The organism is Streptomyces sp. NPDC028907, from assembly GCF_055564995.1.
Window position 1 is genome coordinate 1 of sequence record NZ_JBVHVE010000014.1, and the last position, 115,343, is coordinate 115,343.

93 protein-coding genes (1 of these 93 running past the window's edge) are annotated in these 115,343 nt (G+C 71.0%); 54 read left to right on the forward strand and 39 right to left on the reverse strand.

All coding sequences use genetic code 11. The features are described from left to right. Window positions 1-3,372: a type I polyketide synthase gene (locus ACZ4UU_RS34490; RefSeq protein ID WP_471907324.1), complete on the forward strand. Its 3,372-nt coding sequence runs from the start codon at window positions 1-3 to the stop codon at window positions 3,370-3,372. 34 nt (window positions 3,373-3,406) lie between these two features. Further along, window positions 3,407-4,891 (forward strand): FAD-dependent monooxygenase, encoded by a 1,485-nt coding sequence (locus tag ACZ4UU_RS34495; protein WP_471907325.1) that lies wholly within the window; start codon window positions 3,407-3,409, stop codon window positions 4,889-4,891. A gap of 55 nt (window positions 4,892-4,946) precedes the next feature. Here the strand turns inward: ACZ4UU_RS34495 and ACZ4UU_RS34500 are convergent, their stop codons facing one another. Next, a complete protein-coding gene (locus tag ACZ4UU_RS34500; RefSeq protein ID WP_471907326.1) occupies window positions 4,947-5,549 on the reverse strand; it encodes an allene oxide cyclase barrel-like domain-containing protein in 603 nt (200 codons plus the stop codon). A gap of 275 nt (window positions 5,550-5,824) precedes the next feature. Here ACZ4UU_RS34500 and ACZ4UU_RS34505 point away from each other — a divergent pair, with 275 nt between their 5' ends. Then, window positions 5,825-6,541 (forward strand): 2-oxo acid dehydrogenase subunit E2, encoded by a 717-nt coding sequence (locus tag ACZ4UU_RS34505; protein WP_471907537.1) that lies wholly within the window; start codon window positions 5,825-5,827, stop codon window positions 6,539-6,541. Beyond that, a complete protein-coding gene (locus ACZ4UU_RS34510; protein ID WP_471907327.1) occupies window positions 6,538-7,617 on the forward strand; it encodes an alpha/beta hydrolase in 1,080 nt (359 codons plus the stop codon). The genes ACZ4UU_RS34505 and ACZ4UU_RS34510 overlap by 4 nt, the downstream gene beginning before the upstream one ends. A 52-nt stretch (window positions 7,618-7,669) precedes the next feature. Here ACZ4UU_RS34510 and ACZ4UU_RS34515 read toward each other — a convergent pair whose 3' ends face one another. Together ACZ4UU_RS34515 and ACZ4UU_RS34520 are read right to left on the reverse strand one after the other, a co-directional pair. Then, the gene (locus tag ACZ4UU_RS34515; protein ID WP_471907328.1) at window positions 7,670-8,440 is read right to left on the reverse strand and encodes an AfsR/SARP family transcriptional regulator; all 771 of its coding nucleotides are present in this window, start codon (window positions 8,438-8,440) and stop codon (window positions 7,670-7,672) included. Beyond that, a complete protein-coding gene (locus ACZ4UU_RS34520) occupies window positions 8,437-9,225 on the reverse strand; it encodes a thioesterase II family protein (RefSeq protein WP_471907329.1) in 789 nt (262 codons plus the stop codon). The genes ACZ4UU_RS34515 and ACZ4UU_RS34520 overlap by 4 nt, the downstream gene beginning before the upstream one ends. A 367-nt stretch (window positions 9,226-9,592) precedes the next feature. Between ACZ4UU_RS34520 and ACZ4UU_RS34525 the strand changes: the two genes are divergently transcribed. From ACZ4UU_RS34525 to ACZ4UU_RS34540, 4 genes are all read left to right on the forward strand, one after another. Continuing rightward, complete coding sequence (locus tag ACZ4UU_RS34525; protein WP_471907330.1) at window positions 9,593-10,591, forward strand: Gfo/Idh/MocA family protein; 999 nt, start codon at window positions 9,593-9,595, stop codon at window positions 10,589-10,591. 74 nt (window positions 10,592-10,665) lie between these two features. Next, window positions 10,666-12,009 carry an NAD(P)/FAD-dependent oxidoreductase gene (locus ACZ4UU_RS34530; protein ID WP_471907331.1) on the forward strand — a complete coding sequence of 448 codons (1,344 nt, stop codon included), beginning with the start codon at window positions 10,666-10,668 and terminating at the stop codon, window positions 12,007-12,009. A gap of 79 nt (window positions 12,010-12,088) precedes the next feature. Further along, window positions 12,089-13,126, forward strand: a complete 1,038-nt coding sequence (locus ACZ4UU_RS34535) for a ketoacyl-ACP synthase III family protein (RefSeq protein WP_471907332.1) — start codon at window positions 12,089-12,091, stop codon at window positions 13,124-13,126. 7 nt (window positions 13,127-13,133) lie between these two features. After that, complete coding sequence (locus ACZ4UU_RS34540; protein WP_471907333.1) at window positions 13,134-14,357, forward strand: nucleotide disphospho-sugar-binding domain-containing protein; 1,224 nt, start codon at window positions 13,134-13,136, stop codon at window positions 14,355-14,357. A gap of 73 nt (window positions 14,358-14,430) precedes the next feature. Here ACZ4UU_RS34540 and rfbB read toward each other — a convergent pair whose 3' ends face one another. Genes rfbB through ACZ4UU_RS34560 form a run of 4 tightly spaced genes read right to left on the reverse strand, consistent with a single transcriptional unit; the run spans window position 14,431 to window position 19,157 of the window. After that, window positions 14,431-15,426 carry a dTDP-glucose 4,6-dehydratase gene (gene rfbB, locus ACZ4UU_RS34545; protein WP_471907334.1) on the reverse strand — a complete coding sequence of 332 codons (996 nt, stop codon included), beginning with the start codon at window positions 15,424-15,426 and terminating at the stop codon, window positions 14,431-14,433. After that, window positions 15,423-16,490, reverse strand: a complete 1,068-nt coding sequence (locus ACZ4UU_RS34550; protein WP_471907335.1) for a glucose-1-phosphate thymidylyltransferase — start codon at window positions 16,488-16,490, stop codon at window positions 15,423-15,425. Before ACZ4UU_RS34550 ends, rfbB begins: the two co-directional genes overlap by 4 nt. Before the next feature lie 9 nt (window positions 16,491-16,499). Then, a complete protein-coding gene (locus tag ACZ4UU_RS34555; RefSeq protein WP_471907336.1) occupies window positions 16,500-17,717 on the reverse strand; it encodes a nucleotide disphospho-sugar-binding domain-containing protein in 1,218 nt (405 codons plus the stop codon). Between the two features lie 9 nt (window positions 17,718-17,726). Beyond that, a complete protein-coding gene (locus tag ACZ4UU_RS34560) occupies window positions 17,727-19,157 on the reverse strand; it encodes an NDP-hexose 2,3-dehydratase family protein (RefSeq protein ID WP_471907337.1) in 1,431 nt (476 codons plus the stop codon). A gap of 182 nt (window positions 19,158-19,339) precedes the next feature. Here ACZ4UU_RS34560 and ACZ4UU_RS34565 point away from each other — a divergent pair, with 182 nt between their 5' ends. The 11 genes from ACZ4UU_RS34565 (at window position 19,340) to ACZ4UU_RS34615 (ending at window position 31,102) form a co-directional block, all read left to right on the forward strand. After that, a complete protein-coding gene (locus ACZ4UU_RS34565; protein WP_471907338.1) occupies window positions 19,340-19,912 on the forward strand; it encodes a PadR family transcriptional regulator in 573 nt (190 codons plus the stop codon). Between the two features lie 124 nt (window positions 19,913-20,036). Further along, window positions 20,037-21,761, forward strand: coding sequence for an acyl-CoA dehydrogenase family protein (locus tag ACZ4UU_RS34570; protein WP_471907339.1), 1,725 nt, complete (start codon window positions 20,037-20,039; stop codon window positions 21,759-21,761). 471 nt (window positions 21,762-22,232) lie between these two features. Beyond that, window positions 22,233-23,423 carry an ATP-binding protein gene (locus ACZ4UU_RS34575; protein ID WP_471907340.1) on the forward strand — a complete coding sequence of 397 codons (1,191 nt, stop codon included), beginning with the start codon at window positions 22,233-22,235 and terminating at the stop codon, window positions 23,421-23,423. Window positions 23,424-23,443: 20 nt separating this feature from the next. Continuing rightward, the gene (locus ACZ4UU_RS34580; RefSeq protein WP_471907538.1) at window positions 23,444-24,271 is read left to right on the forward strand and encodes a roadblock/LC7 domain-containing protein; all 828 of its coding nucleotides are present in this window, start codon (window positions 23,444-23,446) and stop codon (window positions 24,269-24,271) included. Then, complete coding sequence (locus ACZ4UU_RS34585) at window positions 24,264-24,647, forward strand: DUF742 domain-containing protein (protein WP_471907341.1); 384 nt, start codon at window positions 24,264-24,266, stop codon at window positions 24,645-24,647. Before ACZ4UU_RS34580 ends, ACZ4UU_RS34585 begins: the two co-directional genes overlap by 8 nt. A gap of 3 nt (window positions 24,648-24,650) precedes the next feature. Further along, window positions 24,651-25,211 (forward strand): GTP-binding protein, encoded by a 561-nt coding sequence (locus ACZ4UU_RS34590; RefSeq protein WP_471907342.1) that lies wholly within the window; start codon window positions 24,651-24,653, stop codon window positions 25,209-25,211. 10 nt (window positions 25,212-25,221) lie between these two features. After that, complete coding sequence (locus ACZ4UU_RS34595) at window positions 25,222-26,595, forward strand: cytochrome P450 family protein (RefSeq protein ID WP_471907343.1); 1,374 nt, start codon at window positions 25,222-25,224, stop codon at window positions 26,593-26,595. A gap of 93 nt (window positions 26,596-26,688) precedes the next feature. Beyond that, window positions 26,689-27,936 (forward strand): cytochrome P450, encoded by a 1,248-nt coding sequence (locus tag ACZ4UU_RS34600; RefSeq protein WP_471907344.1) that lies wholly within the window; start codon window positions 26,689-26,691, stop codon window positions 27,934-27,936. Beyond that, complete coding sequence (locus ACZ4UU_RS34605) at window positions 27,933-28,781, forward strand: enoyl-CoA hydratase/isomerase family protein (RefSeq protein WP_471907345.1); 849 nt, start codon at window positions 27,933-27,935, stop codon at window positions 28,779-28,781. Before ACZ4UU_RS34600 ends, ACZ4UU_RS34605 begins: the two co-directional genes overlap by 4 nt. A 121-nt stretch (window positions 28,782-28,902) precedes the next feature. Beyond that, window positions 28,903-29,625, forward strand: a complete 723-nt coding sequence (locus ACZ4UU_RS34610; RefSeq protein ID WP_471907346.1) for a hypothetical protein — start codon at window positions 28,903-28,905, stop codon at window positions 29,623-29,625. A gap of 199 nt (window positions 29,626-29,824) precedes the next feature. After that, entirely contained in the window at window positions 29,825-31,102 is a 1,278-nt protein-coding gene (locus tag ACZ4UU_RS34615) for an alginate lyase family protein (RefSeq protein WP_471907347.1), read from the forward strand. Window positions 31,103-31,119: 17 nt separating this feature from the next. On the opposite strand, the gene ACZ4UU_RS34620 is transcribed toward ACZ4UU_RS34615, so the two are convergent. Then, a complete protein-coding gene (locus ACZ4UU_RS34620; protein WP_471907348.1) occupies window positions 31,120-32,340 on the reverse strand; it encodes a glycoside hydrolase family 88 protein in 1,221 nt (406 codons plus the stop codon). A 218-nt stretch (window positions 32,341-32,558) separates the two neighbouring features. Here ACZ4UU_RS34620 and ACZ4UU_RS34625 point away from each other — a divergent pair, with 218 nt between their 5' ends. Beyond that, window positions 32,559-33,878, forward strand: coding sequence for an SUKH-4 family immunity protein (locus ACZ4UU_RS34625; RefSeq protein ID WP_471907349.1), 1,320 nt, complete (start codon window positions 32,559-32,561; stop codon window positions 33,876-33,878). A gap of 52 nt (window positions 33,879-33,930) precedes the next feature. Next, entirely contained in the window at window positions 33,931-34,890 is a 960-nt protein-coding gene (locus ACZ4UU_RS34630; protein ID WP_471907350.1) for a LysR family transcriptional regulator, read from the forward strand. Here ACZ4UU_RS34630 and ACZ4UU_RS34635 read toward each other — a convergent pair. The 5 genes from ACZ4UU_RS34635 to ACZ4UU_RS34655 are packed head-to-tail and all read right to left on the reverse strand — an operon-like array spanning window position 34,862 to window position 42,044. Beyond that, entirely contained in the window at window positions 34,862-36,985 is a 2,124-nt protein-coding gene (locus ACZ4UU_RS34635) for a glycoside hydrolase family 127 protein (RefSeq protein ID WP_471907351.1), read from the reverse strand. The two genes, ACZ4UU_RS34630 and ACZ4UU_RS34635, sit on opposite strands and share 29 nt — an antisense overlap. Before the next feature lie 40 nt (window positions 36,986-37,025). Then, window positions 37,026-38,900, reverse strand: a complete 1,875-nt coding sequence (locus ACZ4UU_RS34640; protein ID WP_471907352.1) for a glycoside hydrolase family 127 protein — start codon at window positions 38,898-38,900, stop codon at window positions 37,026-37,028. Window positions 38,901-38,934: 34 nt separating this feature from the next. Then, window positions 38,935-39,756 (reverse strand): carbohydrate ABC transporter permease, encoded by an 822-nt coding sequence (locus tag ACZ4UU_RS34645; protein WP_471907539.1) that lies wholly within the window; start codon window positions 39,754-39,756, stop codon window positions 38,935-38,937. A gap of 41 nt (window positions 39,757-39,797) precedes the next feature. Then, window positions 39,798-40,679: a carbohydrate ABC transporter permease gene (locus ACZ4UU_RS34650; RefSeq protein WP_471907353.1), complete on the reverse strand. Its 882-nt coding sequence runs from the start codon at window positions 40,677-40,679 to the stop codon at window positions 39,798-39,800. A gap of 36 nt (window positions 40,680-40,715) precedes the next feature. Further along, the gene (locus ACZ4UU_RS34655; protein ID WP_471907354.1) at window positions 40,716-42,044 is read right to left on the reverse strand and encodes an ABC transporter substrate-binding protein; all 1,329 of its coding nucleotides are present in this window, start codon (window positions 42,042-42,044) and stop codon (window positions 40,716-40,718) included. A 172-nt stretch (window positions 42,045-42,216) separates the two neighbouring features. Here ACZ4UU_RS34655 and ACZ4UU_RS34660 point away from each other — a divergent pair, with 172 nt between their 5' ends. The 3 genes from ACZ4UU_RS34660 (at window position 42,217) to ACZ4UU_RS34670 (ending at window position 48,132) form a co-directional block, all read left to right on the forward strand. Then, a complete protein-coding gene (locus ACZ4UU_RS34660; protein WP_471907355.1) occupies window positions 42,217-43,251 on the forward strand; it encodes a LacI family DNA-binding transcriptional regulator in 1,035 nt (344 codons plus the stop codon). Between the two features lie 106 nt (window positions 43,252-43,357). Next, a complete protein-coding gene (locus ACZ4UU_RS34665) occupies window positions 43,358-46,630 on the forward strand; it encodes a discoidin domain-containing protein (protein WP_471907356.1) in 3,273 nt (1,090 codons plus the stop codon). Continuing rightward, window positions 46,627-48,132: a family 43 glycosylhydrolase gene (locus ACZ4UU_RS34670; RefSeq protein ID WP_471907357.1), complete on the forward strand. Its 1,506-nt coding sequence runs from the start codon at window positions 46,627-46,629 to the stop codon at window positions 48,130-48,132. The genes ACZ4UU_RS34665 and ACZ4UU_RS34670 overlap by 4 nt, the downstream gene beginning before the upstream one ends. Here the strand turns inward: ACZ4UU_RS34670 and ACZ4UU_RS34675 are convergent. From ACZ4UU_RS34675 to ACZ4UU_RS34690, 4 genes are all read right to left on the reverse strand, one after another. Further along, on the reverse strand, window positions 48,129-48,404 hold the full coding sequence (locus ACZ4UU_RS34675; RefSeq protein ID WP_471907358.1) for a hypothetical protein: 276 nt from the start codon (window positions 48,402-48,404) through the stop codon (window positions 48,129-48,131). The genes ACZ4UU_RS34670 and ACZ4UU_RS34675 overlap by 4 nt on opposite strands. A gap of 36 nt (window positions 48,405-48,440) precedes the next feature. Beyond that, window positions 48,441-48,617 (reverse strand): hypothetical protein, encoded by a 177-nt coding sequence (locus ACZ4UU_RS34680; protein WP_471907359.1) that lies wholly within the window; start codon window positions 48,615-48,617, stop codon window positions 48,441-48,443. 65 nt (window positions 48,618-48,682) lie between these two features. Further along, a complete protein-coding gene (locus ACZ4UU_RS34685; RefSeq protein WP_471907360.1) occupies window positions 48,683-49,765 on the reverse strand; it encodes a sugar ABC transporter substrate-binding protein in 1,083 nt (360 codons plus the stop codon). A gap of 20 nt (window positions 49,766-49,785) precedes the next feature. Then, window positions 49,786-52,296, reverse strand: a complete 2,511-nt coding sequence (locus tag ACZ4UU_RS34690) for a SpoIIE family protein phosphatase (protein WP_471907361.1) — start codon at window positions 52,294-52,296, stop codon at window positions 49,786-49,788. A 352-nt stretch (window positions 52,297-52,648) separates the two neighbouring features. Between ACZ4UU_RS34690 and ACZ4UU_RS34695 the strand changes: the two genes are divergently transcribed. From ACZ4UU_RS34695 to ACZ4UU_RS34725, 7 genes are all read left to right on the forward strand, one after another. Next, complete coding sequence (locus ACZ4UU_RS34695; protein WP_471907362.1) at window positions 52,649-53,737, forward strand: substrate-binding domain-containing protein; 1,089 nt, start codon at window positions 52,649-52,651, stop codon at window positions 53,735-53,737. Window positions 53,738-53,791: 54 nt separating this feature from the next. Beyond that, window positions 53,792-54,565 carry an ATP-binding cassette domain-containing protein gene (locus tag ACZ4UU_RS34700; protein ID WP_471907363.1) on the forward strand — a complete coding sequence of 258 codons (774 nt, stop codon included), beginning with the start codon at window positions 53,792-53,794 and terminating at the stop codon, window positions 54,563-54,565. Continuing rightward, window positions 54,559-55,863, forward strand: coding sequence for a sugar ABC transporter permease (locus ACZ4UU_RS34705; protein WP_471907364.1), 1,305 nt, complete (start codon window positions 54,559-54,561; stop codon window positions 55,861-55,863). Before ACZ4UU_RS34700 ends, ACZ4UU_RS34705 begins: the two co-directional genes overlap by 7 nt. Before the next feature lie 91 nt (window positions 55,864-55,954). Then, complete coding sequence (locus ACZ4UU_RS34710) at window positions 55,955-56,587, forward strand: DedA family protein (protein ID WP_471907540.1); 633 nt, start codon at window positions 55,955-55,957, stop codon at window positions 56,585-56,587. A 104-nt stretch (window positions 56,588-56,691) separates the two neighbouring features. After that, window positions 56,692-57,825: an effector-associated domain 2-containing protein gene (locus ACZ4UU_RS34715; protein WP_471907365.1), complete on the forward strand. Its 1,134-nt coding sequence runs from the start codon at window positions 56,692-56,694 to the stop codon at window positions 57,823-57,825. A 61-nt stretch (window positions 57,826-57,886) separates the two neighbouring features. After that, window positions 57,887-58,066: a hypothetical protein gene (locus ACZ4UU_RS34720; protein ID WP_471907366.1), complete on the forward strand. Its 180-nt coding sequence runs from the start codon at window positions 57,887-57,889 to the stop codon at window positions 58,064-58,066. 27 nt (window positions 58,067-58,093) lie between these two features. Then, the gene (locus tag ACZ4UU_RS34725; RefSeq protein ID WP_471907367.1) at window positions 58,094-59,956 is read left to right on the forward strand and encodes an HEXXH motif domain-containing protein; all 1,863 of its coding nucleotides are present in this window, start codon (window positions 58,094-58,096) and stop codon (window positions 59,954-59,956) included. Window positions 59,957-60,018: 62 nt separating this feature from the next. Here the strand turns inward: ACZ4UU_RS34725 and fxsT are convergent, their stop codons facing one another. Both fxsT and ACZ4UU_RS34735 read right to left on the reverse strand, forming a co-directional pair. Beyond that, window positions 60,019-63,906 carry an FxSxx-COOH system tetratricopeptide repeat protein gene (gene fxsT, locus ACZ4UU_RS34730; RefSeq protein WP_471907368.1) on the reverse strand — a complete coding sequence of 1,296 codons (3,888 nt, stop codon included), beginning with the start codon at window positions 63,904-63,906 and terminating at the stop codon, window positions 60,019-60,021. Between the two features lie 131 nt (window positions 63,907-64,037). Then, window positions 64,038-65,495: a VMAP-C domain-containing protein gene (locus tag ACZ4UU_RS34735; protein WP_471907369.1), complete on the reverse strand. Its 1,458-nt coding sequence runs from the start codon at window positions 65,493-65,495 to the stop codon at window positions 64,038-64,040. A 325-nt stretch (window positions 65,496-65,820) separates the two neighbouring features. Here ACZ4UU_RS34735 and ACZ4UU_RS34740 point away from each other — a divergent pair, with 325 nt between their 5' ends. Beyond that, entirely contained in the window at window positions 65,821-71,040 is a 5,220-nt protein-coding gene (locus ACZ4UU_RS34740) for a family 43 glycosylhydrolase (protein ID WP_471907370.1), read from the forward strand. A 106-nt stretch (window positions 71,041-71,146) separates the two neighbouring features. Beyond that, window positions 71,147-72,382: a cytochrome P450 gene (locus tag ACZ4UU_RS34745; RefSeq protein ID WP_471907371.1), complete on the forward strand. Its 1,236-nt coding sequence runs from the start codon at window positions 71,147-71,149 to the stop codon at window positions 72,380-72,382. 7 nt (window positions 72,383-72,389) lie between these two features. Here the strand turns inward: ACZ4UU_RS34745 and ACZ4UU_RS34750 are convergent, their stop codons facing one another. After that, window positions 72,390-75,554: an ATP-binding protein gene (locus ACZ4UU_RS34750; RefSeq protein ID WP_471907372.1), complete on the reverse strand. Its 3,165-nt coding sequence runs from the start codon at window positions 75,552-75,554 to the stop codon at window positions 72,390-72,392. A gap of 67 nt (window positions 75,555-75,621) precedes the next feature. On the opposite strand from ACZ4UU_RS34750, the gene ACZ4UU_RS34755 reads away from it, so the two are divergent. Together ACZ4UU_RS34755 and ACZ4UU_RS34760 are read left to right on the forward strand one after the other, a co-directional pair. Next, window positions 75,622-75,981, forward strand: a complete 360-nt coding sequence (locus ACZ4UU_RS34755) for a DUF779 domain-containing protein (RefSeq protein ID WP_471907373.1) — start codon at window positions 75,622-75,624, stop codon at window positions 75,979-75,981. Window positions 75,982-76,057: 76 nt separating this feature from the next. Beyond that, window positions 76,058-77,293: a phosphodiester glycosidase family protein gene (locus ACZ4UU_RS34760; RefSeq protein ID WP_471907374.1), complete on the forward strand. Its 1,236-nt coding sequence runs from the start codon at window positions 76,058-76,060 to the stop codon at window positions 77,291-77,293. Window positions 77,294-77,296: 3 nt separating this feature from the next. On the opposite strand, the gene ACZ4UU_RS34765 is transcribed toward ACZ4UU_RS34760, so the two are convergent. The 6 genes from ACZ4UU_RS34765 to ACZ4UU_RS34790 form a co-directional block, all read right to left on the reverse strand. Further along, complete coding sequence (locus ACZ4UU_RS34765) at window positions 77,297-77,491, reverse strand: hypothetical protein (protein ID WP_107912016.1); 195 nt, start codon at window positions 77,489-77,491, stop codon at window positions 77,297-77,299. Window positions 77,492-77,616: 125 nt separating this feature from the next. After that, on the reverse strand, window positions 77,617-78,480 hold the full coding sequence (locus ACZ4UU_RS34770; protein WP_471907375.1) for a phosphatidylinositol-specific phospholipase C/glycerophosphodiester phosphodiesterase family protein: 864 nt from the start codon (window positions 78,478-78,480) through the stop codon (window positions 77,617-77,619). 185 nt (window positions 78,481-78,665) lie between these two features. Then, window positions 78,666-79,751 carry an acyl-CoA dehydrogenase family protein gene (locus tag ACZ4UU_RS34775; RefSeq protein WP_471907376.1) on the reverse strand — a complete coding sequence of 362 codons (1,086 nt, stop codon included), beginning with the start codon at window positions 79,749-79,751 and terminating at the stop codon, window positions 78,666-78,668. Then, window positions 79,748-80,986: an acyl-CoA dehydrogenase family protein gene (locus ACZ4UU_RS34780; protein ID WP_471907377.1), complete on the reverse strand. Its 1,239-nt coding sequence runs from the start codon at window positions 80,984-80,986 to the stop codon at window positions 79,748-79,750. The genes ACZ4UU_RS34775 and ACZ4UU_RS34780 overlap by 4 nt, the downstream gene beginning before the upstream one ends. Further along, window positions 80,983-81,960, reverse strand: a complete 978-nt coding sequence (locus ACZ4UU_RS34785) for an NADPH:quinone oxidoreductase family protein (protein WP_471907378.1) — start codon at window positions 81,958-81,960, stop codon at window positions 80,983-80,985. The genes ACZ4UU_RS34780 and ACZ4UU_RS34785 overlap by 4 nt, the downstream gene beginning before the upstream one ends. A 100-nt stretch (window positions 81,961-82,060) precedes the next feature. Beyond that, a complete protein-coding gene (locus tag ACZ4UU_RS34790; protein ID WP_471907379.1) occupies window positions 82,061-82,645 on the reverse strand; it encodes a helix-turn-helix domain-containing protein in 585 nt (194 codons plus the stop codon). Between the two features lie 77 nt (window positions 82,646-82,722). On the opposite strand from ACZ4UU_RS34790, the gene ACZ4UU_RS34795 reads away from it, so the two are divergent. From ACZ4UU_RS34795 to ACZ4UU_RS34815, 5 genes are all read left to right on the forward strand, one after another. Further along, a complete protein-coding gene (locus ACZ4UU_RS34795; RefSeq protein WP_471907380.1) occupies window positions 82,723-83,727 on the forward strand; it encodes an NAD(P)/FAD-dependent oxidoreductase in 1,005 nt (334 codons plus the stop codon). Window positions 83,728-83,774: 47 nt separating this feature from the next. Continuing rightward, window positions 83,775-85,313, forward strand: a complete 1,539-nt coding sequence (locus ACZ4UU_RS34800) for an ATP-dependent DNA ligase (protein ID WP_471907381.1) — start codon at window positions 83,775-83,777, stop codon at window positions 85,311-85,313. Further along, complete coding sequence (locus tag ACZ4UU_RS34805) at window positions 85,310-85,783, forward strand: NUDIX hydrolase (protein ID WP_471907382.1); 474 nt, start codon at window positions 85,310-85,312, stop codon at window positions 85,781-85,783. Before ACZ4UU_RS34800 ends, ACZ4UU_RS34805 begins: the two co-directional genes overlap by 4 nt. A gap of 76 nt (window positions 85,784-85,859) precedes the next feature. Further along, entirely contained in the window at window positions 85,860-87,254 is a 1,395-nt protein-coding gene (locus ACZ4UU_RS34810) for an NADP-dependent succinic semialdehyde dehydrogenase (RefSeq protein ID WP_471907383.1), read from the forward strand. A gap of 25 nt (window positions 87,255-87,279) precedes the next feature. Next, a complete protein-coding gene (locus ACZ4UU_RS34815) occupies window positions 87,280-87,516 on the forward strand; it encodes a DUF6213 family protein (protein WP_062722835.1) in 237 nt (78 codons plus the stop codon). A 123-nt stretch (window positions 87,517-87,639) separates the two neighbouring features. On the opposite strand, the gene ACZ4UU_RS34820 is transcribed toward ACZ4UU_RS34815, so the two are convergent. Further along, entirely contained in the window at window positions 87,640-88,869 is a 1,230-nt protein-coding gene (locus ACZ4UU_RS34820; protein ID WP_471907384.1) for an acyl-CoA dehydrogenase family protein, read from the reverse strand. A gap of 170 nt (window positions 88,870-89,039) precedes the next feature. Between ACZ4UU_RS34820 and ACZ4UU_RS34825 the strand changes: the two genes are divergently transcribed. After that, window positions 89,040-89,684: a TetR/AcrR family transcriptional regulator gene (locus ACZ4UU_RS34825; RefSeq protein ID WP_471907385.1), complete on the forward strand. Its 645-nt coding sequence runs from the start codon at window positions 89,040-89,042 to the stop codon at window positions 89,682-89,684. Window positions 89,685-89,754: 70 nt separating this feature from the next. On the opposite strand, the gene def is transcribed toward ACZ4UU_RS34825, so the two are convergent. Next, on the reverse strand, window positions 89,755-90,294 hold the full coding sequence (def, locus tag ACZ4UU_RS34830) for a peptide deformylase (protein ID WP_471907386.1): 540 nt from the start codon (window positions 90,292-90,294) through the stop codon (window positions 89,755-89,757). Window positions 90,295-90,406: 112 nt separating this feature from the next. Here def and ACZ4UU_RS34835 point away from each other — a divergent pair, with 112 nt between their 5' ends. From ACZ4UU_RS34835 to ACZ4UU_RS34865, 7 genes are all read left to right on the forward strand, one after another. After that, window positions 90,407-91,645 (forward strand): MurT ligase domain-containing protein, encoded by a 1,239-nt coding sequence (locus tag ACZ4UU_RS34835; protein ID WP_471907387.1) that lies wholly within the window; start codon window positions 90,407-90,409, stop codon window positions 91,643-91,645. A 24-nt stretch (window positions 91,646-91,669) separates the two neighbouring features. Further along, window positions 91,670-92,398, forward strand: a complete 729-nt coding sequence (locus tag ACZ4UU_RS34840; RefSeq protein WP_471907388.1) for a type 1 glutamine amidotransferase — start codon at window positions 91,670-91,672, stop codon at window positions 92,396-92,398. Between the two features lie 166 nt (window positions 92,399-92,564). Then, window positions 92,565-93,590: a 6-phosphofructokinase gene (locus tag ACZ4UU_RS34845; RefSeq protein ID WP_471907389.1), complete on the forward strand. Its 1,026-nt coding sequence runs from the start codon at window positions 92,565-92,567 to the stop codon at window positions 93,588-93,590. Between the two features lie 127 nt (window positions 93,591-93,717). Further along, window positions 93,718-94,668: a cytochrome c oxidase assembly protein gene (locus ACZ4UU_RS34850; RefSeq protein WP_471907390.1), complete on the forward strand. Its 951-nt coding sequence runs from the start codon at window positions 93,718-93,720 to the stop codon at window positions 94,666-94,668. 69 nt (window positions 94,669-94,737) lie between these two features. Further along, entirely contained in the window at window positions 94,738-96,132 is a 1,395-nt protein-coding gene (locus ACZ4UU_RS34855; RefSeq protein ID WP_471907391.1) for a DUF6777 domain-containing protein, read from the forward strand. A gap of 39 nt (window positions 96,133-96,171) precedes the next feature. Beyond that, the gene (locus ACZ4UU_RS34860; protein ID WP_471907392.1) at window positions 96,172-97,992 is read left to right on the forward strand and encodes a serine/threonine-protein kinase; all 1,821 of its coding nucleotides are present in this window, start codon (window positions 96,172-96,174) and stop codon (window positions 97,990-97,992) included. 13 nt (window positions 97,993-98,005) lie between these two features. Further along, window positions 98,006-98,194 (forward strand): hypothetical protein, encoded by a 189-nt coding sequence (locus tag ACZ4UU_RS34865; RefSeq protein ID WP_217214079.1) that lies wholly within the window; start codon window positions 98,006-98,008, stop codon window positions 98,192-98,194. 28 nt (window positions 98,195-98,222) lie between these two features. Here ACZ4UU_RS34865 and ACZ4UU_RS34870 read toward each other — a convergent pair whose 3' ends face one another. Genes ACZ4UU_RS34870 through ACZ4UU_RS34885 form a run of 4 tightly spaced genes read right to left on the reverse strand, consistent with a single transcriptional unit; the run spans window position 98,223 to window position 102,331 of the window. Continuing rightward, on the reverse strand, window positions 98,223-99,437 hold the full coding sequence (locus ACZ4UU_RS34870; protein WP_471907393.1) for a sensor histidine kinase: 1,215 nt from the start codon (window positions 99,435-99,437) through the stop codon (window positions 98,223-98,225). Further along, window positions 99,434-101,146: a sodium/solute symporter gene (locus tag ACZ4UU_RS34875; RefSeq protein ID WP_471907394.1), complete on the reverse strand. Its 1,713-nt coding sequence runs from the start codon at window positions 101,144-101,146 to the stop codon at window positions 99,434-99,436. Before ACZ4UU_RS34875 ends, ACZ4UU_RS34870 begins: the two co-directional genes overlap by 4 nt. A gap of 58 nt (window positions 101,147-101,204) precedes the next feature. Beyond that, entirely contained in the window at window positions 101,205-101,564 is a 360-nt protein-coding gene (locus tag ACZ4UU_RS34880; RefSeq protein WP_471907395.1) for a hypothetical protein, read from the reverse strand. Window positions 101,565-101,566: 2 nt separating this feature from the next. Beyond that, window positions 101,567-102,331 carry a LytR/AlgR family response regulator transcription factor gene (locus ACZ4UU_RS34885; RefSeq protein ID WP_471907396.1) on the reverse strand — a complete coding sequence of 255 codons (765 nt, stop codon included), beginning with the start codon at window positions 102,329-102,331 and terminating at the stop codon, window positions 101,567-101,569. Window positions 102,332-102,420: 89 nt separating this feature from the next. Here ACZ4UU_RS34885 and ACZ4UU_RS34890 point away from each other — a divergent pair, with 89 nt between their 5' ends. From ACZ4UU_RS34890 to ACZ4UU_RS34915, 6 genes are all read left to right on the forward strand, one after another. Further along, window positions 102,421-102,948, forward strand: coding sequence for an Lrp/AsnC family transcriptional regulator (locus ACZ4UU_RS34890; RefSeq protein ID WP_471907397.1), 528 nt, complete (start codon window positions 102,421-102,423; stop codon window positions 102,946-102,948). A gap of 123 nt (window positions 102,949-103,071) precedes the next feature. Beyond that, window positions 103,072-103,884, forward strand: a complete 813-nt coding sequence (ddaH, locus tag ACZ4UU_RS34895) for a dimethylargininase (protein WP_471907398.1) — start codon at window positions 103,072-103,074, stop codon at window positions 103,882-103,884. Continuing rightward, entirely contained in the window at window positions 103,881-105,107 is a 1,227-nt protein-coding gene (rocD, locus tag ACZ4UU_RS34900) for an ornithine--oxo-acid transaminase (RefSeq protein ID WP_471907399.1), read from the forward strand. Before ddaH ends, rocD begins: the two co-directional genes overlap by 4 nt. A 268-nt stretch (window positions 105,108-105,375) precedes the next feature. Continuing rightward, window positions 105,376-107,835, forward strand: coding sequence for a SpoIIE family protein phosphatase (locus tag ACZ4UU_RS34905; RefSeq protein ID WP_471907400.1), 2,460 nt, complete (start codon window positions 105,376-105,378; stop codon window positions 107,833-107,835). A 94-nt stretch (window positions 107,836-107,929) separates the two neighbouring features. Then, window positions 107,930-109,162: a PP2C family protein-serine/threonine phosphatase gene (locus tag ACZ4UU_RS34910; RefSeq protein ID WP_471907401.1), complete on the forward strand. Its 1,233-nt coding sequence runs from the start codon at window positions 107,930-107,932 to the stop codon at window positions 109,160-109,162. 341 nt (window positions 109,163-109,503) lie between these two features. Beyond that, entirely contained in the window at window positions 109,504-110,229 is a 726-nt protein-coding gene (locus ACZ4UU_RS34915) for a lysophospholipid acyltransferase family protein (protein ID WP_471907402.1), read from the forward strand. Here ACZ4UU_RS34915 and ACZ4UU_RS34920 read toward each other — a convergent pair. The 7 genes from ACZ4UU_RS34920 to ACZ4UU_RS34950 form a co-directional block, all read right to left on the reverse strand. Continuing rightward, complete coding sequence (locus ACZ4UU_RS34920; protein ID WP_471907403.1) at window positions 110,222-111,001, reverse strand: urease accessory protein UreD; 780 nt, start codon at window positions 110,999-111,001, stop codon at window positions 110,222-110,224. The two genes, ACZ4UU_RS34915 and ACZ4UU_RS34920, sit on opposite strands and share 8 nt — an antisense overlap. Beyond that, on the reverse strand, window positions 110,989-111,672 hold the full coding sequence (gene ureG, locus ACZ4UU_RS34925) for an urease accessory protein UreG (RefSeq protein WP_471907404.1): 684 nt from the start codon (window positions 111,670-111,672) through the stop codon (window positions 110,989-110,991). The genes ACZ4UU_RS34920 and ureG overlap by 13 nt, the downstream gene beginning before the upstream one ends. Before the next feature lie 232 nt (window positions 111,673-111,904). After that, window positions 111,905-112,579: an urease accessory protein UreF gene (locus tag ACZ4UU_RS34930; protein WP_471907405.1), complete on the reverse strand. Its 675-nt coding sequence runs from the start codon at window positions 112,577-112,579 to the stop codon at window positions 111,905-111,907. 60 nt (window positions 112,580-112,639) lie between these two features. Beyond that, window positions 112,640-114,361 carry an urease subunit alpha gene (locus tag ACZ4UU_RS34935; RefSeq protein ID WP_471907406.1) on the reverse strand — a complete coding sequence of 574 codons (1,722 nt, stop codon included), beginning with the start codon at window positions 114,359-114,361 and terminating at the stop codon, window positions 112,640-112,642. Further along, complete coding sequence (locus ACZ4UU_RS34940) at window positions 114,354-114,665, reverse strand: urease subunit beta (protein WP_471907407.1); 312 nt, start codon at window positions 114,663-114,665, stop codon at window positions 114,354-114,356. Before ACZ4UU_RS34940 ends, ACZ4UU_RS34935 begins: the two co-directional genes overlap by 8 nt. A 10-nt stretch (window positions 114,666-114,675) precedes the next feature. Then, the gene (locus ACZ4UU_RS34945) at window positions 114,676-114,978 is read right to left on the reverse strand and encodes an urease subunit gamma (protein WP_010988499.1); all 303 of its coding nucleotides are present in this window, start codon (window positions 114,976-114,978) and stop codon (window positions 114,676-114,678) included. Between the two features lie 132 nt (window positions 114,979-115,110). Further along, window positions 115,111-115,343, reverse strand: partial view of a TetR/AcrR family transcriptional regulator gene (locus tag ACZ4UU_RS34950; RefSeq protein WP_471907408.1) — the 3' portion only. The gene runs 388 nt beyond the window's last position; only the last 233 of its 621 coding nucleotides appear in the window; its start codon lies beyond the right edge, outside the window — the gene reads right to left on this strand; its stop codon occupies window positions 115,111-115,113.

Consider the following 115,343-nt stretch of genomic DNA (forward strand, 5'->3'; position numbering starts at 1 on the left):
CTGTGGCTCGGCTCCATCAAATCCAACATCGGCCACACCCAAGCCGCCGCAGGCGTCGCAGGCATCATCAAAATGGTCCAGGCCATGCAACACGGAGTCCTGCCCAAAACCCTCCACATCGACGAACCCACACCCCACGTCGACTGGAACGCGGGCGCGGTGTCGCTACTGACCGAGACGGTGCCCTGGCCCGAAACCGGACGCCCCCGCCGAGCAGCCGTGTCCTCCTTCGGCATCAGCGGCACCAACGCCCACCTCATCCTCGAACAAGCCCCGGACACCCCCACCCCCGACACGAACGCACCCACCGAAGCACCAATGCCCTGGCTGCTGTCCGCCCGCACAGAAGACGCCCTACGAGCACAAGCCGCACGACTCCACACACACGTCCAGACCCACCCCGAACTCGCCCCCCACGACATCGCCCACGCCCTGGCCACCACCCGCACCCACCACACCCACCGCGCCGCCGTGGTCGGCACGGACCGCGAGGCCCTGCTCCACGGCCTTGACGCCCTCGCGCACGGCGAACACACCAAAGCCGTCCTCCACGGCACCCCCGACGGCGGACGCCTGGCCTACCTCTTCTCCGGCCAGGGCTCACAACACACCGGAATGGGCCGCGAACTCTACGACACCTACCCCGCCTTCGCCGAAGCCCTGGACGAGGCATGGGCCGAACTGGACCCCCACCTCCCACGACCCCTGCGCGACATCATGTTCGCCGCACCCGGCACCACCGACGCGGCACTGCTGGACGAGACCCTCTACACCCAGCCCGCCCTCTTCGCCCTCCAAACCGCCCAGTACCGACTCCTCCAACACTGGGGCCTCACACCCGACTACGTCGCCGGACACTCCATCGGCGAATACGCCGCCGCCCACGCAGCCGGCATCCTCACCCTCCCCGACGCCGCCACCCTCATCACCACACGCGCCCGCCTCATGCAACAACTCCCCCCAGACGGCGCCATGACCGCCATCCAAGCCACCGAAACAGAAATCAACACCACCCTCGACGGCCACCACCACCACCTCGCCATCGCCGCCGTCAACAGCCCCACCACCACCGTCATCTCCGGCCACACACAAGCCGTCGCCGAAATCACCGAACACTGGAAGAACCAGGGCCGCAAAGTCACCCCCCTGCGGGTCAGCCACGCCTTCCACTCCCCCCACATGGACCCCATCCTCAACGACTTCCACCACACCGCCGCCCAACTCACCTACCACCCACCCCACACCCCCCTCATCTCCACCCTCACCGGCACCCTCACCACCCCCGACCAACTCACCCCCGACCACTGGACCCAACACCTACGCCAACCCGTCCGCTTCACCGACACCCTCACCACCCTCCACAACCACCACACCACCACCTACCTCGAAATCGGCCCCCACCCCACCCTCACGCCGTTCGCCAACGCCCCCTGTCGGCCCACCTTGCAGCGGGATCGCCCCGAACCGGCCACTGTGCTCACCGCGCTGGCCCACGCCCACACCCGAGGTCACACCGCCCGGCCCACCGCGGGCCGCCCGCCCGCGCCCGGCGTCAGCCTCCCCACCTACCCCTTCCAGCACCGCACCTACTGGCTCAACCCGCCTCAGCAGGAGGCGCGGCAGGCTCCCGAGGCGGAGTTCTGGCAGGCGGTGGAGGACGGTGACCTGGACGCCCTGGCGGCGATGCTTCGGCTGCCGGCGGACCGGAGGGATGCGCTGGACGCGGTCCTGCCCGCGCTGTCGACGTACAAGCGGCAGCAAGGCTGGCAGTACCGGCTGACCTGGGAACCCGTCCCCGAGCCGACCGGTGCGGGTGCGGGTGCGGGTGCGCCCAGGACGTGGCTGATCGTCGGGGACGACCATGAGCTCGCCTCCCGGCTGGCCGCGTGCGGCGACCAGGTCGTCGTCGGCGGGCCCGACGATGTGACGGGTGCCGTGGACGGGGTGCTGTGGCTGACCGGGCCGCAGGACACACCGACGGCGGCGGCAGCGGCCCTGACGAAGCTGCACGCCGTGGCTCCCGTGTGGGTCGTGACCCGCACAGGAGCGGCCGTAGGCCGGGAGGACGCGCCGGCCGACCCTGGTCAGGCCGCGTTCTGGGGGCTCAGCCAGGCGCTAGCGGACGGGTTTTCGGAGCGCCGGGTCAGGCTGATCGACCTGCCCGGGGAGGTCGACGCCGCGATAGCGGACCGCATGAGCCGGCTTCTGGGCGCGGGTGACGAGCCGCGCGTGGCGCTGCGTGCGTCGGGTGCGTTCGCGCCCCGCCTGGTGCCCGTGGCGCCGGTCGGCGCGGCGGCGTCCCGATGGGAGCCGAAGGGCACGGTGGTCGTCACGGGTGCCGCGACGCACCTGGGCGAGCGGCTGGTGCGGTGGGTGGCGGGGCACGCCGGGGCCCGGGTGCTGCTGCCGGTGGGTGCGCAGGACGGCGACCGCCCGGAGGTGTCTCGGCTGGCCGGGGAACTCGGGGACCGGGTGACGGTGGTGCCCGGTGATCCGGCCGCCCACGCGGACATGACCGGGCTGTGGGCGCGGGCGGAGCAACCGATCACGGCGGTCCTCCACGTCGCCGTGGACGCGGCCGAACGGCATGACCTGGATGTGGCCGTACGCCTCGACGACATGGCCCGCGAGTCCGGTGTGGAGACCTTCGTCCTCATCACCTCGACGGCGGCGTTCACCGACCAGGGGACCCGGCAGGGCACCGCCGCGTCCCTGCGGGCGTCGCTCGACGCACTCGCCGCCGGGCGCCGGGCCGCCGGGCATCCGGTGGTGGCCCTGGCCGTGGTCCCGAAGTGGCCGGGCCCCGAGGCGGATGCCGCTGTGCCGCCCGGTGTGCGAGCGGTGCCGCCAGAGCATGTCGTGGCGCTCGTGGAGCAGGCGGCGCAGCTGGACGGCGAGTCCCTCGTCGTCGCCGATGTCGACTGGGACGAACTGCTCGGGCAGCCTCTCGGGCAGGTCCGGCGGCGGCTGTTCCACGGGGTGCCGCTCGCGCGCCGGGCGATGCGCACAGCCGGTGCGCAGGACGACGGCGGCACGGCCGGAATGTCGCCGACACGGCTCTCCGACGTTCCGGAAGGGGAGCGGCTGGAGTTCCTCGTAGGGCTGATCCGCTCCGAGTCCGCGGCCGTGCTGGGCCACTCCGCCCCGGATGCGGTGGACGTCGACGTCGACTTCCTGAGCCTCGGCTTCTCGTCGATCACGGCGCTGGAGTTGAGCAACCGGCTGGGAGCCGCCGGGCTGGACGTGGAGCTGGAACCGGCCGCCGTGTACGACCATCCGACGCCCGCCGCGCTCGCCCGGTATCTGCACGACCGGCTCGGTGGCCGTGCCGAGGTGGAGCCGACCGCCCCCTCTTCCGTCACGACCCCGTGACGACATCCGTTTCGAGCTTTTCAAGGAGCGATTCATGAGCGATCCCGTTGTCATCGTCGGCGCCGGACCGGTCGGCCTGATGCTCGCCTGCGAGCTCGGTCTCGCCGACGTGCGGACCGTTGTCCTGGAGCGGAAGGACACGCCTGGCGAGCAGTCCCGCGGTGGGGCCATCAACTCGGCCGTGGTGGAGCTGCTCACCCAGCGCGGCATCATGGTGGCTCTGCAGAACGATGGTTTCCCCTTCCCTCAGGCGCACTTCGCGCACATTCCGCTGGACTTCCCGCGGCTCGGCGGCGGGCACCCGTTGTCCTTCGCGGTGCCGCACGCCCGGCTGGAGCAGCGGTTGGCGGAACGCGCCGTCGAGCTGGGCGTGGAGATCCGCCGGGGCGCCGATGTCGTGGCCATCGCCCAGGACGCGTCGGGTGTGGAGGTGACGGTGCGGCAGTCGGCCGGCGGTGCCAACGTGTCCCTGCGGGCGAGCCACGTCGTGGGCTGCGACGGCGCGCTCAGCACGGTGCGTGATCTCGCCGGGATCGGTTTCCCGGGTGTGCGGCCGCGTTTCTACGGCATGCTGGGCGATCTGAAGGTCGAGCCGGGCAATGCGCTGTTCGCACGGATCGGCGCCAATCAGTACGAGCGCGGCCTGTGCACCGTCGTACCGACGGGTCCGGACACTCTGCGGGTGATCACCGGTGAGTTCGAGGCGGAACCGGCCGACCGTGCGGCGCCGGTGACGTTCGAGGAGTTCTCCGCTGCCGTGGTGCGGCTCACTGGTGCCGAACCGGAGGGCGCGCCGGTGTGGTTGAGCCGGTGGGACGCGGACACGCGGCAGGCGGAGCGCTATCGGGCCGGGAGGGTATTCCTGGCCGGGGACGCCGCGCATGTGCACTTCCCGCTGGGCGGGCAGGCGTTGAGCACGGGGATCGAGGACGCCGTCAACCTGGGCTGGAAACTGGCGGCCGAGGTACGGGGCTGGGCTCCGGCGGAGCTGCTCGACACGTATCACGGGGAGCGCCATCCGGTCGGCGCGCGGGCGTGTCTGACGACGCGTGCGCAGACGGCACTGATGCACCGCATGGGTGAGGTGGGGCCGTTGCGGGAGATCCTCGGCGAGCTGGTGGCCTTCGACGAGGTGAACGCCTACCTGGTGAAGATGGTGGGCGGCCTGGACGTCCGCTACCCCATGGGAGCGGACGGGGCGACGGGGGCGCTCCTGGGGGCGCGGCTCGCGGACATCGCGCTCACCACGCGGGACGGTGACACCTCGGTGGCGCGGTTGCTGGCGTCCGGCCGTGGGCTGGTCCTGGACTTCTCGGGGGCCGCCGAGATCGGCGGTGACCTGTCGGGCTGGGAGGACCGGGTCGACCTGGTCCGGGCCGAGCCGGTGGGCGCGATCGACGCCGCGGCGGTGCTGGTCCGACCGGACGGCCGGGTGGCTTGGGCGGACGGTTCCGGTCCGCTGTCGGCGGCGCTGCGTACGTGGTTCGGGGCTCCCCGGGAGCGTGCGGCGGCGCCGTGACGCGGGGCGGTGCACGGCTCGGGGCCGGACCGGGTGGTCCGGCCCCGAGCTGCTTTCAGCACAGGACGAACGTCACACTGAAGTGGGGCGGCTTCTGGTGGGGGTCGCTCATCTCGAAGGCCATGTAACCCGACTTGCCGAGGTAGACGCCCCCGGTGCCGACGACGCGGTGCAGCTGAGTCATCCGATGCATGAGGGCCGTGCAGTCGACGACCCCCGTGTGTTCGATGGTGCCGTCCTCGAATTCGGTGGTGCTCTTGTGGTATTGCCACATGTGCGGGGTCATGGCCAGGACGACGGCGTTTCCGGACATCGTGCCGACCCGTTTACCGTCCTCGTCGAAAAAGGCGTCCACGTACTCGACGGTGGTGCCCACGCCGGCGTTTTCCGGGTCGTCGCTGACCGACAGTTTCTCCACCACTTCCGTGACGCGCCGGACGAGACACTTGGCGAGTATGTCGTCCTCGTTGTCGCGGCCCGGCGCGTAGAGGCCGGCCGTCGCGGCCGCTGCCATGGCCAAACCCTTGACGTCCAACGGTCCGGGGTCGACGATCTCCTCCGCGAGCGCTTCGGTGCCGACGTCGACCGCTCGCCGGTCTATCCCGCCGTCCTCCGTCTTCTCGTCGACATCCGTGGATTTGTTCCGGGCCACCGTCATGTGAACTCCCAGCGTGACAGTTTTCCTACCGATAACGGGCGCAGGTTAGGCCGTGATGCTAAAGACGCACTAACACCCGGACCGACGCCGCGGAATCGACCGGAGGGCAAGACTCGCTTTAGCCCCGTCTCCGACGATGACCACACGTGAAGGTGATCGGTGTCGGAGGAAGGTGCGACGTGAACGCGCGGAGAGATCGGCCCTCGGAGCCCAGCACGGTCAAGCAGGCCCCTGTTCCGCGCGAGCGGCGGCACACCTTGCTCTTCCTGGACGAGATGCGCGCCGTCAAGCCGGTGTTCCTGGACACGGACGTCGACATGACGGAGATCAGGGCGCATCAGTCGGCGGCACGGGAACACGGCCGCCGGTATTCGACGGTGTCGTACGTGCTCCACGCGGCGGCCCGGGTCCTCAGGGCGCATCCGGCGGCCAACACCGCGCTGCGCGGGCATCTGCGGCCCAGGATGGCGTGGTACGACTCGGTGCACGGCAAGTTGACGCTGGACAAGACGTTGGGGGGCCAGCGGATCGTCGTCTCCACGGTGCTGCGCGATCTGCACCGGGCCCATCTGGACGCGATCCAGCGGCAGGTGGACCACTTCAAGGACGGCGACCCGGCGACCATGCCCGAGTTCGCGCCGATGCGGACACTGCAGCGCCTGCCGCAGCCGCTCGGCAGGCTCGCGTTCCGGCTGGGTGTACGGCCGCTGGCCGGCCGGGCCGAGAAGATGGGCACGTTCGCGGTCACCTCGCTGGGGCATCGGCCGGTCGACGGCTTCTACTCCGTCGGCGGGGCCACTGTCACCTTGGGCGTCGGCCGGACCGCCGATCGTCCTGTCGTGCGGAACGGGGAGGTGACCGTCGCACCGGTCATGCGGCTCAGCCTCACTTTCGACCACCGTGCCATCGACGGTGCGGAAGCGGCCGATGTGCTCGCGGATCTGAAGGACGGCCTCGAGGCCCACCGGGAATCCGGGGAAGGAGAGCAGTGAACGACGTCGCCGAACTCAAGGGCTACATCGAGGCCCACGCACGGGGCCAGCGCATACGCGGATACCAGGACGTGCTCGTCCGCATCACCACCGACGACGGTGCCGAGCCGGGCTCATGGGTGGGCGAGTGGTCCCGGGCCGGGCAGCGACTGGAGCGGTCGGGGCAGTACCTGGAGGCGTCCCGGCACTACGCCATGGCCCGCTTCCCCTACATCGACGGGCCCGCCCGGCAGGAGGCCCTGGACCGGTGCATCGCCGCGCTGGAGCGCTGGCGGGCGTCGTACCCGCGGATCCAGCCGCTGGAGGTGAAGCTCGACCGGGGGCGGGTGCGGTGCTGGACCAGCGGGCTGTCCACGACCGATCGCAAGCCGCTGCTGGTGCTCATGGGCGGCAATGTGACCATCAAGGAACAGTGGGCGCCCATGCTGGTCCACGCGGAGCGGCTCGGCATGGCCGCCGTGGTCACCGAGATGCCGTCGACGGGCGAGAACACCCTGCCGTACGACCCGGAGGCGTGGCGGATGCTGTCGCGACTGCTCGACGAAGTCGCCGACCGTGCCGACGTCCGCAGCACCTACGCGACCGCGCTGAGCTTCAGCGGCCACATGGCGCTGCGCTGTGCCGTGGAGGACCCGAGGATCCGGGGCGTCGTCACCGTCGGGGCCCCGATCAGTGAGTTCTTCACCGACTCCGGATGGCAGCGCAGGCTGCCGAGGATCACGTCCGACACCCTCGCCCACATGACGGGGCGGCCCGACGGTCTCGCCGGCGACGCCGGCTGGGCGCTGACGGCCGACGAACTGGGGCGGCTGACGGTCCCCGTCTCGTACGCCGCAAGCCTGCGCGACGAGATCATTCCGTACGGTGATGTACAGCTGCTGAAGCGGCATGTGCGCCACCTCAGCCTCATCGAGCACGACGACGTGCATGCCTCCCCGAACCATGTGCTGGAGACGCAGCTGTGGACCACGGCGTCGCTGCTGCGGTCGCGGGGACTGCGCACCCCGCAGACCGCCGTGCTGGGTCTGCTGCTGCGGCTGCTGCGCCTTCGGCGGCTGCTCCCGGGACGCCGCTGAAGCGGCGCCGGGCGGGTGGGGCGGGCCGTCGGCGAACGGCCCGCCCCGCACGTCACAGGGTGGCGAAGACACGGAGCTGTTCGTCCGAGGCCAGAATGCCCCGCTGCAGTTCCCTGAGTGCCTGGCCCGGTTCCAGCCCGAGCTCCTCGTTGAGGGTCCGGCGCGCGGCCTGGTACACCTTGAGCGCGTCGGCCTGGCGCTCGGAGCGGTACAGGGCGAGCATCAGCTGGCGGTAGAAGGCCTCGCACAGCGGGTTCTCGGCGACGAGCGCGTACAGTCGGCCGACGAGCTCGCGGTGGCGGCCGAGTTCGAGCTGCGCGTCGGCGAGCATCTCCAGGCATTCCAGCCGGGACTCCATCATGTGGGTGACGAAGCCGTCGACGATGGGCCCGCCCCGCAGATCGCCGAGGACGGTTCCGCGCCACAGCCCGAGGGCGTTGTCGAAACAGTCGGAGGCTTCCTCGTAGCACTCCTCCCTGAGCAGGGTGCGGCCCCGGTTGACCTGACGCAGGAAGGCATGGAAGTCGATCTCGTCGGTTCCCTTGCGCAGCAGGTACCCGGGTGGACGGGTGACGATCTGGCTCTCCGAACGGCCGGGCCGACGCAGGAACTTGCGGAGCTGGGAGATGTAGACGTGCAGGCCGGCGGTGGCCCGCAGGGGAAGTTTGTCGCCCCAGATCTCGCTCATCAGCTGGTCCGGGGTGACGATCTGGTCGGAGCGGATCAGCAGGACGGAGAGCACGGTCTCGATCTTCCGCGCGCTGATGAAGCTGTAGCCGCTGTCGTCCGCCACGCGGAGCGGACCCAGAATCTCGTATTTCACGGAGCGGGCTCCTCGATCGCGGTGGGGGGTGCGGACGAGCCGATCGCGGTCGCGATCGTGCGGGCCACGGCGTCCCGGTGGGTGTCCAGGAAGAAGTGGCCGCCCGGGAAGACCTTCAGGTCGAAGGCTCCCGTGGTGTGGCCGGACCACGCCGCGGCGTCGGTCACGGTGGTCTGCGGGTCGTGGTCGCCGACGAACGCCGTCACCGGGCAGTCCAGCGGTGGCCCGCTCGTCCACGTGTAGGTCTCCACTGCCTTGAAGTCGTTGCGCGCCACCGGGAGGATGACCTGGCGAAGCTCGTCGTCCGCCAGAAAGCTCGGGTCCGTGCCGCCCACGGTGCGCAGCTCGGCCACCAGACCGGCGTCGTCGCGCAGATGGACCGTTCCCGGTCGGTGCCGTGACGGCGCCCTGCGCCCCGAGACGAACAGCCACTCGGGGCCGGTGCCCAGCTTCCGCCGGAACCGCTGTGCCACCTCGAAGGCCACGACAGCGCCCATGCTGTGGCCGAAGAAGGCCGTGCGGTCATGGTGCTCAGCGCTCAGTACGTCGAAGATCCGGTCGCTGAGTTCTGAAATGCTGTCGATAAGCGGCTCACGCCGGCGTTCCTGCCGGCCGGGATACTGAATGGCCACTACCTCCAACTCCCGGTTCAGTGCCTGGGAGAGGGCGAAGTAGTAGCTCGCGGAGCCTCCCGCATGCGGGAAGCAGACCAGTCGAACGTCGATCTGCGGATGAGTTGGAAATCGTCGTAGCCACATTTCCTCATTGCCGTCGGGCAATGGCATGCTCGTTCCCCCGTCCCCCGACGATTGTGGTCAAGCATTGCTGGAGATTCGAACTGACGCTCTCGTTGCCGTGAGTCTAGGTAGCAGGGGTGATCTTCTGTACACCCCTGCTGTGCCCCTGGATCCACCCCCTACCACCCCCCCTAGGGTCTGCCGTCGGGTAATCCTGGACAGCACTTCACGGCGGGTGGACAGGTGACCATCAGGGGCGGTGTGCTTGTGGCATGAGCGATGGTCCCGGTATGTTCCGTCCCGACATCCAGCGATCTCCAGGCCGTCCGCCTTTCCCACATATCACCGTTACGAGCCGGAAAGGGGCGGGCTTGTGTCGCTAGCCCGTGCATGCGGGGGCTCAACCGGAGGGATGATGAGCCGCACCGACCCCGTCCGTATCGGAGTCATGGGATGTGCCTCCATCGCACGGCGCCGAATTCTCCCCGCCATCGACGAACTGCCCGGCATCGAAGTCGTCGCCATCTCCAGCCGGGACATGGAGAAGGCCAGGCGCTTCACCGAGACATTCGGCGGCAGACCGGTCCATGGTTACGCGGAACTGCTGGACATCGACGAGATAGAGGCCGTGTACATTCCGCTGCCGGCCGCAATGCACGCCTCCTGGGTGGAGGCGGCGCTGATGAGCGGCCGGCATGTGCTCGCGGAGAAGCCGCTGACCACGAACGCCCCCCGCACTCGCCGCCTCATGGGGCTCGCGCGCCGGCTCGGTCTGGTGCTGCGGGAGAACGTGATGTTCGTCCACCACCAACAGCACGACGTCGTCCGGCGGTTGGTGCGAGAGGGCGCCATCGGCGCGGTACGGACCCTGCGCGCCACCTTCACCGTGCCGGAGCTGCCCGCCGGCGACATCCGCTACCAGCCCGACATGGGGGGCGGCGCGCTGCTGGACATCGGGGTGTACCCGGTCCGTACGGCCGTGCACTTCCTGGGCAGTGAGCTGAGCGTCGCCGAGGCGGTCCTCACCTCCAGCGCCCGGCACCCTGTCGAGACCGGCGGCACGGTACGGCTGCTCGGCCCGGACGGCGTCGAGGCAGAGCTGACCTTCGGCCTGGAGCACACCTACCGGTCCACGTACGAACTGGTCGGCAGCGAAGGGCGCATCAGCGTGGACCGGGCGTTCACTCCGCCTGCCGACCATGTGCCGGTACTGCGTCTGGAACGCGGCGGCGGCACCGAGGAGATCCGGTTGCCCTGTGACGACCAGGTGGCCAATGCCCTGGCCTCGTTCGCCGCGGCGGTACGCACCGGATCGGTGCCCGACGAGGACAGCCTGCGGCAGGCACTGCTGCTCGACGCCATCCGCGGGCAGGCGTCGATCGTCTCTCCCCCGTCGTGTTTGGACCCGTCTTAGCAGGTCTTAAGAACCACGCGCGACGGTGACCGACGACACGAGTGCGGAAGCCACTCCAGCCAAGGGGAGAGCGCATGGAAGCTGACTTCGACGTCCTGGTCATCGGAGGCGGGCCGGCCGGCTCCACCGCTGCTTCCTATCTGGCCGCGGCGGGACTGTCCGTGGGGGTGTTCGAGAGCGAGACGTTCCCGCGGCCTCATATCGGCGAGTCGTTGGTCCCGGCCACCACGCCGGTCCTCACCGAGATCGGGGTGATGGACCAGATCGACGCCGCCGGCTTCCCCAGGAAGTACGGCGCCGCATGGACCTCCGCCGAATCACGCAACGTGCCGCACAACGGGTTCGCCGGCCTCGACCACGACTGGGCCGCCGAGGTCATGTTCGTCGAGCGCGACCAGCAGGGCGTCGACCGTGACTACACGTACCACGTGGACCGCGGCAAGTTCGACCTGATCCTGCTGAAGCACGCCGAGAGCCTCGGCGCGCAGGTCTTCTCCGGCGCCCGTGTACTGAAGGCCGACTTCGACTCCGACCCTGACCTCGTCACGGTGAGCTGCCGCTTCGGCCCGCGCACCGTGGACTTCACCGCCCGTATGGTCGTCGACGCCTCCGGGCGGCACACCGTGCTGGGCCGGCAGCTCAAGGTCAAGGTGCCCGACCCGGTCTTCAACCAGTACGCGATCCACAGCTGGTTCGAGGGACTCGACCGCGGCGCACTCTCCGTCGCCCCCGAGAAGACCGACTACATCTACGTGCACTTCCTGCCGATCGAGGACTCGTGGGTCTGGCAGATCCCGATCACCGACACCATCACCAGCGTCGGTGTGGTGACGCAGAAGGAGCGTTTCGCCGCGGCCAACGCCGACCGGGAGCGGTTCTTCTGGGACTCCGTGGCGAGCCGGCCCGAACTCCACGACGCGCTCAAGCGGTGCACGCGCCTGCGTCCCTTCAAGTCGGAGGGCGACTACAGCTACTCGATGAAGCAGATCTGCGGCGACCGGTTCGTCCTGGTCGGTGACGCGGCCCGCTTCGTCGACCCGATCTTCTCCAGCGGTGTCAGCGTGGCGCTGAACAGCGCCCGGCTCGCCGCCAAGGACATCATCGCCGCGCACAAGGAGGGCGACTTCTCCCGGCCCCGCTTCGCCACCTTCGAGTCGAAGCTGCGCCGCGCGGTCAGGCACTGGTACGAGTTCATCTCCATCTACTACCGCTTGAACGTCCTGTTCACGGCGTTCGTACAGGACCCCCGCTACCGCATCGACGTGCTCAAGATGCTGCAGGGCGACTTCTACGACGACGAGGAGCCCAAGGCGCTCCACGCCATGCGGGAGATCGTGACCGCGGTCGAGAACGACCCCGATCACCTGTGGCATCCCTACCTGGGGAACATCCGGGCCGTGACACCGCCCACCTTCTGACCCCGAGTCACACACGCACACGGATCCGGACGGCCCGAGCACTCGCTTCGGGCCGTCGGTACGTACGGAGGACGCACGAGTGAAGACGCATGACTTCCATATCCGGGCACTCGGTGTGAGCCTGCCGCCCGAGAGGGTGTCGCTGAAGCAGGCCATCGCCGAAGGGCTGTGCCACGAGGACGACTTCTTCGACAGCGACCTGGTGGGTGTTCCCGTGGCCGACGCGGTCGCCGCCACCGACCTGGCCGTCGACGCCGGCCGGCAGGCCCTGGACCGGGCGAGCCTCGACCCGGTCGCCCTGGACCTGCTGGTGCACGCCCCGATGGCTCGGGACGTCCCCGAGGGGTGGGCGTCGGCCGGTTACGTCCTGCGGGAGCTGAAGTGCGGCAACACCCCGTCGCACACCATCGGGCAGGGCTGCAACGGCACCCTGTCCGGCCTGGAGATGGCCATCGCCTGGCTGAGCCTGGCCACGGACCGGTCCACCGCGCTGGTGACGTCGTCGCTGCGGGCGGTCGCCCCGTACTACGACCGTTGGCACAGCGCGGGGTTCGGCATGGCGCTCGGGGACGGCGGGTCGGCCGTGCTGGTCGGCAGGACGGAAGGCATCGCACGGATCGAGGCCGTCAACTCCCTGACCATCCCGGAACTCGAGGGCCTGCACCGCGGTTCGCTGGACCTGGCCGACCACGAGGCCCTGGCGCGGGAGACGGTGGACGTCCCGGCCCGGGCCCGGGAGTACGCGCTGGGCTCCGACTTCGACTCCTTCGACCTGCACCGGCTGTTCTCCACGATGTACGCCGACGTCGCGCGCCAGTCCCTCGACGAGGCCGGCCTCGGCCCGGAGGACCTGGAGAAGGTCGTGTTCACCAACGCCGGGGCGGCCCTGATCGAGGCGGACGTCATGCGACCGCTGGGTCTGCCGATGGAGCGCTCCACCTGGGACTTCGGCCGGACCATCGGGCACATCGGAGCGAGCGACCAGGTGTTCTCCCTGGATCATCTGCTCAGGTCCGGTGAGCTGACGCCCGGGGACCGGGTCCTCCTGCTCGGCGGCACCCAGGGCTACAACGTCGCGAGCGTACTGCTGACCGTCACCGACACCTATCGAAAGTGACACGCCGATGAAGGTTCTCTTCGTACCGTGGTCCCAGCCCACGCACTACATGCCCATGGTGCCGCTGGCCTGGGCCCTCCGCGCGGCCGGACACGAGGTGAGGGTCGCGGGCCAGCCGCATGTGGTGGACACCGTCAAGCAGTCCGGCCTGACGGTGTCCACGGTGGGGCGCGACTACGACTTCATGCCGGAGTTCCAGAAGGTCACCAACGAGCTGGCTCAGCACAACCGCGACCACCCCGACGACGGCACCGACCCGGGCGGCCCGCCCGACGTGCCGTTCGAGGTGCTGAAACCGGCCCTGGAGGCGAAGTTCGCGCCGTTCACCAGGACCGCTGAGGCGATGGCCGCGGACCTCGTCCCGCTCGTCGAGGCGTGGCGGCCCGATCTGGTGGTCGCGAACCCGTTCGCCATGGTCGCCCCGCTCGTCGCGGAGATCGCGGGCGTACCGCTCGTCACCCATCTGACCGGGCCTGCGTTCGAGCGGCAGATGGGGCTGTTCCCCGGCAACGGCGCGGAGCCCCGGATGTGGGCCGACGCGCTGGTCGCCCTGTACGAGCGGCACGGGGTGGAGGTGCGGGCTGAGTACGCGGCCGCCGTGGTCGACCCGTGTCCGCCACGGTTGCAGTTCGCGGGCATCCCGCACCACATGCCGGTGCGGTTCGTGCCCTACAACGGACCCGGCGAGGCGCCCGCGTGGCTGTCCGAGCCGACCGTGCGCCGGATCTGTGTGACATGGGGCACCACGACGACGGAACTGACCGGCGCCGAGGGGTTCCTGGTGCCGGACATCCTCAAGAGCCTCGCGGGGCTCGACGCCGAGGTGGTCACGACGGTCACGGGCCGCGACCGGGAACTGCTGGGTGAGGTGCCGGAGAACGTACGGGTCGTGGAGCGGATGCCGCTGCACCTGTTGCTGCCGACGTGCGACGCCGTCGTACACCAGGGTGGTACCGGCACCATGCTCACGGCCGCGTCTTTCGGCCTGCCACAGGTGCTGGTCGCGGGCATCCTGGACCAGTTGGACACGGCGTCCCACGTCGCCGGGTCTGGTGCGGGCATCGCGCTCAACGCCGCGAAGACCGACGCCGCGGAGATCGCCGGGGCGGTCGAGACAGCGCTGTCCGACGAGGCGATGGGCGCGGCGGCGCGCGACCTGCGGGGGGAACTGCTCGCCCAGCCCTCGCCCGCCGAGGTCGCCACGTCGCTGGAACGGCTCGCGGCGAGCTGAGCCGCCGACCGAAACGGGCGCCGGGCCGGTGGAGGTGATCCACCGGCCCGGCGCCCGTTCGGTGTCGGGCCGGTCAGTTCCGTACGGCGGGCTCCGCGACGGCACGCCGGAGGGGCTCCCACCACTCACGGTTGTCCCGGTACCAGGCGACGCAGTCGGCAAGCCCTTCGTCGAGGGTGACCCGCGGGACGAAGTCCAGCTCCTCGCGGATCTTGGCGGTGTCGACGGAGTAGCGCTCGTCGTGCGCCTTGCGGTCCGGCACCTGACGCACTCGGTCCCAGTCCGCCCCGCACAACTCCAGCAGACGACCGGTCAGCTCCCGGTTGGTGAGTTCCTGGCCCGCGCCGATGTTGTAGATCTCGCCGGCGCGCCCCCTGAGCAGGACCTGGTGCAACGCCCGGCAGTGGTCCGTCACATGGAGCCAGTCCCGTACCTGGTGGCCGTCGCCGTAGAGCGGGACGTCCCTGCCGTCGATGAGGTTGGTGATGAACAGCGGGATCACCTTCTCGACGAACTGGTACGGCCCGTAGTTGTTGGAGCAGCGGGTGATCGACAGGTCGAGGTCGTGGCTGCGCCAGTAGGCCCTGGCGATCAGGTCGCTCGACGCCTTGGACGCCGCGTAGGGGGAGTTGGGCTCCAGCAGTGCGGTCTCCGGCGAGTGGCCCGTGGGCACCGACCCGTAGACCTCGTCCGTGGAGACGTGGACGACACGTCGGACGCCGCTGCGCCGACAGGCCTCCAGCAGCACCTGGGTGCCCAGCACATTCGTGGTGACGAACGGGGTGCCGCTCATCAGCGACCGGTCGACGTGCGACTCGGCCGCGAAGTGCACGACCGCGTCGTGCCCGGGGAGCACCTCGCCCAGCAACTCGGCGTCGCAGACATCTCCGCGGACGAAGGTCAGACGGGCGTGGCCAAGTGGCAGATTGGCCAGGTTGCCGGCGTAGGTGACCTTGTCGAGGACGGTGACGTCGGCGTCGGCGACGTCATCGGGGCAGTCCCCGTCCAGCAGACCGCGTACGTAGTGGGAGCCGATGAATCCGGCTGCGCCCGTGACGAAGATCCTCATGCCGACACCTCGATCCGGCTGTCGTCGCCCACCATCAGCCGGTGGCCGGCGGAGGGGGTCTGGCTCTGCCGGACTTCCCCGGCCCTCCCGATGATCGATCCCCGGATCGGGCGTACGCCCTGCACCGAGGCGCCGTCCAGCAGGATCGAGTGGGCCACCCCCGCGTCACGCAGCCGGCAGCCACGGCCGAACGAGCTGTAGGGTCCCACCTCGCTGTCGATGATGGTGCTGTCGGCGCCGATGACCGCGGGCCCGGTGATCTTGGAGCGCTCGACGATCGCCCCGGCCTCGATGACGACGAGCCCGGAGATCCGGCTGGCGGTGTCGACCGTGCCGTCGTTGCGGGGCGTGATCTCCTCCAGGAGGACCTTGTTGCATTCCAGGAGGTCGTGGAGGGTGCCGGTGTCGGCCCAGTAACCGGAGAATGTCCGGGCCCTTACGGGTCTGCCCCGGAGGATCAGCCACTGGAGGGCGTCGGTGATCTCCAGTTCGCCACGGCGGCTGGGCCGGATGGCACGTACGGCCTCGTGGATCTCCGGGGTGAAGCAGTACAGGCCGGTGACGGCGAGGTCGCTGCGCGGGGCGGTGGGCTTCTCCTCCATGGCCGTGACGAGCCCCGTGGCGTCGAGTTCGACGACACCGTACTGCGAGGGGTTCTCCACCTTGGTCACCACCAGTTGGGCGGCTGCGCGCCCCTCCCGGAAGGCGTCCACCGCTGCGGTGACCCCGCCGGCGTAGACGGTGTCCCCCAGATACATGACGAAGTCGTCTTCGGCGAGGAAGTCGCGGGCGACCATCACGCAGTGCGCGAGGCCCTTCGGCGCTTCCTGGGGGATGTAGGTGACGGACATGTCGAAGCGCGACCCGTCGCCGACGGCGGCGCGTACGGCGGTGCCTGGGGCCCCGACGATGACCCCGGTCTCGGTGATCCCGGCCTCCCTGAGCGCCTCCAGGGCGTGGAACAGGACGGGCTTCCCGGCGACCGGGACGAGTTGTTTGGGCATGCTGTGGCTGAACGGCCGCAGCCGGGTGCCACTTCCACCTGAGAGGACGAGTGCTTTCACTGTGGGCTCTCAGACCAGTTCTTCGAGGCGTTCGACCACCTCGGACGGCGTCGGCTGAGCAAGGATTTCCTCCTGAAGGCGGTGTGCCGCCGCGAGGGTTTCGTCGTCGGACAGGAGCCTCGACGCCGCGGCCGTGATGGCACCGGTGTCGGCTTCGTCCGCCTTGAGGCCGATACCGACGCCGGCGAGGGACAGTTGGTCGCTGACGAGGCCCTCGTCGGCGACCTGGGGCAGGGTCAGCTGGGGAACGCCGTAGAGCGCCGCGGTCAGCGCGGTGCCGGAGCCCGACTGGTGGACGATGGCCCGGCAGGTCGGCAGGATCAGGTTCAGCGGCATGTCCTCGACGACACGGACGCCGACGACGCTCTGGGGCAGCCGCGCCCGGTCGGCCTTCTTGACGGCGACGACGATCTCGGCGTCCAACCCGTCCAGGGCCTCCAGGATCCGGGGCACGAGGAAGGCCTCCTCCCCCATCAACGCGCCCCACGACGAGCTCCAGGTGACGCAGATCCTGGGCCGCTCGGCGGGAGTGAGCACCCAGGAGGGGGCCACCGCGGCACCGTTGTGAGCGGTGTAGCGCATGGGCACACGGTGGGGCACCCCCGGGACCTGGAGACTCTCCGGGCACGTGTCGAGGGTGAGGACCGCGAAGTCCGGCGCCGGCCGCGCGCCGTGGCGCTGGTAGAGCTCGACCAGTTCACGGGGCCACGCGGCCTTGGGGTCCTCGTCCGCGCTGACGCCGCTGCCGGGCAGGCTGACGTGGCGGGACATGTCGGGACCCCACAGATGCCGGACGACGGGCGCGCCGACGGCGGCGGCCGCGAGCGGGGCGGCGTAGGCAAGGGGGTCGGCGACGATCAGGTGCGGACGCCAGGCGCGGGCGAAGTCCACCAGGTCCTCGGCCATGTCCTCGGCGGTCCTGATGTGCGGCACCATGCGCAGCTCCAGCAGCTTGCGCCGTACGTCGGCGTGGAACTCGCCGGGGCCGACCATGTTGGGCTGCTGGTCGACACCCTTGCGGGTCTTGACCAGGTCGGCGATGCCGGACATGAGGTCGTAGCCGCCGCCGACCGACACGCCGATGGCGCCGGTGCTGGTCACCGCGTCCATCAGGGACGGCTGTGCGGCGACCCGCACCTCGTGCCCCGCCGCTCTGAGCGCCCAGACGAGGCCCACCATCTGGTAGAAGTGGGTCGGCCAGGCCATCGGTGTGAAAAGGACTCGCACGCGTTCCTCCTATCGGCAGCGCAGGGAGTGCACACAGGCGAGCAGGGTGCGCGCCTCGATGTTGAGGTAGTGACTGTGCTCGAGCAGCGAGCCGAGCTGGTGGGCCGTCATCCAGCGGAACTGTTCCGGCACCTGCAGCGGGAAGTCGTCACCCACCTCGATGACCTGGTAGCGCGTCTGTGCGTGGTGGAAGCGTCCGCCCTCCTCGGAGAGCAGCGCGTCGAAGCGGATGCGGTCGGGGCCGGCCGCTTCGGCTTCGGCGGCGAACGGCACGGGCCGTGCGGCGGATCCGGCGCCCTGTACGGCGGGGAGCTGAACGGTGGGCGCCATCTCGACCATGTCGAGGAGCCCGGGTTCGGGCCGGGCCTGAACCAGCAGGTGCAGCACTCCGCCGATCCGCTTGGCGAGGAAGACCGACCGGCCGTGCTGGAGGGGTTCCAGCAGCGGCTGCGACCAGCGGGTGACTTCGCGGTTCCCGGCACCGACCGCCACGGCGATGATCCGGAAGTGCGCGTCGCCGTCGCCGACGACCTCGTCAGCGGTGCGGGTCCAGCCGGCCGCCTCGTTCAGCGGCACCAGCCGGGCGGTCCAGTCGTGCAGCGTCCGGCAGTCGATGAACCAGCTCAGAAGCTCGGTCGTGCTGTGCAGCGCCGACGCACGCGGATCGTACGACTCCCGCAGCGCGCTCGTGAACGGGTCGCCGGGGCCGACGTGCGTGTCTCCGGCAGGAGCCAGGGGCATGCAGCCGAGCACCGTGCGGGCGTCCATGTTCACGAGGTTGTCGGTACGCAGCAGCTCATGGACCTGCTGGAGCGTCAACCAGTGGAAGTCCTCGTGTTCGGGTACGTCCTCGAAGACCTGGACCACCATGTTGCGGTTGTGCTTGTGCCAGAACCAGACGCCCTGCTCGGACTGCAGGGCGTCGACCAGCACCCGGCCGCGGCGGGGACCGTGGAAGTACTCCAGATAGCGGGTTCTGCCGCCCTTGTGCACCCGGGTGTAGTTGCTGCGGGTGGCCTGCACCGTCGGGGAGAGCTGCAACGTGTTCACGTTGCCCGGCTCCATCTTCGCCTGCATCAGGCAGTGCAGGACACCGTTGAACTCCTTGACCAGAATCCCGAGGATCCCGGTCTCCGCCTGGTTGATGATCGGCTGTGACAGCTCCGCCGATCCGTCCGGGCGGTAGCGCAGCCCCTGCACCGAGAAGAATCGGCCGCTGTCGTGGGCGAGGTTGCCGCTCTCGGGCTCGAAGTGCCAGCCGTCCAGTTCGGCGAAGGGTATGCGCTGCACGGAGAACTGCTCGACCTGGCAACGGCCCTCCCACCAGCGGTGGAATTCGTCGAGGGAGTACAGCGCCCGGTCGCCGGCGCCTGCCGACAGGGTGAATTGCGATACGACATCTGCGGGGCCGTTCCGCAGTGCCATCAGTGCCTCGGCCACGGGACCCTCCTGGGGTTCTCAGAGCCGCCAGCACAACAGCGCCTGCTGAAGCGTCAGCAACGTAAAAACAAAGCGGTTGCTCGTTCGCCGTGGGTACGGGGGACCACGTCCGGAGGTGAGCCGCGTCGCATCAGGGCGGGTGAGGGTTGCTATGCAACGAGTTGCATAGCACGATCGTCGTCATGGCGCTCGAACACGCGATCCTGGTGTCGCTCCTGGAGAAGCCGGGATCAGGCTATGAGCTGGCCCGGCGTTTCGATCGGTCCATCGGCTACTTCTGGACCGCGACCCACCAGCAGATCTATCGCGTGCTCAAACGCATGGAGAACGACGGTTGGGTCGAAGCCCGGGACGTCCCGCAGCAGGGACGGCCGGACAAGAAGGAGTACTCCGTCGCCCACCTCGGCCGGGCCGCGCTGTCCTCGTGGTTGCACGATCCGATCGAGCCGGAGAGCGTCCGCCACGACCTGGCAGTGAAGATCCGGGGCGCCGCCTTCGACGACCCGGCCGCCCTGATCCGCGAGGTGGAGCGACACCGGCAGGCGCACCGGGACCGGCTGGCGCACTATGTCGCGGGCGCGGAGCGGGACTTCACGGGGCCCGAGGCGAGCGCGGCCGCCGCGGAAGCGCCGCTGGACGCGGAGCGAGACCTCCAGCACGTCGTACTGCGCGGTGGCATCGCGTACGAGCGGATGATGATCGACTGGCTGGACGACGTGCTCGCCACGCTGGCCCGGTTCGGCCCGGGCCGCTGACCGCCACCGCACCCCGCACCGCACCGCACGCGCCTGCGTCTCCTCGCCTCCGGCTCCGGATCCGGCTCCCAGGCGTGCGATCTCCCGATTCCCATCCATCCACCAGCCGAAAGGGTCCCTCACCATGGCTGACCAACTGCTCTTCAACCCGCGCACCTACGACCCCGCGCACTTCGACCCCGAGACACGCCGCCTGCTGCGTGCCACCGTCGACTGGTTCGAGGAGCGCGGGAAGCGGCAGCTGATCGAGGACTACCGGACCCGCGCGTGGCTCGGTGACTTCCTCGCCTTCGCCGCGAAGGAGAACCTGTTCGCCACCTTCCTGACGCCGTCCTCCGCCGCCGGGCAGGCAGAGCCGGACAAGCGGTGGGACACCGCCCGTATCGCCGCGCTCAACGAGATCCTCGGCTTCTACGGCCTGGACTACTGGTACGCCTGGCAGGTCACCATCCTCGGCCTCGGCCCGGTCTGGCAGAGCGACAACGCCGCCGCCCGCGCCCGCGCCGCGGAACTCCTCGCCCAAGGGGAGGTGTTCGCGTTCGGCCTGTCCGAGAAGGCCCACGGCGCCGACATCTACTCCACCGACATGCTGCTCGCGCCCGACGGCGACGGCGGCTTCCGCGCGACCGGCTCCAAGTACTACATCGGCAACGGCAACGCCGCCGGACTCGTCTCCGTCTTCGGCCGCCGCACCGACGTCGAGGGCCCCGACGGCTATGTGTTCTTCGCCGCCGACAGCCGTCACCCGGCCTATCACCTGGTCAAGAACGTCGTCGACTCGTCCAAGTTCGTCAGCGAGTTCCGCCTGGAGGACTATCCCGTCACGGCCGAGGACGTACTGCACACCGGCCGCGCCGCCTTCGACGCCGCCCTCAACACGGTCAACGTCGGCAAGTTCAACCTGTGCACCGCCTCGATCGGCATCTGCGAGCACGCGATGTACGAGGCCGTCACCCACGCGCACAACCGCATCCTCTACGGCCGCCCGGTCACCGCCTTCCCGCACGTGCGGCGCGAGCTGACCGACGCGTACGTCAGGCTCGTCGGCATGAAGCTGTTCAGCGACCGCGCCGTCGACTACTTCCGCTCCGCCGGCCCCGACGACCGCCGCTACCTGCTCTTCAACCCGATGACGAAGATGAAGGTGACCACGGAGGGCGAGAAGGTCATCGACCTGATGTGGGACGTCGTCGCCGCCAAGGGCTTCGAGAAGGACAACTACTTCAGCCAGGCGGCCGTGGAGATCCGCGGCCTGCCGAAGCTGGAGGGCACGGTCCACGTCAACCTGGCGCTGATCCTGAAGTTCATGCGCAACCACCTGCTCGACCCGGCCGAGTACCCCGGCGTGCCGACCCGCCTCGACGCGGCCGACGACGACTTCCTGTTCCGGCAGGGCCCGGCCCGCGGTCTGGGCTCGGTGCGCTTCCACGACTGGCGCCCGGCCTTCGAGGCGTACGCGCATCTGCCCAACGTCGCCCGCCTGCGCGAACAGGCGGACGCACTCTGCGAGTTCGTCGCCACCGCTGCCCCCGACGCGGAACAGAGCCGGGACCTCGACCTCGTCCTCTCGATCGGCCAGCTCTTCGCGCTCGTCGTACACGGGCAGCTCGTCCTGGAGCAGGCCGCCCTGACCGGACTCGACGAGGACGTGCTCGACGAACTCTTCGCCGTCGTGGTACGGGACTTCTCCGGGCACGCCGTCGAACTGCACGGCAAGGACTCGGCGACCGAGCAGCAGCAGGAGTGGGCGCTGGCGTCGGTCCGGCGGCCCGTCGTCGACGAGGCGCGCACGGAGCGCGTCTGGCAGCGGGTCGAGGCGCTGTCCGGCGCGTACGAGATGGCCCCGTAGGCGCGCGCCGTACGCATGACGGGTGGCCGGGCCGCATGGGTCCGGCCACCGGTCCGTGGGGGTTCGGCTCACCAGGGTCGCCACGACCCACGGCCGCCCGCGGCCAGGACCGACCCGACCGGAGCGGGACACGAGACGTGTCGTCTGAACCCGCCGGCCCGCGTGATCGACTCTCCGGTTCCCCCACCTACCGTCGGTCACAGGCTGTCACCGGGAAGCGCGGCTGCTTCCCAACCGGCTTTCGTGAACCGTCTGTTGTCCCTGTGGAGACCTCAAAGGCGGCCTCAAGGCCAATGTTTGAGAGTGATAGCATTCCGCCGTCTGCGACCTTGATCCACTTCGCTCGGGCCCAACCCGCCTGAGGTGATCTGCTCTTCGCACCAACAGTCATGCGGTCCCCTGTGACGGGTTGCGGATCCTCGCGAGCTGTATCCGTCGACGCCTGCATACCACGCGCCGGGAAAGGTTTCCATGAGTCAAGACGCGCTTATCTGGTGTCTGGTTGCGATAGCGGTGATAGCCGTAGCCGCAGTCGTGGCCCTCACACTCCGCAACTCCGCACTGGGGGCGAAGAAGAGGGAAGCCGAGGCCGCGCTGGCACAGCGGCTCAGATACACCGAGGGCGAGCTCGGCCGCATGCAGGGAGAACTGCAACGGGTCCGGGACGAGCAGGACGGTGTCATCGGGGAGGCCGAGCAGGCGGCGGAGGAGAGCACGAAGGCGGTCCTCAAGGGCGCCGCCCGCTTCCTCCAGAGCCTCGCGGCCGAACAGACGGCGTTGCTGGACGAGATCCAGCGCAAGTACGGCGGGCACAGCGTCCTGACCGACCTGATGGACGTGAACCACGCCAACGCGCAGATGGCCCGCAAGGCCCAGGGCATCGCGGTCATGTGCGGCGCCCCGCTCGGCCGGCGCAGTCAGCCCGCCAGCGTCTACGACGTGGTGCGCAGCGCCCAGAGCCAGATCCGCAACTTCAACCGGGTCGAGATCATGCAGCCGAGCGGCATCGCGCTGAAGGCGTCCGCGGTGGCGCCGGTGGCCCTCGCCGTCGCCGAACTGCTCGACAACGCTGCCAGCTTCTCGCAGGCCGAGGCGCCGATCGAGGTAACGTTCCAGCGGGTCCAGAAGAACCTGTGCATCATCATCGACGACGCCGGCGTCAGCATGAGCGACGAGGACCGGCAGGCGGCGACCGCACTGCTGTCCGGCGACGAGGTACCCCGGCTGTCCCAGCTGGGCACCCAGCCCAAGTTCGGCTTCCCGGTCGTCGGCCTGATCGCCCGTCAGTACGGCTTCAAGGTGGATGTCACGGGAGTCTCCCGCTACGGCGGCGTACGCGCCGTCGTTCTGCTGCCCGAGGAGCTGTGGACCATGGAGGAGACCTCGCCGCCGGCCAGTGAGGTGCCGGTGAGCAGCATCCGACGGGTCGAGGGCCGTGAGCAGGGCGGCGCCCGCACGGTGCACGGCCTGCCGAAGCGCGGGGCCCGCAAGTCGCCCATCGCCAGCGTTCCCTCCGACGGCAGCGCGGCCGGTGGGACGGCAACCGCGCCCAGGAGGCCGGCGCAGGGTTCCGGCGGCGGGGGCCTGGGGGCGTTCCAGCGCGGCACACTGACCGGACGTGACCTGGACGCCCCGACGCCCGAAGGGTCCGAAGGCGCATGACTACTACGGACATGTCCTGGATGGTCCAGGACATCGTGGACAACGTCCCCCGAGCCCGGCACGCCGTGGTGCTGTCCGCGGACGGGCTTCCGCGCGGGGTGACGGACGGCCTGGTCGACGGGGACGTACGGACCATCGCCGCCGCCATGGCGGGGATGCAGTCGCTCAGCCGTGCCACCGCCCACTTCGCCGGGCTGTCCGAGGACCGGCAGTGGAGTCAGACGGTCATCGAGTTCACGCACGGCTGGGTGTTCCTGATCGGGGCCGGGCAGGGCACCTATCTGGCCGCCGCCGCGGAACCCGACGTCGACATGCAGCAGATCTCCTTCCGGATGAACCGGCTGGTCGCCCGGCTGGGCAACAACCTCACCTCGGCGCCCCGGGTGAACGGCGGTGACTCGTCCCCGGAACGGGCCGAGGCCGCCGGCCGAAGCGACGCGGCGGGCGGGTCGGGGTTCGTCCTGGCCGAGCTGGACCAGCTGATCGGCTCGGTGCGCGGTGCCCGGCACGCCCTGCTGCTCGGGGCCGACGGTCTGCCGCGCGGCGCCAGCGGCGGGATCGGCCGGGACCTGGCGGACACCATCTCCGCGGCCATGACCGGCATTCACGCCTACAGCCGGGCGACCGCGCCGTTCGCGGGCGGTCGGCGGGACGAGGGCTGGCGGCAGACGGTCATCGAGTTCCAGCACGGCTGGATCTTCCTCGTCGCGGCCGGTGAGGGCGCCTTCCTCGCGGCGGCCGCCGCCCATGACTGTGACATCGAGGAGTTCACCACCCGGCTGAGCGAAGTGGCGCCCAGGCTCAACGCACGGCAGGTAGCGCAGGGAGGGAAGGCCGGCGATGCATGACGAACCGGACAGCGAGCTGGAACTGACGTCCGCCTTAGTGCCGCTGTTCGTCATCGCGAAGGGACGTGCGCTGCCCGCGGACCACGAGTACGAGCACACCACGCTCGTCACCGCCCAGGAGGGCACCGAGGCCGCCGCCCGCACCCTGTCTCCGGAAGCCAGAGCGGTCATGGACCTGATCGCCGACGGCTTCCTGTCCGTGGCCGAGATCTCCGGCTACACCCGGCTGCCGCTGGGCATCGTGCGCATCCTGCTGGCGCAGATGGCCGAGGACGGCCTGCTCCATGTGAGGAATCCGGCGCCGCGTGCCGAACGCGTCGACCGCGAACTGCTCACCGCCGTGCTCGATGGCCTGAAGACCCGATTCGGAGCGTGATTCGTGTATCTGGATCCAGCCGTCTCCCGTTCCGTGAAGATCCTCGTCGTGGGCCACTTCGGGGTCGGGAAGACAACCTGCATCGGCAGCATCTCCGAGATCGAGCCGCTGCAGACCGAGGAGGAGATCACCGAGGCGAGCGAGGGCTTCGACGATCTCTCGGGCAACCCGGACAAGACGACCACGACGGTCGCGATGGACTTCGGGCGCCTGTCCCTGAGCGAGAGCCTGGTCCTCTACCTCTTCGGAACCCCGGGCCAGGAACGCTTCAAGGAGATGTGGGAGGGGCTGTCCCGGGGCGCGCTGGGCGCGCTGGTCCTGGTGGACCCCGAGCGGCTGCACGAGAGTTTCCCGATCCTGGACCTGGTCGAGCAGTTCGGCCTGACGTACGCCATCGGTGTCAACCACTTCGACAGCACCCCCGACTACCCGCTCGACGAGGTACGTGAGGCGCTCAACCTCTCCGAGGAGACCCCGGTCGTCCGCTGCGACGTGCGCGACCAGGGCTCCTCGGCCCAGGCGCTGATCACCCTCGTGAAGCACCTCATGACCACCCTCGGCTAGGAGCCACGGCATGCAACAGCACTTCGACCCGTCCGGGACACCGGCCGGCTGCCCCGCTCACGGCAACATACGGCTGTACGGGCCCGAGTTCGGCTCCGACCCCGAGCGGCACTACACCCAGCTGCGCTCGATGGGGCCGAGCGCGCCGGTCGACATCGCGCCGGACGTCGAGGTCGAGCTGGTCACCAGCTACGACGCGGCCCTCTACATCCTGCAGAACCCCGGGTCGTTCGTGCGAGACGCGCGTCGCTGGAACGCCCTCAACGAGGGGCGGGTGCCCGCCGACAGTCCGGCGCTGCCGATGATGGCCTACCGCCCCAACGCGCTGTTCAGCGACGGCGCTGCGCACGCCCGGCTGCGGCAGGCGGTGACGGACAGTCTGGCCACCGTCAACCAGGTTCAGCTGGTCCGTCAGACGCAGCAGTCGGCCGACTATCTGATCAGCCGGTTCAGCTCCGAGCCCCTCGGCCAGGCCGAGTTGATGGCCGCCTACGCCCAGCCGCTTCCGCTTCTGGTCTTCAGCGACCTGTTCGGCTGCCCGCCGGAGATCGGCGACCGGGTGATCGTCGGGATCAGCGGCATCTTCGAGGGCACGCCGGGTGCCGACGAGACGCTGGGCGCGGCGCTCGCCGAACTCATCGCCCTCAAGCGCCGCGAGCCCGGTGAGGACCTCACCACGCGGCTGATGGTGCATTCCGCCCGGCTGACGGACGAGGAGGTGCTGCACCAGCTGGTGACCCTGCTCTCCGGTGGCACCATGCCCCTGACCGCCGCGATCGGCACCAGCGCCGCGCTGTATCTGAGCGACGACTGGTCGAGCGGTCTGCCGATCGAGGACGCGGTCGTGCAGACCCTGTGGAACTACGCGCCGATCGCCAACTACGCGGGCCACTACCCGGTGCACGACGTGGAGCTCAGCGGTCGGACCGTGAAGGCGGGCGACCCGATCCTGATCTCGTTCGCGGCGGCCAACACCGACCCCAAGCTGACCGAGCACCGCGAGCAGCTCAGCGCCAAGGCGCACCTGGCCTTCGGCGCCGGCCCGCACGCCTGCCCGGCCAAGGACCCCGCCTTCCTGATCGCGTCCACGGCCGTCGAGTCCCTGCTCAACCGGCTGCCCGACGTCGAACTGCGCGTCCCCTTCAAGGAGCTTGCCTGGGCGCCGACGCCGTGGAGCCGTTCGCTGGTGACCGTACCCGTCCGGTTCACCCCGCGCGTCGTGTCGTCGGCCGCGGCGGCCCGGTCCGCGGCGGCTCGCGGCGCGCAGACGGCGCAGTCGTCCCCGGTGCCGCAGCCGTCCCCCGCGCCTCGGCCGGCGCACGCCGCTCCGCAGCCCAAGGGCGGGCTGTTCAGCCGATTCCTGGCATGGACCAGGGGCGCGTGACGCAGGTAACTCTATGAGACGAGTGTGTTACTGAATCTTTCAATGATTGCTCGGGTACGTATGGCGGCTGACTCTCAGAAAGGAGCCGCCATCGTGGGGAGTGTCACCTCTCCGATATCCGATCGTCGCGCCACCGTTGCCCTGTTCTCCCGACTCCGGACGGTCCAGGGCCAGGCCGACCCCTTCCCCCTCTACGCCGAACTCCGGTCGCGAGGAGACGTCAGCCCCGCGCCCTGGGGCGGTTTCCTCGTGACCGGTTTCGGCGCCTGCGACCAGGTGTTGCGCAGCGGCACCTGGCTCGAGCCGGACACGGGATGGCGGGAACGGCAGGGGGAGCGCACCCGCTGGAGCGCTTCCTCCTCCCGCGAGATCAGCCGCACCCTGCCCGCGCTCAACCCGCCGGAGCACACCCGGGTCCGGCGGGCGGCCGGCACCTTCGACCGAGGCACCATCGAGCAGATCGGCTCGCGCGTGAGCCGCGTGGTCGACGGTCTCCTCGACTCCCTGATGGACCATCTGCACACCGGGGAGGCCGACTTCGCCGCCCTGGTCAGCGAGGAACTCCCGATCGCCACGATCGGGGACTGGCTGGGCCTGCCCGGCGCGGACTGGTCCCGGCTGCGCGAACTGACCCACGACCAGGTCTTCACCCAGGAACTCCTGCCTTCCGCCAGCCAGTTGGCCCGGTCCGACGTGGCCATGGCCGAACTGCGCGCCTACTTCCTCGACCTGGTGGCCGAACGGCGCACACGTCTCGGCGACGACCCGGTGTCCCGCTGGATCCGCACCTGGGACGAGTTGGAACCTGACCGGGACAAGGCCGACGAGGCGGTCTACTTACTCGCCCTGTTCGTCCTGCTGGCGGCGCTGGAGACGACGTCCACCCTCCTGTCGACCATGGCCCTGCTGCTCGTCGAGGACCCCGACCGCTGGGACCTGCTCGCCCAACAGCCCGATCTCGTGCCGGCGTTCGTGGAGGAGTCATTGCGCTACGACCCTCCCACCCATGTCATCAGCCGGGTCGCCGCACAGGACTGCGTCCTGGAGGGCGTCGAGGTGCGGGCGGACGAGATGGTCCACCTGATGGTGGGAGCCGCACACCGGGATCCGGCCCGGTACCCCGCTCCCGACCGCTTCGACCTGAGCCGGGGACCCGGGCACCTCGCCTTCAGCGGAGGCATCCACTACTGCCTCGGCGCCCCCCTGGCCCGGCTGGAGGCCCAGACCCTGCTCAGCCGAATGATCACCCACCTTCCCCGCCTCACCCTGGCCCGCCGCCCCTCCCGCGCCCCCCGGGTGGCGTTCCGGCGTCTGCTGAATCTGGATGTCGCCCTCGCATGAACCCCCTGACCGCCCGCACCTCCTCCCCCGCCTCCGACGCCGCACCGGTCCCCATACCCGTGCCGGTGCCAGGACCGGCACCGGCACCGGCTTTCGCACCCGGGCACGTGGACATCGCCCAGTCCGGCCCCGTCCTGCACCTCCGGCTCAACCCCACTCTCCAGGACGACACGCTGAGCGTCGGTGTCCTGGACGAGCTCATCACCGTCCTCGACGCCCTGAACGAACGACCCGACATCCGCATCCTCGTCCTGTCCTCCCTGGGCGAGGACTTCTGCCTCGGAGCGGACCGGCAGGAGTACCAGGACGCCCTGGCCGCGGACCCCTCCGGAGCCGCCCTGCGCCGCATCGCGGACAAGGCCCACCGGCTGTGCCAGGCCCTGGAGAACACCCATGCCATCACCATCGCCCGGCTCCACGGCAAGGTCGTCGGCGCCGGCCTCGCACTCGCCTCCTACTGCGACCTGCGCGCCGGCGCGGACACCTGCCGGTTGCGCATGCCGGAGGTCGGCATCGGCCTCGCGCCCGCCTGGGGCGGCGCCATGGGCCGGCTGGTCTCGGAGGTCGGCGCGGCGCGGATCCGTGAACTCATGCTCACCTGCGACATCTTCGACGCCGACACCGCCCACCGGCTCGGTCTCCTGCACAAGGTCGCCCCCCTCGACCAGTTGGACGACACCGTCGCCGCCTGGACCAAACCCCTCTCCCGGCGCGCCCCCGAGGCGCTCGTCCTGACCAAACGCATGCTCACCGGCTACGCGAAGGCCACCCGCACGGCCGACATGGCGCTCCTCGACGCCCACCTGCTGACCTCCCGGCTGAGCGCGCACACAGCCCTGAGGTGACGACCCGCCGGCCGGCGATCCCTACGGCCGGTCGGACACAGGGCCCTCTCCGACACGCTCGGCGAGGGCCCGACGCACACCGACCGGCCGTGAACAATTCGGCTGTGGTGAAGTGGGGATCATGACGAGGAGTGACGCGATCGTGGTGCCCGAGCTGTACTCCGGCTACCCCGGAGTGGCCTTCGGCGGCTACGTCGCCGGCGTGCTGGCCGAGAGATCCGGGGCGCGGACCGTACGGGTCGACTTCCGTGGCCCGGTGCCCGTGGAGACCCCCGTACGGATCGCCGAAACGGCGGACGACGGCGTGGAGTTGGGCGACGGCGAACGGCCCCTCGCCGTGGCGCGCCCCGCCGAGTTGCCGCCCGACGCGCCGGCCGCGCCGTCCTGGGACCAGGCGGCCGACGCGGCCGAGCGCTTCCGGGCGGCACCGCCCACGGGTGTGGTCGACTGCTTCGGCTGCGGCCTGCGCTCCGCCGACCGCGGGCTACGGGTGTACTGCGCCCCGGTGCCGGAACTCGACCTGGTGGCCTCCGCCTGGACCCCGTCCCCCGCCTTCGCCGACCCGGACGGACTGCTGCCGCCCGCCCTGGTCTGGGGCGCCCTGGACTGCCCCGGAAACTGGGCGGGCCGCTTCCTCGGCACCCAGCGCCCGGGCGCGGTCACCGCGTCCCTCACGGGCACGGTTCTGCGGCCGGTCACCACGGGTGAGCCGTACGTCTCCTACGCGTGGCTGCTGTCGGAGTCCGGCCGCAAGCACACGATGGGCGCGGCGCTGGCCACGGCCGAGGGCGAACTGTGCGCCGTCTCGGAGGCGTTGTGGATCGACCCCAGGCCCGCCTCGTAAGACCGCCGAGGAACCCGCCCCTGCGGGGGGGCGGTGGGGATGGCGGCGGACGGCGCCGCATGGTGATCCTCTCGCCCTCGCGGCCGGCGGATCGGGGCGCGACCCCTTTTCCGGACCCGACCAGCATGGCATGCTCACGTCACTAAGCACACACCTGAACGTCATTCATGTACTTGAATACATCCCTCAGGAGTGGACCATGAGCGCAAGATCCCGCCCGATCGTCCTGCTGGCGCTCCTCGCCGCGTTCACCACCGGTGCAGTCCCCGCCACCTCGGCCCGGGCGGAAGCTCCGCCCGCACCGCGAGTCCCGCACACCGCCGTCCTGGACGGCGCACGCCTGCACCGTACGAAGGTCCGCCTCGATCACGGCGACCCGCAACTCCAGCGAGCCGTACGGGCGTTGAGGGCCCGAGCCGACCGATGGCTGGACCAGGGGCCCTGGACGGTCGTCGACAAGCCCCGGCCCGCACCCGGCGGTGACGTCCACGACTACCTCAGCCAGGCCCCGTACTGGTGGCCCACCAAGGCGCCGACCGCCGACAACCCGTGGGGCTGCCCGTATGCGCAACGCGACGGCGAGCGCAACCCCGAGGTCGACACCGGCACCGACCGCCAGGACGTCGAGAAGACCTTCGACTCCGCCTACGACCTCTCCCTCGGCTGGTACTACACCGGCGACCAGCGGTACGCCGAGAAGGCCGGGCAGGTGCTGCGCACCTGGTTCCTCGATCCGGCCACGAGGATGAACCCGAACCTGAACCACGCCCAGTTCATCCCGTGCAAGTACGACGGCCGGGCCATCGGCATCATCGACATCTCCCAGTCGTACACCGCCGTCCTCGACGCACTCGCCCTCCTCCGGACCGGCGCCCCGGGCTGGACCGCACGGGACCGCGCCGGCATGGCACGGTGGAACGCCGACTTCCTCGACTGGCTCAGGAACAGCGACTTCGGCAAGCAGGAGGCCGCCGCCACCAACAACCACGGCACCTTCTACGACATGCAACTGGCCGGACTCGCCTACGCGACGGGCGACGAGGACCTGGCCCGCCGAACGGTCCTGGACGCCCGGCACAAGCGCATCGCGCCGCAGATCGCCTCCGACGGCAGCCAGCCCCAGGAGCTGACCCGGACCCGGAGCTGGCACTACTCGACGTTCGACCTGGTCGCCTACACCCGGCTCGCGGCCATCGGCAGGCACGTCGGCGTGAATCTGTGGGCCTACCGAGGGCCGGACGGACAGAGTCTGTTCAAGGCGGTGGACCATCTGCTGCCCGCCGCGACGGGCGCGGCCGCCTGGCCGCACCCGGAGCTGGAGTTCCACCGGTACGCGGCGACCGACGTCGTGCGGGCTGCCGCCGACGCCGGGGACCGGCGGGCACAGCGGGCCGTTCCGCTGCTGGAGGAGCCGCCGGGCGGTGATCTGTGGGCCCTGCGCCCGGCGGCGGAACAGCTGGACTCCATCGCGGGCTGACCCGCACGCCCCGCCCGTCAGACCGAGGAGAGGTCGATCGCCCGGTCCACGTCCTGCGGCCGCAGCACCCGCAGGATGCCCTCCAGCAGGTAGTAGTCGGCGTACGGGAGCGAGATCTCGACCCCGTCCTCGGCCGGCCGGTTGCGGGTGCAGCGGGCCACGACGGCCTCCGCCCGGGTCGAGTTCCTCGTCAGGCAGGTCTCCGACAGCGCGGTGAGCAGCCGCAGCGCCACCTCGCGGTAGGCGGTTCTGCCGGTGGCCGCGGCCAGGTCGAGCAAGCCGCAGGCCGTGATCGCCCCGGCCGACGCGTCCTTGATGTCGTACGGCTGCTGCGGGGCGCGGTAGTCCCAGACGGGCACGTGGTCCGGGGTGAGCGCGCCCACCGCGAAGTCGGCGAGCCGGCGCGCGGTGGCCAGGAACTCCGGCTCCGAGGTGCGTCGGTACATCGTGGTGAACCCGTACAGCCCCCACGCCTGCCCGCGCGACCAGCAGGACGTGGGGCTGTAGCCCTGGACGGTGTTCGGTCCGACCGGCCCGCCGGTGTCCGGGTCGAAGTCGTACACATGCGGGGTCGATCCGTCCGGCCGGGGGAAGACCCGCCGGGTCGTCCGCGCGTGCTCCACGGCGATGTCCAGGTACTTGCCGTCGCCGGTCTGGCCGCTCGCGAAGGCCAGCAGGTCGAGGTTCATCATCGTGTCGATGATGACCCGGCCGGCGTTCCTCGGATCGTCCAGCGCGCCCCAGGCTCTGATGAAGTGTCCGCGCGGGTTGTACCGCTGGATCAGGGAGTCGGCGGCCCGGACGGCGCCGGTGCGCCATGCGTCGTCGCCCGTGAGCCGCCAGGCGGTGACCCAGGACGGGTAGAAGAGGAAGCCGAGGTCGTGCGTGCCGGTGTCGTACTGGCGCGGGGCCAGCTTCTTCGCCGAGGCCAGGGCCAGGTCGCGGAAGGTGTCGTCCTCGCTGTGGAGCCAGGCCATCCACAGGGTTCCGGGCCAGAAGCCGCCGACCCAGTCGCCGTTCTGCGAGTGGACCCACTTCTCGAACTTCGTGCCGACCGGGAAGGCGGTCACGGTCGGGGCGACGGCGTGGAGCTTCTCGACGGCGTAGTCGGCCGCCGCGCGGAGCTTGCGCAGAGTCGGTGCCGGTGTGCGATCAGCGGCGGCGGCCGGTACCGCGGAGGCGACGGCCGTCGCGGCACCTGCCGCCGTGGCCAGCACAGTACGCCGGGAAACACTCATGCTGAGCCCTCCAACTGGTGGTCGGGAGAACGGAGTTGCCCGAGCGTCGCACGACCGGCTCAATGCTGTACACCCACGTGAGCAATGTTCATCAGTGTGAACCTGCGATGTGAGTCCAAGATGCGAGCACAGTCAGCCTCAGCGGCAGACTGCCGGCGGAGACTGAAGGGGTTACGGGCGTTCGTGGCGTTGTCAGTGGTGGGTGACACGATGACCGTATGAACGAGGATCTTGACGACGTACTGGCCGACCCCGCACGGCTGTTGACCGCTGACCGCTCGGCGGTGCGCAAGCACATCGCCGCCGAGGACGGTGCGCGGGACGTGGGGCGGGAGGGGCGGGAGGTCTTCCTCCAGGCCGAGGCGATCTTCGGCAGCGACGACGTGACGCGGGCCGAGTTCGCCTCCTGGCTGCATTTCGCGGCCAAGGCGACCGGCCACGAGGAGTACGCCGAAGGGATCGCGAAGGCCGAGCCGGGCATGCCGTGGCGGACGGTGTGGGCGTGGTGGCGGCCCGCCAACTGGTTCGTGGCCCACCCGAGCCTGAACGGCGACTACTTCCAGGTCCACCGGCGTCTGCACGAGGGTCGGCTGCTCATCGAGGTGGCGACGGACTGGCGCGGCTGTCTCTGGCTCGACGCCGAGACGGGGGACCGAGTGAGGCCTCAGGCCGAGGACACGCTGCCGAAAGCGCCCTTGTCACGGGAAGCTCTCGACGCCCCCGAACTGAACGAATGGAACCTCAGCGCGCCGGAGAGCTGGGAGGGTGCGTTCGCGTTCGCCGCCGAGGGCGGCAGGACCCGTCATCTCGTCCAGGACACCTCGGGCATAGCGGTGATCGAGACGGACGCGGAGGTGCTGCGGGACTGGCCGCGCGGTGAGGGCATCGACTGCGGCTCGGCCGACGAGGCGCTGCCCGAGACCGAACCGGAGGTACGGCGGCCGGAGGGCCCGCTCACCGCGGACCGGGTCGACGACGCCTTCGGTGAGCGGTATGTGCTGCGCATACCGGAGAGCGACCTGCCCGAGGGACTCGAACACCCGGGCAGCAGGCGTTTCTTGAGGGACATCGGCCTGCCCACGGTGTGGTTGTGCCACGGCGCCGAGTACGAGGGCCGACGGCCCGAGGCCATGCGATCTCCGACCGACGAGGAGCTACCGGGGGACGGCCTGCCCGACGGGGTGACCGCCGCGGACCTGATCGCCTTCGGCAGGGTCGACTACGGCGAGCTGTATCTGCACCGCCACGACGGGTCCGTGCACATCTGGAGCCGGCTGGGCGGCCTGACCGACCGGACACTGGTGCCGCTCGCCCCGGACCTCGATGTCTTCACCCGCGTCCTTGAGGCCGTCTACCGCTACAGCAACGCCTGTTGGCACCCCTACCTGGTGGAGGGGGGCCAGGATGCGGTGGCGGAAGTGTTCATGGACGAGATCGACGAGCTGTCCCCCGGACTGTTCGACCGCGAGACACCTTGCGGCGAGGTGTGGAGCTGGCTCTACGCAGGCATCACCGAGCTGGGGGTGGACGGCTTCTAGCCAACTCCAGCGGCGATGAACAACGCATCGTTGTATGGCTAGGGTGGCGGGCGTGGACCTCAACGCCGTGCGCACCTTCGTCGCCGTCGCCGACGCAGGCCAGTTCCAGAAGGCCGCCGTCGACCTGGCTCTCACCCAGCAGGCCGTCTCCAAGCGCGTCGCCACCCTGGAGCGGGAGATCGGGGTGCGGCTGCTGACCCGCACTCCGCGCGGGGCCGAGCTCACCATCGACGGGCAGGCTTTCCTGTCCCATGCGCGGGCGCTGCTCCAGGCCGAGGAACGGGCGCGGGCGTCGGTGCGTCCCGGGAGCCGTGCCCTGCGGATCGACGTGGTCGGCCGACGGGTCTCGCTGGCCGGGTTTCTGCGCGACTTCCACCGTGCCCACCCCGGGATCGCCCTCGACATCGTGACGCTGCCCGGCGCGGAGGAGGCCGTCGCGGCCGTCCGGGACGGCGTCATCGACGCCACGTTCCGGGCGGTCACCATGCCCGGACAGCGGATCCCGGACGGCATCGAGTTCACGCCGGTCCACGACGAGCCGATCCACCTGTTCACCGGCCCCTCCCACCCCTTCGCCCGCGCCGACGCGGTCTCCCCCGCCCAGCTGGCCGGGCACCGGATCTGGATGCCGGGCAACGTCCCCGGCGCGGAGTGGACCGCGTACTACGACGCGCTCGCCGCCGACTTCGGGCTGAGCATCGAGGCGACCGGCCCCAACTTCGGGGTCGAGGCCCTCATCGACACGATCGCGGCCTCCTCGACCCTGGCGACCTTCCTCGGCACCCAGACGCCCCTCGTCTGGCCCGCCGGCTACGACATGCGGCTGATCCCGCTGCGTGACCCGACGCCGGTCTACCCGCACTCGATCCTCTGGCGCGCCGACAATCCGCACCCGGCGCTGACCGCGGTGCGGGAGTACCTGGCCTCCGTCCACCACGACCCTCCGGACGGCGAGGTGTGGACACCGCAGTGGGCCCACCGCTCTACGAACGGCTCCTCAGGTCCGCGCTGACCGCCGCCGCGACGACCCGGTCCCGTTCGGCGGAGGTGAACAGGGCCTCGGTCTGCCAGGCTTCGGCCAGTGCGCGAACCGCCGCCACGAAGCTGCCCGACGACGCGAAGGGCGCCTGCTTCCAGAGGACGTCGAGGAAGGTCAGGCCGTCGCCGCGAGCGCGGTTCGGGACACCGGAGTCGCTCGTGCCGAACACGACGACGGGTTCGGCTCGCCTGAAGTAGGCGTGGTAGCGCGCGTCGTCGGCGAGGTGGAAGGGGGCGAGGGTGAGGCCGTGGGTCGTGAAGTGCAGCGGACGGCCCTCCGGGCGGATCGCGTCGGCGAGATCGCCCCGCAGCGTGAAGTCCTTGTAGAAGGAGAACTCCCGGAACTGCGCCGCGTCGCTGCGCGCGACCAACAGCACCGGGCCGTGGAACAGCGACTGCACACCGGGGTCGTCCAGCGCTCGCTCGATGCGCAGACGGTAGGGCGCGCTGACGCCGACCCGGTCGCCGCGCACCCAGTTCCTGCTCAGGGTGAGGTACGTGCCGGGCGTGGCCGCGACTCGTTGCCGCACCCCGTTGACGGTGACGGTGAAGCCGCCGGTCGCCCAGGAGGGCACCCGCAGTTTCAGGTCGAGCCTGCCGCCGCCCTCCCGGAACGTCAGCGTGCGGACCCCCTCGGCCGGGAAGTCACTGGTCTGCTCGATGACGAGACCGCGCTCCGGCCAGCGCAGCGTCGAGGCGAGGTAGAGGTTGACGTACAGCGCGTCGCCGTCGGCGGAGCGGAAGTAGACCGAGTCCTGGTACTTGGTGTGGTTCTCCATGCCGGTGCCACCGCAGCAGGTGCCGGTGTTGCCGTACTCGCGCACGACCCCCGGGCCCATGCCGACGAAGTAGGTCACCTCGGGACTGCTCGTGCTGCGGGCGTCCCGGCGGGAGGCGAGGATGTGGTTGGTCAGGCCCCGCTCGTAGTAGTCCATGTACGCGGGGTCCGGTGCGCGGAAGAACAGCTGCCGGCTCAGCTTGAGCATGTTGTACGTCGCGCAGGTCTCGGCGTTGTTGGCGTCCAGCGTGGCCGCGATGGCGCCCCGGGCACGGAACATCTCGCCCTGCCCGGTGCCGCCCAGGCTGTACATGCGGGTGCCGGTGACCATGCCCCAGAAGTTGCGGGCCGCGGCGGCGTACGTCTCCTCCCCGGTGTGGTCGAACAGCCTGACGTACCCGGTGAACTGGGGGATGTGCTGGTTGGCGTGCCGGCCCTCCAGGATGTCCCGGTCAGCGGCGCAGGCGTCGAGCAGCGCCGTGTTGTCGAAGCAGCGGGCGGCCGCGAGGTGCTCCTGCCGTCCGGTGAGGGCGTGCAGGTCGGCCATCACCTCGTTCATCCCGCCGTACTCACCGGCGATGTAGATCGACCACATCCGCTCCAGCTGGGCCTTGGGCAGCCGGCCGAGTCGGCTGTGCACCCAGTCGCCCATCCCGGAGACGACGCGCAGCGCCTGCGCGTTGCCCGTCAGGGTGTGCGCGTCGAGCAGGCCGCGCATGATCTTGTGGCAGGTGTAGTAGGGCGCCCAGATGGTCGGGTAGGTGGTGTAGCTCTCCAGCAGGATGAACTGTGTCTCCGGGTACGCCGCCAGATAGCCGGGGTGGCTCGGTCTGGGGTCGCCGTGCTCGGCCAGGGCCTGCCGGCACTCGTCGAGCGCGGCGACCAGGTAGTCGAGCTTGGCCTTGAGGGCGGCCTCGCGGGTGTCGGCGTACGCCTGGGCGAGGAGGGTGAGGAAGTGGCCGGCGTAGTGGCCGCGCAGATTGCCGTCGAAGGTCTCCCAGCCACCGGGCGGCCTGGCGCCGCGGGTGTCGAGCCCGGCGTTGGCGCGGAAGACGGCCAGGATGCGGTCGGCCGGGTAGGACCGGGCGTAGTCGAGCATCAGGTCGCGTTTGCGGCGGAAGACGCCGGCGCCGAGGGTGACCTGGTCGAGGGGGAAGGGGTGTACGGCCCAGGAGGGCGGCGGTACGGGGGCGGCGGCGTACGACGCTGTGGTCAGCTGCGTGAGGGGGACGGTGACCGCCGTGGCGGCGGCGATGCTCAACACGCTTCTGCGGGTGGGGGGTTGGGCCATGCTCGGACTCCGTTCTCGGTCTCGTCGCTTCGAGGGCCGGTCAGTGCTCTGTGGTCGGCAGCCATACGCGCATCGTCGAAGGGCCCCGGTTCGCCCAGGAGTGGTACGGCACCAGCACGACCCGGTGCGGCTCGGCGGGGGACGGCCCGGCCTGTCCCGGCGATCGGTACGGCCAGGCCCGGTCAGGCTGTTCTCCCGGTCCGGCCAGTTCACCGGCGGCCACCACGGTTGCGTCCGGCCCGTCCGCCGGCTCGGCGTGCGGATCGACCCGTACGGCGTCGACCTCCCGCCCGTCCGGAAGGTCCACGGACTCGGCGCAGTACACCAGCGGACCGCGCTGGACGGCGACGGTGCCGCGTACCGCGTCGACGCGGGGGTCCGGTGCGATCCAGCGTGGTGTGACGGGCAGTTCGAGCCGGATCTCGTCGCCGGGGCGGAAGGCGCGGGTGACCGTGGCCGTGCCCGGTGCGACGGTACGGCGGGCCCCGTCCGCGTCGACCAGCGAGGCGGTGGCGCCCTCGGTCCACGCCGGGACGCGCAGTGAGAGGGTCCAGGGCCGGTCCGGGGACCGGGCGATGCGCACGGACACCGTCCCGCCGGACGGGTAATCGGTGCGGACGCGCAGGGCGATACCGCCGGTGGTGATCTCCGCGTCGGCGTACTGGTGCAGTTGGATGCCGTCGTCGGACGCCGTGGCGAGGTACGCCGGCAGCGCGGCCAGGGTGCGCGCCACGTTCGTCGGGCAGCAGGACACGGCGAACCAGGGTGCGCGCAGGCTCGACTCGGCGCGCGGACTGTCGGTGTCCGCCGGCGGGACGGTGCCGCGGCGGCGCCGGTGCAGGGTGTTGGCGTAGAAGAAGGCCCGGCCGTCCTCGGCGGGGGAAGCGGCGACGACGTTGAACAGGGTGCGTTCCGCGAGGTCGGCGCAGCGGGGCTCGCCCGTGGCGAGGAGCAGGCGCCAGCTGAGCATCACGGAGGCGACACCGGCGCAGGTCTCCGAGTAGGCGCGGTCCGGGGGCAGTACGAAGTCGTCGCCGAAGGACTCGTCGCGGTGGTGCGAGCCCATGCCGCCGGTGAGATACGTCCGCCTCGCGATCGTCGCCTCCCACTGCCGTACGACCGCCGCGAGCAGTTCGTCGTCGCCGGTCTCCACGGCCACGTCGACCGCTCCGGCCGCGAGGTAGAGGGCACGGACGGCGTGGCCGCGCAGGACGGTGGCCTGCCGTACGGGGATGTCGTCCTGGTAGTAGGCGCGGCCGAACTCGATGTCGGCGAGTGTGCCGTGGCCGCGGCGGTCGACGAACAGGGCGGCCTGGTCGAGGTAGCGCTGTTCGCCGGTCACCCTCGCCAGTTCGACGAGGGCGGTCTCGATCTCCGGGTGTCCGCAGACGCCCTCGACGCCGCCGGGCCCGAACGTGGCGCACACATGGTCGGCGGCCCGACGGGCGATCTTCGTGAGCTCGCCCTCGCCGCTCGTGCGGGCCTGGGCGACCCCGGCCTGGATCAAGTGGCCGTAGCAGTACAGCTCGTGGCCCCATTCGAGGTCGCTGTAGCGGGGCTGCTGGCCGGGCCGGCCGAAGGCGGTGCCGAGGTAGCCGTCCGGTTCCTGGGCGTGGGCGATGGTCTCGGTCAGGGCCGCCACCTCGCTGTCGTGGCGGCCCGCCCAGGCCATGGCCTCCAGCAGCTTGTAGACGTCGGAGTCCGCGAACTCCCGGCCGCGCCGGTCGCGTTGGATGCGTCCTTCGACGGCGGCGCGGAAGTTGCCGATCCAGCCGACGCGTTCCATCCACTCGCGGCAGTGGTCGAGCGTGGCGGTCGCGTTGACCTCGCGGTACCGGGCCCAGAAGCCTCCGGTGATCCGCACCTCGCCGAGTCCGAGCGGCCGCAGCCGACCACGGCTCGGTGCGACCGGCACGACGGGCGATCCCTCCGTGTTTGCCTTCAACGCATCATCCCTTCAGCGCGCCCGACATGAAGCCCCTTACGTAGTGCCGTTGCAGCAGCAGGAACACGAGCAGACAGGGCACGGCGAGGACCACGACGCCCGCCTCGGTGGCCCCGTAGTCGACGGCGCCCATGCTCTGCTGGCGCAGGTTGGCGACGGCCAGCGGCAGGGGCGCCTTCTCGCTGTCCGAGATGAGGATCAGGGGCGCGATGAAGTCGTTCCACGCGGCGAGGAACGCGAAGAGCCCCACGGTGATCAGCCCCGGTTTCACCGCCGGAAGCAGCACCCGGCGCAGCGCGCCCGCCGTGCCGCAGCCGTCGACGAGTGCCGACTCCTCCAGTTCGCGCGGCACCGCCTCGAAGGAGATCCGCATCATGAAGGTGGCGAACGGCAGCTGGAACATGGCCAGCACCAGACTCAGCCCGATCAGCGAGTTCTGCAGGTGGAGACGGCCGAGCAGCACGTAGAGCGGGATGAGGAGGGTGGCGTAGGGGACCATGAGGATGGCCAGCGTCAGCAGGAACAGCAGGTTCTTGCCCGGGAACTCGAAGCGGGCGAAGGCGTAGCCGCCGAGCAGGGAGACGCCGAGGGTCAGGGCGACGGTGAGCGCGGAGACGACGGTGCTGTTGAGGAGGTACTGCCCGAGGCCGGCGTCGTAGTCGAGCAGCGTGCGGTAGTTGCCGAAGCCGTAGCCCGATTCCTGCGCGGTGCCGGGCTGGGCGCTGACCGAGGCCCAGGCGTTCCACAGCAGCGGGAAGAGGAAGATGACGGCCAGGCCTCCGGCGACGACGTAGTACGGAGTCCGGCCGAGGGCTCGGGTGAGCACCGGGGTGTCCCTTCTCCAGGCGGGGTGGCGGGCGGGGTGGTTCATGACTCGTCGGCGCGGCGCAGTCCGCGGAACTGGAGGGTGTTGAGCAGGAGCAGCGCGGCCAGCACGATGATCGACAGGGCCGCCGCGGTGCCGAGGTCCAGGCGCTGGAACGCCTCGCGGTAGACCAGCTGCACCACGGTGACGGTGCTGTTGTCCGGTCCGCCCTTGGTGAGGACGAAGAACTGGTCGAACGCGAGCAGCGATCCGGTCACGCAGAGCAGCAGGGACAGGGCGAGGGACGGTTTCAGCAGGGGCAGGGTGATGCCGCGGAAGATCTGGCCGCGGCTCGCGCCGTCGATGCGTGCGGCCTCGTACACCTCGTGCGGGATGCGCTGGAGGCCCACGAGCAGGATCAGCATGTAGAAGCCCGCGAACTTCCACACGACGAGGAACACCGTCGACAGCAGCGCGGAGTTCGGCGAGCCGAGGAAGGACACCGGGTCGTCGACCAGGCCGAGTTTCTCCAGGGCAGGGCTGAGCGGTCCGGTGGTGGGGCTGTACAGGCCCCAGAACAGCAGGGAGGCGGAGGCGAGGCCGAGGGCGCCGGGCAGGAAGTAGACCGTGCGGAAGAACCCGGCGCCGGGGCGGGACTCCTGTACGAGGAGGGCGAGCAGGAGCGCGAGTCCGAGGAGGACGACCGTGACGATCCCGGTGTAGAGGAGGGTGAAGCGCACGGCGGGCCAGAACAGCGGGCTGTCGGTGACGTCGGTGTAGTTCTCGGGGGCGTTGGCGCCCTGGTCCCCGGCGAGCAGCGGCCAGTCGTTCAGGGACATCTGCCCGACGAGCAGCAGCGGCAGCAGGAAGAAGACGGCGACGAACACGGCGGTGGGGGCGGCGTAGCCGAGCCCCTGAACCTTGCGTGACGCCTTCACCCGCATGGCACTCCCGTCAGTCGGCGAAACCGGTCAGCGAACTCAGTCGGCGAGCGAGGCGCTGACCGCGTCGTTGTCCTTCTCGACGGACGCCCCGTCACCGAAGACGGCGTCGCGCATCAGGGTCAGCCAGGGCCCGTTGGGGTCGTTGAAGGTCTGGCCGAACTTCAGCGCGTACGGGGTGTGGCCGTCGGCCACCAGCTTGTTGATGGTGACCAGCCGCGGGTCGGCGGCGGAGTACTTGTTGGACGCGAGGTCGGTGCGCGCCACGACGTCCTTGTGCGCGGCGACGACGTCGACCTGTGCCTCGTCGCCCAGGGACCAGGCGAGGAAGTTCCAGGCCTGGTCGGCCGACTCGCTGGTGGCGGAGATGCCGATGGCGTCACCGCCGACGAAGGTGGATCCGCCGCCGTCGGGTCCGGGGATGGGGGCGACCCCGAGGTCGAGGTCCTTGGGCATCAGGCCGAGGGTGGTGGACGGCATGGGCATCACGCCGACCTTGCCCTTGGGGAAGACGCCGGTCCAGGTCGTGCCGGTCTCGTCGCGGGCGCCGGGGGCGACGATGTCGTCGTCCACCCAGCCTCGGTAGGTGTCGTAGACCTTCTTGGCGGTGGCGGAGTCGAGCTTCGCCTCGGTGCCGTCCTCGTTCAGCACGTCGTCCCCGGCGGCCCAGATCGACGGCCACCAGGTGAAGACCCCGCAGCCGCCGCAGTTCCCGCCGAAGAAGGTGCCGTTGACGCCTGAGCCCAGCGCGTCCACGGCGCGCGCCTGTTCGTCCCACTCCGCGAGGGTGGTGGGCGGCTTCTCGGGGTCGAGCTTCGCCTGCCGGTAGAGGTCCTTGTTGTAGAAGAGCACCGACAGATCGAGGGTGTGCGGGACGACGTACTTCTTCTCCTCGTACGTCCCCGCCTTGATGTGTGACTGGGCCAGGTCGTCGGCGAAGGGCAGGGCGTCGATGCGGTCCGTGAGGTCGGCGAAGAGGCTGCTGGAGGTGTAGTTCGGCACGAACACGACGTCGGAGGCGAACAGGTCGGGCAGGTCGCGGGAGCCGGCGGCGGCACCCACCTTGGCCTGGTAGTCGTCGGTCGGGATGACCGTGAGTTCGACCTTGTTCTCGTGGCTCGCGTTGTACGCCTTGACGAGGGCCTCGCTCTGCGGCCGGGTCGCGGCGCGCGTCCACATCGTCAGCTTCGTGCCGTCGTCGACACCTTTCGCGTCGGCGGCCTTGCCCCCGCCGCCACTCGAACCGCTGTTGCCCGAACCGCCGTCACCCGACCCACAGGCCGTGGCCAGTCCCATGGCGGCGATCAGGGCGACGGCCGCGGTGACGAGGCGGCGGACGGGTCCCTGTGATCCGGCCGGGCTCCCCATGACGATCCCCCTCCGTAGCGAACACCCCGGAAGAAACGAGCCGAAAAGGCTTTCAGCAAGCTAGAACCGAGCTGAATGCCCGTCAATCCCCCGCGCAGCAGAACCACTTCAGGTGAGCTACCGAAAATTCTCGCGTACGGTTTACGCACGCGACGCGAGACAGGAGCCACGCATGACACCCGCCGCCGACCCCTCCCGTTCCTCGCGCACCGCCACCCTCACCGACGTCGCCCGGCTGGCGGGTGTGTCCGTCGCCACCGCGTCCAAGGCGCTGAACGGCCGCAGCCAGGTGCGCGCCGAGACCCGGCAGCGGGTCGTCGAGGCGGCCGAGCGGCTGTCGTTCCGGCCCAACCAACTGGCCCGCGGTCTGCTCGCCGGGCGGACGGGAACCGTCGGTCTGCTCACCAGCGACCTGGAGGGCCGGTTCGGCATCCCGATCCTGATGGGCGCCGAGGACGCCTTCGGCGCGGGCGAGGTCGCGGTGTTCCTGTGCGACGCCCGGGGTGACGCGATCCGCGAACAGCACCATGTGCGGGCCCTGTTGGGGCGCCGGGTCGACGGCCTGATAGTGGTCGGCAGCCGCACCGATCCGCGCCCGTCCCTGGGCCGAGAGCTGTCCGTGCCCGTCGTGTACGCGTACGCCCCGTCCGACGATCCGGCGGATCTGTCCATCGTCCCGGACAACGTGGACGCCGGCCGGATCGCGGTGCAGCACCTGCTGACCTGCGGGCGTACCCGGATCGCGCACATCACCGGCGACCCGGGCTATCTCGCGGCGCGGGACCGGGCGGACGGGGCCCGGGCGGCGCTGGCCGAAGCCGGTCTCGCCCTGGTCGACGAGCCGCGGTTCGGGGCGTGGTCGGAGGGCTGGGGGCGGGCGGCAACCGCGCTGCTCCTCGACCGGCATCCGGATGTCGACGCGGTGCTGTGCGGCAGCGACCAGATCGCCCGGGGTGTCATGGACGTCCTGCGCGAGCGGGGCCAGCGGGTGCCGGAGGACGTGGCGGTCATGGGCTTCGACAACTGGTCGGTGCTGACGTCCGGTTCACGTCCGCTGCTGACCAGCGTCGACATGAACCTGGAGCAGGTCGGCCGCGCGGCCGCGCAGGCGCTGTTCGGCGCCATAGCCGGTGGCGCACCGCGCTCGGGGGTCGAGGCGCTGCCCTGCCGTGTGGTGATCAGGGGCTCCACGGCCCCCCTGTCCTGAACCGTACGTTCCCCGAACTCGCGCCACCACGACCCCTCTTGACACTCCATCAGACCGCTCCTACGTTGCGAAAACCTTTTAGGTCGTTTCAGCAAAGGGGAGCCCGATGCGAAGACGAACAGAGCCCGGCATACAGCGCCTCCTTCTCGCCCTGGCCCTCCTGGTCTGTTCCGTCATCACCGCGGCCCCCGCCCACGCCGCGCAGACCATCGGGTTCCCCGCCTTCAGCGGCCCCGCGATCCCGGCTCCGCCCGTCGCCCACACCTCCGGCGACATGATGAAGGCGATCTACGACGCGGAGAGTTCGGGCACCGACTTCTGGATGGACCGGCTGCTGGCCCGCTCCGGCGACGACCCGGCCGGGCCCTGGCTGATGAGCCGGGGCCGCGCGCTCTTCATGAAGGAACACGACCCCGCCCGGCTCGGGTTCGGCGGCAAGGTCGCCTACTGGGAGAGCATCACCGGCAACCACGCCTACACGGTCGCCGTCACCCCGGGCACCTTCACCGAGCAGGTCCCCCAGCGCCGGCAGACGCCGAGCCATTGGAAGAGCGTGCACACGGCAGGTTCGGTCACGGTCGAGCAGACCAAGTTCATCACCGACAACAACGTCGCGGTGACGAACCTGTCGATCAGGAACAACGGCGGCAGCCCGACCACGCTGCAACTACGGGCGACTTCGCCGTACGCCACCACAGGCACCGGCGGTGAACTGACCGGACAGGTGAACGCCTACAACAACCTCACCACCCTCCGCCCAAGGCTCACGGGCGACGGATTCACCGCCTCCGGTGGCGGCCTGAACCGCTCGGTGACCGTCCCGGCCGGAGCCACCGTCACCACCAAGGTCGTGATGGGCTTCGTCACCGACGAGATCCCCGAGTCCCGCACGGAGTACGACGCCTACGCCGGCTACTCGCCGGCGACCGCCTTCGCCACTCACGTCCGGGCCTACAACCGCTGGTGGGCGCAGAACGTGCCCTACATCGACGTGCCCGAGCCCGCGATCAAGAAGAACATCTACTACCGCTGGTGGCTGATGCGCTTCAACCACCTCGACGCCGACATCCCCGGACAGACCTTCCAGTTCCCCACCTCCACCGAAGGCGTCCTCGGCTACAACAACGCGATCGCACTCACCCAGCCCATGCACATCGACGACCTCAAGTACCTGCGCGACCCGTCCTACGCGTACGGCGACTGGCTGAGCGTCGGCCAGACCTCCAAGGGCGGCCGGTTCCTCGACAACCCGGGCGACCCGGAGAACTGGTCCAACAGCTACACGCAGTACATCGCCGAGGCGGCCTGGAAGAGCTACCAGATCCACGGCGGCCAGCCGGGCATCGCCGCCAACCTCGCCCGCTACGCGGAGGGCGACGTCAAGGGCCAGCTCGCCCACTACGACCACGACGACAACAAGCTCATCGAGTACGACTGGGGCGCCCTGACCGGCAACGACGCCGACGCGGTCTCCTTCCACTGGAAGCCCGGCAACATGGACCGCGCCGAGTCGGCCTACCAGTACAGCGGCGCGCTCGCCGCCGCTCAGGCCTACGAGGCGATCGGCAACGCGGCCAAGGCGAGTGAGATGCGCACGCTCGCGAACCAGATCAAGGACGCCATCGTCGACGTGCTCTGGAACCCGGGCCGGCAGTTGTTCGAGCACCGGTTGAAGTCGACGAACGAGTGGGTGCCCTGGAAGGAGATCAACAACTACTATCCGTTCTCGGTCGGAGCCGTCCCCAACACCGCGACGTACCGGCAGGCCCTGCGCCTGTACGACGACCCGGCCCAGTACCCGGTCTTCCCCTTCTACACGGCCAACCAGGTCGACAAGAAGGCGGCGGCCGAGGCCGGGGAGCCCGGCTCCAACAACTTCTCCACGATCAACTCGACCGTCCAGTTCCGGCTGTACTCCTCGGTGCTGCGCAACTATCCCAACTCCTGGATGAGCGCGACCGACTACAAGAAGCTCCTGTACTGGAACACCTGGGCGCAGTACGTCGGCGGCAACACGCAGTGGCCGGACGCCAACGAGTTCTGGGCCGACTGGGACGGCAGCTCCATCGACTACCGCTCCTGGATCCACCACAACATCCTGGGGAGCAGCAACTGGACGGTGATCGAGGACGTCGCGGGGCTCCGGCCGCGCAGCGACGCCAAGATCGAGCTGTCCCCGATCGACATCGGCTGGTCCCACGTCACCGTCAACAACCTCCGCTACCGGGGCGCCGACCTGTCCGTCGTCTGGGACGACCCGGCCGACGGGGTGGTGCGCTATCCCGGCATCCCGGAGGGCTACTCGATCTACGTCAACGGCAACCGGGTCGCCACGGTGGGCTCGCTGGTGCCGTTCACCTGGGACCCGGCCACGGGTGACGTGACCACGAGCGGCACGGTCACCCACCACACGGCCGTCCCCGGGCTGAAGGCGCCCAACCAGGTCGTGCAGGACAGCCCGCGCATGGTCGACATGCTCGCCAAGGCCGGTGTCGACCTGACCGCCGATCTGACCAACCTCGCCGCCGGGGCCACCGTGTCCGCCTCGTCCACCGGGTCCGGGAGCACCGCCGCCGGAGCGGTCGACGGCTACCCCACCAACGAGCCGTTCTGGGGCGCCGGCGGATCGGCGGCCCAGGACTGGTACGAGCTGAACCTCGGGACCACACGCGCGCTCAACGAGGTGCGGCTGTACTTCAAGGACAGCCGTCCGGCGAGTACGACGTACCGGGCTCCTTCGGCGTACACCGTCCAGTACCACAACGGCAGTTCATGGGTGGACGCCCCGGGCCAGACGAAGAGTCCGGCCGCGCCGCGCGCCAACTACAACCTGGTGCGGTTCCCGGCGATCACTGCCCAGCGTGTCCGGGTCCTGGCCACCAACGCCTCCGGCGCCAGGACGGGCCTGACCGAGGTCAAGGTGTTCAACCGGGGCGGCGTCCAGCCCCCGGCCAACCAGGCCGCCTCCGCCACCGCGACCGCCTCGTACACCTCCCCCTGGGAGAACGTCACCGCGGTCAACGACGGCATCGACCCGCCCTCGTCCAACGACACGGTCAACCCGCGCTGGGGGACCTGGCCTCAGACGGGCCAGCAGTGGGCCGAGCTGACCTGGCCGTCGGCGAAGACCCTGAACAGGGCCGACGTGTACTTCTTCGACGACGACCAGGGCATCGACATGCCTGCCTCCTGGAAGCTCCAGTACTGGAACGGCAGCGCCTATGTCGATGTGCAGGGCGCGAGCGGATATCCCCTGGCCAGGAACCAGTACAACGGCGTCACCTTCACCGCCACGAACACCACACGGCTGCGTGTGCTGCTCACGAGCAACGGCACCAACTCCGTCGGCCTCCTCGAAGCAAAGGTGTACGGCCCGTGACCCGATCCCGGTATCCCGCCGCGCTGCTCGCCGCGCTGACCCTGGCGGTCGCCTTCCTGGTGGCGCCACCCGCCTCCGCCGCCGTCGCCTTCACCTCGACGGGCGTCAACCAGAACGGCGGCAACTGCCTGGACCTGCCGGGCGGTTCGACGACCACCGGCGCCCAGCTGCGCGCCTTCGCCTGCTCCTCCGGCGCCGCCGGCCAGAACTTCACCTACACGCCGGTCTCCGGTACGAGCGACACGTACACGATCACCACGCGGTCCGGTCAGTGCGTCGACGTGTACGGCGCCTCGACGGCGGACGACGCGGCGATCATCCAGTGGCCCTGCCACGGCGGGACGAACCAGCGGTGGCGGCTCGTCCCGGTTTCGGTCTCCGGTGTCGACAAGACCTTCAACCTGGTGTCGGTCGGCTCGGGCAAGTGCGTGGCCCCGAGCGGCGGTTCGTCGGCGTCCGACACCGATCTGGTCCAACTGCCGTGCTCCGCTGGGAACGGCAGGGTGTGGCGGCTGCCCGCCTTCACCGGCGGCGGCACGAGCGCGGGCACCTTCACCAATCCGCTCTCCCAGCACGGCCCCGACCCCTGGCTGACGTACCACGACGGGTACTACTACCTCGCCACGACGACCTGGAACTCGACGGTCACCATGCGCAAGTCCCCCACCCTGGCGGGACTGGCCACCGCCCCCGACCAGGTGATCTTCAACCTGACCCGGCCCAACGGGGCGGGCACGATGTGGGCGCCGGAGTTCCATCTGCTGGACGGCCCGAACGGCAAGCGCTGGTACTTCTACTACACGGCCGGGCGCGAGCCCTTCGACCTGGGCACCCAGCGCATCCATGTGCTGGAGAGCGCCGGCCTTGACCCGATGGGCCCCTACTCCTTCAAGGCCGACCTGCTCGACCCGGCCCAGGACAACACCTGGGAGCTGGACCCGGGCATCCTGCAGCTCAACGGCCGGCTCTATCTGCTGGGTACCTTCTACAACGGCTCCCAGCCGATGTTCATACGGCCGCTGTCGAACCCCTGGACGGCGAGCGGCACCCGGCGGATCCTTTCCACCCCGACGTACAGCTGGGAGACGGTGGGCGGCGCGGTCAACGAGGGCGCCGAGGTGCTCCAGCGGGGCGGGAAGACGTTCATCGTCTACTCCGCGAGCCACTGCTCCACGCCCGACTACAAGCTGGGCATGCTCACCCACAACGGCGGTGACCCGCTGGACTCCGCGTCCTGGGTCAAGTCGCCGAACCCGGTCTTCCAGCGGTCCAACGCGGGCGGGGTGTACGGCCCCGGCCACAACGGCTTCTTCAAGTCGCCCGACGGGACGGAGGACTGGATCGTCTACCACGCCAACAGCTCCGCGAGCGGTGGCTGCGACATGAACCGCAGCACCAGGGCGCAGAAGTTCACCTGGAACGCCGACGGCACTCCGAACTTCGGCACCCCGGTGGCCCTGGGCGTCCCGCTGGCCGCGCCGTCCGGCGAACGGGCCGACTAAGGGGTCCAGGCCGCCCCGAGGAGGGCGGCGATGCCGAGGACTCCGACGGTTCCGAGCAGCGTGCCGAGCGTGGCGGTCCACATCCGGCCGACGCCCTGGCGGGCGTAGTGCATGCCCGCCGCGCCGAGGGTGACGGCCAGGCCGCCGGCGATCAGCGCGAACGGGGAGAAGACGAAGGACGCCAGAGCGGCGATGACGCCGAAGACGAGCGCGGTGGGTCCCAAGGCGGCGGCGGGCGAGTCGTGCCGGGCCGCGACGATCGGATCACGCATTACCAGTACCCCCAGTTTCTGAACACGTTCAAAGTATCACGGGGTACTGAGATCGTCCCCCCGTTCCCCCTCGGCCTGGGAGGGCTCGGTCCTGGGGACGTCCGGGTGCTGCTCCATGCCCGCGCGCTCCGCGGGTTCGTCGCGTTCGCCCTCGGCCTGGGAGGGGGTGTGCGAGTACAGCCAGCGGTCGTAGTCCGAGGCTCCGGTCTTCATGGCTGACCTCCCTGGGTCGCTCCTCTTCCATGCTGCTCCCGGGGCCTCGCGCCGACCAGTCGTCCTCACTCGGTGAGGCCGATGTCGTCGCAGGCCGAGCGGAGCGCCGGGGTGCAGATCTGGTCGACGGTGTAGCGGCCGGCGTCGACGAGGGTCTGCTTCAGGTTGTCGGCCGTCACCAGGTTGGGGGTGAGCAGGATGGACGGGATGTCCTCGGTGGTCGGGCTGTCGGTCGTCGTCGTGGAGACGTCACGGGCTCCCTCGCCGCGCCCCACGGCGACGGCCATGGCGGCGGCCGCCGCGGCCTCCTTCTCGAACGGTTTGTAGACCGTCATGTACTGCTCGCCCTCCACGATGCGCCGTACGGCCTCCAGGTCCGCGTCCTGGCCGGTGATCGGCGGGAGGTCCTTGACACCGGCGTTCTTGAACGCGGAGATCACACCGGCGGCGATGGCGTCGTTGGCCGCCACGACGCCGTCGATGCGGTCCGCGCCGAGGGCGGAGATCGCGGCGGTCATGTTGGCGTGCGCGTTCTCCGGGCTCCAGCCCGCCGTCTCGTACGACCGGGCGATCTTCGCCTTGCCCGAGATGACGGACATCGCGCCGTTGCGGAACCACGCCGCGTTGGCGCTGCTCGGATCGCCGTTCATCATCACGACGGTGCTGCCCCTCCCCCGCTCCGCCATGGCCTTCATCAGCGCCTCGCCCTGGAGCCGGCCGACCTGTGCGCCGTCGAAGCTGACGAAACCCGAGATCGGGCCTTCGGCGAGGCGGTCGTAGGCGATGACCGGGACTCCGGAGCTCCGTGCCTCCTGGATCGAGGAGCGCATCGCCCTGCTGTCGGCGGGGTCGAGGATGAGGACCTTCGCGCCGTTGGTGATCATCGAGATCATCTGCTGCCGCTGCCGCGCGGCGTCGCTCTCGGCGTTGGCGTACACCATCGTGCAGTCGGGGCACAACTCCTTCAGCCGCTGTTGGATCAGGGGCTTGTCGGAGTGCTCCCAGCGCGGAGTGACCCGGTTCGGCAGGAGCAGGCCGACCGTGAAGCTGCCCGTGCCCGCTCCGTCGTCCTCGCCGCAGGCCGACAGGGAAACCGTCATGACTCCCGCGACGAGCGCCGCGATCACGTGCAGCGTACGGGTCCTCATCGCAGCTCGCCTCGTTCCGTTCAGAGCCTCGAGTCGGCGGGGTCGGGTGCGCCACGGTCCACGGTGACCTCGCTCCACACCTGCTTTCCGCCCGCCACCGGCACCGATCCGCAGGAGTCCGACACCGCCTCGACCAGGAGCAGCCCGCGGCCGCCGGTCGACTCCCAGTCCACGATCACGGGCTTGGCGGGGGCGCGCGGCGAGGAGTCGCTCACGCAGACCCGGACCCGGTCCCCGCGGAGCATCAGGTCGAGGCGTACGGACCCCTGGGTGTGCACCAGGGCGTTGGTGACCAGTTCGGACACGACGAGCAGCACCGCGTCGGCCGCGTCCTCGACGTCCCACCGGCGCAGGGTGCGCGCGGTGAAGCGCCGGGCGTGCATGACGGCGTCGGGCAGCCGCCACACCACCCAGCCGGCCCGGATCGGCCTTGTCGTCATGCCGTCGTAGCGCAGCAGCAACAGCGCCACGTCGTCCTCGCGCCGCCCGAGGTCGCCGAGCAGCGCGTCGGCCATCCGGGCCGGATCCGCGGGGTCGGCGGCGGCGAGCGCGGTTCGGGTGCGTTCCATGCCCACGTCCAGGGGCAGGTCGGCGGCCTCGACCAGACCGTCGGTGACCAGGGCGAGCACGGTGCCGGGGGTCAGGGCGACCGCGGTCATGGGGAACTCCGCCTCGGCGAGGACCCCCAGCGGGGGCCCGCCCTCGACCTCCACCTCCTCGGTACGGCCGTCCGGGTGGCGCAGCAGCGGGGAGAGGTGCCCGGCGCGGACGACCAGGGTGTTGCCCTCCTCCATGTCGAGTTCGACATAGCAGCAGGTGGCGAACAGGTCGGTCTCCATGCCGACGAGCAGCCGGTTGGCGTGGGAGACGACCACGTCGGGCGGGTGGCCCTCGACCGCGTACGCCCGGACCGCGGTGCGCATCTGGCCCATGATCGTCGCGGCTCCGGCGCTGTGCCCCTGGACATCGCCGATGACCAGCGCCACCCGGTCCTCGGACAGGGCGATGACGTCGTACCAGTCGCCGCCCACCTGAAGACCCCGTCTGGCGGGCAGGTAGCGGGCGACGGCGGTGCCGCCGGGGAGTTCGGGCAGGCGCCGGGGCAGCAGGCTGCGCTGGAGCATCGTCGCGAGTTCCTGCTCGGCGTCGTAGGCGTGTGCCCGCTTGAGGGCCTGGCCGATCAGGGCCGCGGTGGCGGTGAGCAGGGACCGCTCCTCGGGGATGAACTCGTGCGGCTGGTCCCAGCCGACCAGGCACACTCCGGCGACCCGGCCCTTGGCGGGGAGCGGCAGGACGGCCAGGCCTCCGGCACCGATGCCGGCGAGCCCCGGTTCGAGGGCGGTACCGGCGGGCCAGAGGTCCATCCGGCCGTCCCGCAGGGCCAGTTGCAGGGTCGGCAGGGCGCTGACCGGTGCGTCGGGCCATTCGGAACGCCACTGGGCGCGCCACAGCTCCGGCCAGGCGTCGGGCTGGGGCGGGTCGAGCAGGGTGACCACGAGCCGGTCGTCCCGGACGTCGGCGAGCGCCACCCGGTCGGCGCCCAGGGGCTCGCGCAGCGCGGCGACCGCCACCTGGCCGACGTCCCGGACCGTCAGGGCATCGTCGAGTACGGCGGTCAGCCACTGGATCCGGGAGACGTCGTCGGCGCTGCGGCTCTTGACCGAGGTGGCCGTCACCACGCCCAGCACCTGCTCGGGCTGCTCGTCGGTGTGCCCCAGCACCCGGCAGATCAGGCTCAGCCAGCGCATCTCACCGGTGGGGCAGCGGACCCGGAACTCCAGTTCCCGTCGGCCGGGCGCCTGGGCGGACGGCTCCAGCACCGACATCAGCGCGGGCATGTCCTCCGGGAGGGCGTGCGCAAGCAGGGTGTCGGCCTTGCCGTCGAAGTCGTCGGGCGTGGTGCCGACCAGTTCGAGCAGGGTGCCGTCGGCCTCGATCAGGCCGGTGTCCGGCACCAGGACGAAGGTGCCGACGCGCAGACCGCGCAGGGCCCGGCTCAGCAGGGACGGCTGCGCGGGCCGGCCGGACTCGGCCAGCAGCAGGCCGGCGACCGCGTCGGCGTACCGCTCCAGGAAGCGCTGCTGTCCAGCGTCGAAGCCGTCGGCGGAGGTGCCCACGACGACGAGGCAGCCCAGCCGGGTGCCCTCCCGCTCCAGGGGCAGCGCGCCGAGCGAGGCCGAGCGGGCGCGCGGGGGCGTGGGGGCGCCCACGGGGTAGGAGGCGAGGGCCGCGGCGTTCAGCCACAGGGGGCGGTCGGTGCCGAAGGCGTGGGTCGCGGCCGAGCCGCCCGACACCGACAGCCGGTCCGGCAGCCGGTACTCGGGGGTGGCACCGACCGTTTCGATCAGCTGAAGCTCCTCGTTCCCGGCGGTGGGCGCGTATACGGCGGCCAGCGCGGCTCCGGCGAAGGTCAGGGCGCGGTCACTCGTGACAGGCTCCGGCTCCGTAGGCGGTGAACCGGTGCCCGCGGTGCCGACCTCCCATGCCCCCGGCGCCGAAACTCCGGTCCGGGCACGGCCGTCATGAGGCATGTCCGCGCCTACCTCCCGTCCGTGCCGGAGGTGCCGAAGGGGATCGGGGCACCACCTCCCGCCGCCCCGGTCGCTTCCACACACCAGAATCGCATATATGGATGATCCCGACATATCAGCCTGCGGCTTCTCGGTGGTTCCCAGCTTGTTCCTCGCCGGTGGCCCGCTCCCCGGGACGCCTTCGCTGCGCTCGCAGATCACCGCGGCCGGTGTCAGACTGACCACGTGGTCGTCCTGCCACGTCCAAGAACCCGGCCCTTGTGCCTGGGCCGGCCCCGTACCCGCACACGCGTCCCCGACACCATGAGCGCCTCCTCGCCACGCCGGGCGAAGGACAAGGGAGGTCTCTCACATGAAGGCCCGCATCCGGAGCGCGGTTCTCGCCCTGACCGCCGTTTCCACGGCCGTGGCCCTCGGGGCCTGCGGAGCGGGCGGGGGGAGCGACTCCGCCGAGGGGGACGCGCCGATGATCGGGGTGCTGCTGCCGGACGCCACCACGGCGCGCTGGGAGACCCGGGACAAACCCCTGCTCGACGAGGAGATCAAGGAACGGTGCCGTGACTGCACGATCGAGCAGGCCAACGCCAAGGGCGATGTGGCCCTGCAGCAGGAGCAGATGAACTCGATGATCACCAAGGGCGTCGACACGATCCTGCTCGTGGCGGTGGACGCCAGGTCGCTCGCCGCATCGGTCAGGAAGGCGGTGGAAGCAGGCATCCCGGTCATCGCCTACGACCGCCTCGCCGAGGGCCCGATCTCCGGTCATGTCTCCTTCGACGGCGAGGAGGTCGGCCGGCTCCAGGGCAGGGCGCTGCTGGAGGCCATGGGCGAGGAGGTGCCGGGCGCCCAGATCGTGATGATGAACGGCGACCCCATCGACCCCAACGCGGTCCTCTTCAAGAGGGGCGCACTGTCCGTGCTCAATGGGAAGGTGAAGATCGGCAAGGAGTACGACACCCTCCAGTGGCGCACCGAGGCCGCCCACCTGAACATGTCGGCCGCCATCTCCGCCCTCGGTGTCGACAACATCCAGGGGGTCTACGCCGCCAACGACGGCCTCGCCGCCGGCAGCATCTCCGCCCTCAAGGCCAACAAGGTGGACCCGGTGCCGCCGGTCACGGGGCAGGACGCCGAACTCCGCGCCGTGCAGCGCATCGTCGACGGCGACCAGTACATGACCGTCTACAAGCCCTTCGAGCCCGAGGCGGCGGCCGGCGCCGCCATGGCCGTGGCGGCGGCCCGCGGGGAGAACCTCGACCGGGTGGGCAAGGACGAGGTGACGACGCGCGGTGGCCGGCGGGTCCCGGCCGTCATGCTCACCCCGGTCTCCGTGACCGTCGGCAACATCAAGGACACCCTGGTCAAGGACGGGGTGTACACGATCCGGCAGATCTGCACCCCCCAACTCGCAGCCGCGTGCGCCGCGGCCGGGCTGACCTGACATCCGGTACGCCCACGCCCGGATGTCCGGATCCATGGGAAGGAGGTCGTCTCCGTGTCCACTCCCCCACTGCTGGCCCTGCACGGCGTGTGCAAGCGTTACGGCGCCGTGGAGGTCCTCGTGGACATCGAGCTGGAGATCCACGCCGGCCAGGTCGTCGCCCTGCTCGGCGACAACGGAGCCGGCAAGTCCACGCTGATCAAGGTGATCTCCGGGGTCACTCCCGCGGACAAGGGCGTCATCGAGTGGGAGGGCCGTACGGTCCACATCAGGCGCCCCAACGACGCCCGCGATCTCGGCATCGCCACCGTCTTCCAGGACCTGGCGCTGTGCGGGAACCTCGATGTCGTCGGCAACCTGTTCCTCGGGCGGGAGATCCGCAGGTTCGGGTTCCTCGACGAGATGGAGATGGAGCGCCGCACCCTCCAGCTGCTGCAACAGCTGACCAGGGGGGTTCCGGAGCTGCGCGCCCCGGTCGTGTCGCTGTCCAGCGGTCAGCGGCAGACGGTCGCCATCGCCCGCTCGCTCCTCGGCGACCCCCGGCTGCTCCTCCTGGACGAGCCGACGGCGGCACTGGGCCTGCAGCAGACCACCGAGGTGATGGACCTCGTCGACCAGCTGCGCGACCGCGGCCTGGGCGTGCTGCTCATCAGCCACAACATGGGCGACGTCAAGGCGCTCGCGGACCGGGCCGCCGTGCTGCGGCTCGGGCGCAACAACGGCTTCTTCGACGTGAACACCGCCTCCCAGGAGCAGATCATCTCCTCCATCACCGGGGCGACGGAGAACACGCCCCGCCGGCCGGCCCATCAGGAGGCGGGATGGTGAAAGGGACGCGCGACCGAGCGGACGATCCGCAGGCCGACGCCACCGCACCCACCGCCGAGGCCCGACCGGCGGATCGCGGACCGGCCGTCGCCCGTGCCATGGAGGGCTGCGCCCGTGCCCTGGAGAGCTCGGTCGCCTTCTCCCGGCGCAAGCTGCGGGCCGGCGAGGTGGGCTCCCTGCCCGTCGTCCTCGTCCTCGCCGTCGTCTGGATCACCTTCCAGTCCCTCAACTCGAACTTCCTCTCGCCCAGGAACCTGTCCAACCTCAGCGTGGACATCGTGGGCACCGGTCTGATCGCCGTCGGTATCGTCTTCGTGCTGCTGCTCGGCGAGCTCGACCTGTCGGTCGGGTCGATCAGCGGACTCGCGGCGGCCGTCTTCGCCGTACTGAACGTGAACAACGGCGTGCCCGAATGGCTCGCCCTCATCGTCGCGGTGCTGGCCGGCACGGCGGCGGGGACCGTGCAGGGCTATTCCTTCGCCAGAACCCGGGTGCCGGCCTTCGTCGTCACACTGGCGGGGCTGCTGACCTGGAACGGGCTCATGCTCTACATCCTGGGCACCAGCGGCACGATCAACCTCGACGAGACCGGACTCGTCGCCGACCTGACCAGCTACTACTTCACCAACGACGCCGTCGCCTACGGCCTGGCGGCGCTCTCCGTGGGCCTCGTCTTCCTGGTGTCCTACCAGGACCGGCGGCGCCGCACGGCGGCCGGCATGCCGCACCGCTCGCTCCAGATCATCGTGGTGCGCACCGGCGGGCTCGCGGTGATCGCGTTCGTCACCGCGTATCTCCTCAACCGCTTCCAGGGCCTGCCGCTCGCCCTGCTGATCTTCCTGGTGGTGGTCGCCGGCCTCGACGTCATCCTGCGCCGCACGCACTACGGACGGCAGGTCTACGCCCTCGGCGGCGGGATCGAGGCGGCCCGCCGCGCCAGCCTCCATGTGACGCGGGTGCAGACCGCGGTGCTCGCGGTGTCGGGCACGATGGCCGCCGTCGGCGGGCTGTTCCTGGCCTCGCGCATCACCTCGGTGAGCCAGAGTTCGGGCACGGGCGTGCTGCTCCTCAACGCCATCGCGGCGGCCGTCATCGGCGGCACCAGTCTGTTCGGCGGGCGCGGCTCCACCTGGTCGGCGGTGCTCGGCATGCTCGTCATCCAGTCGATCGCCTCCGGCATGGCGATCACGGACACCCCCGCGGCCGTCCAGTTCATGATCACGGGCGGCGTGCTCTTCGCCGCCGTGGTCATCGACGCGCTGTCCCGCCGCTCGCAGGAGGCACATGGCCGGGCCTGACACGGCCGTGCCCGTCACCCGCCAAAGGGGCGGCGCGCACGCGATGCTCAAGGGGAGGGTGGCCGACGAGAGCGGTCGGGAGGTGAGGCCGGTGATCGCCGTCAACCCGATGGACAGCGACTCGGTGCTGGCGACCTTCGGGGCCCTCGGGGTCCTCGTGGTGATCTTCGCGGAGTCGGGTCTGCTCGTCGTCGGCTTCTTCCTGCCCGGGGACACCCTGCTCTTCCCGGCGGGCGTGCTGTGCGCGGCGAGCGCCGACCAGGCGCCCCGGTTGCAGCTGTGGCAGGTGCTGCTGTGCGCGGCGGTCGGTGCGGTGCTCGGGGCCCAGGTCGGCTTCCTGCTCGGACGGCACGGCGGGCGGGCCCTGCTGGCCCGCACCTCCAAACGCCGGGTCCGGGAGGCGGCGGCCCGGGCGGAGAAGCTGCTGGCCCGCTACGGCTACGGAAAGGCCCTGGTGATCGGCCGTTTCATCCCGATGGTGCGGACCGTCCTGCACCCGGCGGCCGGTGCCCTCGGCGTGCCCACCCGGACCTTCACCGTCTGGCAGATCGTCGGCGGCCTGCTCTGGTCGACGAGCCTGGTCATGGCCGGATACGCCCTCGGCACCACCGTCCCCGACGCCGACGACTTCCTGCTGCCGCTGGTCGCGGTCGTCGTCGTGCTCTCCCTGCTGCCCCTGATTCCCGTGCTGACCGAGGCACGCCGGTCCAGGCGCGGCCGCTGACGCCCGCTCCCCGCGACTGGTCCGGCGCCGGCCCGGGTATGCATGCAAGGTGCCCGAACTCGCCCGTACCGTCGTGCGGTTGCCCGCACCGGAGCGCTGACACCGTGGCCGCACCAGCCCAGGCACCCGGGCTAGAGCCCGGCCGGGTCGCCGAGATCGTCGTCGCCCGGGGCGACGCGGGACCCGGCCGCCGCGCGTCCGGGTATCTGGTGGGCGACCGCTGGGTCCTCACCGCGGGGCACGCCGTGTCCGCGACCGACGCCGACGCCGTCACCGTACGATTCAACGCCGACCTGCCGACCCAGTGGTCCGCCCCCGCACGCGTCCCGCTCCTCGCCGGGTCCGCGGACGTCGCCCTGCTGGAGATCACCGGCCCCACACCCCACGCGCCCGTCGCACCACCCCGGTACGGCCCGGTGCCCGACGGCGACCTGGTCCTGCGATGCAGCGCCATGGGATTCCCGCGCTTCAAGCTCCGGGACGGCTCGGCGCTACGGCACCCGCGGCCCGAGTCCGTGGGCGGCCGGTACCGCGACTCCTGCCATGCCACGGGGACCATCTCCGTCCTGTCCAACCGCAGGGAGGGCACGCTCGAGTTCGTCGTGGCGCCGCCCGATCCCGATCCGGACCCCGCTCGCTCGCCGTGGGAGGGCATGTCCGGCGCGGCGGTCTGGCACAGCGGCGCTCTCATCGGTCTCGTCCGGGCCCACCACCGCTCGGACGGGCCGGGGCGGCTCGCCGTGGCCCGCGTGGACCAGTGGTTCGACCTCCTGACGGACGAGGAGCTGGATCTGCTGCGGCGTGCCGGTGGGTTCCCCGCCGGACGGGACGCGCTGGCCCGGCAACCGGTCCCGCCGCCGTCCGGCGAGGTGCGTCTCGCGGGCCTGCCCGACACCGTCTCGCTGCGCGAGCTGGACGGCCTGGTGACAGCGCTCACCGCCCTGCCCGTCGTCCGGGACAGGACCCGCCTCGACCTCGTCCTGCAGAACGTCAATCCGGCGGTCGCGGCGAACAGCCCCCGCGACGCCACCCTCCGCGTCGACGTCTTCGGTATCGTGCGCACCTGCCTGCGCTACCCCGGCGCACTGGACGAACTGCTCGATTCCGTAAGGCTGTTGGAGGGCGAGACAACCGCGAGAGCGCGACTGGACCGGGAGGCCGCCGAACTGGCACGGCGTCAGGGCCTGGACGGCGGACCGGCCGCCGTGTCGCCCACCCCCACTGGGGCCGACGGCTGATACATGGGCCATGATGTGGGGGTCGTGAAAGCTAGCACTGCGAAGAAGGGGCCGGGCCGTCATGGATCAGCCGATGGCCGCCGTCGAGTCCGATCTGGTCGATCTCACGGGGGTATCAATTGAGATGCTGCGCAGCCTCGACGACTCGGTTGTCGCTCCTTCCCTGCCCGGCGTCCTTCTCAGGATCGACAATCCGCAGGCGAGTGCCGGCGGCGACTTCAACCCCTCCTACGACGACTGACTCCCCTCACAGCAAGGGACACCGCTGATGCCGGGTAGCAGTCCCGCCCTGCCGCGCCACCGCGTTCCGGCGGAAAGCCTCGTCGCGCTCGCCGAGGGGGACGGCGACGACGGCGTCGTGGACCTCCTGGTCTCCGCGGAACGCAGCCGCAGACTTCTGCTGCTGCGCGTACTGGACGAGATGACGTCGCAGGACACCCCGGGGCAGTCCGACGGCCCGCTCCCCCTGACCGAGGCATGGCAGCTCCTGGACCGCGCCCAGCGTGCCGCGCCCGCCGCGGTGGACACGGTCCTGATGTACCCGCAGACCGGGATGTGGCTGTCGTCGGCCCTGCGCCGGCTGCGGGGGACGGAGGAGGAGGCGACCCCCCTGTGGGTCGTCCTCGGTCATCTGTCGGCCGTCGCCGCCGCGGCGGGGGTGCGGGCGGGCCTTGACTTCACGATCGCGGTGCCGGTGCGGCACGGGTACGCGCTGCTGCCCACGCTGGGCGCCGCCGAGGTCACCGCCGACGCCCCCTGGACGACGGTGCGGGTGCGGTCGGCGGCGGGCGAGGCCTGGATCACGACCCCCGACGGGCGCGTCCAGGTGGCCCCGGACCCCGATCGCGGCCGCCCGGGATGGTGCCCGCTGCGCTGGCTCAGGGCGGGACGCGGGGACAGTGAACTCGCCTTGGCCCTGGATGACTTGGACCCCTATCGCACCTACCCCAGGCCGACCGTGCCGGAGCGGCTGCCCGACGAGCGGGCCGAACGCTGGCAGGAACTCCTGGAGCGCACCTGGACGCTGCTCCTGCGGGACGAACCGCAGACCGCGACGGCCATGCGCCGGGGACTGATGTCCTTCAGCCCGGTCGACGCCGGCGAGCGATTCCGGCCGCGCAGCGCTTCCACCGGGGACGCCTTCGGCGGCGTACTGGTCTCCGAACCGGACGACGCCGTGCAGTTGGCCGCCACGATGGTGCACGAGTTCCAGCACTCGAAGCTGAGCGGGCTGCTCCACCTGGCCCCTCTGTACCAGGTGGACACACCTCAGAGCGGCGAACGTTTGTACGCGCCCTGGCGTGACGATCCCCGGCCGCTGGGCGGACTGCTCCAGGGCATCTACGCGTTCACGGGCGTGACCCGCTTCTGGCGGACCCATCGCCACTCCGCGGTCGGCCGGGCCGCTGCGCTCGGGCACTTCGAGTTCGCGCTCTGGCGCACGCAGCTGTGGTCGGTGCTCGACTCCGCGGACGACCACTGGCGGCTGACCCCGCTGGGCCGCCGGTTCCTCGACATTCTGCGGGGCCGGTGCGCGGCCTGGCTCGACGACCCGGTACCCGAGGAACCGGGGCGGCTGGCCCACATGTGCGCTGTCAACCACCGGGCCCGTTGGCGGGCGTATCACCTGCGTCCGGACCAGGAGTGGGCGGAGGCGACGGCGCTGCGCTGGATCGACGGGGCGGACGGCCCGCGGCCGGCCGCGGAGACCGGCACCCGCCTGGCACCGGACCGCTCGGCGAACCGCTTGGACAGCCTCGCGACCCTGGTCAGGCACCGCCTGGAGGAAACCGCCGCGTGCGGTGGGCTGTTGAGCGCCGATCCGGCCGGGGCCGTGACTCATGTCAAGGGGGCGCTCGAAGGCGACGCGCTGCTCGCGGCCGGTGAGCCGGGCGCCGCGAGGCGGTCCTACGTGGCCCGGCTGGCGCAGGATTCTGACGACGCCGCGGCCTGGGCGGGTCTCGGCGGCGCGCTGACCGCCGAGGGTGTCGAGCGGGACGCGGCCCGGTTGCTGACCCGGTATCCCGAACGGGCGCGGACGGTGCAGCGGGCCGTGGTGGCGGGTTCCGGGCGGGCGGGTGACCCGGTGCGCCTGGCGGCCTGGCTCGGCGGGGACCGTCCGAAGACCTGAGGGCGGGGCCGCCCCGACCGTGCCCACGCTCAGAGCACGGTCGGGGCGGCTCGCGCACTCCTCTACAGAGGCATGGGATCGATCGCGCAGTTGGCACGTTCCCGGTTCTGCGCCTGCTGGGTGGCGGGGTGCGGGGCGGCGCTCGGGGAACGGAGCCGGGGCGCGTCCAGGACGGCCCTGAGCCGTTCCACGGTCCGCTCCAGCAGATCCTCGCCGGTGCCCTCCTCGTCGGCGCCCGTGGCGATCTGGTCCAGTGCCAGGTTTCCCGCGCACGCCAGCGTCGTCGGGTGGTCCGGGCCGAGGGCCGACCGGCAGCGTTCCCAGGTCGCCTCGCCGAGTCGGCGTGCCTCGGCCACCTCGCCCAGGGCGCTCAGGTCGCTGGCGAGGTTGATGGCGCAGGCGAGCGTCATGGGGTGCGCTTCCGACAGGCGTTCCGTCAGCTGGGACAGGGCGTTCCGGTCCAGTTCACGGGCCTCCTCCGGACGGCCGAGCAGCCTCAGGGTCACCGCCAGGTCCACGTCGGCGGCCAGGGCGTGCGGGTGGGTGGGGCTGAACAGCCGCCGGTAGCGTTCACAGGCCTTGGTCCCCAGGTCGAGGGCGGCGGCGAGGTCTCCGTTCTGGCGTTCCGAGATGGACAGGGCGAGTGCCGCGTCGAGGGAACGCGGATGGGTGTCGCCGTATCGCCGGGTCGACTCGGCGAAGGCCTCCCGGGCGAGTTCGAGTGCCGTCTCGTGGTCACCCTCCTTTCGGCATGCCTCACTGAGCTGCTTCGTCGACTGGACGGTCGCGGGGTTGGTGGCGCCGAACACCAGCCGGTTGGCGTCCAGGGCCGCCTGTTGCAGGGACCTGGCCCGGATGTAGTCCCCGGTCTCGCGGACGTCGATCGCCAGACCGCCCTGGGTGACCAGCGACTGCTGGTGGTCCGAGCCGAACAGCCGCACCTTCAGCGCGTGCGTGCGCTCGTCCAGTTCCAGGGCGCGCTGGAAGTCACCGGTCAGCCGGAGACTCACCGCGAGATTGTGGCCCGCGAAGAGCGTCTGCGGATCGTCCTCGCCGAAGAGCCGCAGGGCGCGTTGATAGACCTGGGTGTCCAGTTCCGCCCCGGCGGCGAACTCGCCGAGGGCCCGGTGGACCGCGGCCACGAGGTTCAGCGCCTCGATCGCGTCCTCACGGTCGTCCTCGCCGTCCGGCGGGGCGGTGGACTCGTAGATCTCCCGGAGCCGTTCCGACAGCACGCGTGCGTCCTCGTGGCGGCCCGTCCTGAGGTAGACGAAGCACAGCCACCAGGCCATCCGGCGGCTCGCCGTGTCCTCCGCGCCGAACCGCGCCTGCCAGGCCTGCCAGGCCTGCTCGCAGTAGTCGACAGCGCTCTGCAAGTCGCCCCAGAAGTAGAGGTACTTGCCGATGTTCATCACCAGTTCGCGCACCCACAACTGGTCGGAGGCGATCGCCTCCGAGGCGACGACGTGCCCGTAGAGCTCCGCGTAACGGGGCCAGTTGTCCGGCTGGGTGGGTTCCTTGGGATCCGCGGCCGCCATGAGGGTGTGGGCGCCGCTGCGCATGCGTTCCCTCTCGTCCAGCGACATACGGTTGATCAGGACGGCCTGCACCAGGCGGTGCATCTCGACGGAGTTCGTGCGGTGGTCGATGCGGGCGAGGGAGTACCGGTTGATCTCTCTGAGCGCCCGGGCCAGCCGAATCGGGTCGTTGAGCGCGTGGTCCAGTTCCGGGAAGATGCTGCCGCCGCCGAGCCCGGAGAAGATGGCGCGGGAGATGGGTCCCGGAGCGAAGTAGGAGCACAGCTGGAGCAGCCGGAGCGCCGCCACGCTGCGTGTCTCCAGGTGGTCCAGCGAGACGTTCCACGCAGCGGCGACCGGCACCTGGTAGTCCAGGGGCGGGGAGAGTTCGAGCAGTTCGGACCGCTTGGTCTCGAACAACCGCAGATACTCGGCCACGGGCATACCCGTCTCGGCGCGCCAGGCGGCCGCCTGCTCCAACGCCAGGGGCAGGTCGCCCAGAGCGTCCGCGAGCCGGTCGGCCTCGCTGTCGTCGATGGGCGCACCGCTGCGTCGCAGCAATTCCTTGCTTTCCTCCCGGGTGAAGACATCCACTTCGAGGGAACCGCCGACCAGACTCCACCGGCGGTTACGCGATGTCACCAAAATGGTGCCGCTGCCGCCCGTGGGGAAATAGTGCCGCACTCGTTCCGGGCTTTCCGCGTTGTCGAAGATGAGCAGCCATCGGGAATACGGCCGTCCTTCCCGTAGTGCCTCGCGGATGGCCGGGCCCGCGATGTTCGCCTCCGCGGAAGTGTTGATACCCAGCCGTTGCGCGAGTTCCACCAATGACTGCCCTATCTGGCCGGGCCGTTCGGCGGGAATCCACCACACGATGTCGTAGTCCGACTGATGCCGGTACGCGTACTCGATGGCGAGCTGCGACTTGCCGACACCTCCCATGCCGTGCAGGGCCTCCGGCAACACGGTTGTCGTGCCCTCCCGCAACCGGGCGTACAGCTGCTCCAGCAGGTGTTCACGGCCGGTGAAGTTGGGGTTGCGCGGTGGGATGTTGCCCCAGATCCGGGGGGTCGAGACGTTTCCCTCGTCTGCTGATTGCAGGCGTGAAACGGCCATGCCCGACTCTCCTCTCGGGAGTATTCCAGGCAGTTCCGGGCGGGGTGCCCGGACGGATGGCGAAGCAGTGTGTGCATCGTACTGGTCGAACGAGTTGAGCACGACCGCGAGCATTTCGGCGCGTTCCAGGAAGGGCCCGGACAACGCCTGGAGAGCGTGGAGTTCGACTCTGAGGAAAGGCAGGTTCTCCCGGGTGACCGTCGGAACGGCGGTGCTGTCCAAGGCCTCCGAGACAGGCGGAAGCAGCGGAACCCCGGTGGTATTCACGGAGTTGTGCACAATCCTGCGCACATCGCGCAGCACGCGAATGGTATCGGTGCGGCGGGCGAGCGCCAGGAGTTCCTCTCGGATTTCCGGGGCGAACTCGAAGGCGATGTCCGTGCGGTCGTGGCCGGCCCCGGGTACAGGGCGCAGTAGTCCGCTCAGCAGCAGCTCGGTCAGGTGGCCCGGTCCGGCGCCGGGTGTCTGGGCGATGAGCATGCGGACGACGGGCAGGATCAGGGGGGCGGCGGCGAGTTGCGTGGCGAGGGTGAACGCGGTGGGAGAGGCCGCGGCGCGCAGGTCCGACACGCAGTCACGGGCGGACATCACCGGGGGCCGCTCCGGCGGGTGCGCCCCGGCCGGGTCCGCGGCACCGGGGGCGGGGCCGGCCGGTATCAGTGCGGCCGACATCTCCAGCCGGTCCCCGCTTCCGGCGCGTACCAGCCTCGCCCAGGCGGCCATCGAGCGCTCGGTGAACTCGAGGACGGGCAACGGCACGACGTCGTCGCCGACTTCACCGTCGGTGTCGCCGATCTCCAGCGGAACCTCGCGCAGCCGCCAGTCGTAGGTGTCGTTCGTACTCCACGGCCGGGGTGCGCTCACCTGTAAGTGGTGGACGTGCAACCCGCTGCGGAACCACAGGGGTTGGGGCAGCAGATGGACGATCGCGGTCGGCCCTCGGCTCAGCCGGCGACGCAGGGAGAGCAGCACCGAGCCGGACCGCCAGCCCGCCGCGAGACCGTCGGTGACCACGAGCACCATCCGATGCCGGCCGGCCCCGGCGGCGGGCCACGACCGCACGCGGACGCGGGCAGCGTCGTCCCGGTCGGAGCCGAGCAGACGTACGGTGTCGACCCGGTCGAAAAGCCCGAGGCCGCGCAGTTCTTCGAACGCGGCGTCGAGGGTCTCCCGCCACACCCGCATGGTCGGGTGGGCGTCGATCACCACGAGGAGGTCGCCGGACGGGGGTGGGCCGTCGGGCGGGACGAGTGCCCGCAGGGCCCGCAAGGAGGTCTCCGTCGGGCTCGCCCGGCCCGCCCCGCTGTCAGCAGTCATCGGGGGTACTACGTCGAGCGGCCGACAGCCATCGGCGGGCACGCGGACATGCCGGACCGGCGCGCGGGAGAGACATCCACGCCCTCAGCCTCGCAGTGGGGCCATGTGGGCGCAAGAGGCCGCGGCAGGGCTCAGGAGGCCCGGTTGGGCGTGCGCAGTCCGGGCTGGTGGTCCGGATCGTCCAGGAGGATCGCCAGGTGCCGGCCCACATGGCCGTCCCAGCGGTCGGGGCCGAGCGCGAGGGCCTCGGTGCGCAGTCGCGCCACCCGGTCGGCCAGGCTGGCGAGTCCCCGGTCCTGCACGATCTCGCTGACGGCCTCCCGGAAGGCCGGGTCCGCGCAGTCCCGGCGATGCCAGATCATCAGGGGGACACCTGAGCGGAGCCCGGCGAGGAACTCGTAGCGGTCGGCCTCCCGGTTGCCGCCCGGTGGCGCGCTGAGGATCAGGCACACCGCGTGCTGGTCCTCCTTGAGTTCTCGTTCGAGGTGGAAGTAGTCGCTCGGGCCCTCGGCCGGATGGCTCCAGTACGAGTGGCTGTCGGCGGGCTGTTCGCTGAGCCGGCGCCACTTGTTGCGCCAGGGCCGATGCCAGGCGGTTCTGCGCAGGCGGTCGAGGCTGCGCAGAAACACCATGTAGTCCATCACCAGCGGGGTGGGCAGATCGGACGACGACTCCTTGTGCCACCACTCGACGGGTTCGTTCAGCAGCTCCCACGGCAGGATGAACTCCAGGACGACCGGCTGCGTCAGATCGGCCCATCTCTCCTCGGTCTCCTCGATCAGCCGCTCGACCTCGGCATGCAGTTCGTCGCGGTGCAGGTGCCGCGTCTCACCCTGCACGGGGTGCCAGCCGGCGCTGTCGGACTGGTGCCAGTGGGACAGGTAGTAGCGCTCGGAGTCGAGGCCGTCCGGCTCGAACTGGATGATCAGATAGGCAGGGACCAGCGAGGGATCCCAGTCCGCCGCCTCGCCGTCCAGTCCCCACTCGTACTGCCGCAGCCGGTGCCAGCGCCGCAGCAGCTCGGCCTCCGCCAGGCGGCCGTCCGCGGCGAGTTCCTCGGCCACCAGGGCCAGGAAGGCGAGGCTCGGGGGAATCTCGCCCTTCGCCGAGTTCTCGCCGGCCAGCCGGAGGAACACCCGCCAGCCGGAGTCGCACCACGACGGCAGCTCCTGGACGCGTGACCTGCTGGCGCGCCGGGCGAGGGCGGGCAGGCCGGGCGGGCCCAGGGACTCCAGGACGTGGCGCAGGCTGCGCAGGTCCACACCGCTGAAGAACGCCGACGCCTCCCATTCCTCCAGGAGCTGCAGCAGCGCGGTGACCGAGCTGGACTCCTGTTCCAGATAGCGCAACGCCCGGGCCAGACAAGGGAGCCCGTCGGAGAGATGGGCGCACCGCTCGACCAGGCCCACCAGCCACGGACGTAGGGACTCGCCCGTGAACGGCTCCAGGGACACGCCGAGTTCGTCGCACAGGTAGGTGGTCCACAGATGGCGGCTCCCGGGGAGCCGGAGCGTGGGGCTCATCTGGAGAACGTCGACGATCTCGGCCACCAGCTCGTTGCGGATGCGGGCCGGGCTGCGCTCCTCCACCACCCCGTTGCCCCCCGAAAGCCACAGTGGCGCACTCGACCGCCGGTTTCCCTGATCCCTGTCAGCGTAGAGCTGCGAAGCGGTGAACGGCAGACGACCGCATCGACGCCGTCGTGTGACGACGCGGCCGCGTGGCGACGACTTCGTGGGGCCGTGGGCCGACCGCGGGCCCTCCCTCCCCTTTGTTCGACCTGTCGGACATCGTTCGAAAACTCTTGACGCTGTGCCACACCCCGATTGACACTCTCGCAACACGACGTCACACAGCCGAAACGGCAGGGTGCCCATGGCCGAGGCCCCGCCATGCCTCAGCAGGGAAAACCACATGCCGTACATCGCACGCGCCCGTGACCGCGTGAGACGCCGGGCGGGCCGACTCGCCGGGCTGACCGCCGTGTCACTGTTGCTGGGGCTCGCCGCCCCCGCCCTTCCCGCACAGGCCGCCGACACGGCCGAAGCGACGGAGGTCACCGAAGGTCTCGCCCTCTGGTACAAGCTCGACGCCGCCTCCGGCAGCACGGTGACCGACGCCTCCGGCCACGGCCGGGACGCCACGGTGAACGGCACCGCCGACTGGTCGGGCACCGGCGAGGGGCTCGCCTTCAACGGTTCGGACACCTACCTCAAGGTGCCGAACGACGTGATGAAGGGCATGAACGCGATCACCGTCTCGCTGGACGTGCGGATCGACTCCGCGCAGAGCACGCCGTACTTCCTGTACGGCTTCGGCAACTCCAGCGGCGGCAGCGGCAACGGCTACCTCTTCACGACCGGCAACTCCCTGCGGACGTCCATCGCGAGCGGCAACTGGTCGACCGAGCAGACGACCAAGCCCGCCGACTCCCACAACCTCACCCGCGCGGTCTGGAAGCACCTCACCTACACGCAGACCGGCACCACGGGCGTGTTGTACGAGGACGGCGCCGAGGTCGGCCGCAACACCTCCGTCGGTATCACCCCGGGCTCGATCGGCTCCGGCACCACCACCGCCAACTACATAGGCAAGTCCGTCTACTCGGGCGACAAGCTGTTCAAGGGCCGCATCCGTGACTTCCGGGTCTACGACCGCGCGCTCGCGGCTTCCGAGGTCGAGCAGCTCGCCCTCCCGGTCGCCACCCAGGGCGTCGCCGACGACAAGGCCGCGCTGAGCCTCGGGGACACCAGTGGCGTCACGGCCGACCTCGACCTGCCGAGGACCGGCACGGCGGGCGGCTCCTCGATCAGCTGGGCCAGCGACGCGCCGTCCGTGGTGTCGGACACCGGCCAGGTGACCCGCCCGGCCGCCGGACAGCCCGACGGCCACGCCACGCTCACGGCCACCTTGAAGAAGGGCTCCGTGACCGGCACGAAGACCTTCGAGGTCACGGTGCTGCCCGACTTCGACGACCGGACCGCCGCCGAGCAGGCCGCCCAGGCCCTCACGGTGCACAACCTCGACGACGTCCGCGGCAACCTGACCCTCCCGACGACCGGCTCCTACGGCACCGATGTCACCTGGTCCTCCGCGAGGCCGGACGTCGTCTCCGCCGACGGCGTCGCCCACCGCCCCGCGCACGGCGACGGCGCCACCACGGTCGAGCTGACCGCCACCGTCACCAAGGGCGAGGCGAAGGCGACCCGCGCCTTCACCGCGAAGGTGCCCGAACTGCCGAAGCGGGAGGCCCTCAAGGGCTACATGTTCAGCTACTTCACCGGCGAGGGCACGGCCGACGGCGAGCAGCTCTACGCGGCCCTCAGCAAGGGCAACGACCCGCTGAAGTGGCGCGAGCTGAACGACGGCAAGCCCGTCCTGACCTCCACGCTGGGTGAGAAGGGCCTGCGCGACCCGTTCATCATCCGCTCCCCCGAGGGCGACAAGTTCTACCAGATCGCCACCGACCTCAGGATCTACGGCAACGGCGACTGGGACGCCTCCCAGCGCACCGGCAGCAAGTCCATCATGGTCTGGGAGTCCACCGACCTCGTCCACTGGACGAACCAGCGCCTCGTCAAGGTCTCCCCGGACAGCGCGGGCAACACCTGGGCGCCGGAGGCGTTCTACGACGCCCAGCGCGGTGAGTACGTCGTCTTCTGGGCGTCGAAGCTGTACGACAACGACGCGCACTCGGGCGACACGTACAACCGCATGATGTACGCGACGACCCGCGACTTCTACACCTTCAGCGAGCCCAAGGTGTGGATCGACCGCGGCTACTCCGTCATCGACTCCACGGTGATCGCGCACGACGGGACGTACTTCCGCCTCTCCAAGGACGAGCGGAACAACACCTCCTCCACGCCCAACAGCAAGTTCATCTTCGAGGAGAAGAGCGACTCCCTCCTGGACCTGTCCTGGGACGCCGTCGCCGAGGGCATCGGCAAGGGCGCGATGAACGCCGCCGAGGGGCCGCTGGTGTTCAAGTCGAACACCGAGGACAAGTGGTACGCGTTCCTCGACGAGTTCGGCGGCCGCGGCTACATCCCGTTCGAGACGACCGACCTCGCCTCCGGTACGTGGACCCCGTCCACCGGCTACGACCTCCCGGCCAAGCCCCGCCACGGCACGGTGCTGCCGGTGACGCAGGCCGAGTACGACCGGCTGCTGCGCGCCTACCAGCCCGACCAGTTGGTGACCGGCGTCGAGGACGTGACGGTGAAGACGCGGATCGGTGAGGCTCCGGTCCTCCCCGCCACCGTGATCGCCGAGTACGCCGACGGCGTCAAGCGTCCCGTCTCCGTGACCTGGGAAGACGTCCCCGCGTCGAAGTACGCGCAGGCCGGCGCCTTCACCGTGACCGGCGGCCTGCCCGACGGCACGGCGCTGCCGGTCCGGGCCGAGGTGACCGTCTCGGCGGAAGGCCCGGACGTCCCGGCCGACCTGCTGCTGCAGTACGACTTCGACGAGACGGGCGGCAACATCGCCCGTGACGCCTCCGGGCACGGCTACCACGGCACCTACGTCCGTACGCCAGACTTCGGGACGGGAGTCGACGGCGGTTCGTTCAAGATGTCCGGCGCCTCCGATTCGCCGTATGTGAAGATCCCGAACGGCGTGCTGAAGAACGCCGGCAGCGTCACCGTCTCGACGTACGCCAAGTGGAAGGGCGGCAGCAACTTCCAGTGGCTGTTCGGGCTCGGTCCCGACAGCGACAAGTACCTGTTCGCGACCCCGTCCAACGGCGGTTCCAGCCTCTACTCGGCGATCACCAAGGCGAGTTGGTCGGCGGAGTCGAAGCTGACGGCCGGCCGGCAGCTCACGCCCGGCGAGTGGCGGCACGTCACCGTCACCCTCGACGGCACGACCGGCACGATGGTCCTCTACGTGGACGGCATCGAAGCCGCGCGCACGACGACGACCATCAAGCCGTCCGAGCTGTACGACGCGAACAAGGACTACTCCGGCTACATCGGCCGGTCCCTGTACTCGGCGGACCCGTACTTCGGCGGTGAGGTCGACGACTTCCGCATCTACGACCGGGCCCTGACCGCCACCGAGGTCATGGAACTCAGCGGCAACACGGCGGGCATCGCCAGGGCCACGCACCCCGCCCTGAAGGTCGACGCGCTCATCGACAACGCCGGCGGCACGATCACGCTGCCGATGAAGGAGGGCACCGATCTCACCGCCCTCGCCCCGGAGTTCACCCTCGCCCACGGCGCGGCGATCAGCCCGGCTTCCGGCAGTGTGCAGGACTTCAGCAAGCCGGTGACGTACGAGGTGACCGGTTCGGACGGCAAGAAGCGCAGCTGGACGGTCTCGGCCCTCGTCATGAGGAGCCCGGTCCTGCCGGGTCTCAACGCCGACCCGAACATCGTGCGGTTCGGCGACACCTTCTACCTGTACCCGACCACCGACGGCTTCGAGGGCTGGAGCGGTACGCAGTTCAAGGCGTACTCGTCCACCGACCTGGTCCACTGGAAGGACCACGGCGTCATCCTCGACCTGGGTCCGGACGTCTCCTGGGCGGACAGCAGGGCGTGGGCGCCGACGATCGCCGAGAAGGACGGGAAGTACTACTTCTACTTCTGCGCCGACGCCAACATCGGCGTCGCGGTGTCCGACTCGCCGACGGGGCCGTTCAAGGACGCGCTGGGCAAGCCGCTGCTCAAGGCGGGCCAGTACAGCGGCCAGATGATCGACCCGGCCGTGTTCACCGACGACGACGGTCAGTCCTACCTCTACTGGGGCAACGGGCGCGCGTACGTGGCGCCCCTGAACGCCGACATGACCTCGATCGACACCTCGAAGGTCGAGGACATGACCCCGAGCGGCTACAACGAGGGCACCTTCGTCGTCAAGCGCAAGGGCACCTACTACTTCATGTGGTCGGAGAACGACACCCGGGACGAAAACTACCGCGTCGCCTACGCCACCGGCCCCTCCCCCACCGGCCCGTGGACCAAGCACGGCGTGATCCTGGAGAAGGACCTCTCGCTCGGCATCAAGGGGCCCGGCCACCACTCCGTCGTCCACGTCCCGAACACCGACGACTGGTACGTCGCCTACCACCGTTTCGCCATCCCCGGCGGCGACGGCACCCACCGCGAGACAACCCTCGACAAGCTGGAGTTCGACGCCGAGGGCCTGATCAAGAAGGTCGTGCCCACGCTCACCGGCATCGACCCGGTGACCGTCGTGCACGCCGGTGCGGACGCCGGCGGGAAGGAGGGCGACGCGATTCCGCTGAACGGCACCGTCTCCGGTGCGGGCGGCCCGAAGTGGACGGTCGAGGCCGGCGCGCCCTGCACGGTCACCGACCCCGGGGCCGCCCGGACCACGATCACCTGCACCGACAACGGCACGTACGACGTCACCCTGACCGGCGGCCGCAGCAGCGACACGGCCACCGTCGACGTCGCCAACGCGGCACCGGCGATCACCTCGGCCACCGGCCCGAAGTCGGCCGTGTCCGTCCGTCAACGCGCCACCGTCACCGCCGAGTTCGACGACGCGGGCACCCGGGACACCCACACCTGCGCGGTCGACTGGAAGGACGGCGCCGACCCGACCACCGGCACGGTCACCGGCACCACGTGCCGAGCCGAGCACACGTACACCACGCCCGGCATCCACCGCCCGGTGGTCACGGTCACCGACGACGACGGCGCCTCGGACCGCACCACGCTCCCCGAGCTGGTCGTCTACGACCGCGGCGCGGGCCCCGCAGTCGGCGTCGGCGTGATCACCTCCCCGGCCGGCTCCTACCCGGCCAAGCCCGCTCTGACCGGCAAGGCGGCCTTCTCCTTCGCCGTCGGGTACGGCAAGGGAGCCACCGTCCCCACGGGCAAGGCCACCTTCGACTTCGGGCCGGCCAGGCTGAAGTTCCGCTCCACCGGCTCCGACTGGCTGGTGATCACCGGCTCCCGCGCGGTCTACCAGGGCTCCGGGACCGTCAACGGCAGCGGCGGCTACGGCTTCCGGATCACCGCGACTGACGCCCCGGACACCTTCCGTATCAGGATCTGGAAGAAGTCCACCGGTGACGTCGTCCACGACAACCTCACCGGCGCGAGAACGACGGGCATCGTCAAGATCGGCGGCGACCCTGGAGGCCGTGCGGGCTGACCACCGGTGGGAGCGCCTCAGCGCCGCTGAAACCGCGGTGAAACCGAGCGGAAGCCGGCTCCGCGCAGGCTCTGAGGCGTCTCCCACCAGCGGAAAGGCCGCCACCATGACCGACGCCCTGCACCTCACCCCCGAGCTCGTCGAGGATCCCGTCCGCGGCTACGCCGACCTGCGTGCCCGCACGGACTTGGGCCACGCGGTCCTGCCGGGCCTGGACACCCCCGTGCGGCTGCTGACCCGCTTCGAGGACGTCCGGGCCGCGCTCACCGAGCCGCGGCTGATCCGGGACCGTGGCGCCGTCCCCGGTGGCTCCGACATGCCGGACCCGCAGGCCGAGTTGCTCGCCCAGGGCATGGAGGGCTTCCCGGCGGAGTACGTCCCGTATCTGTCGGGGCACCTGGCGCTGTTCGACGGCGACGAGCACACCCGGCGACGCGGCCCGCTCACCCGCGCCTTCACCGCCCGCCGGGTGTCCGCGCTGCGTCCTTTCGTGGAGAAGTCCGCACGAGAGCTGCTCGCCGCCCTCGCCGGCCCCTCGGGACGCGAACCGGTCGATCTGCTCGGTGAGTTCGCCTACCCGCTGTGCACGGCCGTGATCTGCGAGCTGGTCGGGGTCGACGCGGCCGACCAGGACCGGGTCCGCGGCTGGATCAGGGACTTCGCGTACGGCGACGGCAGCGGGGTCGTCGAGGGTCTGGCCGGCATCGTGGAGTACACCAAGGACCTGGTCGCCCGGCGCCGTGCCGAGCCCGCCGACGATCTGGTCTCCGCGCTGCTGGCGGACGGAGGCCTGAGCGACGACGAGATCGTCACCGCCTTCTTCCTGCTCATCAACACCGGCATCACCCCGCCCGCCCTGTTCCTCGCGCACGGCGTGCTCGCCCTGCTCGACCACCCGGAGCAGCTGGAGCGGCTGCGGGCCGAGCCGGAGCTGCTGCCGCGTGCCGTGCCCGAACTGCTGCGGTACGTCACGCTGGTGCGGATCGGCGCCACCCTGTACGCCGCCGAGGACTTCGAGTTCGCCGGTACACCCCTGGACAAGGGCGAGGCGGTGACGGTCGGGCTGTTCGGCGCCAACCACGACCCCGCCGTGTACGAGGCGCCCGAACGGCTGGACATCACGCGGGGGTTCGGGCGCGGTGACGGTCACCTCGCTTTCGGGCACGGCCCGCACTACTGCATCGGCGCGGCACTGGGCCGGGTCCTGACGTCCGTCGTGTTCGAGGAGCTGCTGGTGCGCCGGGCGACGCCGCCGGTGCTGGCCGTGGACCGCGACGACGTCGAGTTCGGGCACTGGCCCGGCGACGGCTTCCACCTGGTGCGGCTGCCGGTGCGGCTCTGAGATCTCCTCAGCGGCCGGGGTCCAGCAGCGCGAGCACGGCCTCGCGCAGCGCCTCCCGGTCCAGGGCGGCGTACGTGGACACCGCGTCCTCGTACGTCGCCTTGTCGGCGTTCGCGGCGGCCTCGCGGGAGAGGGCCGAGGACATAGTCGGCTGGAAGTTGCGCAGGGCGCGGTAGCGGTCGGCGAGCGCGAGCAGCCGCACGCCCCGCTCCGTCGCGCCGGAGGCCAGGTCGGCCGTCCCGAGCGCGAGCAGCAGCGCCCCGCAGACCGGAAGGTCCACGGTCACCCGGTGCGGTGCGGGCTTCGGGCGGGTCAGCAGTGTGGTCAGCCGGTCGGGGAGGGCCGTGGCGATGCCCTCGACGAGGTCGAGGCGGCCGTGCCGGGCGTGGGCGGTCACGGCGACGGCCTGGAGTTCCAGCACCCAGGGCTCCATGAGGAGTTCGTCGCCGAAGACAGGGCTCGCGTCGCGCTCCAACCGCTCCACGGCCCGGCGCCACAGCCCGAGCCCGGTATCGACGTCACCGCGGGCGAGGGCGATCTCGGCGCGGGCGCCCAGGTCGGGGGTGAAGGCGTCGGAGCCGGTGCCCTCGGGCTGGTGCCGCAGCGCCTCTTCGAGCCAGTGCTCGGCCGCGTCGAGGTCCCCGGTCTGGAGGTTGGCGAGCATCATGCCCCAGCGCAGCCCGATCGAGTCGCCCCACGCGCCGTACCCCTCCAGCGCCTCCAGCGCGGCCCGCACATGGCCGATCGCCTCCGCGCCCCGCTCCATCTGGAGGCACAGTTCGGCGACCCGCGAGGCGGGCCAGAACCTGAGCAGGGGGATGTCCTGACCGGCGAGTGCCGTGTCCATCCGGCGGGCGGCGTCCAGGGCCCGTTCCGGCTGGTGCTCGCTCTGCCAGACATAGCTGGCCGCGCAGTTGGCGACGCCGGCGAGCATCGGGGCGTCACTGTCGCACAGGCCCTCCAGTGCATCGAGGTCGCCGAGTACCTCGGGCAGGGCGCACAAGACGGTCGCGACGGCGCGGACGAGGGTGTCCGGCGGGGCGGGCGGGAGCCGCCGCAGGGTGACGAGGGTGCGGACGGCGCCGGGGCCGACGCCGAGGAAGATGTTGGCGGTGGCCAGGGCCGCGGCGGTGCGGGCCGGTTCCACGTATTCGGGGGCGGGCCGGTAGTGGGAGAGGAGGTCGGCGGTGTCCTCGGTGAGGGCGATGAGACGGGTGTAGTTGGCGTCGGTGGTCCACAGGCCGGCAAGTACGGCGGTGACCGGGGCGACGGTGTCGGCGTCCGCGCGGGCGAGCGCGATCCGTACGGCCTGGACGAGGTTGTCCTGCTCGGCGCGGATCAGCTGCCAGGAGGAGAGCGGGTCGGGTCCGAACGGTGCGTCGTGGTAGGTGACCCCGAAGTCCCGCGCCCAGCGCAGGAACCGCTCCTCGACCGCCGGGTCCTCGCCGGCCCGCTCGCGATGGGCGGCGGCGAACTCCCGCACCGTCTCCAGCATCCGGAAGCGGCTGCCGTACTCGGTGTCGGTCACCTTGAGCAGGGACTGGTCGACGAGGTCCTCCAGCACGTCCAGCGTGTCGTCGTCGCCGAGGAGGTCGGCGAGGACGTGTTCGGCCGCGGCGGCGGTGAAGCCGCCGGGGAAGACGGCGAGGGCACGCAGGGCGGTCCGGCCGGCCGGTTCCAGCAGGTTCCAGCTCCAGTCGACGACGGCGTGCAGCGTGCGGTGGCGCTGCGGCGCGTCCCGGGGGCCGCCGCGCAGCAGGGCGAACCGGTCCTCCAGGCGGCGGGCGATCTCGGCGACGGACATCACCCGGACGCGGGCGGCGGCCAGCTCGGTGGCGAGGGGCAGTCCGTCGAGGCGGCCACACAGCTCGGCCACGGCGTCGGCGGGCAGCTCGGCGTCGGGGCGGGCGGCGCGGGCGCGCTGTTCGAACAGCTCGACGGTCGTGGCCGGGTCCAGCTCGGGCAGCGGGTGGACGGTCTCGGAGGTCAGTCCGAGCGGGGCGCGGCTGGTGGTGAGCACGCTGACGTTCCTGGTCATCGACACCAGGGCCCGGACGAGGTCGGCGACTCCGGAGACGACCTGCTCGCAGTTGTCCAGGACGAGCAGCGCAGGACCGGGCCCGAGGGCGCCGACGATGCCGGCGAGCGCGTCGGCGGACGGCCCGAAGCCTGCGGCGGGGGCGTGCAGGCTCTCCCCGACGCCGAGCGCCGAGGCGACCTCGCCGGCGACGTCGGCGTCCAGCCGGACACCGGCGAGCGGCACCAGATGCACGACCCGGTGCTCGGCCTCGCGGGCGACGGCACTGGCGAGGCGCGTCTTGCCGAGGCCGCCCGGCCCGACGACGGACGTGACCCGTGAGCTGTGGATCAGGCGGGTGACGGCGGCGACGTCGGCCTCCCGCCCGAGCAGCGGGTTCGGCTCGTGCGGCACGCCGCGCCGCACCACGGGCGCCTGCCCGCGCAACAGCTCCTGGTGCAGCTCCTGCAGGGCCGGACCGGGGTCGGTGCCGAGCTCGTCGCGCAGCCGGCGCCGATAGGTGTCGTACGTCGCCAGCGCGGTGGCCGCTCCCGAGGCGCCGGTCTGGCAGCGCACCAGCTCCAGGAGCAGCTCCTCGTCGAGGGGGTGCGCGGACAGCAGGTCGCCGAGCGGCGCCGCCGCCTCCTCCCGACGTCCGGCGCGGGCGAGCGACAGCGCCCGCAGCCGCGTCAACGCCAGGTACGTGGCGCCCAGTTCGAGACGCAGGTCCACCAGGGGGTCGCCGAGGACGACGCCCTCCGCGGGGCCGCCGTCCCACAGCGCGAGGCCCGCTTCGGCCTCGGCGACGGCGCCGTGGTGGTCGCCTGCCCGTGCCTTCTCCGCGCCGGCGTCGGCGTGCAGTTGGACGGCCCAGGCGTCGACCTGGTCCTCGCGCAGGGCGATGCGGTAGCCGGTGGGGGTGCTCGCGATGACCTCGGTACCCAGCAGCGAGCGGGCCCGTGAGACCAGGATCTGCAACGCCTTGGTCGGGTTCTCCGGCTGCTCGTCGGGCCACAGGCCGTCCACGAGCCGTCCGGTGCCGCAGCCGGCTCGCGGCTCCCCGGCGAGCAGCGCGAGCAGCCCGCGCAGACGGGGCGCGGTGATCTCCTTGCCCCGGTGGGAGACGGACGTCAACAGCGTCAGCTCGATGGTCACCCGTGCAGCGTAGTCAGAAGATCGGGTGCAACCCTCTCGCAACGTTGCCCCTGCTGTCCTTGCTGCCATGTATGAGGAGACCCCGCGCGTCGAACTCACCCCCGCCGCCGCCGACCTGCTGCGCCGTCTGCGCGCGACGCACGGCCCGCTGATGTTCCACCAGTCCGGCGGCTGCTGCGACGGCAGCGCGCCGATGTGCTACCCGGAGGGCGAGTTCCGTACCGGCGGCTCGGACGTGCTGCTGGCGGAACTCGAGGTCGAGGGGGTGGCGGAGCCGGTGACGTTCTGGATGTCGCGCAGTCAGTACGAGGCGTGGAGCCACACCCGGCTGATCGTCGACGTCGTCGAGGGCCGGGGCAGCGGATTCTCACTGGAGGCACCCGAGGGGGTGCGTTTCCTCACCCGTTCTCGCGTCGTCGGCGCCTAGCAACCCCGCAGGTCATCGCCGTCTGGTGCACTTCCCCTGAGTCCTGGGACATTTGACGAGACATCAGGGGGGAATCGTGACACCTCGTCAGAAACGGTTCGGAGCCGCCAGAGCGGCCATCACGCTGCTCACGGCACTCGGTGCGCTGGCCGGTGCGGCCCTGGTGGGGGCGGCACCGGCCGGCGCCGCGCAGGACACCCCGATCGCGCCCGGTGTCACCTACGACGAGTTCGACATCCCGGCGGCCAAGGGCACGACCCACGCCCATGTCCTCACCGTCGACCTGCGCGATCCGCGGGTACGCCTCGATCTGCTGCACCCGGGTGCGGTGGCGGCACGGGCCACCGTCTCGCGGCAGGCCATCGCGCAGGGCGCCGTCGCGGGTGTGAACGGCGACTTCTTCAACATCAGCGAGACCCAGCACCCGGGCGTCCAGGCGACCGGCGCGAGCGTGGGACCGGCGATCGCGCGCGGCCGGGTACTGAAGGCGGCGGTGCCGAACGGCCAGCGGTTCGGGCCCGCGCTGCCGCCCGGCACGAGCACCGAGGACGTGTTCGGCGTGGGCGTCGACCGGCGGGCCCGGATGGACGGCCTGAGCCTCGCCGGCTCCATCCGCACCCCACAGGGCACGCTGCCGCTGCGCGGACTCAACCAGTACGCGCTGCCGGTGGGCTCCATCGGGGCGTTCACCGCCAAGTGGGGCGGGGTCTCCCGGGTCCGCGCCACCTGCGGCACCGACACCGACCGGGCGGCCCCGTGCAGCACCGACACCTACGAGGTGACGGTCCGCCACGGCCGGGTCGTGTCGGCCGCCGATGCTCCGGGGAGTGGCTCGATCGCCCCGGGCACGACCGTCCTCGTGGGCCGCGAGGCGGGCGCGCAGCAGTTGCGCAAGTTCTCCACGGGCGAGCGGGTGACGGTACGGCACGGGCTGGTGGCGGCGAAGTCACGCGTCCCGTTCCGCTTCGCGCTGGGCGGCTATCCGGTCCTCGACGACGGCCGGCCGTTGCCCGGCCTCGACGACAGGGCCTCGGCCGTGCGCACGGCCGTGGGCATCGCGGATCGCGGCCGGCGGCTGCTGCTGCTCGCGCTGGACGGCGCGTCCGAGTACCGCACGGGTCTGACCATCGCGGAAGTGGCGTCCGTCATGCGGGAGTTGGGTTCGGTCGATGCCTTCAGCCTGGACGGCGGCGGTTCCTCGACACTGGTCGCCCGGGCGCCGGGTGCGTCGGCGGTCTCCGTGCGGAACCACCCGTCCGACGGCGTGGAACGCCCTGTGCCCAACGGCATCGGGGTCTTCTCCACCGGCTGAGTCTCACGGTCTGAGGCTGCTGACGATGTCCGCCGTAGCCGTCAGACCGCTGTTGATGGTGGGCGCCATGCTGGTGCTGGCCAGGTAGAAGCCGAGCAGCAGGCAGACCAGCGCATGGGTGATCTTCAGTCCGCCGTTGCGTACGAAGATCACCGCAAGGATGAACAGCAGCAGCACCACAGAGATGGAAATGGCCATCGTCAACCTCCTCCGCCACGCCGCCTCGCCCGGTTCACGGCGTTCGGCCGCAAGTGTGGCGTAGCGGAGGGTTCGTCCGGGCGGCTGAGCCGTACTCCGAACGTGTGGTGTTCTGCCGGCCGGGCCTAGTTCGTCCGGTGGGCGTCGAGGAAGGCCTCCAGGCCGGCGAGGTCGTCGGTGTTGAGGAAGTCGACGCCGGCGGCCAGCAGTTCGCCCCAGAGGGCGTCGCGGGCGGGTCCGGCCATGTCCGGGGTGGCCCAGAAGCGCACCTTCTGCCCTCGGGAGTGCGCCGCCCGGACGATGCCGCGCAGCTTGCGCCGCTCGGCGTCCGGGAAGGCGCCCACGCCGAGCCAGGTGAAGTTGAGCGTCCAGTTGTCGCTGATCAGCGGGACGAAGGAGGCGGGCGCGGAGCTGCCGAGGTCGGTGAGGCGGCCGTCGTAGAAGGCCCGGCGGACGCTCTGCGTCTCCATGGGCGTACGGGCCGCGCGGTCGCCGGAGATCACGGCGGTGACCGCGCCCGGGAACACCCGGCCGTGGGCGTACGTCGTGAACAGGTGCTTGTAGCGCCTCAGATGCCTGTCGAGTTCGAGGTATGTCGAGGCGCCCTCGGTCTTGATGTCGACGAGCAGCTGGATCGGCTTGCGGTGCCACCGGTGGACGGACCCGTGGTTGGCCCTGACGCGGGCGGCCAGTGGGTCGAGGTAGAGGGACTCCAGCGTGCGGGTCGGGTCGAGGTCCTCGGGGTCGTGCGCGACGAGGAGTTGGTCGCCGACGAGGTAGATGTCCGCTTCGAGGCTGCCGAAGCGGTGGTCGAGGGCGTCGAGGAGGGGGCGCGGGTGCTCGTAGTCGTTGTGGGCGTGTGCCCGCCACAACGGGCGTGGGCCGTGCCCCCGTTCGCCCGCCAGTGCTTGGCCGGCGGGCAGGGCGGCCGTGCCCGCGAGGGCGGCGCCGAGGGTGGTGAGGGCTCTGCGACGGGTGGTGAGGGCCATGCTCTGCCTCCCTGGTAGGGCCGGATGGAACCGCTGTGAGTATGCGATCCCGAAGGGCCCGAGCAGCAGGGCTGTGCGGCGAGTTGGCCGGACAGCCGTCGCCTGTTCACTTCACCCCGGGCATGCGCACGGAAAAGCCCGCCCCAGGCCGGGCGGGCTTTCCGTGTGCTTCGCTCAGGTGTACGTCAGGGAGCCTGGAGGTCGACGAGTTCGGCCAGCGCGGCGCGGTGGGCGCCCGCCGTGCCGTAGGCGATGGAGTCGGCCTTGGCCCGCTTCAGGTAGAGATGGGCTGGGTGCTCCCAGGTCATCCCGATACCGCCGTGCAGCTGCACGGCCTCCTCGGCGGCGTGCACGGCGACGGACGCCGCGTAGGACTGCGCGACGGCCACCGCCACGTCGGCGTCCTCGCCGGTCGCCAGCGCGTCGGCGGCGTTACGGGCGGCCGCGCGCAGGTTGACGACCTCCAGCCACAGCTGGGCGAGCCGGTGCTTGAGCGCCTGGAAGCCGCCGACGGGCCGGTTGAACTGCTTGCGGTCCTTCAGATAGCGGACCGTCTCGGTCAACGTCCAGTCGGCGAGCCCGAGTTGCTCGGAGGCGAGCAGCCCGGCCCCGGCGCGCAGGGCGCGTCGCACGGCGGGTTCGGCATCGCCGAGCAGCCGTCCGGGCGTACCGTCCAGGACGACCGCGGCCACGGGCCGGGTCAGGTCCAGGGACGCCCGCGGGGTGACGGTCACCGCGTCGGCGTCCACCGCGTACAGACCGCCGTCGTCCGCGGGCACGAGCAGCACATCGGCGGCAGCCGCGTCCGCGATGCCGGTCAGCTCCCCGTGCAGAAGGCCGTCCTCATGCCGTACGACCTTGTAGGCATCGCCGGGCCCGACGCTCAGCGCGACCGCGAGGGCGCCGATCCGCCGGCCGGTCGCCAGCTCGGCGAGCAGGCCCGCGTCGGTCGCGCAGGCGAGCAGTGCCTCGGTGGCCACGACAGCGCTGGTCAGATAGGGCACCGGAGCGACCGCGCGCCCCAACTCCTCCAGTACGACGGCTGCTTCGCGGTGCGTGGCGCCCTGGCCGCCCTGGTCCTCCGGGATCAGCAGCCCGGCCAGGCCCATGCCGTCGGCGAGGGCCTTCCAGGCCGCCAGGTCGTGCGGGGTGTCCGACTCGGTGCGGGCGATGACGCCGGGCGCGTCGCAGTGGTCGGTGAGCAGGTCGCGCACGGCGGCCCGCAGCGCCTCCTCTTCCTCCGAGTACAGCAGGTCGGGCGCCTTCGTCATCGGGCCAGGTCCTTCCATGCGACGTCCTTGTCGGTGCGCGGCTCGGCGGGCAGGCCCAGGACGCGCTCGGCGACGATGTTCAGCAGGACCTCGCTGGTCCCGCCCTCGATGCTGTTGCCCTTGGAGCGCAGATAGCGGTAGCCGGCGTCGCGGCCGGTGAAGTCCACGAGCTCGGGGCGGCGCATCGTCCAGTCGTCGTACAACAGCCCTTCCTCGCCGCGCAGTTCGACCTCCAGGCCGCTGATCTCCTGGTTGAGCCGGGCGAAGGCGAGCTTCATGCCGGCGCCCTCGGGGCCGGGCTGGCCGGCGACGAGCTGCTGGCGCAGCCGCTCACCGGTGAGGCGGGCGACCTCGGCCTCGACCCACAGCTTCAGCAGCCGCTGGTGCAGGTCGTGGGTGCGCAGTTCGGGGCGTTCACGCCAGGTCTTGGAGATCGGGCCGATCATGCCGCCCTCGCGGGGCAGTCGCATGCCGCCGATCGCGACGCGCTCGTTGTTCAGCGTGGTCTGCGCGACCCGCCAGCCGTCGCCGATCTCCCCGAGGCGCCGGGAGTCCGGGATGCGGACGTCGGTGAGGAAGACCTCGTTGAACTCGGCCTCACCGGTGATCTGCCGCAGCGGCCGGACCTCGACGCCCGGGTCGGTCATGTCGCAGAGGAAGTAGGTGATGCCCGCGTGCTTGGGCACGTCCGGGTCGGTGCGGGCGATGAGGATGGCCCAGCGGGCGAGATGCGCGCTGGAGGTCCACACCTTCTGTCCATTGACGACCCAGTCGTCGCCCTCCCGTACGGCACGGGTGCCCAGCGCGGCCAGGTCGGAGCCGGCGCCCGGCTCGCTGAAGAGCTGGCACCAGACCTCCTCGCCGGTCCACAGCGGCCGCAGATAGCGCCGCTTCTGCTCCTCGGTGCCGTACTGGAGGATCGTCGGGGCGGCCATGCCGAGGCCGATGCCGATGCGCCGGGGGTCGTTGTCGGGGGCGCCCGCGGCCTCCAACTCGGCGTCCACGACGGCCTGGAGGGAACGGGGCGCACCGAGTCCGCCGAGGCCCTCGGGGTAGTGCACCCAGGCCAGGCCCGCGTCGAAGCGGGCGCGCAGGAAGTCCAGTCGGCCGGTCGTGGCAGACGAGGGGGGCGGGCCCGCAGGGCCCTCGGTTGAGGGCGGCGGTGGGAGACGGGTGGGCGGGTGAGCGGCCAGCAGCTCCGCGGTGCGACGGCGCAGTTCGGTGGCGTCGGTCATGCCGCTCCTCCTTCGGTGAGTCCCGGGATCACGGCGAGGCGCCCGGTGGTGACGCCGTCGGCGACGCGCTGCACGGCGGCCGCGGCGCCGCTCAGCGGGACGCGTTCGCTGACCAGCGGCTTGATGGCGCCCCGGGCGGCCAGCTCGGTGAGCTGTTCGTGGCAGTGCTGGATCAGCTTGGGGTTCTTGGTGTTGTACAGGCCCCAGTGCAGGCCGAGGATCGAGTAGTTCTTCACCAGGGCGTGGTTGAGCGCCGGGCTGGGGATCGAGCCGCTGGCGAAGCCGACCACGACGATCCGGCCCTCGAAGGCGACGACCTTGGCGGACTGGGCGTAGGCCGCACCGCCCACGGGGTCGTAGATCACGTCGGCGCCCCGGCCGCCGGTGGCCTCCTTGACGGCGGCGATGACGTCCTCGCCGCGCCGGTCGATGACGACGTCGCAGCCCAGTTCGCGGGCGACGGCCGCCTTCTCGGAGCCGCCGACGACACCGATGACGGTGGCGCCGGCGGCCTTCCCGAGCTGCACGGCCGCGCTGCCGACCCCTCCGGCGGCAGCGTGGACGAGCAGGGTCTCGCCGGCTTCCAGACCGGCTCGGCGGTGCAGGCCGAACCAGCCGGTCTGGTAGCCGATGTGCAGGGCGGCGGCCTCGGCGTCGTCCAGCGCGTCGGGTGCGGGCAGGAGAGCGGCGGCGTCCGCGACGGCGTACTCGGCGAAGCCGCCGTACGGCAGCGCCGGGTTGGCGAGGACGCGGCGCCCGTCCTCGGTCTCGCCGCAGATCTCCACGCCCGGCGTGAACGGCAGCGGCGGCCTGACCTGGTACTGGCCCCGGCACAGCAGCGCGTCCGGGAAGTTGATGTTCGCGGCACGCACCTTCAGCAGGACCTGGCCGTCACCGGGCGTGGGCGTCCCGACGTCGTCGAGCCGCATCACCTCGCTCGGCTCGCCGTTCTCGTGCACTTGCCATGCCTGCATGCGGTGCCTCCACGGGACTGCTTCGTCTGACCGGGGTCGGTACGCATACTAAGCGGTCGCTTGCCATCAGGGAACCGTCATTCGGGAACAGTCGGGTGCGTCACGACCGCTTGGGGCGCGCCCGCACATGCATCCGCTCCCCCTGCGGCCCGAACAGACTGAGGAACTCCACCGGCCCCTCCCCCGTCGACCCGAACCAGTGCGGCACCCGGGTGTCGAACTCGACGGCCTCCCCCGCGGTCAGCACGATGTCGTGATCACCCAGGACCATCCTCAGCTTCCCCGCCATCACGTACAGCCACTCGTACCCCTCGTGGGTCCGCGGCTCCGGCTCGACCTTCTCCTGCGGCACCAGCACCTTGAAGGCCTGGAGGCCGCCGGGCTGCCGGGTCAGCGGCCAGTACGTGCGCCCGTGCCGCCTGATCGGCTCGGCCCGCACCCGGGGGTCGCGCACGGCGGGCGCCGCGACCAGTTCGTCCAGCGCCACCTCGTGCGCTCGCGCGATCGGCAGCAGCAGTTCCAGACTGGGCTTGCGCAGCCCCGACTCCAGCCTGGAGAGCGTGCTCACCGAGATACCGGTCGCCTCGGACAGGCCGGCCAGCGTCGCACCCCGCTCCTTGCGGATCCGGCGCAGACGTGGACCGACCTCCGCGAGCACCGTGTCCATCTCGTCGTCCTCACTCATCACGCCATTGCAGTTTCAGCAAACGCGTTTGTCAATGCGGCGGCGACCGCGCGACTGTCTCGGTGGAGGTGGTCACCATGACCGAGCACAACACCGGTACGTACGAAGTGGTCGTCGTCGGAGGCGGCGCCGCGGGCCTGTCCGCCGCCCTCGTCCTGGGCCGCGCCCGGCGCCGCACCCTGGTCGTCGACGCCGGCGAACCCCGCAACGCGCCCGCCGCCCACATGCAGGGCTATCTGTCCCGGGACGGCATGCCGCCCGCCGAGTTCCTGGCCGTCGGACGCGAGGAGATCGCGCGGTACGGCGTGGAGCTGGTCCGGGACCGGGTGGTGGACGTCGAACGCGCCGAGGACTTCGCGGTCACGCTGGCCGACGGCCGGCACGTGCACGCCCGGCGACTGGTCATCGCCACCGGCCTCAAGGACGAGCTGCCGGACGTCCCCGGCATCGCCGAGCGCTTCGGCCGCGATGTGCTGCACTGCCCGTACTGCCACGGCTGGGAGGTCCGCGACCAGGCTTTCGGGGTGCTGGCGACGACCCCGATGAGCGTCCACCAGGCGCTCATGGTCACGCAGTGGTCGAAGGACGTGACCTTCTTCCCGCACCGGCTCGCCGAGTCCGACCTCTCGGACGACGACCTGCGCAGGCTCGCGGCGGCGGGCGTGAAGATCGTGCCGGGTGCGGTGGCCGGGCTGGCGATCGAGGACGACCGGCTCAAGGGGGTGCGCCTGGCGGACGGCACGGAGCATGCGCGCGAGGTGCTGTTCGTCGCGCCGCGAGCAGTGCCGCAGACCGGGCTGCTGGAGAAGCTCGGCGCCGAAATGCAGGAGACCCCCTTCGGCTCGTACCCGACGGTCGACCCGACGGGACTGACCTCGGTGCCGGGCGTCTGGGCGGCCGGCAACGCGATGGGCTTTTCCGAGCAGGTCATCAACGCGGCGGCGGGCGGCTACCGGGCGGGGGCGTTCATCAACGGAGAGCTACTGTTCGCCGACCTGGACGCAACCCCCCAAGGGGCGAGGGGACCTGCGCGAACAGCCACGACGCACCCGCAGCCGAAAGACGACCCATCGAGGCAGTAACCGTTCGTCGGGGTGTGAACCCGCGGAGCGCACCGCACCATGGCTGCATGCTGCTGACCCGACTGGCGCAGGTATCCCAGGAGATCGCCGCGACCTCGGCCCGCTCCCGGAAGACCGCCCTGCTGGCGGAACTCTTCCGGGACGCCGAGCCCGACGACGTGCCGATCGTCATCCCCTACCTGGCGGGACGCCTCCCCCAGGGCCGCCTCGGCATCGGCTGGAAGGTGCTGAGCCGCCCGGTCACTCCAGCCACCGAGCCCACCCTCACCGTGGCCCAGGTCGACGCCCGGCTCACGGAGCTGGGGAAGGTGTCCGGCACCGGCTCCCAGGCCGAACGAGCCCGCCTGGTGGGCGAGTTGATGGGCGCGGCCACGGAGAACGAGCAGCGCTTCCTGTTCGGGCTGATCACCGGCGAGGTCCGGCAGGGCGCCCTGGACGCGGTGGCGGTCGAGGGCCTGGCCCGGGCGACCGAGGCGCCGCCGGCGGACGTACGCCGGGCGGTGATGCTCGCCGGGTCGCTCCAGACGGTGGCCGAGGCGCTGCTCGCCGAGGGCCCCGCCGCCCTCGCCCGCTTCCGGCTCACCGTCGGCCGCCCGGTGCTGCCGATGCTGGCGCACAGCGCCTCGTCGGTGGCGGAGGCGGTCGAGAAGCTCGACGTCTGCGCGGTCGAGGAGAAGCTGGACGGCATCCGCGTCCAGTTGCACCGCGACGGCGACACCGTACGGATCTACACCCGCACCCTGGACGACATCACCGACCGCCTGCCCGAACTCACCGCCACCGCCCTGGAGTTGCGGGGCGAGCGCTTCATCCTGGACGGCGAGGTCATCGCCTTCGACGACGCGGGCCGCCCCCGCTCCTTCCAGGAGACCGCCGGCCGCGTCGGCTCCCGCGTGGACGTGGCGACGGCCGCGAAGGAGGTCCCCGTCTCCCCCGTCTTCTTCGACGCCCTGTCCGTCGACGGCCACGAACTGCTCGACCTGCCGTTCGCCGAACGGCACGCGGAGCTGGCCCGGCTGGTTCCCGAGCCGATGCGGGTGCGCCGCACGCTGGTGTCCGGCCCCGACGACCTCGCACGGGCCGAGGGCTTCCTCGCCGAGACCCTGGAGCGCGGCCACGAGGGCGTGGTCGTCAAGGCCCTCGACGCCCCCTACAGCGCGGGCCGCCGGGGCGCGTCCTGGCTGAAGGTCAAGCCCGTCCACACCCTCGATCTGGTGGTGCTCGCCGCCGAATGGGGCCACGGCCGCAGGACCGGCAAGCTCTCCAACCTCCACCTCGGGGCCCGCACGGCGGACGGCGGTTTCGCCATGCTCGGCAAGACGTTCAAGGGGATGACCGACGCCCTCCTGACCTGGCAGACCGAGCGGCTCCAGGAGCTGGCCGTGGAGCCCAGGAGCTGGGGCGTGACCGTACGCCCCGAACTCGTCGTCGAGATCGCCTACGACGGCCTCCAGCGCTCCACCCGCTACCCGGCCGGCGTGACGCTCCGCTTCGCGCGCGTGGTCCGCTATCGCGAGGACAAGCGGCCGGAGGAGGCCGACACGGTCGAGACGCTGCTCGCCGCCCACCCGGAGGTCAAGCCGTGACGTCGGCGCGGGGAAAGCACAGCGCCGGTCTGCTCCTCTTCCGCCACACCGATGACGGCCTGGAGGTGTTGCTCGGCCACATGGGCGGCCCGTTCTTCGCGAAGAAGGACGCCGGGGCGTGGACGGTCCCGAAGGGCGAGTACGAGCCGGACGAGCCCGCCTGGGAGGCGGCCCGCCGTGAGTTCCGGGAGGAGCTGGGGCTGGCGCCGCCCGACGGGGAGGCCGTGCCGCTCGGCGAGGTCAGACAGGCCGGCGGCAAGACCGTCACGGTGTGGGCGGTGGAGGCCGACCTCGATCCGGCGACTGCGGTGTTCGGAACCTTCGTCATGGAGTGGCCGCCGCGCTCGGGACGGACCCAGGAGTTCCCGGAGCTGGACCGGGTGGAGTGGCTGGGCGTCGAGCGGGCACGCGAGGTGATCGTCAAGGCCCAGGCCACGTTTCTCGACCGGCTGGCGGAGCACTCGGCCTGAGCGGCCGTACACGCGTTGCGGTAGCCACCGCCGCGCGGGAAGGTCGAAGCATCAGCCCGCTCCCAGGAGGTCGGTCATGCCCATCGCGACGGTGAACCCGGCGAACGGCGAGACGCTCAAGACGTACGAGGCCATGGGTGCCGAGGAGATCGAGCGCAGGCTCCAGCTCGCCGAGGCCACGTTCCGCACGTACCGGAGGACCGGCTTCGTCGACCGGGCTCGTCTGCTGCTCCAGGCGGCGAGTCTCCTGGAGGAGGACCAGCAGGACGTCGCCCGGATGATGACGACCGAGATGGGCAAGCCCATCAAGCAGTCCCGCGCCGAGGTCGCCAAGTGCGCCAAGGCGATGCGCTGGTACGCCGACCGGGCCGAGGAACTGCTCGCCGACGAGGAGCCGCCGGACGCGGACGTGAAGGACTCCGGCGCCTCACGCGTGCGGGTGCGGTACCGGCCGCTCGGCCCGGTGCTCGCGGTCATGCCGTGGAACTTCCCCCTGTGGCAGGTGATCCGCTTCGCGGCCCCGGCGCTGATGGCCGGCAACGTCGGCCTCCTCAAGCACGCCTCGAACGTCCCCCGGACAGCCCTCTACCTGGAGGACCTGTTCCACCGAGCGGGCTACACCGAGGGCTGCTTCCAGACCCTGCTCATCGGCTCCGGGCAGGTCGACGAGATCCTGCGTGACGAACGCGTCAAGGCGGCCACGCTGACCGGCAGCGAGCCGGCCGGCCGTGCGGTCGCCTCCACCGCCGGGGAGATGATCAAGAAGACGGTGCTGGAGCTGGGCGGCAGCGACCCGTACGTCGTCATGCCGTCGGCCGACCTGGACCGCGCCGCGCAGATCGCGGTGACCGCGCGCGTGCAGAACACCGGCCAGTCCTGCATCGCCGCCAAGCGGTTCATCGTGCACACGGACGTCTACGACGCCTTCGCCGAGAGGTTCGTCGAGGGCATGAAAGCGCTGAACGTCGGCGACCCGATGCTGGACGAGACGGACGTCGGCCCGCTCTCCAGCGAGCAGGGCCGGACGGACCTGGAGGAACTGGTCGACGACGCCAAGCGGGCCGGCGCGACGGTCCTGTGCGGCGGCCACGAGCTGCGCCGGCCCGAACTGCCCGGCTGGTACTACCCGCCCACGGTGCTCGCCGACATCACCCGCGAGATGCGCATCCACCGCGAGGAGGCCTTCGGGCCGGTCGCCACGCTGTACCGGGCGGGTGATCTGGACGAGGCCGTACTCATCGCGAACGACTCGCCGTTCGGACTGAGTTCGAACGTATGGACGCGGGACGAGGCGGAGGTCGACCGGTTCGTACGGGATCTGGAGGCCGGAAGTGTGTACGTCAACGGGATGACGGCGTCCCATCCGGCGTTCCCGTTTGGTGGAGTAAAGCGGTCCGGTTACGGGCGTGAGCTGTCCGGGCACGGAATCCGCGAGTTCTGCAACATCACTACGGTTTGGCAGGGTGCGTGAGCGCCGCGCGGCTACGATCCCGGGTGTGAACCGCGAAGTTACTCTGCCGCTGATCGTCGACGACCGCGGGACCCTGCAGGTGGCTGCCGCCGATGTGAGCAAGCTGCTGCGTACCGTGGGAGGACGATGGCTGCACCTCGTCGAGGCCGGGGACGACGGGCTCGACGAGGACACGGTGGCGGCGCTGACCATTGAGCTGGCGAAGCTCGCGGACCGGATCGACGTGGCGTGCATTGCTCACAGCAGCGGGAGCGCGCCGTAGGGGTAGCGGTTCGGTCCGTCTGCCGGTACGTCGTGGCTGTCGAGGGGCGCGGGGAACTGCGCGAGCAACCACGGACGCCCCGCAGACCGCATCGCACAGAAACCCCACGGCGCTACCGGACCGCTACCGGATCGGCATCCCCGACAACGTACGGGCGATCACCAGCCGCTGGATCTCACTCGTCCCCTCGAAGATCGTGTAGATCGCGCTGTCCCGGTGCATCCGCTCCACGGGATACTCCCGCGTGTAACCGTTGCCGCCGAGGATCTGTATCGCCTGGGCGGTGACCTTCTTCGCCGTCTCGCTGGCGAAGAGCTTGGACATCGAGCCCTCGGCCGCCGTGAACGGCTTCCCGTTGATCGCCATCCACGAGGCACGCCACACCAGCAGCCGGGCCGCGTCGATCGACGTCCGCATCTCGGCCAGCTGGAAGGCCACACCCTGGTTGTCGATGATGGGCCGCCCGAACTGCTCACGGGTCATCGCGTAGTCGAGGGCGACCTCGTACGCGGCACGGGCCGTACCGACGGCCATCGCGCCGACCGCCGGCCGCGAGGCCTCGAACGTGGCCATCGCCGCGTTCTTCACACGCTCGCCGCCCGCCGCCTTGGCCCGCTCACGCGCCCGCGCGAGGCGCTCGTCCAGCTTCGGCTTACCGCCCAGCAGGCAGGAGCCGGGCACGCGCACGTTGTCCAGGATGACCTCGGCGGTGTGCGAGGCACGGATGCCGTGCTTCTTGAACTTCTGCCCCTGGGCCAGGCCGGGCGTGTTCGGCGGGATGATGAAGGAGGCGTGCCCCTTGGAGCCCAGCTCGGGGTCGACGACGGCGACGACCACGTGGACGTTGGCGATGCCGCCGTTGGTCGCCCAGGTCTTCGTGCCGTTGATCACCCACTCGTCCTTGGCCTCGTCGTACACGGCACGCGTGCGCATCGAGGCCACGTCGGACCCGGCGTCGGGCTCGGAGGAGCAGAAAGCGGCGAGCTTGACATCGCCCGCGTCACCGTACATCTGGGGCACCCAGGTGCCGATCTGTTCCTCGGTGCCGTTGGCGAGGACGCCCACGGCGGCCAGGCCGGTGCCCACGATCGACAGGGCGATGCCCGCGTCGCCCCAGAACAGTTCCTCCATGGCCATCGGTATGCCGAGACCGGTCTGGTCGAAGTACTGCTGGGCGTAGAAGTCGAGCGAGTAGATGCCGACCTTCGCGGCCTCCTGGATGACCGGCCAGGGAGTCTCCTCACGCTCGTCCCATTCGGCGGCCGCGGGGCGGATCACATCGGCCGCGAAGCCGTGCAGCCAGTCCCGGACCTCCTTCTGTTCGTCGTTGAGCTCCATGGTGAACTCGGCCATGTCCCCTCCAGCGGCGGTACGTGCGTGTTACTAGCGGTAACCCTAGTTTGTTACCGGCTAGTAGGTAAAGTCAACTCCCGATGACTCGTCGACAGCCCATTCGATGGATGGAGCATGTTGAGTGTTAGTTTGCGCAGGCGTCATCGATTGAGCACGGGTGGGGAGAAGCAATGGACACCACACAGCGGACCGAGCAGCAGCGGTCCGCCGACCGCCGTCGGCGCGAGCTGCTGGAGGCCGCCGACCGGGTGGTGCTGCGCGACGGCCCACAGGCCTCGATGAACGCCATCGCCGCTGAGGCGGGTATCACGAAGCCGATTCTGTACCGGCACTTCGGCGACAAGAGCGGACTTTACGCGGCGTTGGCCAAGCGGCACACGGATGCGCTGCTGGACTCCTTGCGGGCCGCGCTCGACGCTCCCGCGGACCGGCGCGAGCGGGTCGAGTCCACGTTGGACACCTACCTCGCGGCGATCGAGGCCCGGCCTCAGGTGTACCGGTTCCTGATGCATCCCACCGAGGGCGGTCAGACGGCGGATCAGGGATTCGACGTCGGCAAGCACTCGATGCCGTTGCTCCGCACGATGGGCGAGGAACTGGCCACCGTGATCGAGGAGCGGTTGGATCTCGGGCCGGGGAGTCAGCAGCTGGCTCGGGTGTGGGGCCACGGGATAGTCGGGATGATGCACGCGGCCGGGGACTGGTGGCTCGGTGAACGGCCTTGTTCGCGGGTGGAGTTGGTGCGGAGTCTGGCCGACCTGTTGTGGGGACGGCTGGCTGCCGCCGGGGACAAGGTAGGCGGTCCGGGGTTCTGAAGGTCGTGGTTCGGGTGCGGGTCTGTGGGGGCTGGCCGCGCAGTTCCCCGCGCCCCTGACGGCACTGCGGTCACCGGCACCAAGAGGCTCGGGCCACCTGTCGCATGAGACGGCGGTGGCGCCAGCCGCTCACCCGGTCCGCGTACACCGTCCCTTCCAGGTGGTCGCACTCGTGCTGCAAGCACCTGGCGAAAAACCCCGTCCCGTGGATCGCCACCGGCTCCCCCGTCACCGTGAACCCCTCCACCACCGCGTGGTCGTACCGTTCCGTCCCCGCCTCCAGGCCCGGCAGGGACAGGCAGCCCTCCGGGCCGCGGATCACCACCCCGTCCGTCTCCACCAAGCGGGGATTCACCACGTGCCCGAGATGACGCACGTCCTCGTCGTCGGGACAGTCGTAGACGAACACCCGCAAGGCCTCCCCCACCTGGTTCGCGGCGAGGCCCACGCCCTGGGCCGCGTACATCGTGGCGAACAAGTCCTCCACCAGCGTCGCCAGTTCGGGGCCGAAGTCGGTGACCTGCTCGCAGGGTGCGTGCAGCACCGGGTCACCGAGCAGGGTGAGGGGACGGACGCGCCCGTGCGCGCCCGGAATGGAGGCGTTCCGCATGGCCGCAAGGGTACGGCGATTCGGGAGTGCGAATGGATCTCGATAGGCTGACCACCACCACGTTGCCGTAGGGCTTCAGGCGCGGCGCGTACGCAAGGAGGATCGAGAACTGATGGCAGGCAACTCGGACCCGCTCACGCCGCGGGCCAAGCTCGCCGTGACCGCGGGCAAGGCGGTCGCGGCGGCATCTCGCGCCGCGGGGCGCGGCAGCGGTTCGGTGATCGGCGGCCGGGTGGCGCTCAAGCTCGACCCCGACCTCCTCGCCAGGCTCGCGCAGAACCTGGACGTGGTCCTCGTCTCCGCGACCAACGGCAAGACCACCACGACCCGGCTCATCGCGGAGGCGCTGCGGGCCGCCGGACCGGTCGTGTCCAACGCGCTCGGCGCCAACATGCCGGCCGGCATCACCTCGGCGCTCGCGGGCAGCTCGGAGGCGCGGTACGGCGTCATCGAGGTCGACGAGAAGTACCTCGCCGGGGTCGCGCGGGACACCGACCCCAAGTGCATCGCACTGCTCAACCTCTCCCGCGACCAGCTGGACCGCGCCGCCGAGACACGGATGCTGGCCGAGAACTGGCGTGAGGGCCTCGCCGGTTCGAAGGCCGTGATCGTGGCCAACGCCGACGACCCGCTGGTCGTGTGGGCGGCGTCCTCGTCGCCGAACGTGATCTGGGTCGCCGCCGGGCAGATGTGGAAGGACGACGCATGGTCCTGCCCGTCGTGCGGCGGTGTGATGCAGCGGCCGGGCGACGACTGGTTCTGCGGTGAGTGCGGGTTCCGGCGGCCCACGCCGAGCTGGGCGCTCTCCGGTGACCATGTGCTCGACCCGCACGGGTCCGCCTGGCCCATCCACCTCCAGCTGCCCGGCCGCGCCAACAAGGCGAACGCCGCGTCGTCGGCCGCCGTGGCCGCCGTGTTCGGGGTGCCGCCGCAGGTCGCCCTGGAGCGGATGTACCAGGTGCAGGCCGTCGCGGGACGCTACGACGTCGTGCAGTTCGAGGGGCGGGATCTGCGGCTGCTGCTCGCCAAGAACCCGGCCGGCTGGCTGGAGACGTTCTCCCTGATCGACCCGCCGCCGACCCCGGTGGTCCTCTCCGTGAACGCGCGCGGCGCCGACGGCACCGACACCTCCTGGCTGTGGGACGTCGACTACACGCGGCTGTCCGGGCACCCGATCTGTGTCATCGGCGACCGCAAGCTCGACCTCGCGGTGCGTCTGGAGGTCGCGAACCAGCAGTTCCAGGTGTGCGAGAACCTCGACCAGGCGGTGCAGCTGTGCCCGCCGGGCCGGATCGAGGTCATCGCCAACTACACCGCGTTCCAGGACCTGCGCCGCCGCGTCGGCAACTGAGCCAAGAGACTTCAGGGGACTTAAGTGAGCGACAACCAACTGCGGGTCGTCTGGATCTACCCGGACCTGCTCAGCACCTACGGCGACCAGGGCAACGTCCTCGTCGTGGAGCGCCGTGCGCGCCAGCGCGGCCTCGACGTGGCCCGTCTCGACGTGCGCAGCGACCAGCCGATCCCGACCTCCGGCGACATCTATCTCATCGGCGGCGGCGAGGACCGGCCGCAGCGCCTGGCCGCCGAGCGGCTGCGCCGGGACGGCGGGCTGCAGCGGGCCGTCGAGAACGGCGCGATCGTGTTCTCGGTGTGCGCCGGCTACCAGATCCTCGGCCACGAGTTCATCAACGATCTCGGGCAGCGCGAGCCAGGCCTCGGCCTGATCGACGTGGTGTCCGTGCGCGGCGAGGGCGAGCGGTGCGTCGGTGACGTCCTCGGGGACATCGACCCGCGGCTCGGCCTGCCCCCGCTGACCGGCTTCGAGAACCACCAGGGCGTCACTCACCTCGGCCCCACCGCCCGCCCCTTCGCCCAGGTCCGCCTCGGCAACGGCAACGGAACCGGTGACGGCACGGAGGGCGCGTACAACGACACCGTCTTCGGTACGTACATGCACGGCCCGGTGCTGGCCCGCAACCCGCTGATCGCGGACCATCTGCTGAAGCTGGCGCTCGATGTGAACGCGCTGCCGCCGACCGACGACCGCTGGTACGAGGCGCTGCGGGGCGAGCGCATCGCGGCCGCGCAACAGCCTGCGTGAGCACTTTCGCGCAGCCCGTATGACGGGCCGTCCGCACAGGTGAGCGGGGTCGTCCAGCAGGCGGACGTGCGGTTCGGCCCCGCCCCCTGATGCCGCTAGGGTGGCGGGGATTCGAGCCGGACAACGTGGTCCGGTCCCGGCCCACGTTGAGAAGGTATTCCGGGCTATGCGCATTGGTGTCCTCACGTCCGGCGGCGACTGCCCCGGCCTGAACGCCGTCATCCGGTCCGTCGTGCACCGCGCCGTCGTGGACCACGGCGACGAGGTCATCGGCTTCCGGGACGGCTGGAAGGGCCTCCTGGAGTGCGACTACCTCAAGCTCGACCTCGACGCGGTGGGCGGCATCCTCGCCCGCGGCGGCACGATCCTCGGTTCCTCCCGGGTCCAGCCCTCCCATCTGCGCGACGGGGTGGAGCGGGCCAAGGGCCATGTCGCGGAACTCGGCCTCGACGCGATCATCCCGATCGGCGGCGAGGGCACGCTCAAGGCGGCCCGGCTCATGTCCGACAGCGGCCTGCCCGTCGTGGGTGTGCCGAAGACCATCGACAACGACATCGCGGTCACGGACGTCACCTTCGGCTTCGACACGGCCGTGGGTGTGGCCACCGAGGCCCTGGACCGGCTCAAGACGACCGCCGAGTCCCACCAGCGGGTCCTCGTCGTCGAGGTCATGGGCCGCCACACCGGCTGGATCGCGCTGCACTCCGGCATGGCGGCCGGCGCGCACGCCATCGTCGTACCGGAACGCCCCTTCGACATCGAGGAGTTGGCCCGCCGGGTCGGCGAGCGGTTCGACGCGGGCAAGCGCTTCGCGATCGTCGTGGCGGCCGAGGGCGCCAAGCCGCGCCCCGGCTCCATGGAGTTCGACGAGGGCGGCAAGGACATCTACGGCCACGAGCGCTTCGCCGGGATCGCCCGCCAGCTGTCGATCGAGCTGGAGCAGCGGCTCGGCAAGGAGGCTCGGCCGGTCATCCTGGGCCATGTGCAGCGGGGCGGTACGCCGACCGCGTACGACCGGGTGCTGGCGACCCGCTTCGGATGGCATGCGGTGGAGGCCGTGCACCGGGGCGAGTTCGGTCACATGACAGCGCTGCGGGGAACGGACATCGTGATGGTGCCGCTCGCGGAGGCCGTGGAGACGTTGAAGACGGTTCCGTCGGACCGGTACGAGGAAGCCGAGTGCGTCCTCTAGATCACGCCGTTCGGATCACGTCGTACTGAATTGAAGAGTCTGCCCCCGGCCGCAGCTGCGGCCGGGGGCAGTTCTAGTCTGTGTGCGGACAGACTTGCACAACCCCCACGAATCAGGAGCCGTCGGAATGGATCACAGCGGGCACGGCATGACCATGGATCTGCCGCCGTTCACGCTGGGGCGGGGTCTTCAGTGGTCGGCCGACCCGTTCTTCCTCGTCGCCTGCCTGGTGGCGCTCGCGCTGTACGGCTGGGGGGTCGTGCGGCTGCGGCGGCGTGGGGACGCGTGGTCCGTGGGGCGGACGGTCTCCTACGTCGTCGGGGTGCTGACCGTGATGCTCGTCATGTGCACCGGGCTGAACGACTACGGCATGGTCATGTTCAGCGTGCACATGGTGCAGCACATGGTGATCAGCATGCTGTCGCCGATCCTGATCCTGCTCGGCGCCCCGGTCACCCTGGCCCTGCGGGCGCTGCCGCCGGCGGGACGCGGGCGCAAGGGGCCCCGGGAGCTGCTGCTGGCCCTGCTGCACAGCCGGTACATGCGGATCATCACGCATCCGGCGTTCACGATCCCGCTGTTCATCGCCAGCCTCTACGCGCTGTACTTCACGCCGCTCTTCGACTTCCTGATGGGCTCCAAGACGGGGCACATCGCGATGATGGTGCACTTCCTCGCCGTGGGTGTGGTGTTCTTCTGGCCGATCATCGGCGTGGACCCCGGCCCGCACCGGCCGGGGTATCTGATGCGGATGCTGGAGCTGTTCGCGGGGATGCCGTTCCACGCGTTCTTCGGGATCGCGTTGATGATGGCGTCGGAGCCGATGGTCGAGACGTTCAAGAACCCGCCGGCCTCGCTCGGCATCGAGGCGCTCTCCGACCAGAACGCGGCCGGCGGCATCGCCTGGGCGTTCAGTGAGATTCCGTCCGTGCTGGTGCTGATCGCCCTGCTGTTCCAGTGGTACCGCTCTGAGCAGCGGCAGGCCCGGCGCACGGACCGTGCCGCCGACCGGGACGGTGACAAGGAACTCGAGGCGTACAACGCCTATTTGGCCTCATTGAACGCACGCGGAAACTGAGGAAACCGAAAGGCCGCGCCTTTCAGTAGCATGAAGCGCGTCGGGGGAACCGCACCGGGGGGAGCGGTAATGGCGCTTCGTGTTTTCGTACGCAAGTTCGCCGTCCTGTGGGTCTGCGTACTCGTGTTGAGCGGGTGCGACCGGGACGCGCCTTTGTTCGTCGTGAAGGCAGTGGCCGCGGGAGTTCCTTCGCTCGCGCCCTTCTTCGACGAGAACCAGGGGCTCGGGCGGGATGACGCCCGGGTCACCACGGTCCGGGCCGCGCACGGTGGCCTTCAGCAGGGGGATACGCCGGGCCTGTACGGAGGGTCCGAGCAGCCGGCGATCTGCGATGTCGTACGGCTGAAGAAGTTCCTCACCGATCCCGCCAATGAGCGCAAGGCACGGGCGTGGGCAACCGCGCTCTTCCTTTCGACGGACGAGATTCCCGGATATCTGGAACGCCTCACACCTGTTCTCCTGCGTCACGACACTCTCGTGCGGAATCACGACTACAAGAAGGGAAAGGCCGTCCCCTTCGACGCGTTGCTTCAGTCGGGAATCGCGATTCTCGTCGACGAGCAGGGTCTTCCCGCGGTGAAGTGCTCGTGCGGAAATCCGTTGCGGCCCTTCGAGGGTGACACGACCCGGATAACGGTCGAGTTCGACGACCGCAATGAGGAGTGGAAGGGGTACGAGAAGGCGTCCGTGGTGGCCGTGCGGTCCGCGCCCCGGAAAGTGGAGCGGCTCGCCCTGGTCGACGTCCATGAACCGGATCGGGGCATCGCCCGTCCCGTGGGGACGGCCGGCGAGGACGATGCCGCGTTCGACACGCGTGAGCGGCGTGCCGTGCCGGGCCTTGCCGGACAGACGTTCGGACAGGCGAGCCGTCAGTTGGCCCAGAAGGGGCTGGCGGTCGGCTTCGAGGGCGGCGGGCTGCCGCCGGACGACGCCCGGGTCACGGCGTCGGACCCGCCGGCGGGGACCGAGCTGCGGTTCGGGGCGTACGTGACGTTGAGCGTGGCCGGGGGGACCTTCGGTGGCTCGCCCGAAGAGCCGACGCCGACGTCCACTCCCCCGGGCCCGGGGTCGTCCGGGTCGACGCGGGATCCGTCGGCTTCCACGCCGTCGGCATCCGATCCGTCGGCACCCGATCCGTCGCGGTCCTCGTCGTCGACGTCCTCGCCGTCGACGAAATCGCCGCCCGCCTCGTCGGGCCCGCCGTCGCCGTCGGCCTCCGGACCCAGCGGTTCCGGGTCCGCCGGCCCCGGCCCCACGAGCGGACCCCCGTCTCCGCGCCCGCCGTCGTCCGCTCCGCACTCCTCCGCCCCACCACCCAGCCCCGAGCCGCCCTCGCCGACGAAGAACCCCGCGTCCAGCTCCGCGCCCCCGAGCAGCGAACCGACGACCAGCGCGCCCGCCACGAGTGCCCCGGTGAGCGGTACCCCCTCCACCGTCGAACCCCCCGCGAGCACGACCGCCTAGCAACCACGCGGCGCACCCGCAGAACCCGGGAGTCACCGGATGCCCTCAGGATCACCGACGTCGGGAGTGGGCCGGGTCGTCGCCGGCCGGTATCTGCTGCTGAACCGGCTCGGCAGCGGCGGTATGGGCCATGTCTGGCTGGCCCACGACCAGAGACTCGCCTGCGAGGTCGCGCTGAAGGAGATCGTGTTCCGGGACCCGGCCGAGGCCGACGAGCGCGAGGCCAGGGTGGCCCGGGCCCGCGCGGAGGCCCGGCACGCGGCGGGCCTGCGCGGACACCCGCACGTGGTGACCGTGCATGACGTGCTGGAGCACGAGGGGCTGCCGTGGATCGTCATGGAGTACGTGGCCGGCGCCGTCAACCTGCGTGATCTCGTCGACCGGCACGGTCCGCCGGCGCCCGCGGAGTGCGCCCGCATCGGACTGGCCGTACTCGACGCACTGACCGCCGGACACGAGCGGGGCGTCATGCACCGGGACGTGAAACCGGCGAACATCCTGCTCGCACCGGACCGCTCCGGGGCGCCGTACGGACGTGTGCTGCTCGCCGACTACGGCATCTCGGTGCGGCCGGACGCCGGGGAGACGCGGTACACACTGGCGTCGGCGCTCGTGGGTACGGCGGGCTATCTGGCGCCGGAACGGGTCACGGGCGGGGCGCCCACGCCGGCCACGGATCTGTTCTCGCTGGGCTGCACGCTGTACCACGCGGTCGAGGGGCGGGGGCCCTTCGACCGCGAGTCGCATCTCGCCCAGGTGACCGCGGTGGTCATGGAGGATCCCCGGCCGGCCTCGCGGGCCGGGGCGCTGGGACCCGTCGTACGGGCCCTGCTGGAGAAGGATCCGGCACGGCGGATGTCCGCGGCGGAGGCGGAGGCGGCGCTGTCACGGATCGTCACACCCGAGGTCGACGCGTACGCGCGCACCCGGACCGACCTCGGCTCGCAGCCGCACTGGGGTGGAGCGCCGCCCGGGACACCCATGACGCCCGTGACGCCTGTGACCTCCCCGTCGCCCGAGCCCGGCTCAGGGCCGCGTCGGACCCGTCCCCGCATCCTGCACGCGGTGCTCGCCGGCCTCCTCGGGCTGGCCCTGGCGGGGGGCGGTGCCTGGTACGCCATGGACCGGGAGTCGGGCCGCCGCGGGTCGGAGCGGCCGTACGGCGACGCCGTCGGGCTCCAGGATCCGCTGAAGGAGGGTGACTGCGTGCTGGCCGACTGGCCCGGCGCGAGCGCCTTCCAGGGCACGCCCCGGCTGCGTCTGGATCCCGGCTGCCGGGAGCTGGCGCCCGACGGGCAGGTGATGGCGTTCGTCGCCGCCGCGTCCGCCGCCGAGGCGCGCCGGGAAGGGCCGGCGGCGTGCGAGGAGCGGACGGAGGCGATCCGCGAGCGGCTCGCGGATGTGCGCGGCTTCGCCGTCGTACCGTCCGAGGCGGGGTTCGAGGCGGCCGGGCGGCGTACCGCCTGTCTGGTGCTGGGGGCGCACGGACCGGTCTTCGGGCCGCTGGGCGAGTACCGGAAGGCTGGGTCGGCGTTCGCCGACACGGCGACCATGCAGCGGCGGGACTGTCTGGACGTGCGCTCGCGCCGGGACGCCCGCCTGGTGTCCTGCGCGGATCCGCACGACGAGCAGGTACTCGGATTCACCCGACTGGGCGCCGACGTCACACTGACCGAGGCCCGCACCGAATCGGACACGGCGTGTGCCCGTGAGGTGCCGCCGCGCGACTACGGGTTCGATCCCTCCGTGTACACGGCGGGCTCCTGGACGAGCGAGGGGTCCTGGAAGAACGGGACTCATTTCGTCGTGTGCACCGTCAGGAAGCAGAACGGGGGCACCATGGAGGGGGACGAACCATGAGGAGGGTGTCGCGATGCCCGGTTCTAGCGGTTCTGGCGGGTCTACGGACAGTTCTACCAAGGCGATGGGGGTGGTCACCGTCGGAGGTCTCGTCGTGGTGACGGCCTACACGGTGGCGCTCGGGAGCAATGGCTGGCTGTGGTTCGGGTGGGTGGTGCTGGGGCTGATCACGCTGGGGCTGGTCGTCAGCCGCAGCACCTGAGCCGCGGAGCCCGGCGCCGGGGCCTGTCTCAATCCCTGTTGAGCCGCCCCGCGGAGTGCACGCCCGGCTGGTACTTCGGCAGCCGGGCGGTGATCTTCATGCCCGCTCCCGGGGCGGTCTCGATGACGAGGCCGTAGGCGTCGCCGTACACCTGCCGGAGCCGGTCGTCGACGTTGGACAGTCCGATGCCGCCCGACGGGCTGACCTCGCCGGCGAGGATGCGGCGCAGCAGGGCGGGGTCCATGCCGGCGCCGTCGTCCTCGATGACGACGAGGGCCTCGGCGCCCGCGTCCTGTGCGGTGATGCTGATGTGGCTCTTGCCTGCGAGGGCCGTCTTGCCCTCCAGGCCGTGTTTGACGGCGTTCTCGACGAGCGGCTGGAGGCACAGGAAGGGCAGGGCGACCGGCAGTACCTCCGGGGCGATCTGGAGGGTGACGGAGAGGCGGTCACCGAAGCGTGCCCGCACGAGGGCCAGGTAGTGGTCGATGGCGTGGAGTTCGTCGGCGAGGGTGGTGAAGTCACCGTGCCTGCGGAAGGAGTAGCGGGTGAAGTCGGCGAACTCCAGGAGCAGTTCGCGGGCGCGTTCGGGGTCGGTGCGGACGAAGCTGGCGATCACCGCGAGCGAGTTGAAGATGAAGTGCGGGGAGATCTGGGCGCGCAGTGCCTTGATCTCGGCCTCGATCAGTCGGGTGCGGGACTGGTCGAGGTCGGCCAGTTCCAATTGGACGGAGACCCAGCGGGCCACCTCGCCGGCCGCCCGTACGAGCACCGCGGACTCGCGGGGCGCGCAGGCGACGAGGGCGCCGTGGACGCGGTCGTCGACGGTGAGCGGGGCGACCACGGCCCAGCGGACGGGGCAGTCGGCGGTGTCGCAGGTGAGCGGGAAGGCCTCGCCGCGGCCGGACTCCAGGGGGCCGGCGAGGAGTTCCATGATCTCCGTACGGTGATGTCCGCCGACGCCGTCCCAGACCAGCACGTCCTTCTGGTCGGTGAGGCACAGCGCGTCCGTGCCGAGCAGTGAGCGGAGTCTGCGGGCCGACTTGCGGGCGGTCTCCTCGGTGAGGCCGGCTCGCAGCGGGGGCGCCGCGAGGGAGGCTGTGTGGAGCGTCTCGAAGGTGGCGTGCTCGACGGGGGTGCCGAGGCCGCCGGAGTTCTCGGGACGGGCGGTGCGCCGGCCGAGCCAGAAACCGGCGGCGAGCAGCGGGAGGATCGCCACGCACAGGCCCGCGATGAAACCGCTCATGCCTTCACCTCCGCGCGCAGTTCCTCCGGCAGATGGAACCGGGCCAGGATCGCCGCCGTCCCCGCCGGGACCCGGCCCGGGGTGGCCAGCGACACCAGGATCATGGTGAGGAAGCCCAGCGGCACCGACCAGAGCGCGGGCCAGGCGAGCAGCGCGTGCAGCGCTCCGGAGCCCGGGAAACCAGCCATCGTCGCCGCGACGGCGAGCAGTGCCGAGCCACCGCCGACCAGCATTCCGGCGGCCGCGCCGGGCGGGGTGAGCCGGCGCCACCAGATGCCGAGGACGAGCAGTGGGCAGAAGGACGACGCCGACACGGCGAAGGCGAGGCCCACCGCGTCGGCGACGGGGAGCCCGCCGACCAGGGCGCTCGCGGCGAGCGGGACGGCCATGGCGAGGACGGTGCCGAGCCGGAAGTGCCGTACGCCGCGGGACGGCAGGACGTCCTGGGTGAGGACGCCCGCGACGGCCATGGTCAGGCCCGAGGCCGTGGACAGGAACGCGGCGAAGGCGCCGCCCGCGACCAGCGCGCCGAGCAGGTCGCCGCCGAGGCCGCCGATCATCCGCTCGGGCAGCAGCAGGACGGCGGCGTCCGCGTCTCCGGCGAGGGTGAGTTCGGGGGCGTAGAGACGGCCGAGGGCGCCGTAGACCGGGGGCAGCAGGTAGAAGGCGCCGATCAGGCCGAGGACGGCGACGGTGGTGCGGCGGGCGGCGACGCCGTGCGGGCTGGTGTAGAAGCGGACGACGACATGCGGCAAACCCATGGTGCCGAGGAAGGTGGCGAGGATCAGGCCGTAGGTGGCGTACAGCGGGCGTTCGCCGCGGTTCTCGGCCTGCGACGGCGAGAGGCTGCCACCGCTGCCGCGGTCGGGTTCGGGGACGGGGGCGCCCTTGTCGAAGGTGAGGCGGGTGCCGGACTCGATGTGGTGGGTGCCGGCGGGGAGGCGGATCTTGTCGTCCTCGTGCGTGCGGCCGTCGACCGTGCCGGTGACGGTGACCGTCAGGGGGCGGTCGAGTTTCAGGTCGAGGGTGTCGTCGACGCGGACGGCGCTCTGTTCACGGAACGTCGCCGGTTCGTCGAAGGCGTGGCGGGGAGCGCCGTCGCCCTGCCAGGCGAGGATCAGGAAGAGGGCCGGGACGAGCAGAGCGGTGAGTTTGAGCCAGTACTGGAAGGCCTGCACGAAGGTGATGCTGCGCATGCCGCCGGCGGCGACGATGGCGACCACGACGACGGCGACGATGACTCCGCCCAGCCAGTCGGGTGCGTTCGTCAGCACGGTCAGTGTCAGTCCGGCGCCCTGGAGCTGGGGCAGCAGGTACAGCCAGCCGGTGCCGACGACGAAGGCGCCCGCGAGCCGTCGCACCGCCTGGGAGGAGAGGCGGGCCTCGGCGAAGTCCGGGAGGGTGTAGGCGCCGGAGCGGCGCAGCGGGGCCGCCACGAACAGCAGCAGGACCAGGTAGCCGGCGGTGTAGCCGACCGGGTACCAGAGCATGTCCGGGCCCTGCACGAGGACCAGGCCCGCGATGCCGAGGAAGGAGGCGGCGGAGAGGTACTCGCCGCTGATCGCGGCGGCGTTCAGGCGGGGGCCGACGGTGCGGGAGGCGACGTAGAAGTCGGAGGTGGTGCGGGAGATGCGCAGGCCGAAGGCGCCGACGAGGACGGTCGCCAGGACGACGAGGGCGACGGCGGGGACGGCGTAGCTGGAGTTCACGGCCGCATCGGTTCTCTCAGGTTCGGTCGGTCTCTTGGGCTCGGTCGGTCTCTTGGGTTCAGCGGTCCTCGACGAGCCGTACGAAGTCCCGTTCGTTGCGCTCGGCGCGGCGTACGAACCAGCGGGCCAGCAGGACCAGTGGGGCGTAGAGGCCGAAGCCGAGGATCGCCCACACCAGGTGCTGGGCGTCCGGCATCGCCGCGAAGAGCAGCGGCAGCGGGCCGACGAGGAGGCCGAGGACGGCGAACACGGCGAGGGCGGTGCGCAGTTGGGTGCGCATCAGTGAGCGGACGTAGGTGTGGCCGAGGGTGGTCTGTTCGTCGATCTCGGTGCGGGGGCGGTAGTAGCCGGAGACGCGGCGGGTCTGCCGGGGCGGGCCGGTGACGACGACGCGGCGGTCGGCGGGGTTCTGGGGCATGGTCACGACCTCCGCATGAGCAGGTCCCGCAGCTCGCGGGCGTGGCGCCGGCTGACCTGGAGTTCCTCGGCGCCGACCATGACGCTGACGGAGCCCGCGTCCAGGCGGAGTTCGCCGATGTGGCGCAGGGCGACGAGATGGCGGCGGTGGATGCGGACGAAGCCGCGCGAGCGCCAGCGCTCCTCCAGGGTCGACAGGGGGATGCGGACGAGGTGGCTGCCCTTGTCGGTGTGCAGGCGGGCGTAGTCGCCCTGGGCCTCGACGTGGGTGATGTCGTCGACGGCGACGAAGCGGGTCACGCCGCCGAGCTCCACGGGTATGTGGTCGGGGTCGGGTTCGCTCACGGGTATGCGGGGCGGGGCGTCGCGCCGGGCGGCGGCGCGCAGTTCGACGGCGCGCCGGACCGCCTCGGCGAGCCGTTCCTTGCGGACCGGTTTGAGGACGTAGTCGACGGCCTTGAGGTCGAAGGCCTGGACGGCGAAGTCCTCGTGGGCGGTGACGAACACGACCAGCGGCGGGGTGGCGAACCCGGTGAGCAGCCGGGCCAGGTCCAGTCCGTCGAGGCCGGGCATGTTGATGTCGAGGAAGACGACGTCGATCGCCTCGGGCCCGCCGGGCCCCGACTCCAGGGCGCGGTTGATGCGGCGCAGCGCCTCGGTCGCGTCGCCGGCCCCCTCCGCACTGCCGATGCGGGGGTCGGCGTGCAGGAGGTAGAGGAGTTCCTCCAGCGAGGGGCGTTCGTCGTCGACAGCCAGGGCGCGCAGCATGAACCCGGAGTGTAGGAGCAATTCGCACGCTTGGACATGTGCTGCCGGTGCGCGTTCGCGCTGGGTGGCGGGCCGCTTACAGTGCCCTCATGAACAGCGGCGCGGCGTCCTTCGACGAACTCGACCGGAAGATCATCACCGCCCTGATGGCGAACGCCAGGACGAGCTTCGCCGAGATCGGCACGAGCGTCGGGCTGTCCGCGACGGCGGTGAAGCGGCGCGTGGACCGGCTGCGCGACACGGGCGTGATCACCGGGTTCACGGCCACGGTCAAGCCGTCGGCGCTGGGCTGGCGTACGGAGGCGTATGTCGAGGTGTACTGCGAGGGCGCGGCCCCGCCGCGGCGGCTGGCGGAGGTGGTCCGCAACCATCCGGAGATCACCGCGGCGATGACGGTGACCGGGGGCGCGGACGCGCTGCTGCATGTGCGGGCGCGCGACGTGGAGCACTTCGAGGAGGTGCTGGAGCGCATCCGGGTCGAGCCGTTCATCCGCAAGACGATCAGCGTGATGGTGCTGTCCCATCTCATCCCGGAGAGTCCGGAGGCGGGCGCGAGCCAGCCAGTCCCCGCGGCCGCCCCGACAGCCGCCCCGAGTGACGCAGCACACGTGCGCTGAACCAGCCGAAGACGCAGCATTCCTGCGTGGACACGCAATTCCTGTTTCTTGTCGCTCGTCAGCCCGCTTTCTTACCTTGGTGTCAATCCTCATCAACACCGTAGGAAGCGGAGGAACCCCTCTGTGCCCGAAACCCGTGTGCCGCGCCGGCGGCGCTTCCTCGTCTGCGAACCCAGACATTTCGCCGTGCAGTACGCGATCAACCCCTGGATGCAGCCCGACGTCCGGGTGGACGTCGATCTGGCCCAGGAGCAGTGGCAGGCGCTGATCCGCGCCTACCGTTCCCACGGCCACTCGGTCGACACGCTGGAGCCGGTCGCCGGTCTCCCCGACATGGTGTTCGCCGCGAACTCCGCGGTCGTCGTCGGCGGCCGCGTCTTCGGTTCCCTGTTCCACGCGCCCGAGCGCCGCCCGGAGTCCACGCACTACGAGACGTGGTTCAAGACGGCGGGCTTCGACGTGTACCGGCCCGAGTCGGTGTGCGAGGGCGAGGGTGATCTGGTCTGGACCGGCCGGTACGTCCTGGCCGGCACCGGATTCCGTACGACCCGGGAGGCGCACCGCGAGGTGCAGGAGTTCTTCGGCCACCCGGTGATCAGCCTGACGCTGGTGGATCCGTACTTCTACCACCTGGACACGGCACTGTTCGTGCTGGACGACGACAACATCGTCTACTACCCGGAGGCGTTCTCGCCGGGCAGTCGTGAGGTGCTCGCGCGGCTGTACCCGGACGCGGTGCTCGCCACCCGTGACGACGCGACCGCCTTCGGTCTGAACTCCGTGTCCGACGGCCGCCATGTCTTCATCGCGCCGCAGGCCGAGGCGCTCGCCGCGCGCCTCGACGAGCGCGGCTACGTCCCCGTCCCCGTCGACCTGTCGGAGTTCCGCAAGGCCGGCGGTGGCATCAAGTGCTGCACCCAGGAGATCCGCTCATGACCGCGCCCGCGCAGACCCGTACGACCCGTTCGTCCGCCGATCTGATCCGCGCCGAGGAGCCGGTCCTGGCGCACAACTACCACCCGCTGCCCGTGGTCGTCGCCCGTGCCGAGGGCACCTGGGTGGAGGACGTGGAGGGCCGCCGCTACCTCGACATGCTGGCCGGCTACTCGGCGCTGAACTTCGGCCACCGCCATCCGGCGCTGGTCGAGGCGGCGCACGCGCAGCTGGACCGCCTGACCCTCACCTCCCGGGCGTTCCACAACGACCGGCTCGCCCGGTTCGCCGAGCGGCTGGCGGCACTGACCGGCCTGGACATGGTGCTGCCGATGAACACCGGCGCCGAGGCGGTGGAGAGCGGCATCAAGGTGGCGCGCAAGTGGGCGTACGACGTGAAGGGCGTCCCGGCCGACCGGGCGACGATCGTGGTCGCGGCGGACAACTTCCACGGCCGTACGACGACCATCGTGTCGTTCTCCACGGACGAGAGCGCGCGGCAGGGCTTCGGCCCGTTCACGCCGGGCTTCCGGATCGTGCCCTACAACGACCTGGCGGCGCTGGAGGCGGCGGTCGACGAGACGACGGCGGCGGTGCTGCTGGAGCCGATCCAGGGCGAGGCGGGGGTCCTGATCCCCGACGAGGGCTATCTGGCCGGGGTCCGTGAGCTGACCCGCCGCGAGGGCTGCCTGTTCATCGCGGACGAGATCCAGTCGGGCCTCGGCCGTACGGGGCGCACGCTCGCCGTCGAGCACGAGTCGGTCGTGCCGGACATGCTGCTGCTCGGCAAGGCGCTGGGCGGTGGCATCGTGCCGGTGTCCGCGGTGGTCGCCCGTCGTGACGTGCTCGGGGTGCTGCGGCCGGGCGAACACGGCTCGACGTTCGGCGGCAACCCGCTCGCCGCCGCGGTCGGCACTGCTGTGGTCGAGCTCCTGGAGACGGGCGAGTTCCAGCGCCGCGCCGCCGAACTGGGCGTGGTCCTGCGCGGCGGCCTGTCGGCCCTGCTCGGCCGGGGCGTCGTCGGTTTCCGCGCGCGGGGCCTGTGGGCGGGTGTCGACATCGATCCGGCGGTCGGCACGGGCCGCGAGATCGGCGAGCGTCTGATGCGCGAGGGCGTCCTGGTCAAGGACACCCACGGCTCCACCATCCGCCTGGCACCACCCCTGACGATCACGGCGGAGGAGCTGACGGGAGCGCTGGGGGCGCTGGAGAAGGTACTGGCGTAAGCGACCCGGAACACCGGCGGCCCGGCTCCCGAGCGGTGGCGGGCCGGGCTGCCGAGCGGTGAGGGCCGGGCTGCCGCCCGAACACGCGAGCCCTTTGGCAAACGCCCCAGTCCTTGACCGCCGGACCCCGCCGACGGTGCCTTCCCCGGCCCTCCGCGCCCGCGCGTCCACCCCCACTCCCGGCCCTCGCAAAGAGGCAGCGGTGACCGGAAGGGTGAAGATGGGGACAAGAGGTGGTAGACCGCTCTCAGCGACAGAGAGGTCGGCCGTGGGCACACACGAGGAGCGGGGCGTTGCCGGGCAGGGGTTCGACGTGGCGGATGCCGCGCCCGTGCTGCTCGACGCGCAGGGTCTGGTGACGGCGTGGACCAGGAACGCACAGCGGCTGCTGGCATACGCGGCACCGGAGACCGTCGGGAAGAGCGTCGGCGAGTTGCTGAGTGCGGAAGACGCGGGACGGGTGCCGGAGCTGATCGCGCGGTGTCGCAGGGACGGCGGCTGGGCGGGGCTGCTCACCGCCGTGCACCGGGACGGCCCCCCGGTCCGGCTCATGGCGCGGATCACCTCGGCCCTCGACGCCCAGGGCCCGGCACGCTGGCTCGTGCTGCTGTCGGAGCTCGCGGACGCGCCCGGCTGGGACATGAGCCGCGCCACGCTGGAGCAGATGGTCACCCGCTCCCCTGTCGGCATAGCGATCGTCGACACGGACCTGCGCTACGTGTGGTCGAACGCGGCCCTCGCCCAGTACGGCGGCGGCCCTCCGACCAACCGGCTCGGACTGCGGCTGGCGGACGTCCAGCCCGGTCTGGACGCGGAGTCCATCGAGGCCCAGATGCGCCAGGTGCTGGCGACGGGCGAACCGATCGTCGGCTACGAGCACGTGGGCCACGCACGCTCCGCCCCGCTGCGCGAGACCGCCCACATGATGTCGTTCACCCGGATCGACGACGGCGACGGCCATCCCACCGGCGTGTACTACACGGTGGAGGACATCACCGACCGCCATCGCGCCCGGCAGCGGCTGGCCCTGCTCGACCGGGCCGGTGAGCGCATCGGCCGTACGCTCGACATCACGCGCACCGCCCAGGAGCTGGCCGACGTGGCCGTACCGGGACTCGCCGACCTGGTCACCGTGGATCTGCTGGAGTCGGTGCTGCGGGGTGGGGAGCCGGCGGCCGGGCCGCTGGGCGACACGGCTTCGGTGCCGCTGCGCCGTGCGGGGCAGCGTTCGGCCTCCCGGAGCGTGCCGGAGGCCGTCGTCGACATCGGCGAGGTGGTCACGTACCCGGCGGGGTCTCCGCCGATCCGCTGCCTCAGGACGGCACAGTCCTGGCGCGCGGAGCGACTGGATCCGCTGGGCGAGGCCTGGGCCGAACACGCGCGCGGAGGGCGGACCGCCATCTTCCTCGAACTGGGGCTGCACAGCGTGATGATCGTGCCGATCCGGGCACGGGGCGTCACGCTCGGTCTCACCACCTTCTTCCGGCGCCATCGCCAGGAGCCGTTCGAGGAGGACGACCTGAACCTCGCCGAGGACCTCGTCTCACGTGCCGCGGTCTGTGTCGACAACGCCCGACGCTACACCCGCGAACGGGACGCCGCCCTGGTCCTCCAGCGCAGCCTGCTGCCGCACCGGCTGCCCGAGCAGGACGCGCTGGAGGTGTCCGCCTGCTACCGGCCGGCCGACGAGCTGACCGGCCTCGGCGGCGACTGGTACGACGTCATCCCGCTGTCCGGCGCCCGCGTCGCCCTGGTGGTGGGCGAGGTGCCCGGGCACGGCATCGACGCGGCCGCGGCGATGGGGCGGCTGCGGACGGCCGTACGGACCCTCGCGCTGCTGGACCTGCCGCCCGAGGAGGTACTGGCCCATCTGGACGACCTGGTGGCGCGCTCGGCCCGGGAGGAGGGCGTGCAGACGGCCGCGGAGGAGGCCGCTGTCGCCCAGTCCGTGGGGTCCGGGTGCGTGTACGTCGTCTACGACCCGGTCGACGGGCAGTGCACCATGGCGGCCGCGGGCCATCCGGCGCCGGCCGTCGTGCTGCCCGACGGTGGCGTCACCTTCGTCGATCTGCCGCAGGGCGCGTCGCTCGGCGTGGGCGGTCCCCCGTACGAGTCGGTCGAGCTGGCCCTGGCGGCGGGCAGCACGCTCGCCCTGCACACCGACGGTCTGCTGGCGCACGGTGACGACTGGGCCGTGGACGCCGACCGGGACCGGCTGCGGCGGGCGCTGGAGCGGCACGCGGTCTCGCTCGACCTGCACTGCCGGACGGTGGTCGACGCCCTGACCCCGGCCCGCCCGCACGACGACGTGGCCCTGCTGATGGCGCGCACCCGGCTGCTGGGCACCGAGCAGGTCGCCGACTGGGACCTGCCGTCCGATCCGGCCTCGGTCGCCGACGCCCGCAAGACGGCCGCCCGGATGCTGACGGAGTGGGGCCTGGAGGAGCTGGCCTTCACGACGGAACTGGTCGTCAGCGAACTGGTCACCAACGCCATCCGCTACGCCACCGGCCCCATCCGGCTGCGGCTGATCAGGGAGCGGGCGCTGGTCTGCGAGGTCTTCGACGGCGGCGCCACCGCCCCGCATCTGCGGCATCCGCGCACCACCGACGAGGGCGGGCGCGGCCTGCTGCTGGTCTCCCAGGTCACCCAGCGTTGGGGCACGCGTTTCGTCCCCGAGGGCAAGATCATCTGGGCCGAGCAGTCACTGACGGATCCTTCGCCCTGACCTGCCGGACCGGATGAGATGTAGTAGATCGGTACATACGCCGTACAACGCGGGAAAATGGTCGGGTCCCGGTGGTGAGGCGGGAGCGGGAGCCATGGACGAGAACGCGATCGACTACGAGACGGTGTTCCAGAGCCTGCCCGGGATGGTGGCGCTGCTGACCCCGGAGCTGGTCTACGTCGACGCGAACGAGGACTTCCAGCGTCTGTCCGGCCGCAGCCGCGCAGAGCTGGTGGGCCGGTACATCTTCGACGTCTTCCCCGACAACCCCAACGACCCCGCCGCCACCGGAATGCGCGACGTGCGGGCGTCGATGCTGCGTGTGGTGGCCACCGGCGAGCGCGACGCGATGGCGCTCCAGCGCTACGACGTGGAGGATCCCGGGCGCCCCGGGCACTGGGAGGAGCGCTACTGGAGCCCGATCAACGCGCCGGTCCTCGACCCTGAAGGCCGGGTCGCGTTCGTCCTGCACCGGGTCGAGGAGGTCACCGAGCTCATCCACCTGCGCGGCGGCGCGGGCGGTGACAGCCGGGCCCGGGTCCTGGAGGCGGAGCTGTACACCCGCGCCCGCGAGCTGCAAGAGCTCAACGACCGGCTGCGGCAGGCGCACGCCCGTGACCGCGAGGTGGCCCTCGCCCTGCAGGAGGCGATGCTGCCCGCCCGCCGACAGGTGCACAACCACCGGGCCGCCGTACGCTATCGGCCCGCGGTCGGCGCCCTGAACGTGTGCGGCGACTGGTACGACCTGATCGACCTGGTGGGCGGCAACCGCATCGGCGTCTCCGTGGGCGACGTGGTCGGACACGGCCTCGCGGCGGCCGGCGTGATGGGCCAGCTGCGCAGCGCGCTCAGCGCCACCTCCCGCGTCGCGGACGGCCCGGCACAGGCGCTGGACGTGCTGGGGCGGTACGCCCATGTCGTCGACGGCGCCGAATCGGCCACCGTGGTCACGACGTTCATCGACTTCGACGCCCGCACGATCGCCTACAGCAGCGCGGGCCACCCACCTCCCGTCCTCGTCCACCCCGACGGGGCCGTGGAGTTCCTCGACCAGGCCACCGACACACCGCTGGACGCGCGCCCCGACCCGATCCCCAGACCGCAGGCCGTCACCACGTACTCCCCCGGCGCGACGCTCGCCCTCTACACCGACGGCCTGATCGAACGCCGCCGCGAGGACATCGACACGGGGCTGAGCCGTCTCGCCGACTCCCTGGTCCGCCATCGCACATCCGATCCCGAGCCCCTCGCCGACGCCGTCCTGCTGGAGCTGCTGCCTCCGGGGGGCGCGACGGACGACACGGCCCTGATCATCGTGCGGCTATGACGGGCTGTGACGAGCCGTGACCAACGAGCAGACGCCAGGACTCCCCGCAAGGGCGACCGCCCTGCCACCGGGCAATCACGATCACGCCAAACCGCACCACCGGGTTGCCGCACACCGACCCCGGACACCAGGCTGGTCCGGCGGCCCCTCCCCACCCGCAAACCGCCCCGCCCACCAGCGCCCTGACATCCAGCCAGGAATCGCCACGGGCGGCACACGTCCGACCCGACCCGGTTCCGGCCTGTCCCGCCTGCGCCTACACTGGCAGCCCCACGGCACGCTGGTTGACCTGCCAGAACGCGGCGGCTGGAGCTGAACCGCCGGAGTGAGGAGCGACCCTCTTGTTCTACTACGTACTGAAATACGTGTTGTTGGGACCTCTGCTGAGACTGGTCTTCCGCCCCCGAATAGAAGGCCTTGAGCACGTACCGGCGACGGGCGCGGCCATCGTCGCCGGCAATCACCTGTCGTTCTCCGACCACTTCCTGATGCCGGCGATGCTCAAGCGGCGCATCACCTTCCTCGCGAAGAAGGAGTACTTCACCGGCCCCGGCCTCAAGGGCCGCCTGACCGCCGCCTTCTTCCGCAGCGCCGGCCAGATCCCCGTCGACCGCACGGGCAAGGAGGCGGGCCAGGCCGCGATCCGTGAGGGCCTCGGCGTCCTGAGCAAGGACGAGCTCCTCGGCATCTACCCGGAAGGCACCCGCTCGCACGACGGCCGCCTGTACAAGGGCAAGGTCGGCGTCGCGGTGATGGCCCTCAAGGCCCAGGTCCCGGTCATCCCCTGTGCCATGATCGGCACCTTCGAGGCCCAGCCGCCGGGCAAGGTCATCCCCAACGTCCACCCGGTCACCATCCGCTTCGGCAAGCCCCTCGACTTCTCCCGCTACGCCGGCATGGAGAACGAGAAGGCGATCCTGCGCGCCGTCACCGACGAGATCATGTACGCCATCCTGTCCCTGTCCGAGCAGGAGTACGTCGACCAGTACGCGGCCGTCGCCAAGGCCGAGCAGGCCGCGGCCGAGGTGGAGAAGGAACGCAAGTTCCCGCGGATGCCGATCAGTTGACGGAGTCGAGCAACTCCAGCGCCTCGTCGAGCAGTCGGCGCAAGCGCAGTGCGTCCGGCGCGACCGCGCTCACCAGTGCGGCGGGCCCGGCGAGGGGCATCACCGCGGCGTGGCCGCCCAGCACCTGGGCCGTCACCGGAGTGTCGCCGAACTCGGGCCGTACTACGAGGAGTTGCCCGACGGCGCGATGACCGTTGAGTCCCGCGGGCCCGTCCCAGCCGCCCGGTGCGCCGGGGCCGCAGGCGAGCTCCTGATCGATGACGACACGATCGGCCACCCGCACCTGGAGACGGCTGGTGAGCCGACCGGGCTCCTCACCGACCCGGCCGAGCACCTGCTCCTCGCGCAGCACGAGCCGCCCGCCCGCACCGACGTCGACGCGTGTCGTGACGTACAGGTCACTGCCCCGGGCGGAGATCAACTGCTCGGGCAGCCAGTGCAGCTCGGCCCCGTCGGCCACCGCCAGCCGTACGTCGTACCTCGCCTCGTCCTTGTTCTGGCCCGGCAGGGCGATCGTGGCCGCCGCCGAGCCGACGCGCAGCCGGGCGCCGGGCTCCACGTCGGCCTCCACGGTGAAGTGGTCGCCGCCGAGGGGCCCGCTCATCGCGCCGACGACCACGACCCGCGCCTCGGCGCCGCTCGCCCGCGTCCGTCTGAGCGCGAGCGGCCCGTCGCTGTCCAGCACGGGCAGCGAGGTGCCGCCCCGACCGTCGTCCCGGGCGACGATCCGCGCGACGGCCCGTACCCCACCGGTCACGGTCACGCCGTCCACGCCGCGAGCTGCGCCCGCACCCAGTCGGCGACATCCTGCACGCCGGGCTCGCTCCGGAGCGACTGGAAGACGACCGGCAGTTCGGCCCGCTGAGCCTTGGCGTCGGCCGCCATCCGGGCCAGGTCGGAACCGACGTACGGCGCGAGGTCGGTCTTGTTGACGACGAGCAGGTCGGCGGTGGTCACCCCCGGTCCGCCCTTGCGGGGGATGTCGTCCCCGCCGGCCACGTCGATCACGAAGATCTGCGCGTCCACCAGCCCCTTGGAAAAGGTGGCGGTGAGATTGTCCCCACCCGACTCGACCAGGATGAGATCGACAGGACCGACCGTGTCCTCCAGTTCCTCCACGGCTTCGAGGTTCGCGGAGATGTCGTCCCGGATCGCGGTGTGCGGACAGGCCCCCGTCTCCACGGCCGTGATCCGCTCGGGCGGCAACACGGCCTCCCGCAGCAGGAACTCGGCATCCTCACGTGTGTAGATGTCGTTCGTGACGACGGCCAGGGACAACTCGTCGCGCAGCGCACGGCAGAGCGCGGCCACGGTGGCCGTCTTACCGGACCCGACGGGCCCACCGAGCCCGATACGCAACGCCCGACGCGTCCCATCCGAACGGTGCGCGTCGGCACTGACGGCGGAGGGACCGTCGTGGGTGTGAGTGTGGTCGAGATGCATGGAAGCGGCTCCAATACGTTCTTAGTCTGTCCAACCTTGAGGACAAGGCCGTCCCTAACCCCCACCCACCCGCAGGGGCTTCGCCACCCCAGGCACCCCCAGCCCGTCCGGCGTTTGAGGACGAGGCCCGGAGGGCCGATGGGGGTCCAGGGGGCGGAGCCCCTTGGCGGGGTCGAAGGGGCGGAGCCCCTTCAAGGGATGGGACGGGTAGGGCGGCGGGGGCGAAACACCCCTACGACGCGAACAACCGCACTGCCCAAGCCGCATGCACCTCCGCCCCGATCTCCAACAGCGGAGCGCCCCCCGCAGGCAACTCCGCCACCCCACCCCCGACGACCCGCCGCCCCGCCTCCACCGCCCGATCCACCACAAGGTCCACCGCCGGCGCCAACCGCGCCAGCACCCCCGTGGCGTCGAACGGATCAAGACTCAGCAACCGCACCGTCGCACTCGCCGGCCCACTCACACTCTCGTAAGCCGCGCAGTAAGCCGCCTCGACGGCCCCCAACCCCGCCGCCCGAGCAGCGACCCCCAGCACCACCGGCTGATGAGCCCCTTTCGGAAACCGCCGAGCCAGGTCGTCCAGCTCACCTGACGGCCAAGTCGCCCGAGCGGCCCGCGTCAACTGCCGCCCCAGCTTGCGCGCGACCACCCGCAGCGCGGGCGACGGCGTCCGGGCATCGGCCGCCGCGTCCAGCGCCACCGCGTCCACCCCGACCGCGGCCGCCGCGGCGAGCGAGGCCGCGACAAGCCCCGCCGTGTGCAACCGCCCCCGGCAGAAGTCCTCCAGGCTCGCGGCCCCGGTGATCCGCCCCGCCTTGACGGCTTCCTCCGCCCCGCCGGAGTGCGCGTGCCCCCCGGCGGGAAAGCGGCCGTCGGCGAGAACCAGAAGTGCTGCCCGCGACATCAGAACCCAGCCACCAAAGTCATCTCAACCACCCTCAACCTCAGCCACCCTCAACCCACCTCAGAACAGGAAGTACCGCTGAGCCATGGGCAGTTCGGCGGCAGGAGCGGCCTCCACCAGCTCCCCGTCGATGTGCACGGCGAAGCTGTCGGGGTCGACCCGCACCTCGGGCCGCGCGTCGTTCTGCCGCATGTCGGCCTTGGTGACCCCACGCGTCGACTCGATGGCCACGAACCGCTTGCCGAGCTGGAGCCGCTCCGGCAGCCCGTCCTCGATGGCGAGCGGAGCCACGAAGTTGAACGAGTTCGCGGCCGGCGCCCGCCCGATGGCCCCGTACATCGGCCGCGGAAGAACCGGCTGCGGCGTCGGGATCGAGGCGTTCGCGTCGCCCATCTGCGCGTACGCGATCTGCCCGCCCTTGATGACGAGCTGCGGCTTCACTCCGAAGAACGCCGGCTCCCACAGCACCAGGTCGGCGAGCTTGCCGGTCTCCACGGAGCCGATCTCGCGGGCCAGGCCCTGCGCGAGGGCGGGGTTGATCGTGTACTTGGCCACGTACCGCCGCACCCGCAGGTTGTCGGCCCGCCCGTCGCCGGGCAGCGCGCCCCGGCGCCGCTTCATCACGTGCGCGGTCTGCCAGGTCCGCATGACGACCTCGCCCACCCGGCCCATGGCCTGCGAGTCCGACGAGATGATCGAGATGGCGCCCAGGTCGTGCAGGACGTCCTCCGCGCCGATCGTCGACGGCCGGATCCGCGACTCGGCGAAGGCGAGGTCCTCGGGCACGGCCGCGTTGAGGTGGTGGCACACCATCAGCATGTCGAGGTGTTCCTCGGCGGTGTTGACGGTGAACGGCCGCGTCGGGTTCGTCGAGCTGGGCAGCACGTGCGACTCGGAGACGACGGTCATGATGTCGGGCGCGTGGCCGCCGCCCGCGCCCTCGGTGTGGTACGCGTGGATGCCGCGTCCGGCGATGGCCGCCAGTGTGTCGCCGACGAAGCCCGCCTCGTTCAGGGTGTCCGTGTGGATGGCGACCTGGATGCCGGTCCGGTCGGCGACGGTCAGCGAGGCGTCGATGACGGCCGGGGTGGAGCCCCAGTCCTCGTGCAGCTTCAGACCGAGCGCGCCGCCGCGGATCTGGGACAGCATCGCCTCGTGGGAGACGGTGTTGCCCTTGCCGAGGAAGCCGATGTTGAGGGGGTACTGCTCCATCGCCTCCAGCATCCGGGCCAGGTGCCAGGGGCCCGGCGTGACGGTGGTCGCCTTGGAGCCCTCGGCCGGCCCCGTGCCACCGCCCACCAGCGTCGTGATACCCGCGGACAGCGCCTCGTCGGCGATCTGCGGGCAGATGAAGTGGACGTGCGCGTCTATGGCGCCGGCCGTCAGGATCCGCCCGTTGCCGGCGATGATCTCGGTCTCGGGGCCGATGACGAGGTCGGGGTGGACCCCGTCCATGGTGTCGGGGTTGCCGGCCTTGCCGATGCCGGTCATCCGGCCGTCGCGGATGCCGACGTCGGCCTTGACGATGCCCCAGTGGTCGATGATCACGACGCCGGTGATCACCGTGTCGGGAGTGCCGTCGGCGCGCGTGGCCCGGGACTGGCCCATGGACTCGCGGATGACCTTGCCGCCGCCGAACACGGCCTCGTCCCCGGCGAGTCCGGGACCGCCGGAACGATCCTCCTCGATCTCGACCAGCAGATCGGTGTCGGCGAGCCGGATACGGTCACCGGTCGTCGGCCCGAACAGGTCGGCGTACGCGGCACGGGAGATCTCAGGCATCGAGGGCACCTCCGGTCTCGCCGCGCAGTCCGGGCACCACGCGGGCGCCGGTCAGCGGGACGAGTTCGACGTCGACGGGGATGCCGGGCTCGAAGCGGACGGCAGTGCCGGCGGCGACGTTGAGCCGCTTGCCACGGGCCGCGGCGCGGTCGAACTCCAGGCCGGGGTTGGCCTCGGCGAAGTGGTAGTGGGAGCCGACCTGGACGGGCCGGTCGGCGGCGTTGAGGACGGTCAGCCGGGTGACGTCACGGCCCTCGTTGTAGACGATCGAGTCCTCGGCGAACAGGATCTCTCCGGGAATCACGCAGCCCCCGTCAGACGATCGGGTCGTGGACGGTGACGAGCTTGGTGCCGTCCGGGAAGGTCGCCTCGACCTGGACGTCGTGGATCATCTCGGGGATGCCCTCCATGACGTCGTCCCTGGTCAGCAGCTTGCGTCCGGAGGACATGAGCTCGGCGACGGTACGGCCGTCCCGGGCGCCCTCAAGGATGTGCGACGTGATGAGGGCGACCGCCTCGGGGTGGTTCAGCTTCAGCCCACGGGCGCGGCGCTTCTCGGCCACGTCGGCCGCCACGTGGATGAGCAGCCTCTCTTGCTCGTGCGGGGTCAGTTGCACGTCCCACCTCACAGTCCTCGCTCCGGACCGTGCGGGGTCCGGTTGCCGCGGCCACGGGGCAAAGTGCCTGGTGGCGTGGATGGGCAGGCTAGTTGGACCGCGTTTCGGGCACGTTAACCGAGCTGTGATCTCTCAGGCGTCGGCCGGCATGCTCATCAGGGCCCGCAGTCCGTCCTGGAGGACCTCCACCGGCGCCGCCCCGAACAGGGCCTGCTGGGCGACGAACCCCTGCACCGTGGCGATCATGGTGCGCGCGACATGGTCCGCGGGGATGTCCGACCGCATCATCCCGGCGTCCTGGTACGCCTCGACGGCCAGCACCCAGCTCTCGCGCAGCTCGGTGTACACGTCCGTCAGCACGGCCG

Excerpts from the sequence above, each read along its gene's own strand:
- ACZ4UU_RS34770 (WP_471907375.1), bottom strand. The coding sequence starts at position 78,480 with ATGGCCCTCACCACCCGTCGCAGAGCCCTCACCACCCTCGGCGCCGCC.
- ACZ4UU_RS34585 (WP_471907341.1), top strand. The coding sequence starts at position 24,264 with ATGCATGACGAACCGGACAGCGAGCTGGAACTGACGTCCGCCTTAGTG.
- ACZ4UU_RS34570 (WP_471907339.1), top strand. The coding sequence starts at position 20,037 with ATGGCTGACCAACTGCTCTTCAACCCGCGCACCTACGACCCCGCGCAC.
- ACZ4UU_RS34580 (WP_471907538.1), top strand. The coding sequence starts at position 23,444 with ATGGTCCAGGACATCGTGGACAACGTCCCCCGAGCCCGGCACGCCGTG.
- ACZ4UU_RS34820 (WP_471907384.1), bottom strand. The coding sequence starts at position 88,869 with ATGGCCGAGTTCACCATGGAGCTCAACGACGAACAGAAGGAGGTCCGG.
- ACZ4UU_RS34695 (WP_471907362.1), top strand. The coding sequence starts at position 52,649 with ATGAAGGCCCGCATCCGGAGCGCGGTTCTCGCCCTGACCGCCGTTTCC.
- fxsT (WP_471907368.1), bottom strand. The coding sequence starts at position 63,906 with ATGACTGCTGACAGCGGGGCGGGCCGGGCGAGCCCGACGGAGACCTCC.
- ACZ4UU_RS34885 (WP_471907396.1), bottom strand. The coding sequence starts at position 102,331 with ATGCTGCGCGCCCTGGCTGTCGACGACGAACGCCCCTCGCTGGAGGAA.
- ACZ4UU_RS34845 (WP_471907389.1), top strand. The coding sequence starts at position 92,565 with ATGCGCATTGGTGTCCTCACGTCCGGCGGCGACTGCCCCGGCCTGAAC.
- ACZ4UU_RS34495 (WP_471907325.1), top strand. The coding sequence starts at position 3,407 with ATGAGCGATCCCGTTGTCATCGTCGGCGCCGGACCGGTCGGCCTGATG.
- ACZ4UU_RS34825 (WP_471907385.1), top strand. The coding sequence starts at position 89,040 with ATGGACACCACACAGCGGACCGAGCAGCAGCGGTCCGCCGACCGCCGT.
- ACZ4UU_RS34575 (WP_471907340.1), top strand. The coding sequence starts at position 22,233 with ATGAGTCAAGACGCGCTTATCTGGTGTCTGGTTGCGATAGCGGTGATA.
- ACZ4UU_RS34855 (WP_471907391.1), top strand. The coding sequence starts at position 94,738 with ATGGCGCTTCGTGTTTTCGTACGCAAGTTCGCCGTCCTGTGGGTCTGC.
- ACZ4UU_RS34540 (WP_471907333.1), top strand. The coding sequence starts at position 13,134 with ATGAAGGTTCTCTTCGTACCGTGGTCCCAGCCCACGCACTACATGCCC.
- ACZ4UU_RS34780 (WP_471907377.1), bottom strand. The coding sequence starts at position 80,986 with ATGACCGACGCCACCGAACTGCGCCGTCGCACCGCGGAGCTGCTGGCC.
- ACZ4UU_RS34870 (WP_471907393.1), bottom strand. The coding sequence starts at position 99,437 with ATGAGCGGTTTCATCGCGGGCCTGTGCGTGGCGATCCTCCCGCTGCTC.
- ACZ4UU_RS34500 (WP_471907326.1), bottom strand. The coding sequence starts at position 5,549 with ATGACGGTGGCCCGGAACAAATCCACGGATGTCGACGAGAAGACGGAG.
- ACZ4UU_RS34865 (WP_217214079.1), top strand. The coding sequence starts at position 98,006 with ATGCCCGGTTCTAGCGGTTCTGGCGGGTCTACGGACAGTTCTACCAAG.
- ACZ4UU_RS34675 (WP_471907358.1), bottom strand. The coding sequence starts at position 48,404 with ATGCGTGATCCGATCGTCGCGGCCCGGCACGACTCGCCCGCCGCCGCC.
- rocD (WP_471907399.1), top strand. The coding sequence starts at position 103,881 with ATGACCGCGCCCGCGCAGACCCGTACGACCCGTTCGTCCGCCGATCTG.
- ACZ4UU_RS34775 (WP_471907376.1), bottom strand. The coding sequence starts at position 79,751 with ATGACGAAGGCGCCCGACCTGCTGTACTCGGAGGAAGAGGAGGCGCTG.
- ACZ4UU_RS34890 (WP_471907397.1), top strand. The coding sequence starts at position 102,421 with ATGAACAGCGGCGCGGCGTCCTTCGACGAACTCGACCGGAAGATCATC.
- ACZ4UU_RS34690 (WP_471907361.1), bottom strand. The coding sequence starts at position 52,296 with ATGCCTCATGACGGCCGTGCCCGGACCGGAGTTTCGGCGCCGGGGGCA.
- def (WP_471907386.1), bottom strand. The coding sequence starts at position 90,294 with ATGCGGAACGCCTCCATTCCGGGCGCGCACGGGCGCGTCCGTCCCCTC.
- ACZ4UU_RS34835 (WP_471907387.1), top strand. The coding sequence starts at position 90,407 with ATGGCAGGCAACTCGGACCCGCTCACGCCGCGGGCCAAGCTCGCCGTG.
- ACZ4UU_RS34615 (WP_471907347.1), top strand. The coding sequence starts at position 29,825 with ATGAGCGCAAGATCCCGCCCGATCGTCCTGCTGGCGCTCCTCGCCGCG.
- ACZ4UU_RS34850 (WP_471907390.1), top strand. The coding sequence starts at position 93,718 with ATGGATCACAGCGGGCACGGCATGACCATGGATCTGCCGCCGTTCACG.
- rfbB (WP_471907334.1), bottom strand. The coding sequence starts at position 15,426 with ATGAGGATCTTCGTCACGGGCGCAGCCGGATTCATCGGCTCCCACTAC.
- ACZ4UU_RS34910 (WP_471907401.1), top strand. The coding sequence starts at position 107,930 with ATGGACGAGAACGCGATCGACTACGAGACGGTGTTCCAGAGCCTGCCC.
- ACZ4UU_RS34680 (WP_471907359.1), bottom strand. The coding sequence starts at position 48,617 with ATGAAGACCGGAGCCTCGGACTACGACCGCTGGCTGTACTCGCACACC.
- ACZ4UU_RS34665 (WP_471907356.1), top strand. The coding sequence starts at position 43,358 with ATGCGAAGACGAACAGAGCCCGGCATACAGCGCCTCCTTCTCGCCCTG.
- ACZ4UU_RS34625 (WP_471907349.1), top strand. The coding sequence starts at position 32,559 with ATGAACGAGGATCTTGACGACGTACTGGCCGACCCCGCACGGCTGTTG.
- ACZ4UU_RS34725 (WP_471907367.1), top strand. The coding sequence starts at position 58,094 with ATGCCGGGTAGCAGTCCCGCCCTGCCGCGCCACCGCGTTCCGGCGGAA.
- ACZ4UU_RS34520 (WP_471907329.1), bottom strand. The coding sequence starts at position 9,225 with ATGCCATTGCCCGACGGCAATGAGGAAATGTGGCTACGACGATTTCCA.
- ACZ4UU_RS34810 (WP_471907383.1), top strand. The coding sequence starts at position 85,860 with ATGCCCATCGCGACGGTGAACCCGGCGAACGGCGAGACGCTCAAGACG.
- ACZ4UU_RS34660 (WP_471907355.1), top strand. The coding sequence starts at position 42,217 with ATGACACCCGCCGCCGACCCCTCCCGTTCCTCGCGCACCGCCACCCTC.
- ACZ4UU_RS34635 (WP_471907351.1), bottom strand. The coding sequence starts at position 36,985 with ATGGCCCAACCCCCCACCCGCAGAAGCGTGTTGAGCATCGCCGCCGCC.
- ACZ4UU_RS34705 (WP_471907364.1), top strand. The coding sequence starts at position 54,559 with ATGGTGAAAGGGACGCGCGACCGAGCGGACGATCCGCAGGCCGACGCC.
- ACZ4UU_RS34605 (WP_471907345.1), top strand. The coding sequence starts at position 27,933 with ATGAACCCCCTGACCGCCCGCACCTCCTCCCCCGCCTCCGACGCCGCA.
- ACZ4UU_RS34785 (WP_471907378.1), bottom strand. The coding sequence starts at position 81,960 with ATGCAGGCATGGCAAGTGCACGAGAACGGCGAGCCGAGCGAGGTGATG.
- ACZ4UU_RS34800 (WP_471907381.1), top strand. The coding sequence starts at position 83,775 with ATGCTGCTGACCCGACTGGCGCAGGTATCCCAGGAGATCGCCGCGACC.
- ACZ4UU_RS34740 (WP_471907370.1), top strand. The coding sequence starts at position 65,821 with ATGCCGTACATCGCACGCGCCCGTGACCGCGTGAGACGCCGGGCGGGC.
- ACZ4UU_RS34930 (WP_471907405.1), bottom strand. The coding sequence starts at position 112,579 with ATGTCGCGGGCAGCACTTCTGGTTCTCGCCGACGGCCGCTTTCCCGCC.
- ACZ4UU_RS34795 (WP_471907380.1), top strand. The coding sequence starts at position 82,723 with ATGACCGAGCACAACACCGGTACGTACGAAGTGGTCGTCGTCGGAGGC.
- ACZ4UU_RS34595 (WP_471907343.1), top strand. The coding sequence starts at position 25,222 with ATGCAACAGCACTTCGACCCGTCCGGGACACCGGCCGGCTGCCCCGCT.
- ACZ4UU_RS34525 (WP_471907330.1), top strand. The coding sequence starts at position 9,593 with ATGAGCCGCACCGACCCCGTCCGTATCGGAGTCATGGGATGTGCCTCC.
- ACZ4UU_RS34935 (WP_471907406.1), bottom strand. The coding sequence starts at position 114,361 with ATGCCTGAGATCTCCCGTGCCGCGTACGCCGACCTGTTCGGGCCGACG.
- ACZ4UU_RS34745 (WP_471907371.1), top strand. The coding sequence starts at position 71,147 with ATGACCGACGCCCTGCACCTCACCCCCGAGCTCGTCGAGGATCCCGTC.
- ACZ4UU_RS34650 (WP_471907353.1), bottom strand. The coding sequence starts at position 40,679 with ATGCGGGTGAAGGCGTCACGCAAGGTTCAGGGGCTCGGCTACGCCGCC.
- ACZ4UU_RS34610 (WP_471907346.1), top strand. The coding sequence starts at position 28,903 with ATGACGAGGAGTGACGCGATCGTGGTGCCCGAGCTGTACTCCGGCTAC.
- ACZ4UU_RS34880 (WP_471907395.1), bottom strand. The coding sequence starts at position 101,564 with ATGCCCCAGAACCCCGCCGACCGCCGCGTCGTCGTCACCGGCCCGCCC.
- ACZ4UU_RS34755 (WP_471907373.1), top strand. The coding sequence starts at position 75,622 with ATGTATGAGGAGACCCCGCGCGTCGAACTCACCCCCGCCGCCGCCGAC.
- ACZ4UU_RS34505 (WP_471907537.1), top strand. The coding sequence starts at position 5,825 with ATGCGCGCCGTCAAGCCGGTGTTCCTGGACACGGACGTCGACATGACG.
- ureG (WP_471907404.1), bottom strand. The coding sequence starts at position 111,672 with ATGCATCTCGACCACACTCACACCCACGACGGTCCCTCCGCCGTCAGT.
- ACZ4UU_RS34530 (WP_471907331.1), top strand. The coding sequence starts at position 10,666 with ATGGAAGCTGACTTCGACGTCCTGGTCATCGGAGGCGGGCCGGCCGGC.
- ACZ4UU_RS34655 (WP_471907354.1), bottom strand. The coding sequence starts at position 42,044 with ATGGGGAGCCCGGCCGGATCACAGGGACCCGTCCGCCGCCTCGTCACC.
- ACZ4UU_RS34720 (WP_471907366.1), top strand. The coding sequence starts at position 57,887 with ATGGATCAGCCGATGGCCGCCGTCGAGTCCGATCTGGTCGATCTCACG.
- ACZ4UU_RS34790 (WP_471907379.1), bottom strand. The coding sequence starts at position 82,645 with ATGAGTGAGGACGACGAGATGGACACGGTGCTCGCGGAGGTCGGTCCA.
- ACZ4UU_RS34860 (WP_471907392.1), top strand. The coding sequence starts at position 96,172 with ATGCCCTCAGGATCACCGACGTCGGGAGTGGGCCGGGTCGTCGCCGGC.
- ACZ4UU_RS34685 (WP_471907360.1), bottom strand. The coding sequence starts at position 49,765 with ATGAGGACCCGTACGCTGCACGTGATCGCGGCGCTCGTCGCGGGAGTC.
- ACZ4UU_RS34565 (WP_471907338.1), top strand. The coding sequence starts at position 19,340 with ATGGCGCTCGAACACGCGATCCTGGTGTCGCTCCTGGAGAAGCCGGGA.
- ACZ4UU_RS34765 (WP_107912016.1), bottom strand. The coding sequence starts at position 77,491 with ATGGCCATTTCCATCTCTGTGGTGCTGCTGCTGTTCATCCTTGCGGTG.
- ACZ4UU_RS34620 (WP_471907348.1), bottom strand. The coding sequence starts at position 32,340 with ATGAGTGTTTCCCGGCGTACTGTGCTGGCCACGGCGGCAGGTGCCGCG.